General features: G+C 39.2%; 94 protein-coding genes and 1 pseudogene. 75 read left to right on the top strand and 20 right to left on the bottom strand.

Going from position 1 to position 99,170, the window contains the following annotated elements; translation table 11 throughout:
• Window positions 1–130: 130 nt before the first annotated feature.
• Window positions 131–676, bottom strand: coding sequence for a DUF3278 domain-containing protein (locus ACYVQ1_RS09215; RefSeq protein ID WP_013990427.1), 546 nt, complete (start codon window positions 674–676; stop codon window positions 131–133).
• Window positions 677–689: 13 nt separating this feature from the next.
• Window positions 690–899, bottom strand: coding sequence for a helix-turn-helix transcriptional regulator (locus tag ACYVQ1_RS09210; RefSeq protein WP_004182144.1), 210 nt, complete (start codon window positions 897–899; stop codon window positions 690–692).
• A 439-nt stretch (window positions 900–1,338) separates the two neighbouring features.
• On the opposite strand from ACYVQ1_RS09210, the gene pheS reads away from it, so the two are divergent.
• The 5 genes from pheS (at window position 1,339) to ACYVQ1_RS09185 (ending at window position 6,771) form a co-directional block, all read left to right on the top strand.
• Window positions 1,339–2,382, top strand: coding sequence for a phenylalanine--tRNA ligase subunit alpha (gene pheS / locus ACYVQ1_RS09205; RefSeq protein WP_004182138.1), 1,044 nt, complete (start codon window positions 1,339–1,341; stop codon window positions 2,380–2,382).
• A 16-nt stretch (window positions 2,383–2,398) separates the two neighbouring features.
• Window positions 2,399–2,917, top strand: coding sequence for a GNAT family N-acetyltransferase (locus ACYVQ1_RS09200; RefSeq protein ID WP_461250490.1), 519 nt, complete (start codon window positions 2,399–2,401; stop codon window positions 2,915–2,917).
• Window positions 2,918–3,282: 365 nt separating this feature from the next.
• A complete protein-coding gene (pheT, locus tag ACYVQ1_RS09195; protein ID WP_461250489.1) occupies window positions 3,283–5,691 on the top strand; it encodes a phenylalanine--tRNA ligase subunit beta in 2,409 nt (802 codons plus the stop codon).
• A gap of 68 nt (window positions 5,692–5,759) precedes the next feature.
• On the top strand, window positions 5,760–6,341 hold the full coding sequence (locus ACYVQ1_RS09190) for a hypothetical protein (protein WP_070577319.1): 582 nt from the start codon (window positions 5,760–5,762) through the stop codon (window positions 6,339–6,341).
• A 91-nt stretch (window positions 6,342–6,432) separates the two neighbouring features.
• Window positions 6,433–6,771 carry an ATP cone domain-containing protein gene (locus tag ACYVQ1_RS09185; RefSeq protein WP_002891184.1) on the top strand — a complete coding sequence of 113 codons (339 nt, stop codon included), beginning with the start codon at window positions 6,433–6,435 and terminating at the stop codon, window positions 6,769–6,771.
• 40 nt (window positions 6,772–6,811) lie between these two features.
• On the opposite strand, the gene ACYVQ1_RS09180 is transcribed toward ACYVQ1_RS09185, so the two are convergent.
• On the bottom strand, window positions 6,812–8,077 hold the full coding sequence (locus ACYVQ1_RS09180; RefSeq protein ID WP_461250488.1) for an aminotransferase-like domain-containing protein: 1,266 nt from the start codon (window positions 8,075–8,077) through the stop codon (window positions 6,812–6,814).
• A gap of 159 nt (window positions 8,078–8,236) precedes the next feature.
• Here ACYVQ1_RS09180 and ACYVQ1_RS09175 point away from each other — a divergent pair, with 159 nt between their 5' ends.
• From ACYVQ1_RS09175 to nox, 6 genes are all read left to right on the top strand, one after another.
• On the top strand, window positions 8,237–8,767 hold the full coding sequence (locus tag ACYVQ1_RS09175) for a DUF5067 domain-containing protein (protein ID WP_461250487.1): 531 nt from the start codon (window positions 8,237–8,239) through the stop codon (window positions 8,765–8,767).
• Between the two features lie 138 nt (window positions 8,768–8,905).
• Entirely contained in the window at window positions 8,906–9,415 is a 510-nt protein-coding gene (locus tag ACYVQ1_RS09170; protein WP_048675476.1) for an ECF transporter S component, read from the top strand.
• A complete protein-coding gene (locus tag ACYVQ1_RS09165; protein ID WP_461250486.1) occupies window positions 9,416–10,273 on the top strand; it encodes a pyridoxamine kinase in 858 nt (285 codons plus the stop codon).
• A complete protein-coding gene (locus ACYVQ1_RS09160) occupies window positions 10,263–10,793 on the top strand; it encodes an ECF transporter S component (protein WP_461250485.1) in 531 nt (176 codons plus the stop codon). The genes ACYVQ1_RS09165 and ACYVQ1_RS09160 overlap by 11 nt, the downstream gene beginning before the upstream one ends.
• Before the next feature lie 138 nt (window positions 10,794–10,931).
• Window positions 10,932–12,470: an ABC-F family ATP-binding cassette domain-containing protein gene (locus ACYVQ1_RS09155; protein WP_003096870.1), complete on the top strand. Its 1,539-nt coding sequence runs from the start codon at window positions 10,932–10,934 to the stop codon at window positions 12,468–12,470.
• 289 nt (window positions 12,471–12,759) lie between these two features.
• On the top strand, window positions 12,760–14,133 hold the full coding sequence (nox, locus tag ACYVQ1_RS09150) for a H2O-forming NADH oxidase (RefSeq protein WP_037600755.1): 1,374 nt from the start codon (window positions 12,760–12,762) through the stop codon (window positions 14,131–14,133).
• 93 nt (window positions 14,134–14,226) lie between these two features.
• On the opposite strand, the gene ACYVQ1_RS09145 is transcribed toward nox, so the two are convergent.
• Window positions 14,227–15,213 (bottom strand): L-lactate dehydrogenase, encoded by a 987-nt coding sequence (locus ACYVQ1_RS09145; protein ID WP_461250484.1) that lies wholly within the window; start codon window positions 15,211–15,213, stop codon window positions 14,227–14,229.
• 220 nt (window positions 15,214–15,433) lie between these two features.
• On the opposite strand from ACYVQ1_RS09145, the gene gyrA reads away from it, so the two are divergent.
• From gyrA to ACYVQ1_RS09120, 5 genes are all read left to right on the top strand, one after another.
• On the top strand, window positions 15,434–17,902 hold the full coding sequence (gene gyrA, locus ACYVQ1_RS09140) for a DNA gyrase subunit A (protein WP_037611411.1): 2,469 nt from the start codon (window positions 15,434–15,436) through the stop codon (window positions 17,900–17,902).
• On the top strand, window positions 17,902–18,663 hold the full coding sequence (locus tag ACYVQ1_RS09135) for a class A sortase (protein ID WP_037600766.1): 762 nt from the start codon (window positions 17,902–17,904) through the stop codon (window positions 18,661–18,663). Before gyrA ends, ACYVQ1_RS09135 begins: the two co-directional genes overlap by 1 nt.
• A 36-nt stretch (window positions 18,664–18,699) precedes the next feature.
• A complete protein-coding gene (gloA2, locus tag ACYVQ1_RS09130) occupies window positions 18,700–19,101 on the top strand; it encodes an SMU1112c/YaeR family gloxylase I-like metalloprotein (RefSeq protein ID WP_461250483.1) in 402 nt (133 codons plus the stop codon).
• A 114-nt stretch (window positions 19,102–19,215) separates the two neighbouring features.
• Window positions 19,216–20,184 (top strand): DUF1002 domain-containing protein, encoded by a 969-nt coding sequence (locus ACYVQ1_RS09125; protein WP_002891171.1) that lies wholly within the window; start codon window positions 19,216–19,218, stop codon window positions 20,182–20,184.
• A 140-nt stretch (window positions 20,185–20,324) separates the two neighbouring features.
• Window positions 20,325–21,587, top strand: coding sequence for an NRAMP family divalent metal transporter (locus ACYVQ1_RS09120; RefSeq protein WP_201709687.1), 1,263 nt, complete (start codon window positions 20,325–20,327; stop codon window positions 21,585–21,587).
• Window positions 21,588–21,714: 127 nt separating this feature from the next.
• On the opposite strand, the gene ACYVQ1_RS09115 is transcribed toward ACYVQ1_RS09120, so the two are convergent.
• The 4 genes from ACYVQ1_RS09115 to yghU form a co-directional block, all read right to left on the bottom strand.
• Complete coding sequence (locus ACYVQ1_RS09115; protein WP_003093591.1) at window positions 21,715–21,957, bottom strand: type B 50S ribosomal protein L31; 243 nt, start codon at window positions 21,955–21,957, stop codon at window positions 21,715–21,717.
• Window positions 21,958–22,062: 105 nt separating this feature from the next.
• Complete coding sequence (locus ACYVQ1_RS09110) at window positions 22,063–22,995, bottom strand: FAD:protein FMN transferase (protein WP_461250482.1); 933 nt, start codon at window positions 22,993–22,995, stop codon at window positions 22,063–22,065.
• Window positions 22,982–23,926, bottom strand: a complete 945-nt coding sequence (locus tag ACYVQ1_RS09105; protein WP_201709689.1) for a DHH family phosphoesterase — start codon at window positions 23,924–23,926, stop codon at window positions 22,982–22,984. The genes ACYVQ1_RS09110 and ACYVQ1_RS09105 overlap by 14 nt, the downstream gene beginning before the upstream one ends.
• Before the next feature lie 79 nt (window positions 23,927–24,005).
• Window positions 24,006–24,794, bottom strand: coding sequence for a glutathione-dependent disulfide-bond oxidoreductase (yghU, locus tag ACYVQ1_RS09100; RefSeq protein WP_461250481.1), 789 nt, complete (start codon window positions 24,792–24,794; stop codon window positions 24,006–24,008).
• A gap of 172 nt (window positions 24,795–24,966) precedes the next feature.
• On the opposite strand from yghU, the gene add reads away from it, so the two are divergent.
• The 16 genes from add (at window position 24,967) to dltD (ending at window position 40,862) form a co-directional block, all read left to right on the top strand.
• Window positions 24,967–25,977, top strand: a complete 1,011-nt coding sequence (gene add, locus ACYVQ1_RS09095; RefSeq protein ID WP_461250480.1) for an adenosine deaminase — start codon at window positions 24,967–24,969, stop codon at window positions 25,975–25,977.
• Window positions 25,978–26,161: 184 nt separating this feature from the next.
• A complete protein-coding gene (locus ACYVQ1_RS09090) occupies window positions 26,162–26,758 on the top strand; it encodes a thymidine kinase (protein ID WP_060971342.1) in 597 nt (198 codons plus the stop codon).
• A 37-nt stretch (window positions 26,759–26,795) separates the two neighbouring features.
• Window positions 26,796–27,875, top strand: coding sequence for a peptide chain release factor 1 (gene prfA, locus ACYVQ1_RS09085; RefSeq protein ID WP_002891161.1), 1,080 nt, complete (start codon window positions 26,796–26,798; stop codon window positions 27,873–27,875).
• Window positions 27,872–28,705, top strand: coding sequence for a peptide chain release factor N(5)-glutamine methyltransferase (gene prmC / locus ACYVQ1_RS09080; RefSeq protein WP_461250479.1), 834 nt, complete (start codon window positions 27,872–27,874; stop codon window positions 28,703–28,705). The genes prfA and prmC overlap by 4 nt, the downstream gene beginning before the upstream one ends.
• Complete coding sequence (locus ACYVQ1_RS09075) at window positions 28,692–29,303, top strand: L-threonylcarbamoyladenylate synthase (RefSeq protein ID WP_461250478.1); 612 nt, start codon at window positions 28,692–28,694, stop codon at window positions 29,301–29,303. Before prmC ends, ACYVQ1_RS09075 begins: the two co-directional genes overlap by 14 nt.
• Before the next feature lies 1 nt (window position 29,304).
• A complete protein-coding gene (locus ACYVQ1_RS09070; protein WP_197092236.1) occupies window positions 29,305–29,781 on the top strand; it encodes a GNAT family N-acetyltransferase in 477 nt (158 codons plus the stop codon).
• 93 nt (window positions 29,782–29,874) lie between these two features.
• Complete coding sequence (gene glyA / locus ACYVQ1_RS09065; protein WP_461250477.1) at window positions 29,875–31,125, top strand: serine hydroxymethyltransferase; 1,251 nt, start codon at window positions 29,875–29,877, stop codon at window positions 31,123–31,125.
• A gap of 6 nt (window positions 31,126–31,131) precedes the next feature.
• Complete coding sequence (locus tag ACYVQ1_RS09060) at window positions 31,132–32,109, top strand: nucleoid-associated protein (protein ID WP_201709693.1); 978 nt, start codon at window positions 31,132–31,134, stop codon at window positions 32,107–32,109.
• 1 nt (window position 32,110) lies between these two features.
• On the top strand, window positions 32,111–32,722 hold the full coding sequence (locus ACYVQ1_RS09055) for a lysozyme family protein (protein WP_175061333.1): 612 nt from the start codon (window positions 32,111–32,113) through the stop codon (window positions 32,720–32,722).
• Between the two features lie 31 nt (window positions 32,723–32,753).
• The gene (locus tag ACYVQ1_RS09050; RefSeq protein WP_461250476.1) at window positions 32,754–34,493 is read left to right on the top strand and encodes an ABC transporter ATP-binding protein; all 1,740 of its coding nucleotides are present in this window, start codon (window positions 32,754–32,756) and stop codon (window positions 34,491–34,493) included.
• Window positions 34,483–36,231 (top strand): ABC transporter ATP-binding protein, encoded by a 1,749-nt coding sequence (locus ACYVQ1_RS09045; RefSeq protein WP_461250475.1) that lies wholly within the window; start codon window positions 34,483–34,485, stop codon window positions 36,229–36,231. Before ACYVQ1_RS09050 ends, ACYVQ1_RS09045 begins: the two co-directional genes overlap by 11 nt.
• Before the next feature lie 177 nt (window positions 36,232–36,408).
• A complete protein-coding gene (locus tag ACYVQ1_RS09040; RefSeq protein ID WP_002885174.1) occupies window positions 36,409–36,540 on the top strand; it encodes a teichoic acid D-Ala incorporation-associated protein DltX in 132 nt (43 codons plus the stop codon).
• 8 nt (window positions 36,541–36,548) lie between these two features.
• Window positions 36,549–38,099: a D-alanine--poly(phosphoribitol) ligase subunit DltA gene (gene dltA / locus ACYVQ1_RS09035; RefSeq protein WP_461250474.1), complete on the top strand. Its 1,551-nt coding sequence runs from the start codon at window positions 36,549–36,551 to the stop codon at window positions 38,097–38,099.
• Window positions 38,096–39,343, top strand: coding sequence for a D-alanyl-lipoteichoic acid biosynthesis protein DltB (gene dltB / locus ACYVQ1_RS09030; RefSeq protein ID WP_461250473.1), 1,248 nt, complete (start codon window positions 38,096–38,098; stop codon window positions 39,341–39,343). Before dltA ends, dltB begins: the two co-directional genes overlap by 4 nt.
• Window positions 39,344–39,361: 18 nt before the next feature.
• Window positions 39,362–39,601 (top strand): D-alanine--poly(phosphoribitol) ligase subunit DltC, encoded by a 240-nt coding sequence (dltC, locus tag ACYVQ1_RS09025; protein WP_002891149.1) that lies wholly within the window; start codon window positions 39,362–39,364, stop codon window positions 39,599–39,601.
• Window positions 39,594–40,862: a D-alanyl-lipoteichoic acid biosynthesis protein DltD gene (gene dltD / locus ACYVQ1_RS09020; protein WP_461250472.1), complete on the top strand. Its 1,269-nt coding sequence runs from the start codon at window positions 39,594–39,596 to the stop codon at window positions 40,860–40,862. Before dltC ends, dltD begins: the two co-directional genes overlap by 8 nt.
• A 184-nt stretch (window positions 40,863–41,046) precedes the next feature.
• Here dltD and ACYVQ1_RS09015 read toward each other — a convergent pair whose 3' ends face one another.
• Together ACYVQ1_RS09015 and pabB are read right to left on the bottom strand one after the other, a co-directional pair.
• Window positions 41,047–43,683, bottom strand: coding sequence for a calcium-translocating P-type ATPase, PMCA-type (locus tag ACYVQ1_RS09015; protein ID WP_461250471.1), 2,637 nt, complete (start codon window positions 43,681–43,683; stop codon window positions 41,047–41,049).
• A 217-nt stretch (window positions 43,684–43,900) separates the two neighbouring features.
• Complete coding sequence (pabB, locus tag ACYVQ1_RS09010; protein WP_461250470.1) at window positions 43,901–45,631, bottom strand: aminodeoxychorismate synthase component I; 1,731 nt, start codon at window positions 45,629–45,631, stop codon at window positions 43,901–43,903.
• 146 nt (window positions 45,632–45,777) lie between these two features.
• Between pabB and ACYVQ1_RS09005 the strand changes: the two genes are divergently transcribed.
• The 3 genes from ACYVQ1_RS09005 to metF all read left to right on the top strand — a co-directional run bounded on the left by ACYVQ1_RS09005 (window position 45,778) and on the right by metF (window position 49,691).
• Window positions 45,778–46,128 carry a hypothetical protein gene (locus ACYVQ1_RS09005; RefSeq protein ID WP_461250469.1) on the top strand — a complete coding sequence of 117 codons (351 nt, stop codon included), beginning with the start codon at window positions 45,778–45,780 and terminating at the stop codon, window positions 46,126–46,128.
• A gap of 254 nt (window positions 46,129–46,382) precedes the next feature.
• Window positions 46,383–48,632 carry a 5-methyltetrahydropteroyltriglutamate--homocysteine S-methyltransferase gene (gene metE / locus ACYVQ1_RS09000; RefSeq protein WP_461250468.1) on the top strand — a complete coding sequence of 750 codons (2,250 nt, stop codon included), beginning with the start codon at window positions 46,383–46,385 and terminating at the stop codon, window positions 48,630–48,632.
• Window positions 48,633–48,815: 183 nt separating this feature from the next.
• A complete protein-coding gene (metF, locus tag ACYVQ1_RS08995; RefSeq protein ID WP_461250467.1) occupies window positions 48,816–49,691 on the top strand; it encodes a methylenetetrahydrofolate reductase [NAD(P)H] in 876 nt (291 codons plus the stop codon).
• A gap of 138 nt (window positions 49,692–49,829) precedes the next feature.
• On the opposite strand, the gene ACYVQ1_RS08990 is transcribed toward metF, so the two are convergent.
• From ACYVQ1_RS08990 to ACYVQ1_RS08975, 4 genes are all read right to left on the bottom strand, one after another.
• Complete coding sequence (locus ACYVQ1_RS08990) at window positions 49,830–51,548, bottom strand: phospho-sugar mutase (protein ID WP_049546052.1); 1,719 nt, start codon at window positions 51,546–51,548, stop codon at window positions 49,830–49,832.
• Between the two features lie 81 nt (window positions 51,549–51,629).
• Entirely contained in the window at window positions 51,630–52,202 is a 573-nt protein-coding gene (locus tag ACYVQ1_RS08985; protein WP_461250466.1) for an ECF transporter S component, read from the bottom strand.
• Window positions 52,203–52,230: 28 nt separating this feature from the next.
• Window positions 52,231–52,776 (bottom strand): phosphopantothenoylcysteine decarboxylase, encoded by a 546-nt coding sequence (gene coaC / locus ACYVQ1_RS08980; protein WP_461250465.1) that lies wholly within the window; start codon window positions 52,774–52,776, stop codon window positions 52,231–52,233.
• On the bottom strand, window positions 52,769–53,452 hold the full coding sequence (locus ACYVQ1_RS08975; RefSeq protein ID WP_461250464.1) for a phosphopantothenate--cysteine ligase: 684 nt from the start codon (window positions 53,450–53,452) through the stop codon (window positions 52,769–52,771). Before ACYVQ1_RS08975 ends, coaC begins: the two co-directional genes overlap by 8 nt.
• A gap of 193 nt (window positions 53,453–53,645) precedes the next feature.
• On the opposite strand from ACYVQ1_RS08975, the gene ACYVQ1_RS08970 reads away from it, so the two are divergent.
• From ACYVQ1_RS08970 to ACYVQ1_RS08960, 3 genes are all read left to right on the top strand, one after another.
• Window positions 53,646–55,316: a formate--tetrahydrofolate ligase gene (locus tag ACYVQ1_RS08970; RefSeq protein ID WP_461250463.1), complete on the top strand. Its 1,671-nt coding sequence runs from the start codon at window positions 53,646–53,648 to the stop codon at window positions 55,314–55,316.
• Between the two features lie 199 nt (window positions 55,317–55,515).
• Window positions 55,516–56,190: a response regulator transcription factor gene (locus tag ACYVQ1_RS08965; RefSeq protein WP_002891134.1), complete on the top strand. Its 675-nt coding sequence runs from the start codon at window positions 55,516–55,518 to the stop codon at window positions 56,188–56,190.
• A complete protein-coding gene (locus ACYVQ1_RS08960) occupies window positions 56,180–57,595 on the top strand; it encodes a sensor histidine kinase (protein WP_461250462.1) in 1,416 nt (471 codons plus the stop codon). The genes ACYVQ1_RS08965 and ACYVQ1_RS08960 overlap by 11 nt, the downstream gene beginning before the upstream one ends.
• 85 nt (window positions 57,596–57,680) lie before the next feature.
• Here the strand turns inward: ACYVQ1_RS08960 and rpsT are convergent, their stop codons facing one another.
• Window positions 57,681–57,917, bottom strand: a complete 237-nt coding sequence (gene rpsT, locus ACYVQ1_RS08955) for a 30S ribosomal protein S20 (protein WP_037597891.1) — start codon at window positions 57,915–57,917, stop codon at window positions 57,681–57,683.
• A gap of 69 nt (window positions 57,918–57,986) precedes the next feature.
• The gene (gene coaA, locus ACYVQ1_RS08950) at window positions 57,987–58,907 is read right to left on the bottom strand and encodes a type I pantothenate kinase (protein WP_461250461.1); all 921 of its coding nucleotides are present in this window, start codon (window positions 58,905–58,907) and stop codon (window positions 57,987–57,989) included.
• A 113-nt stretch (window positions 58,908–59,020) separates the two neighbouring features.
• On the opposite strand from coaA, the gene ACYVQ1_RS08945 reads away from it, so the two are divergent.
• The 8 genes from ACYVQ1_RS08945 to ACYVQ1_RS08910 all read left to right on the top strand — a co-directional run bounded on the left by ACYVQ1_RS08945 (window position 59,021) and on the right by ACYVQ1_RS08910 (window position 66,770).
• Window positions 59,021–59,611, top strand: coding sequence for a class I SAM-dependent methyltransferase (locus ACYVQ1_RS08945; protein WP_110981457.1), 591 nt, complete (start codon window positions 59,021–59,023; stop codon window positions 59,609–59,611).
• Window positions 59,608–60,885, top strand: coding sequence for a pyrimidine-nucleoside phosphorylase (locus ACYVQ1_RS08940; RefSeq protein ID WP_461250460.1), 1,278 nt, complete (start codon window positions 59,608–59,610; stop codon window positions 60,883–60,885). Before ACYVQ1_RS08945 ends, ACYVQ1_RS08940 begins: the two co-directional genes overlap by 4 nt.
• 33 nt (window positions 60,886–60,918) lie before the next feature.
• Complete coding sequence (gene deoC, locus ACYVQ1_RS08935) at window positions 60,919–61,581, top strand: deoxyribose-phosphate aldolase (protein WP_461250459.1); 663 nt, start codon at window positions 60,919–60,921, stop codon at window positions 61,579–61,581.
• A complete protein-coding gene (locus tag ACYVQ1_RS08930; protein WP_002891126.1) occupies window positions 61,568–61,966 on the top strand; it encodes a cytidine deaminase in 399 nt (132 codons plus the stop codon). Before deoC ends, ACYVQ1_RS08930 begins: the two co-directional genes overlap by 14 nt.
• Before the next feature lie 67 nt (window positions 61,967–62,033).
• Complete coding sequence (locus ACYVQ1_RS08925) at window positions 62,034–63,098, top strand: BMP family lipoprotein (protein ID WP_277619197.1); 1,065 nt, start codon at window positions 62,034–62,036, stop codon at window positions 63,096–63,098.
• 115 nt (window positions 63,099–63,213) lie between these two features.
• Entirely contained in the window at window positions 63,214–64,752 is a 1,539-nt protein-coding gene (locus tag ACYVQ1_RS08920; protein WP_461250458.1) for an ABC transporter ATP-binding protein, read from the top strand.
• Complete coding sequence (locus tag ACYVQ1_RS08915) at window positions 64,745–65,812, top strand: ABC transporter permease (protein ID WP_004184109.1); 1,068 nt, start codon at window positions 64,745–64,747, stop codon at window positions 65,810–65,812. The genes ACYVQ1_RS08920 and ACYVQ1_RS08915 overlap by 8 nt, the downstream gene beginning before the upstream one ends.
• Before the next feature lies 1 nt (window position 65,813).
• Window positions 65,814–66,770 (top strand): ABC transporter permease, encoded by a 957-nt coding sequence (locus tag ACYVQ1_RS08910; RefSeq protein ID WP_461250457.1) that lies wholly within the window; start codon window positions 65,814–65,816, stop codon window positions 66,768–66,770.
• 105 nt (window positions 66,771–66,875) lie between these two features.
• Here ACYVQ1_RS08910 and ACYVQ1_RS08905 read toward each other — a convergent pair whose 3' ends face one another.
• Window positions 66,876–67,511, bottom strand: coding sequence for an MBL fold metallo-hydrolase (locus ACYVQ1_RS08905; RefSeq protein WP_461250456.1), 636 nt, complete (start codon window positions 67,509–67,511; stop codon window positions 66,876–66,878).
• 95 nt (window positions 67,512–67,606) lie between these two features.
• Between ACYVQ1_RS08905 and ACYVQ1_RS08900 the strand changes: the two genes are divergently transcribed.
• The 16 genes from ACYVQ1_RS08900 (at window position 67,607) to ACYVQ1_RS08825 (ending at window position 84,165) form a co-directional block, all read left to right on the top strand.
• Window positions 67,607–70,093: a bifunctional DnaQ family exonuclease/ATP-dependent helicase gene (locus ACYVQ1_RS08900; protein WP_461250455.1), complete on the top strand. Its 2,487-nt coding sequence runs from the start codon at window positions 67,607–67,609 to the stop codon at window positions 70,091–70,093.
• Window positions 70,094–70,250: 157 nt separating this feature from the next.
• Entirely contained in the window at window positions 70,251–70,733 is a 483-nt protein-coding gene (locus ACYVQ1_RS08895; protein WP_347105003.1) for a cell wall elongation regulator TseB-like domain-containing protein, read from the top strand.
• Between the two features lie 4 nt (window positions 70,734–70,737).
• A complete protein-coding gene (locus ACYVQ1_RS08890) occupies window positions 70,738–71,919 on the top strand; it encodes a pyridoxal phosphate-dependent aminotransferase (protein ID WP_461250454.1) in 1,182 nt (393 codons plus the stop codon).
• A gap of 36 nt (window positions 71,920–71,955) precedes the next feature.
• Complete coding sequence (asnS, locus tag ACYVQ1_RS08885; RefSeq protein WP_461250453.1) at window positions 71,956–73,302, top strand: asparagine--tRNA ligase; 1,347 nt, start codon at window positions 71,956–71,958, stop codon at window positions 73,300–73,302.
• Window positions 73,303–73,328: 26 nt separating this feature from the next.
• A complete protein-coding gene (locus ACYVQ1_RS08880; protein WP_461250452.1) occupies window positions 73,329–73,736 on the top strand; it encodes a hypothetical protein in 408 nt (135 codons plus the stop codon).
• Window positions 73,737–73,844: 108 nt separating this feature from the next.
• Complete coding sequence (locus ACYVQ1_RS08875) at window positions 73,845–74,225, top strand: RidA family protein (RefSeq protein ID WP_002891112.1); 381 nt, start codon at window positions 73,845–73,847, stop codon at window positions 74,223–74,225.
• Window positions 74,226–74,399: 174 nt separating this feature from the next.
• On the top strand, window positions 74,400–75,053 hold the full coding sequence (gene queC, locus ACYVQ1_RS08870; protein WP_004182407.1) for a 7-cyano-7-deazaguanine synthase QueC: 654 nt from the start codon (window positions 74,400–74,402) through the stop codon (window positions 75,051–75,053).
• Window positions 75,053–75,496, top strand: coding sequence for a 6-carboxytetrahydropterin synthase QueD (gene queD, locus ACYVQ1_RS08865; RefSeq protein ID WP_022496684.1), 444 nt, complete (start codon window positions 75,053–75,055; stop codon window positions 75,494–75,496). The genes queC and queD overlap by 1 nt, the downstream gene beginning before the upstream one ends.
• A complete protein-coding gene (gene queE, locus ACYVQ1_RS08860; protein WP_104021045.1) occupies window positions 75,489–76,205 on the top strand; it encodes a 7-carboxy-7-deazaguanine synthase QueE in 717 nt (238 codons plus the stop codon). The genes queD and queE overlap by 8 nt, the downstream gene beginning before the upstream one ends.
• 122 nt (window positions 76,206–76,327) lie before the next feature.
• Window positions 76,328–76,819, top strand: a complete 492-nt coding sequence (queF, locus tag ACYVQ1_RS08855; protein ID WP_003097375.1) for a preQ(1) synthase — start codon at window positions 76,328–76,330, stop codon at window positions 76,817–76,819.
• Between the two features lie 262 nt (window positions 76,820–77,081).
• Window positions 77,082–79,103 (top strand): CAP domain-containing protein, encoded by a 2,022-nt coding sequence (locus ACYVQ1_RS08850; protein WP_461250451.1) that lies wholly within the window; start codon window positions 77,082–77,084, stop codon window positions 79,101–79,103.
• 126 nt (window positions 79,104–79,229) lie between these two features.
• Complete coding sequence (locus ACYVQ1_RS08845; protein ID WP_461250450.1) at window positions 79,230–80,000, top strand: DUF1003 domain-containing protein; 771 nt, start codon at window positions 79,230–79,232, stop codon at window positions 79,998–80,000.
• Complete coding sequence (rapZ, locus tag ACYVQ1_RS08840; protein WP_461250449.1) at window positions 79,981–80,871, top strand: RNase adapter RapZ; 891 nt, start codon at window positions 79,981–79,983, stop codon at window positions 80,869–80,871. Before ACYVQ1_RS08845 ends, rapZ begins: the two co-directional genes overlap by 20 nt.
• Entirely contained in the window at window positions 80,868–81,842 is a 975-nt protein-coding gene (locus ACYVQ1_RS08835) for a YvcK family protein (protein WP_195414176.1), read from the top strand. Before rapZ ends, ACYVQ1_RS08835 begins: the two co-directional genes overlap by 4 nt.
• Window positions 81,839–82,750, top strand: a complete 912-nt coding sequence (gene whiA / locus ACYVQ1_RS08830; protein ID WP_461250448.1) for a DNA-binding protein WhiA — start codon at window positions 81,839–81,841, stop codon at window positions 82,748–82,750. The genes ACYVQ1_RS08835 and whiA overlap by 4 nt, the downstream gene beginning before the upstream one ends.
• Window positions 82,751–82,767: 17 nt before the next feature.
• Entirely contained in the window at window positions 82,768–84,165 is a 1,398-nt protein-coding gene (locus ACYVQ1_RS08825) for a C69 family dipeptidase (RefSeq protein ID WP_461250447.1), read from the top strand.
• A 55-nt stretch (window positions 84,166–84,220) separates the two neighbouring features.
• Here the strand turns inward: ACYVQ1_RS08825 and ACYVQ1_RS08820 are convergent, their stop codons facing one another.
• Entirely contained in the window at window positions 84,221–85,042 is an 822-nt protein-coding gene (locus tag ACYVQ1_RS08820) for a PrsW family glutamic-type intramembrane protease (protein ID WP_461250446.1), read from the bottom strand.
• Window positions 85,043–85,199: 157 nt separating this feature from the next.
• Between ACYVQ1_RS08820 and ACYVQ1_RS08815 the strand changes: the two genes are divergently transcribed.
• The 3 genes from ACYVQ1_RS08815 to ACYVQ1_RS08805 all read left to right on the top strand — a co-directional run bounded on the left by ACYVQ1_RS08815 (window position 85,200) and on the right by ACYVQ1_RS08805 (window position 87,817).
• Entirely contained in the window at window positions 85,200–86,744 is a 1,545-nt protein-coding gene (locus tag ACYVQ1_RS08815; RefSeq protein ID WP_461250445.1) for a metal ABC transporter solute-binding protein, Zn/Mn family, read from the top strand.
• A 218-nt stretch (window positions 86,745–86,962) separates the two neighbouring features.
• Complete coding sequence (locus ACYVQ1_RS08810; protein WP_004182418.1) at window positions 86,963–87,361, top strand: hypothetical protein; 399 nt, start codon at window positions 86,963–86,965, stop codon at window positions 87,359–87,361.
• A gap of 144 nt (window positions 87,362–87,505) precedes the next feature.
• Window positions 87,506–87,817: a hypothetical protein gene (locus ACYVQ1_RS08805; protein WP_037600014.1), complete on the top strand. Its 312-nt coding sequence runs from the start codon at window positions 87,506–87,508 to the stop codon at window positions 87,815–87,817.
• Between the two features lie 54 nt (window positions 87,818–87,871).
• Here ACYVQ1_RS08805 and ACYVQ1_RS08800 read toward each other — a convergent pair whose 3' ends face one another.
• Complete coding sequence (locus ACYVQ1_RS08800; protein WP_461250444.1) at window positions 87,872–88,879, bottom strand: YeiH family protein; 1,008 nt, start codon at window positions 88,877–88,879, stop codon at window positions 87,872–87,874.
• 172 nt (window positions 88,880–89,051) lie between these two features.
• Here ACYVQ1_RS08800 and ACYVQ1_RS08795 point away from each other — a divergent pair, with 172 nt between their 5' ends.
• Window positions 89,052–89,765 carry a glucosaminidase domain-containing protein gene (locus ACYVQ1_RS08795; RefSeq protein ID WP_461250443.1) on the top strand — a complete coding sequence of 238 codons (714 nt, stop codon included), beginning with the start codon at window positions 89,052–89,054 and terminating at the stop codon, window positions 89,763–89,765.
• A 92-nt stretch (window positions 89,766–89,857) separates the two neighbouring features.
• Here ACYVQ1_RS08795 and ACYVQ1_RS08790 read toward each other — a convergent pair whose 3' ends face one another.
• On the bottom strand, window positions 89,858–90,766 hold the full coding sequence (locus ACYVQ1_RS08790; RefSeq protein ID WP_004182422.1) for a LysR family transcriptional regulator: 909 nt from the start codon (window positions 90,764–90,766) through the stop codon (window positions 89,858–89,860).
• A gap of 207 nt (window positions 90,767–90,973) precedes the next feature.
• Here ACYVQ1_RS08790 and glmS point away from each other — a divergent pair, with 207 nt between their 5' ends.
• The 9 genes and pseudogenes from glmS (at window position 90,974) to adhP (ending at window position 98,917) form a co-directional block, all read left to right on the top strand.
• Entirely contained in the window at window positions 90,974–92,782 is a 1,809-nt protein-coding gene (glmS, locus tag ACYVQ1_RS08785; protein WP_049545386.1) for a glutamine--fructose-6-phosphate transaminase (isomerizing), read from the top strand.
• Between the two features lie 117 nt (window positions 92,783–92,899).
• On the top strand, window positions 92,900–93,232 hold the full coding sequence (locus ACYVQ1_RS08780; protein ID WP_002891088.1) for a zinc ribbon domain-containing protein YjdM: 333 nt from the start codon (window positions 92,900–92,902) through the stop codon (window positions 93,230–93,232).
• Between the two features lie 200 nt (window positions 93,233–93,432).
• Window positions 93,433–94,074 (top strand): amino acid ABC transporter permease, encoded by a 642-nt coding sequence (locus ACYVQ1_RS08775; protein WP_461250442.1) that lies wholly within the window; start codon window positions 93,433–93,435, stop codon window positions 94,072–94,074.
• A gap of 8 nt (window positions 94,075–94,082) precedes the next feature.
• The gene (locus ACYVQ1_RS08770) at window positions 94,083–94,712 is read left to right on the top strand and encodes an amino acid ABC transporter ATP-binding protein (protein ID WP_014634575.1); all 630 of its coding nucleotides are present in this window, start codon (window positions 94,083–94,085) and stop codon (window positions 94,710–94,712) included.
• Window positions 94,713–94,724: 12 nt separating this feature from the next.
• Entirely contained in the window at window positions 94,725–95,576 is an 852-nt protein-coding gene (locus ACYVQ1_RS08765) for an amino acid ABC transporter substrate-binding protein (RefSeq protein ID WP_461250441.1), read from the top strand.
• A gap of 112 nt (window positions 95,577–95,688) precedes the next feature.
• Complete coding sequence (locus ACYVQ1_RS08760) at window positions 95,689–97,104, top strand: Y-family DNA polymerase (RefSeq protein WP_461250440.1); 1,416 nt, start codon at window positions 95,689–95,691, stop codon at window positions 97,102–97,104.
• Complete coding sequence (locus ACYVQ1_RS08755) at window positions 97,101–97,478, top strand: hypothetical protein (protein ID WP_368386380.1); 378 nt, start codon at window positions 97,101–97,103, stop codon at window positions 97,476–97,478. The genes ACYVQ1_RS08760 and ACYVQ1_RS08755 overlap by 4 nt, the downstream gene beginning before the upstream one ends.
• Window positions 97,456–97,737, top strand: coding sequence for a DUF5960 family protein (locus tag ACYVQ1_RS08750; protein ID WP_155213077.1), 282 nt, complete (start codon window positions 97,456–97,458; stop codon window positions 97,735–97,737). The genes ACYVQ1_RS08755 and ACYVQ1_RS08750 overlap by 23 nt, the downstream gene beginning before the upstream one ends.
• Before the next feature lie 160 nt (window positions 97,738–97,897).
• Window positions 97,898–98,917, top strand: a pseudogene (adhP, locus tag ACYVQ1_RS08745) (alcohol dehydrogenase AdhP).
• The last annotated feature ends 253 nt before the right edge of the window (window positions 98,918–99,170 follow it).

Raw genomic sequence — 99,170 nt, 5'->3', positions numbered from 1 at the left:
TAGTTACGACGTCTAGCGCCAAAGGACTTATCGACTTAACAAGACACCACTACTTTAACATAACGAAAAAAGTAGTGAGTACTTTCTCCCGTCGGAGATTTCCTCACTACTAATCTTAGTATGTTTTAGTTTATTGGTCACCTTTCTCAGCTTGAGATTTGGCTTGTTTGATACCAGCATTGACCAAGCCCTGCATGATAGCCCCAAAAAGGATAGCTTCAAAAATGCCTGATAGCATATTATGGATTGAGAATAATTCTGTCAAATAGTCTTTATTGTCAACTAAGAAGTGAACTAGGGGCATGCCTAAGAACATGCTAATCCCAAAGTATAAACCTGACTTAAGCCCCACGTGCTTAAGTTGTTTTTTCTCTTTCTCAGTCAGTTCTTCCTCGTCAAAAGCATTAACAGCACTTATCTTTAACTTATAAGTAAGGATGCTGCTAACTAACAGAATGATAATCAAGAGGAGGATAGGATAAATACGAGCTACAAGTTCGGGATACTTAAAGCCTATAAGAAAGGCAATACAATTACCACAAAGTAAGGTAAAGAAAAGAACTACGAAAGCTATGTTACCCATTCGATCAACCTGTTGGCGCTTTTGTTCATCTAAAGGACCTGTGATACCATAAAAACGTTTAATTAGTTTGTCAGTGAAAGTTTCTTTAATCATGATTTACCTCTTTCTATCTTATATCTCTATTCGGATTTTCATCCCAAAAGAGACTGTTAAGATCCGTATCTAGAGCTTTAGCTAGATTAAGACAGAGTTCTAGTGTTGGGTTATATTTGTTATTTTCGATCATATTAATGGTCTGTCGGGAAACACCAATAGACTTTGCAAGTTCTAATTGCGAAAGCCCTAAATTCTTTCTAAATTCCCTGACATGATTCATAATGGGCCTCCTTCTGAAAGACAAGCTAATGTGTTGCTGTAAGTCGCAATTTATTAATTATGTCAACTTTATCTGACATAATTGTAGCAAATTTATATAGGTGTGTCAATTATCTTAGACATTTTTTCCATTTTGGCATTAACTAAAGGATTCTTTGTCAGCTCTTGAAAGCTTTTTGTTTTTTTGGTAAAATTGATAGTAATTGAATAGAAGTCGTAGAGACTAGTAACCTTATGGAAATTGACAGGGATTGGAGGCCGTGGACTGGAAGCCTCCTCAAGGGAAGTTCGGCGAATTCACTCATGAAAACGACTGACGAATCAAGGTCTGGGTAACCAGATAAAAAACGGATGGTACCGCGTGTCAACGCTCCGGGTTGGAGTTTTGGCATGTGGTTTTTTGTTTGCGATTCGAAATTGTTACATCAGAAAGGAATCTCATGGATTTACAAACACAATTGCAAGAGTTGAAAACATCAACGCAGGCTAAATTGGCTGAAATGCGTGGTGAACACTCTAAAGAATTACAAGAATTGCGTGTTGCAGTTTTGGGTAAAAAAGGCTCTTTGACAGATCTTTTGAAGGGGCTTAAAGACCTTCCTAATGAAGAACGCCCTAAAGTTGGTAAAATGGTCAACGAAGTTCGTGACGTTTTGACTGAAGCTTTTGACGAAGCCGCTAAAGTTGTTGAAGCCGCTAAAATTCAAGCTCAACTTGACTCTGAAAGTCTTGACGTAACCCTTCCAGGACGCCAAGTTAAACTCGGTAACCGTCATATTCTTAGCCAAACAGCTGAAGAAATCGAAGACATTTTCTTGGGGATGGGCTTCCAAATCGTTGATGGTTTTGAAGTTGAGACTGACTACTATAACTTTGAACGTATGAACTTGCCTAAGGACCACCCAGCGCGTGACATGCAAGATACTTTCTATATTACGGAAGAAATTTTGCTGCGTACTCACACAAGTCCTGTTCAAGCTCGTACGCTTGATAAACACGATTTTTCTAAAGGTCCACTTAAGATGATCTCACCAGGACGTGTTTTCCGTCGTGATACAGATGATGCTACTCACAGTCACCAGTTCCACCAAATCGAAGGTTTGGTCGTTGGTAAAAACATCTCAATGGGTGATCTTAAGGGAACGCTTGAGATGATTATCCAAAAAATGTTTGGTGCAGAACGTCAAATCCGTTTGCGTCCTTCTTACTTCCCATTCACTGAGCCTTCAGTTGAGGTTGACGTGTCATGCTTCAAGTGTGGTGGTAAAGGATGTAACGTATGTAAGAAGACAGGTTGGATTGAGATCCTTGGTGCTGGTATGGTTCACCCACAAGTGCTTGAGATGTCAGGTGTTGATTCTGAAGAATATTCAGGTTTCGCCTTTGGTCTTGGTCAAGAACGTATTGCCATGCTCCGTTATGGAATAAATGATATTCGTGGTTTCTACCAAGGAGACGTTCGATTCTCAGAACAGTTTAAATAAGGTTTAGGAGGTTGTCATGACGGTTGTTATTCGAAAGGTTCTTCCCGAAGAGGTTGAAGAATTAAAAGTTATCTCGGAAGATACTTTTAGGGAGACATTTGCTCATGATAATACAGAGTCCCAGTTGCAAGGTTACTTCGACGCCGCACTTTCTGAAGAAGTTCTCTTAGATGAAATCACCCATGAAGAATCGCGATACTTTTTCATTCTCGTTGATGGTGAAAAGGCAGGTTTTCTAAAGACCAATGTTGGTTCTGCTCAAACAGAGCAGCATTTGGACAATGCCTTTGAAATTCAACGAATTTATATCAGTCAGGCCTTCCAAGGCATGGGTTTGGGTAAGCAACTCTTTGAATTTGCATTGCAGGAAGCCCGTAATCTGGGTTGTGATTGGGCCTGGTTGGGTGTTTGGGAAAGAAATTTCAAAGCACAGATATTTTACGATAAATATGGCTTTGAAAAATTTGCAGAACACGATTTTCCAGTTGGTGACGGTAAAGTAGACTGTGACTGGTTGCTTAAATTAAAACTATAAACCGATTATTAAGTTGATAGAGGGGAGTTTATAAGGCGATTAAACGTGTCAGTTCGTCTTCCTCTTATATCAGCTATACATATTCCTAAATTACAGAAAGGATTTGAACCCGACCTAAGTAGAGGTTTAAATTCTTCTCTCATTTATCAGTTGAACTGATAATTTTACAGAAAGGATTTGAATACGACCTCAAAGTTCGAGATTAGTTGTTTTTGAATCTAAATGTTTTCTTCCTAATTATATAGAAAGGATTTGAACCCGCCCTAAGCTCTGGGCAAAAAAGATAAAGGCTCCTAGGTGCTGATGCACCAACGTTGCCTTTCCTATTTTTGCTGAGAGCTATTAACGGGCTTGGTATCATAATTATGCTAGTTAGTTATAAATGGTTAAAAGAGTTGGTTGATGTGGATGTTACCACTGCTGAACTCGCTGAAAAAATGTCGACGACAGGTATTGAAGTGGAAGGTGTTGAAACACCTGCTGAAGGCTTGTCTAAATTGGTTGTTGGTCATGTCTTGTCATGTGAAGATGTGCCTGAAACACACTTGCACTTGTGTCAAGTAGATACAGGAGATGCTGAAGGTCCACGTCAAATTGTTTGTGGAGCTCCAAATGTCACTGCTGGAATCAAGGTCATTGTTGCCATTCCTGGTGCACGCATTGCGGACAATTACAAAATTAAAAAAGGGAAGATTCGAGGCATGGAATCTCTCGGTATGATCTGTTCTTTGGCAGAACTTGGACTTCCAGATAGCATTATTCCTAAGGAATTTGCAGATGGAATCCAAATTTTGCCTGAAGATGCTGTACCTGGAGATAGCATTTTCCCATATCTTGACCTTGATGATGAAATCATCGAATTGTCAATCACACCTAACCGTGCGGATGCTCTTTCTATGCGTGGTGTGGCCCATGAAGTCGCTGCAATCTATGGTAAATCTGTTCACTTCCCAGAAAAAACAGTCACAGAAGACAGCAAGCCAGCTTCTGATAAGATTTCAGTAGCTATCGAAAGCGATAAAGTGGCTACTTATGCTAGCCGTGTGGTTGAGAATGTTACTGTTCAACCAAGTCCACAATGGTTACAAAACCTTCTTATGAATGCTGGTATCCGTCCAATCAACAATGTGGTAGATGTGACAAACTATGTTCTTCTTTACTTTGGACAACCAATGCACGCCTTTGATTTGGACAAATTTGAAGATTCACGAATCGTTGCCCGTGATGCCCGTGAGGGTGAAAAATTGGTGACTCTCGATGGTGAAGAACGTGAATTGACTACTGAAGATATTGTTATTACAGTTGCTGACAAACCAGTAGCCCTAGCAGGTGTTATGGGTGGCGCTTCAACTGAAATTGACAACAATTCTAAAAATGTTGTTCTCGAAGCTGCTGTATTTGATGGTAAATCAATTCGTAAGACAAGTGGTCGTCTCAACCTTCGTTCAGAATCATCATCACGTTTTGAAAAAGGTATCAATAACGATACTGTCCTTGAAGCGCTTGATTTTGCTGCAGCAATGTTGCAAGAATTGGCAAATGGAACGGTGCTTGCAGGCCGTGTTCAAGCGGGGTCAGTTGATACAGAGCCAGTTCAAGTTTCTACAAGTCTTGACTATGTGAATGTTCGCCTTGGTACAGAATTGACTTTTGCAGATATTGAAGATGTCTTTGCGAAACTTGGTTTTGGATTGACAGGTGATGCCGATAAATTCACAGTATCTGTACCACGTCGTCGTTGGGATATCAGTATCCAAGCAGACCTGGTTGAGGAAATTGCACGTATCTACGGCTATGAAAAATTGCCTACGACACTTCCAGAAGCAGCAGGAACGGCCGGTGAATTGACTGAAACACAAGCACTTCGCCGTAAGGTTCGTAGCATTGCTGAAGGTGCTGGATTGACTGAAATCATCTCATATGCTTTGACAACACCTGAAAAAGCCGTTGAATTTGCTGCGACACCAAGTAATTTGACTGAGTTGATGTGGCCAATGACTGTTGACCGTTCAGCTCTTCGTCAGAATATGGTTTCTGGCATGCTTGATACTGTTGCTTACAATGTTAACCGTAAGAATAGTAACGTTGCCATTTACGAAATCGGTAAGGTCTTTGAACAAAAGGGTAATCCAAAAGAGGAATTGCCAAATGAAATCAATACCTTTGCCTTCGCTATTTCTGGTCTTGTAGCTGAAAAAGATTTCCAAACCAAAGCAACGCCAGTTGATTTCTTCTATGCCAAAGGTATTGTTGAAGCACTCTTTGATAAACTTGAAGTTTCAGTTGACTATGTACCAACAAAAGACCTAGCAAGCATGCACCCAGGTCGTACAGCTGCTATTGTGCTTGACGGCCAAACTATTGGATTCCTTGGTCAAGTTCACCCACAAACTGCCAAAAACTATGGCATTCCTGAGACTTATGTAGCTGAAATTAACCTTAGTGCTGTAGAAGCTGCCTTGCAACCAGATCAACCATTTGTTGAAATCACAAAATTCCCTGCAGTATCACGTGATATCGCCCTTCTTCTCAAGGCAGAAATAACTCATCAAGAAGTTCTGGATGCTATCTACTCTGCAGGAGTCAAACGCTTGGTTGCCGTTAAACTCTTTGACGTTTACGCAGGTGAAAAACTTGGTGCAGGTATGAAATCAATGGCTTATAGCCTTACCTTCCAAAATCCAAATGACAACCTCACAGATGAAGAAGTTGCTAAATACATGGAAAAAATTACTAAAGCTCTCACTGAAAAGGTCGAAGCAGAAGTACGTTAATAGTTTAAAAATCCATCTGAGAAGATGGATTTTTAAGTGACTAGACGATATTACATAAAGGAGATAATTTGTTTTTAGAGTTCTTTGACGGGGTATGGGGACACTATACTTTTGAATCTGATAAAGTCAATGTACTGATTGATGGGCTACCCAGTTTTGCTTATCCCTTGGGACAATTAACATTTTTAGTGTTAGTCTATAGGTTACTCGTTCATCAGTATGTTAAGAAGTTTTTAATCATGTCACCTCAAGATATCTGGGCTTGGCAGAAGGAAAAGTTTTGTCAAAGTAAATTATCTTTCATTGTCATCCCAATAGTTTATCTGTTTATTTTCGGAATGACCTATGTTTTGGTTGAGGATGTTTTAGCTACCGTCACTATTTACAAGGATTATGGAGGACCTATAGCTAAAACCATTGATGGCAAAGTTGAACAAATAGATATTAGTCATGTTGGGTCTAAAACGAGTAGTGCTAGGATTAATGCTCACTTTGAAAGTTCTGACGGGCAGACTTATGACATTCACCTGATAAACGGCGATAAAAGAATCGCTAATTATATGCGGCACCATGAGTCAGATTCCTATACTGCAACGCTTTCCTTTGATAAACATGGCAAACCAGTTTACATTTCTAAATTCTGGGAATAAGCAGTCTGGATAGCTCTTTCAGGGATTTGCACTTGACAAATATGTAAATTCTCTGCATAATAAAAGAAAAAGCCATGAAAAGAGGGTAGCCATGCAAATTATTAAACGTAATGGTCAAGTTGCTGAATTTGATCCTGATAAAATTTACCAAGCCATCTTAAAAGCAGCACAGACTGTGTATGTTCTCGATGATACTTGGCGCCAAAACCTTGCTCAAGTTACGAAAAAAGTAGTGCTTGATCTTCAAGATGCTCAGGTAGAACGCCCAACCATTAATATGATTCAGTCATTGGTTGAAAATCGTCTCATGGAAGCAGGCTTTATCAATATTGCTGAGCATTATATTTCATACCGTTTGCAACGAGATTTGGAGCGTAACGGTTATGGTGACAAAGTAATTGTACACCTTCGCTTTGAACAGACTAAATAAACAAAAGCCATCGTTTGATGGCTTTTGTTGTGTCTAATTGTCACTTTGTCTTTTTTAAAATTTTTATAAAGGATTCCAGTTCCTGCCCATGACCTATCTGCAGATAAGTTTCAGAAGTTGGTCTAATAAAGGATGATTCTAAAAAGCGAATCTGTTTGTGGACTTTGAATTTTTCAAGTGAAAACTCCTTAGGAAGTTGACAGGTCACATGTCTAGGGGAAATCTGATAAGGAATGCTAACCTTAGATTTGTCAATGATTGCTTGACTTTTAGCCATGTTTTGTTGAAAGAGGTCACCAAGTTTCTTAATATTTTTTTGGAACATGCCATTTTCGAGATAAACGGAAAGTGCTTTTTGCATGATGAGATTGGTATCATAGTCAATAAGTCCCTTGTGGCTCAAAAAGGTAGACTTAAGATTAGGAGGTAAAACAAGGCTACCTAGGCGCAAACCTGGAAAAAGGGTCATGGAGAAGGATTTGATATAGATGGTCTGATTTTGAGTATCATAGTAGTGAATAGGGAGATTTTTACTATCACTAAAGTCTCCCATATAGTCATCCTCGACGATATAAACATTATACTGATTGGCAAGTTGGGCTAGCTTTTCTTTTTCGCTAGCATTATAGCTTAATCCGAGAGGATTGGAGTAACGACTAATAGTATAGAAGAACTTAATCTGTCCAGATTTAAAGTACTCTTCCAAGCGGTCAAAATCCAAACCATCAAAACCACGGTTAATTGTCTCGTAAGCTAGATTTTGACGGTTGACAAGCTGGTTCATGCGATGATAGGTAGGTTGTTCTAAAAGAATTTTGTGGCCACCATTACCAAAATCCATCTGTGAAAGGATATAGAGGGCCTGTTGACTTCCTGAGGTTATGACAATCTGGTCCGAATTGACATAAATATCGTCAGCAATTAATCGACTCTTTAAGGCTTCAAGCAAATCTTTGAGTCCAGCTTGTTCATGATAATAGTTGAAGAGGTAGTCCTGATGACCCGCCAAACTTTCATCCAAACAAAGTTTAAAATCCTCGTAGGCCAATTGATTGTAATCATTAAGGTTAAGAAGGACCTTATTATCGACTTCATTGCGTCCTTCGAGAACATAATAGCCACTTTTGGGTACGGCGTAAATATAGTTTTGATACTTGAGTTCCAAGAGTGCTCTTTGGGCTGTATCCTTACTACAGGCATAAGTCTGGCTAAGTTGACGAATAGAGGGGAGCTTACTCCCTTTTTTTAAAGTACCATTTTGGATATCTTTGATAATGGTCTCGATAATATCTTGATAAATACTCATAACTGACCCCTTACAGATTTTTCCTTATTTTACCTTACTTCCCTTCTCAGAGCAATAGGCCCAGAGAAATTTGACAAGATTATTAGATTTTGACATAATAAGAAGGTTGTAAGGTAAAACTAAATTCCCCTTCCAAACAAGTTTAAGGAGATTATAAGAATGACTTTTAAGAAAATCTTAGGACTTCTCGCTCTTGCATGCTTGACCATTCTCGGTTTGTCAGCTTGTACACCCGAGAAAGAGCCTACTTGGACCTACGATAAAAACAAAATGCTATTTACAGGACAAGATGCTAGTGTACAAGTTCTTTCTGCAACTAAAATCGAATCACCAGAAGGTCAAAAAGCTGTACGCGTTCACTATAAACTTAGCAACTCAAGTAAAGAAACCATGAATGCCTATACTCTTTTGATGAAGGTAGTCCTTGATGTGAAACAAGAGAATGAAGAATTGAAAGTTGCGACAATGGTCTTCTCTAAAGATGATGACAGAGACAAGATTGCTAATAAGACAGAGATTGCACCTAAGGAAGTTAAGGAAATTGTTGTTGACTATGCTGTGTCTGATTTTGATCATGACTTGATCATTGAATTCTCAGATTATGGTACAGAAGCAAATGCGACTGCTAATATTTCATTGAAGAATCTTGAAAAAGCACCTGTCAAATACTTTGATAAAAAAGCTCAATAAAGATTATCGCCACATGGATGTGTGGTGATTTTTTATAGTTTTAAATCTGTACCCGGTCAGATAGAGGAATAGCCACTTGTTTAATCGTCAGAATTTTCATAAACTTATACTATATTTATTGACTAAGGAGTTTTAGGTATGTCAGCAAAACGTTTAACCATTTCTGCATTTTTCATGGCACTTGTCATTATTTTGAGTTCGAGTCTCTTATCTATCCCTGTGCCAGGAGGTCATTTCTATTTTAACGGGATTGTTATTTTCCTAGTTGGTTTAATTTTCCCACCTACAGAAGCAGTTATTATTGCGGGAGTAGGTTCCTTTATTGGAGATTTTCTTTTTTACCCTCTTCCTATGTGGGTAACTCTAGTAACACACAGCCTTCAAGTTCTTGCTATTGCACTCATTGTTGGAGGGCGTTTAGGAGAATTGAGCAAATCTAGGGCATCTTTAGGTCTCTTGCTTGGGGCTATTATTGATCTAGTAGGTTATGGCTTAGGAAGAGCCTTTATCTATGGTACGCCAGCTTATGCTATTATGAAGATTCCATTTGACCTTGTAGCTGCTATTCTTGGTTTAGGAGTGGCCTATTACATTTATTTCCACACAAGCTTTGTTAAACAGTTTAAAAAGACATGGGAAGGGAAATAGATGACCAAAGTAATTGTTGCCAATGACCTCGTTGGTCTAGGTAAGGTTGCTTTGACTAGTAGCCTCCCTATCATGTCAGCCTGTCAAACTGAAGTCCTTCCCTTGCCAACGGTTCTTTTATCATCGCATACAGGGGACTTTAATAATATTTATGTACGGGACCTTACAGATGACCTAAAAGGGTTTTGTAAGCAGTGGGAGCACTTGGATTTTAAAGTAGATGGCCTTGTGAGTGGTTATTTTAAGTCAGAAGAAGAACTAAAACTTGTAGGTCAATTAGCTCGCGATAAAGAGATACCTCTATTTGTTGATCCTATTATGGCTGACAATGGCCGTCTCTATCAAGGTTTTGATAGACACTATGTAGAAGCCATGAAAGATTTCTGTCAACAAGCAGATGTCATCATTCCTAATCTGACAGAAGCTGCCTTGTTGACGGATACTCCATATCTTGAAGCAGGTTCCTATGATAAAGTCACTGTTGAAAAGCTTTTGAGAGATTTGACCAAGCTTGGCCCTCGGAAAGTTATTGTGACAGGTATCTCATTTGAGACAGAAAAAATGGGTTTGGCTTATTTTGATAAAGAGACTAATGAAACGGCTTATCTTATGAGGAAAAGTTATCAATCTCATTTTTATGGTAGTGGAGATTTACTAACGGCAATCTTATCAGCTGGTTACTTTTATAACCTAGATTTACTAAAGGTTTGTGATTTGGCCTTGGATGTCATGGATAGAGTTCTTTCATCAACACTGTCCGATGGTCGTCCTTTAAAATACGGCCTATGCTATGAGACTCATATTGGTTTATTATTTAGTGGTTTTAATGCCCTATTGGAGGAGAAAAATGAAAAGTGATAAAACACGTGAATTAGTTATCTTAAGTTTGTATGCAGCTTTAATTATTGTGAGCGTACAGTTTATTCGTATTCCTTTTGGACCTCAATTTGTTCATTTGGGAAATGCCCTAGTTGTGATTGCTGTTTTGATTTTTGGAGCCAGAAAAGGTGCGCTAGTCGCAACAGTAGGGTTAGGGCTATTTGATATTTTCAATGGTTATGCTGCCGAGGTCTGGATTACTATTTTAGAATCCTTGATTGTCTGTCTGGTGCTCTATCTTGTTTTTGAAAAGCTACTAAAATCAAATGACAAAATGGTAAATATCATAATCATTGGAGTTATAGCTGCAGTAACCAAAATTATTTTGAATTTTATTAAGTATACGATTATTAATAGTATCGTTGCGGCTCTACCAGTAAATGCTGCCATGGTATTGGCACTTACTAAAATAGGAGGGACCTTTGGAACATCAGTAGTGACTATTATTGCAGTTCCTCTCCTATATCCTGTCTTTGAACGTATTTTACAGAGAAACTAAAGAGTTAGCAGGTTGGTCCTGCTTTTTCTTTTTAATTTTCCAGAAGCATAGGTCCAAATTTTCACTAAAAAATGGTAAAATAGTAGAGTTAATGTCAAGAAAGGAAAGGGCTGAAGACTGTTTTAGCCCAGATATGCTATGTCTATTTTAGAAGTCAAAAATCTTAGTCACGGATTTGGTGACCGTGCTATTTTTGAAAATGTCTCATTCCGTTTGCTCAAAGGTGAGCATATCGGTCTTGTCGGTGCTAACGGTGAAGGGAAATCAACCTTCATGTCTATCGTTACTGGAAAATTGCAGCCAGATGAAGGTAAGGTAGAGTGGTCTAAGTACGTTACAGCGGGTTACTTGGATCAGCATGCTGTTCTTGAAAAGGGGATGACCGTTCGTGATGTCCTTCGTACGGCTTTTGATGAGCTCTTTAAAACTGAAGAACGCATCAACGAGATTTACATGTCTATGGCTGACGAAGGAGCCGACGTTGATGCTCTGATGGAAGAAGTAGGTGAGCTTCAGGATCGCTTGGAAACGCGTGATTTCTATACACTAGATGCTAAGATTGATGAGGTTGCCCGTGCACTAGGTGTCATGGATTTTGGTATGGATACAGATGTAACGGACCTTTCAGGAGGTCAACGTACCAAGATTCTCTTGGCTAAGTTATTGCTTGAAAAACCAGATATCTTGCTTCTTGATGAGCCTACCAACTATTTGGATGCTGAACATATTGCCTGGCTTAAACGCTATCTTCAAGAATATGAAAATGCCTTTGTCCTCATTTCGCACGATATTCCGTTCCTAAACGATGTGATTAACATTGTCTACCATGTTGAAAATCAAGATCTGGTTCGCTATGCAGGTGATTATGACAATTTCCAATCTGTCTATGCAATGAAGAAAGCTCAATTGGAAGCAGCCTATGAACGTCAGCAAAAGGAAATTGCAGACCTTCAAGATTTTGTTAACCGTAACAAGGCGCGTGTTGCTACTCGAAATATGGCCATGTCGCGTCAGAAGAAATTGGATAAGATGGAAATTATCGAGTTGCAGGCAGAGAAGCCAAAACCAGAATTCCATTTCAAGGAAAGCCGTACACCTGGACGCTTTATTTTCCAAACCAAAGATCTCGTTATTGGTTACGACCGTCCGTTGACCAAGGCTCCATTGAATCTTACATTCGAACGTAATCAAAAGGTAGCTATTGTCGGTGCCAATGGTATCGGTAAGACCACTTTGCTTAAGAGCCTGCTTGGTATTATTCAACCACTCGAAGGAGAAGTTGAAACAGGTGATTTTATTGACCTAGGTTATTTTGAACAAGAAGCAGAAGGCTCACGTCAGACGCCTCTTGAAGCGGTTTGGGACGCTTTCCCAGCTCTAAATCAAGCTGAGGTTCGTGCAGCTCTAGCCAAATGCGGATTAACCTCTAAGCATATTGAAAGTCAAATTCAGGTGCTTTCAGGTGGAGAACAGGCTAAGGTTCGTTTCTGTCTCCTTATGAATCGTGAAAATAATGTCCTTGTTCTGGACGAACCGACCAACCACTTGGATGTTGACGCCAAGGATGAATTGAAGCGTGCCCTTCAGGCCTTTAAAGGTAGTGTCCTCATGGTATGTCACGAACCCGAATTTTATGAAGGTTGGACAGATGTTTGGGATTTTAATGAGTTAGTATAGTGATAAAAGAGTGTTGGCATTCTCTAAAGAGAGACTTGCTCACTCTTTTTTTATGTTAAAGAGACGAGTAGACTTACTAAGACTTGATGAGACGGAGATGGTGTAGAGGAAGGTTGTCATCATCATAAAGTGTTTTTCTACAGATTTTGTCGTGACCTATTTGGGTCTTGAGCATACAAATTTAATTTGTTCAAAAAGTAACAAAGTCTGAGCATAAAAGGTGTAACCGTTTTCTGATTATGGTAGAATAAAACAGTAAACTATTATCAAAAGAAAGTTGGACAAACTTATGTCAAAAATCGTAGTTGTTGGTGCTAACCACGCTGGTACTTTTAGTATTAATACTATTCTCGATAATTACGGAGACCAAAATGAAGTAGTTGTTTTCGACCAAAACTCTAACATTTCATTCTTGGGTTGTGGTATGGCCCTTTGGATCGGTAATCAAATCTCAGGTTCTGATGGTCTTTTCTATGCCAACAAAGAAGGACTTGAAAGCAAGGGCGCTAAAGTTTATATGAACTCACCAGTTGAGTCTATTGACTTTGATGGTAAAACTGTTACAGCCCTCGTAGATGGTAAAGAGCATGTTGAATCATATGACAAATTGATTTTGGCTACAGGTTCTCAACCAATCTTGCCTCCAATCGAAGGTGCCGAAATTAAAGAAGGTAGCCGTACTTTCGAAGCTACGCTTGAAAACCTTCAATTCGTTAAACTTTTCCAAAACGCTCAAGAAGTTATTGATAAGTTGAACGACAAATCCCAAGATATCAAACGTGTAGCGGTTGTAGGTGCTGGTTACATTGGTGTTGAATTGGCTGAAGCTTTCCAACGTCATGGAAAAGAAGTTATCCTTATCGACGTTGTTGATACATGTTTGGCAGGTTATTACGACCATGACTTGACTGACCTTATGGCTAAAAATATGGAAAGCCACGGTATCAAATTGGCATTTGGTGAAACTGTTAAAGCAGTAGAAGGTGAAACTAAGGTAGAACGCATCGTTACAGATAAAAATGCTTACGATGTCGATATGGTTGTTCTTGCTGTTGGCTTCCGTCCTAACACAGCTCTCGGTGCTGGTAAGTTGGAAACATTCCGTAATGGCGCTTACCTTGTTAATAAGAAACAAGAAACATCAATCAAAGATGTTTATGCAGTTGGTGACTGTGCTACCGTTTATGACAATGCCCTTGATGATGTGAACTACATTGCCTTGGCTTCAAACGCTGTTCGTTCAGGTATTGTCGGTGGTCATAATGCCGGTGGTGGCGATGTTGAATCAAACGGTGTTCAAGGATCAAATGGTATCTCAATATATGGTTTGAACATGGTATCAACTGGTTTGACAGAAGAAAAAGCAAAACGCTTTGGTTTCAATCCAGCAGTAGTATCTTCAACAGATCTTCAAAAAGCTGCCTTTATGGAAGATGAAAATGAAGACGTTACAATCAAGATCGTCTATGACAAAGATACACGCAAAGTTCTTGGTGCTCAAATGGTATCACGCATGGACATCTCTATGGGAATCCACATGTTCTCATTGGCTATCCAAGAAGGTGTAACTATTGACCGTCTTCAATTGCTTGATCTGTTCTTCTTGCCACACTTTAACCAACCGCTTAGCTATATTGCTAAAGCAGCTATCTCAGCTAAATAATCTTAAACAGCTAATTCAGTCGAATTAGCTGTTTTTTCTTTTTTAATACGAAAAAAGCCTCCTACTGGAGACTTTTATTTAACTAATGTTAGATTAGTTTTTTGAAGCTTCTTGGAATTCAGGGTTTTTCCATGCTTCATCAATGATAGCTTGCAATTCGTCAGCAGAAGCTTTCATTTTTTGTTGTTCCGCATCGTTCAATGGGATGTTTACTGGACGTACGATACCGTGTGCACCTACGATAGCAGGTTGACCGATAAAGACGTTGCTTACACCATATTGACCTTCTTGGAATACAGACAATGGAAGTACTGCATTTTCATCGTCAAGAATAGCTTTAGTGATACGAGCAAGGGCAACGGCGATACCATAGTAAGTAGCACCTTTTTTATTGATGATTGTGTAAGCGGCATCACGAACACCTTCGAACAATTCAACCAATTCAGATTCTTGAACGTTTTGAGTGTCTTTAAGGAATTCTTCAAGGTTTACACCGGCGATGTTAGCGTGTGACCAAACGGCAAATTCTGAGTCACCGTGTTCACCCATGATGTAGGCGTGAACTGAACGAGCATCAACGTCAAGTTTTTCAGCAAGTGCTTGACGGAAACGAGCTGAGTCAAGTGAAGTACCTGAACCGATAACGCGTTCTTTAGGGAATCCTGAGAATTTCCATGTTGAGTAAGTCAATACGTCAACTGGGTTAGCTGCTACAAGGAAGATTCCATTGAAGCCTGATTCAACAACTTGAGTAACGATAGATTTGTTGATAGCAAGGTTTTTACCAACAAGATCAAGACGAGTTTCACCTGGTTTTTGTGGAGCACCAGCAGTGATAACTACAAGGTCAGCATCCGCACAGTCTTCGTATTTAGCTGCGTAGATTTTTTTAGGTGAAGTGAAAGCAAGCGCGTGGCTAAGGTCAAGCGCATCACCAACAGCTTTTTCGAACAATTGTGGAATTTCGATGATACCAAGTTCTTGAGCGATACCTTGGTTTACAAGTGCGAAAGCGTAAGATGAACCTACGGCACCGTCACCAACGAGGATGACTTTTTTGTGTTGTTTAGTTGCAGTCATGGGTCTAAACATCTCCTTATTTTTTAATTGGGTTACCCCGTACACTGCTTATTCTACCACTTTAAGTGATGGATGTCACGAAATAATAAGGAAATAATAGATGAAAGCGTTTACACAACTGAAAAGTAAAGCGTTTTATGGTATAATATTATAGAAATTTTCTATACTCTTTTATTAGAGTTTGGAATGATTTGAATGAAAGAAAAGAGGCATTTTTAGAGTGCAAGATAATAATTTAATTGACGTTAATTTGACGTCTGAGATGAAGACAAGCTTTATCGATTATGCCATGAGTGTTATCGTGTCTCGTGCTCTCCCAGATGTTCGTGACGGTTTAAAACCTGTACAACGTCGTATTCTATATGGAATGAATGAGCTTGGGGTGACACCTGATAAGCCACATAAAAAATCTGCCCGTATTACCGGGGATGTTATGGGTAAATATCACCCACACGGAGACTCATCTATCTATGAAGCCATGGTTCGTATGGCGCAATGGTGGAGCTACCGTTACATGTTGGTTGACGGTCACGGGAACTTTGGTTCTATGGATGGTGATGGGGCTGCCGCTCAGCGTTATACTGAGGCGCGTATGTCTAAAATCGCCTTGGAAATGCTTCGTGATCTCAATAAGAATACCGTTGATTTTCAAGATAACTATGATGGATCAGAACGTGAGCCAATAGTTCTTCCGTCACGTATTCCAAACCTTCTTGTCAATGGTGCGACAGGGATTGCCGTTGGTATGGCGACTAACATCCCACCACACAATTTGGCTGAAACGATTGATGCTGTCAAATTGATGATGGATAATCCTGAAGTCACAACACGTGAACTGATGGAAGTTCTTCCTGGTCCAGACTTTCCAACTGGTGGCTTGGTCATGGGGAAATCTGGTATTCACCGTGCATATGAAACTGGTAAGGGTTCTATTGTTCTTCGTTCGCGTACTGAAATTGAAACAACTAAATCAGGTCGTGAGCGTATTGTTGTCACTGAGTTTCCTTACATGGTCAATAAGACCAAGGTCCATGAACATATCGTTCGTTTAGCTCAAGAAAAACGTATTGAGGGGATTACAGCAGTCCGTGACGAGTCTTCTCGCGAGGGGGTACGTTTTGTCATCGAAGTGCGTCGTGATGCATCTGCTAATGTTATCTTGAACAATTTGTTCAAATTAACGCAACTTCAGACAAACTTCAGCTTCAACATGTTGGCCATTGAAAAGGGTGTTCCTAAAATCCTTTCTTTGCGTCAAATCTTGGCTGACTATATTGCGCACCAACAAGAAGTTGTGGTTCGTCGTACACAGTTTGACAAGGATAAGGCTGAAGCACGTGCCCACATTTTAGAAGGTTTGCTGATTGCTCTTGATCATTTGGATGAAGTGATTACGATTATCCGTAACAGTCAAACTGATGCTGAGGCTCAAGCTGAGTTAATGGCTCGCTTCGAACTCACGGAACGTCAAAGTCAAGCTATTCTTGATATGCGTTTGCGTCGTTTGACAGGTTTGGAACGTGATAAGATTCAAAATGAGTACAATGATCTCTTGGCTCTGATTGCTGATTTAGCTGATATTTTGGCAAAACCAGAACGTGTCATTGCTATCATCAAGGAAGAATTGGACGAAAGCAAGCGTAAATTTGCAGATGCTCGCCGCACAGAGCTTATGGTCGGAGAAGTTATTTCTCTTGAAGATGAGGACCTCATCGAGGAAGAAGATGTTGTTATCACTCTCTCAAATAAAGGGTATATTAAACGTTTAGCCCAAGACGAGTTCCGTTCTCAAAAACGTGGTGGTCGCGGTGTCCAAGGTACTGGTGTTAACGATGATGACTTTGTTCGTGATATTGTCTCAACAAGCACTCATGATCACCTTTACTTCATGACTAATAAGGGGCGTGTATACCGTCTTAAGGGGTATGAAATCCCAGAATACGGTCGCACAGCCAAAGGTTTACCTATCGTCAATCTCTTGAAGTTGGACGAAGGTGAGACCATTCAAACAGTCATTAATGCCAAGAGTGATGAAGCTTCTGAAAATAATCACCTTGTCTTTGTAACTCGCCAAGGTTTAGTTAAACGTACAAAAGAAGCGGAATTTAAGAACATTCGTCAAAATGGGTTGATTGCCTTGAAACTTAGAGAAGGTGACGAGCTAATCAATGTTTTCTTGACTACTGGTAATGAAGAAATTGTCATTGGTACTAAATTTGGTTACAGTGTACGTTTCAAAGAGGATACTATTCGAAGCATGAGTCGTATGGCTGCCGGTGTTAAAGGGGTAACTCTTCGTGATGGTGACCAAGTTGTTGGTGCAGCTGCCATTACAGAAGACCAAGAAGTCTTGATTATCACTGAAAAGGGTTACGGTAAGCGTACCTCAGCTACTGAATACCCAACGAAGGGTCGTGGTGGTAAAGGTATCAAGACTGCCAATATCACAGAGAAGAATGGTAACCTAGCAGGTATTGTAACAGTGTCTGGCGATGAGGATATCATGGTCATCACCGATACAGGTGTTATCATCCGTACTGCCGTTGCTAATATTTCACAAACTGGTCGTGCCACTCAAGGGGTTAAGGTCATGCGTTTGGATGACTCTGCTCGTATTGTAACCTTTGCTTTAGTTGAGCCAGAAGAAGTTGAACAAGCTTCCGAAGATCAAGAAAGTGGTGACAACTAATGAGCAAAGATAAGAAAAATAACGTAACAAAAAAACGCCGTAAGTGGCTTGATATTCTTCGCTGGGTGTTGATTGTTGTTCTCTTAGTTGTTGGTCTAGCCTTGATTTTCAATAAGTCTATTCGAAACACAGTGATTGCTTGGAATACAAATAAGTATCAAGTGAGCAAGGTTTCTAAAAAGACTATTGAGAAAAACAAGGAAGCTAAGACTAGCTTTGACTTTGATACCGTTAAATCAATTAGTACAGAGTCTGTCTTGCAGGCACAGATGGATGCTCAAGAGCTTCCTGTCGTTGGTGGTATTGCTATTCCAGAGGTAGGTATCAATCTCCCTATTTTCAAAGGACTTGGCAATACAGAGTTGACTTACGGTGCAGGAACGATGAAAGAAGATCAAGTCATGGGTGGTGAAAATAACTATTCACTAGCTAGCCACCACGTCTTTGGTATTGCCGGTGCATCTGATATGCTATTTTCACCGCTAGATAAGGCTAAGGAAGGTATGAAGATTTATCTTACGGATAAAAATAAAGTCTATACCTATGTTATTAGTGAGGTGAAGGTTGTTCAACCAACTGAAGTAGCAGTAGTTGATGATACACCTGGCAAGTCTGAAGTTACCCTTGTAACTTGTACGGATGCCGAAGCAACTCAGCGTACAATCGTCAAAGGTGAATTGAAATCACAGGTAGATTTTGACAAGGCAAGTTCAGATATTATTGAAGCCTTTAATAAGTCGTACAATCAATTTCAAAGTTAAGAAAGGGCCTTCGGGCCTTTTTCAATGGAGGAAAAAATGTTTTTAAATACAGTGCACCATGTTGCTATTATTGTTTCTGATTATGACTTGTCTCGTGATTTTTATGTCAATAAACTTGGTTTTGAGATTATTCGGGAAAATCACCGTCCGGAACGTCATGATTATAAGTTAGACCTACGCTGTGGAGGTATAGAACTTGAAATCTTCGGCAATAAGACCAGTGATTCGAACTATGTGGAGCCCCCAAAACGTCCGTCTTATCCTGAGGCATGTGGCTTACGTCATTTAGCTTTCAGAGTGACTAATATTGAAGAGGTCGTCCAAGAGTTAGAACAAAAGGGTATCTCCTGCCAACCTATTCGCAAGGACACTTTTACCGGTGAAAAGATGACTTTCTTTGCTGATCCAGATGGTCTTCCTTTAGAGTTGCACGAGTAGTTTTTTTAACCTTAATTTTTTAAGTCATGGTATAATAGGTGAACGGCTGAGCCTAGAGTCAGTCGTCCTTTAGGAGATTATGGAATACTATTCTATTTTCGAAAGGAAACACATATGAAATTGAAAAAACTTCTTGTTACTGGGATGGCTATATTGGCTTCAGTAACAGCCTTTACTTCGGTTGCTCAAGCAGCAACATCATCACAGGTCCAAAAGGTTATTGATGAATCTTATGTTCAACCAGACTATGTGATGGGGTATTCATTGTCGGAAGAGCAACGAAATGAAACCTTGAATTTATTAGGGTATGATAGTAGTAAGGATACTAATGTCAAGACCTTGACGACATCTGCTTACGCCAATATCATGAATGTGGCTGACGATTCTAGTCTTCAGCTATATTCTTCGGTTAAGATTGCTAAGCTGGGTGCTAAGGAAACCTTGAGTGTAGAGATTGTGACACCGCAAAATATCACGAAAATCACTCCAGATATGTACCGTAATGCTGCCACGACACTTGGTATCGAACATGCTAAGATTACGGTAGCAGCACCAATCGCAGTTACTGGAGAAAGTGCCTTGGCTGGTATTTACTATTCCCTTGAGCAAAATGGAGCTAAAGTTTCAGATGAAAGCAAAGAGCTTGCGCAAGAGGAACTCAAAACCCTTTCTCAAATTAATGAGGAAAATTCAGGTAAGACTGACTATGACGCAGACAAGCTTAATGTAGCTATGACTGATATTAAGTCAGCTGTTGCTGATAAAGGGGATAAGTTGACTGAAGATCAAGCTAAAACGATTGTTCAGCAAACGGTCAATAACTATAACTTGGATCTTTCAGATACGCAAATTAATCTTCTGGTGAATTTTGCTTTGAATTTGTCTAAGTCTTCAATCATTGATAGTGCTAGTTTCAAGTCGAGCTTGAGTTCACTTAAGGATTCTATCGTTTCGAAAGCTGGTAATACCTTCTCTGGAATTAACTTAAACTTTAATGCCAACAAAACACTTGAGAATAGCAAAAATATTTTTGCACAAATTTGGCAAGCTATTGTAGATTTCTTTACTGGATTTTCTAAATAGTAAAAGAGCTATCCATTTGGATGGCTTTTTTCTATTTTTCAGAAAATATGTGAAATGCTATTGAAATTATTCCAACAATTGTGTACAATGGTAAACATCAATTCAGATTATTCTGAAAATTTGTTTTAGGAGATTCTCTTATGTCACAAACAAGTGTAACTAGTCAGTCTACCTGGCGTAGTAAAATAAAAGCAATGGGACCCGGTATCCTAATGGCTTCGGCGGCCGTAGGTGGTTCCCACATCGTTTCATCTACCCAAGCGGGTGGTTCTTATGGATGGGCCTTGTTAGGCTTGGTTATTCTGGCTAACCTCTTCAAATACCCATTCTTCCGTTTTGGTGCTGAGTATACCGCAGATACAGGTAAAACCCTTGTTGAAGGTTATGCTGAGAAAGGTAAGTTCTATCTTTGGGTATTCTTTATTTTGAATGTCTTTTCAGCCTTGGTTAATACTGCAGGTGTTTCTATTCTTTGTTCAGCCATCATTGCTAGTGCCTTTCCAATGCTTGGTTTGAGTATTACCACTTGGTCAATCATTTTGGTTGCAATCATTTGGGGTATGTTACTCTTTGGTGGTTACAAACTTCTTGATGGCATGGCTAAATGGATCATGTCAGCCTTGACTATAGCAACAGTAGCAGCAGTTATTATTGCAGCAATCAAACACCCAGAGTACAGTGCTGACTTCGTTGAAAAAACACCATGGCAGTTAGCAGCCCTTCCATTTATCGTTTCACTTCTTGGATGGATGCCAGCTCCAATTGAAATTTCAGCCATTAACTCACTTTGGTCAGCTGAGAAAAAGAAAACTGTTGATTTTAACACTGACGATGCCCTCTTTGACTTTAACGTTGGTTTCATCGGAACAGCTATTCTTGCAGTATTCTTTGTAGCGCTCGGTGCTCTTATCCAGTATCCAACTGGTAAACCAGTAGAAGCAGCATCAGCTAAGTATATTGCTCAGTTTGTTGGTATGTATGCCTCAGTACTTGGTGAGTGGTCACGCTATTTGATTACCTTTATCGCTTTCTTGTGTATCTTTGGTACTGTGATTACTGTTATCGATGGTTATTCACGTGTTAACGAAATTTCTCTTCGTCTTTTGTTTAACCAAAAAGAAAAAAATCAAACACCATTGAATGTTTGGATGACATTGACAGCTATTCTTGGTCTCATCATTATTTTCTTCTTCCAAGGTCAAGTAGCAACAATGCTTCGTTTTGCCATGATTGGTTCATTCCTTACAACACCTTTCTTTGCGCTTTTGAATTATGTACTTGTTACAAAAGCAAAGAGAGACCTTCCAACTTGGTTGAAAGGACTTGCTATTGCAGGTTTGATTTTCTTGTTCGGATTTGCCCTCTTCTTTATCTGGGCTTTGGCTATTGGTAAAGCAGGTTAATAGGATTAAACGGTTTCCATATGGAAGCTGTTTTTTTTATTTTAAAGGAGGGGAGTAGGAGAGATTATAGCCAAGAGAATACAAAAAAAGCCATTCCAATTGGAATGGCTTAACAACAAGATGTTGCTTATTTGAGACCGTATTTTTTGTTGAAACGATCCACGCGTCCGTCTGCTTGAGTGAATTTTTGACGGCCAGTGTAGAATGGGTGTGAATCTGATGAAATTTCTACACGGATAAGTGGATAAGTTTCACCTTCGAATTCAACTGTTTCGTTTGAGTGTTTAGTTGAACCGCTAAGGAATTGGTAACCAGTAGTTGTGTCCATGAATACTACTTGACGGTAATCTGGATGGATATCTTTTTTCATGTTAAAATATTTCCTTTCTGCCATGGTACTTTCCGCACCATAGTTTTTTTAACTATTTTAGTTTATCAAAAGGTGGTCTTCTTGACAAGTCTTTTTTACTATTTTTTAGGAAATTCGCATTTTGTAAATGCCACCTGTCTGAAAGCATCGATTATCTTTATCAACGATGATAGCTTCAAGATTTGGTTGTGAACTAACTTCCTGGAAAATGCGTTCTAGACTTGAGCCAAATAAACGTGTCGTCCAAATTTCACCATCGACTGAGAGGGATGAAATGATGGTAAGACTAGCTAGATCACTAGAGACAGGGTAGCCAGTTTGACTATCGAAAATATGATGATAGGTTTTGCCATTTATTTCAAAAGTGCGTTCATAAATTCCTGAAGTGACAATAGATTGGTCTCTTATAGCAAGCACCATAAGATTTGTGTTTCTATTCTCCTTGGGATTTTGAATACCAATCCGCCATTTTTTATCAGGATTATGGAGAGCTGGTCCAAAGGTTAGAACATTACCTCCAAGATTAATTAGGGCACTGGTCACTTTTTCCGCTTTAAGAAAATCTGCAATACGATCTGCAATATATCCTTTTGCCAGGGCACCAAGATCAATTTTCATCCCTTTTTCTTTGAGAAAAACGCTTTGATTTTCCTCGGATAGAACAATGGCATTGGGATTGATAATTTCCAGGAGCGGACGAATTTCTTCAGGCAGAGGCAACTTGGCATCTGAAAAACCAATGCGCCAAGTCTGAATGAGAGGTCCAATGGCAATGTTAAGGTGACTTCCAGGTTGGCAGCTATGCCATTTTCCAAGAGCAATAAGTTCAAAAAGCTCTGGGTGAACCGTCACCGAATGTAAGCCTGCTGCCTTGTTAATTTTCATGAGTTCGGAACTGTCGTCATTGGCTGAGAAGCGCTTATTGTAGGTATGTAGGAGTGCTTCAACCTGGTCTAGCAGGGGTTCTGGTTCTTCATGATAGATAGAGACGTCAATCACAGTTCCCATGAGACGTACACGACGATTAGTGAGTTGCATGGGCAACGGTATCCTTGATTTCTTGATAGATTTGTTCGTTTTCGTCTAAGCTGTAGGAATTGGCACCACTAGCAAGTGGGTGGCCTCCACCGTCATGACGTTTAGCAATCTCGTTGATGACAATGCTTTTACTGCGCAGACGTACACGGTAATGCCCTTCAGGCTGCTCTACGAAAATAGCCCAAGATTCGACGCAATCAATACGACCTGGAGTGCCAACAATTGCAGAACTTTCAGCATCAGTGACATTGAATTCATCCAAAATCTTTCGTGTCAAGACAACTCGAGCCGCACCATTTTCATCGACTTCTAGATTATCGAAAACATAACCTTGTAATTTAGCAATTTTGAATGGGAAACTATCCATACGACGAGCCATTGCTGCAAAATCAAAGTCGTATTCACGAAGTTTAGCCGCAATTTGAAGTGTTTTAGGTGTCGTAGACGGAAAGAGGAAGCGACCTGTGTCGCCAACAATACCATTGTAAAGAACACGAGCAGCGGCATCTGACAAGGAAAGGCCAAGAGTGAGAGCCCAGTCAGTCACAATTTCGCTGGCACTTGAAGCAGTCGTATCAACTAAGAGGAGGTCTCCGTAGGCATCGTCGTTAGGATGATGGTCAATTTTGATAAGAAAGTCCCCCTTATCAAAACGGTCGTCGTCGATACGAGGAGTGTTGGCTGTATCGGTAACAATAACAAGCGCTCCTTCATAGTCTTGGTCAGTTACCTTATCCATTTCAGCAATCCAAGATAAGGTAGGTTCATTGACACCTGTCGCAAGAACCTTTTTATCTGGAAAGTTTGTTTTTAAAATTTCCTTCAGTCCTACCTGACTACCAATGGCATCAGGGTCAGGTCTTTGGTGGCGGTGAATAATAATAGTGTCATGGGCTTTAATTTTTTCTAAAATAGCTTGAAATACAGTCATGAATATCTCCTTGTGATTTTGTTTCCATTATATCATGAAACAATAGAAAAACGGTTAGCCTAGGCAAACCGTTATAAAATTAGATATCTTTATAGTCGACTTCAAGTCCACGTTTAACCGCTGGACGGTTGGCAATTTTTTCAGTCCATGCTTGAAGGTGCTTGTATTCTTTAACATCAAGGAAAATACCAGCCTTGTCCCAAATCTTATCTTGGGCAAGACGGCCATACCAAGACCAGATTGCGATATCAGCGATAGTGTATTCATCACCGGCAATATAAGATTTGGTTGCTAATTCTTTATCTAGCAAGTCAAGTTGGCGTTTGGCTTCCATGGCAAAACGGTTAATGCCATATTCGATTTTTTCAGGTGCATAGTGGAAGAAGTGCCCAAAGCCACCACCTAAGAAGGGAGCAGCACCTGTTTGCCAAAAGAGCCAGTTGAGAACTTCCGTACGTTTTGCGTGATCAGTTGGAATGAGTTTTCCGAATTTTTCAGCCAAGTAAAGCAGGATGTTAGCTGATTCAAAGACACGAACCGGTTGGTCTTCAGAGTAATCCATCATGGCTGGAATCTTTGAGTTTGGATTGATCGAAACAAAGTCGGATCCGAATTGGTCACCGTCACCAATCTTAATACGATAAGCGTCATAGCCCGCTTGAGTCACACCGAGTTCTTTCAGTTCTTCAAGCATGATAGTTGCCTTGATACCATTAGGTGTCGGAAGAGTATAGAGTTGGAAAGGTTGGTCACCTTTAGGTAAAGTTTGTTCAAAACGTGCACCAGCTGTAGGTTGATTGAGGCCGCCCCAGGCACCTCCCATAGAGGTTGGATTTTGCCAAACTTCTGGTAAAATATAGTCAGACATAAAGTTTCTCCTTGTATTCTTGATAGTTACATCCTAACAAAATGCTAATGGCATTTCAAGAATCTACTACGTCCTATTAGCGCGACACCTTGACTTTTTCTATAAGAATGATAAGATAGTAAAAATTAATTTTTATCTGATAAAAACATATTGCTTAGAGAGGAAGAAAAGAATGACTGCTATTGATTTTCATAAGTTGGCTAAAACAGAACTACACTGCCATTTGGATGGTTCTCTATCATTGGAAACTATTCGTCACCTAGCTGACTTAGCAAAGATTGAGTTACCTAAGGATGATGCGGAGCTCAAACACCATGTGACAGCCCCGGCTACCTGTGAGAGTCTTCTAGATTATCTAGAGGCTTTTGATTACATTCGTCCTTTGCTTCAAACAAAGGAAGCTTTGACCATTGCGGCTTATGATGTCGCTAAACAGGCTGCTCTTGAAAATGTTATCTATATTGAAGTGCGTTTTGCTCCCGAATTGTCAATGGATAAGGGGTTGACTGTCGCTGAAACCATTGATGCCGTTTGTCAAGGCTTACGTCAAGCTCAAGAAGAATTTGGAATTGTAGCTAAGGCCCTAGTTTGTGGCATGCGTCAATCAAATCAAGATTTAACGGCTCGTATTCTTAATGAAGCAAATAAGGTTGAAGATAGTGACTTTGTTGGTTTTGATTTTGCCGGAGATGAGCATCATTATGGACCTAAAGCGATTAAACCTCTCATTGAACAAATCCAAAGTTACAACCGTCCCATGACTTTTCATGCTGGTGAGTGTGGTTGCCCAGCCTTTTTGGCTGAGTCGATTGCCATGGGAATTAAGCGTAATGGCCATGCAACGATCTTGGCTCAAGAGCCTGAGCTTTTGGAAGAGTTTGTCAAAAATGGTGTCACAGGAGAGTTATGTTTAACAAGTAATCTGCAGACTAAGGCGGCCGTTACAGTTGCTGATTTTCCTTATTTAAAAATGAAAGCAGCAGGTGCGAATATTACCATTAATACGGACAATCGTACCGTTTCTGATACAAACTTAACCAAGGAATACGAACTCTATCACAAGCATTTTAATAGCTCAGTGCAAGACTTTTATGCTCATAATAAGACGGCAATCGAAGCTTCATTTGCTAATGACGAGGAGAAAGAAGAACTTCTTGAAAAATTGGCTAAAGCCTATTCATAAGAAGCTATTAGACTGGTGAAATGTTATTAGGATGATAAGATTGAACCATTTGAAACACAAGTCAAACCTATTATAAAAATAAGGGAGTGAGGCGAACTTTTTTCAAAAATTGTTCAGTCTCTCTCCCTTTTACGCTTAGAATTATGATAAAATAAGTACAATACATATTTTAGAGGAGACTGGTTTGGCACAACTTTATTTTCGCTATGGCACTATGAATTCTGGGAAATCCATTGAAATTCTTAAGGTTGCCTATAATTACGAAGAACAAGGAAAACCAGTAGTATTGTTGACCAGTTGTTTGGATAATCGCGATGGGGTTGGCTATATCTCTAGTCGTATTGGCATGAAACGGAAGGCATATCCTATTGGTGATGATACGGATATTTTTGGTTACATTGCTAATATGGATCCACGACCGTACTGTGTTTTAGTTGATGAGGCTCAGTTTTTGACCCGTGCGAATGTCTATGATTTGGCACGAATTGTTGATGAGTTAGATATCCCAGTGATGGCTTTTGGTCTCAAAAATGATTTTCAGAACAATCTCTTTGAAGGTTCTAAATATCTTTTGCTTTTGTCTGATAAGATTGATGAGATCAAGACCATTTGTCATTATTGCTCGAGAAAGGCAACCATGGTTCTTCGTATGGAAGATGGTAAGCCAGTTTATGAGGGAGCACAAGTTCAAATTGGAGGACACGAGAGTTATATCTCTGTTTGTCGAAAGCACTGGTTTAATCCACCTCACGAAAACATAATCCCTTTGAATAAGGCCTAAAAATGACTATTAGTTATATAAGGAGAAAAGATAACAGATGAATATTTATGATCAGTTACAAGCGGTTGAAGACCGCTATGAGGAATTGGGTGAATTGCTTAGTGACCCTGAAGTTGTTTCAGACACTAAACGCTTCATGGAGTTGTCACGTGAAGAAGCAAATACTCGTGAAACTGTGACAGCTTACCGTGAGTACAAGCAAGTCATCCAAAGTATCTCAGATGCTGAAGAGATGATTAAGGAAGCAAGCGGTGATCCTGACTTGGAAGAAATGGCTAAGGAAGAACTCAAAGAATCCAAAGCCGCTAAAGAAGAGTATGAAGAACGTTTGAAAATTCTTCTCTTGCCAAAAGACCCTAATGATGACAAGAATATTATCCTCGAAATTCGTGGGGCTGCAGGTGGTGATGAAGCTGCCTTGTTTGCGGGTGATCTTCTAGCTATGTACCAAAAATACGCAGAAACACAAGGTTGGCGCTTTGAGGTCATGGAAGCCTCTTATAATGGTGTCGGTGGTATCAAAGAAGTGGTTGCCATGGTTTCAGGGCAATCCGTGTATTCTAAACTCAAATATGAATCAGGAGCACACCGTGTGCAACGTGTGCCTGTGACTGAAAGTCAAGGTCGTGTTCATACCTCTACAGCAACTGTTTTGGTTATGCCAGAAGTTGAAGAAGTAGAGTACGAAATTGATCCTAAGGACCTTCGTGTCGATATCTATCACGCTTCTGGTGCCGGTGGTCAGAACGTCAATAAGGTTGCGACTGCGGTTCGTATGGTTCACATTCCTACTGGAATCAAAGTAGAGATGCAAGAAGAACGTACACAACAGAAGAATCGTGATAAAGCCATGAAGATTATTCGTGCGCGTGTTGCGGACCACTTTGCACAGATTGCTCAAGATGAACAAGATGCTGAGCGTAAATCGACTGTTGGTACAGGGGATCGTTCAGAGCGTATCCGTACGTACAATTTCCCACAAAACCGTGTTACGGATCACCGTATTGGTTTGACCCTACAAAAGCTTGATACGATTCTAGCTGGTAAATTAGATGAAGTTGTGGATGCCTTGGTTCTTTATGATCAAACGCAAAAATTGGAAGAGCTTAACAAATGATTTTAGCGGATGTCCTGGCTGACTATGAGAAGCAGCTTGAGGCTGTTGGCGAAGAGCCAGAGGCCCTTTCCTTCGTTTATTGTGGTTTGAAGCAATGGGACTTGACTCATTTTGTTCTTCAATTGCGTCAAGAAGTTTCAGAGGAAGATGCAGAGTTGTTAGCTTATGTATTCAGCCAACTAAAGAATCACAAGCCTGCTCAGTATATTTTGGGTTATGAAGATTTTCATGACTTGCGTTTTCAGGTTGATGAGCGTGTCTTGATTCCACGTCCTGAAACTGAGGAACTAGTGGATTTGATTTTAGCGGAAAACCCTAGCTCAGAGCTCAAGATTCTTGATATCGGAACTGGGAGTGGTGCTATTTCGGTATCTCTGAAAAAGAGTTGCCCCTTTTGGCAAGTAACTGCTAGTGACTTGTCAGCTGACGCCTTAGTACTTGCTAAAGAGAATGCTAAACTAAATCAGGTAGACATTAGCTTTGTGCAATCGGATGTTTTCGAAAATCTTTCTGGTAGTTTTGATATCATTGTGTCAAATCCTCCCTATATTTCTGAAAATGATAAGAACGAAGTTGGTATCAATGTCTTGGCTAGCGAGCCCAAAATGGCTCTGTTTGCTGATGAAGAGGGACTTGCCATTTATAGACAGATTATTGAGGACGCAGATAAGTATTTAACTCCAAAAGGAAAGCTCTACTTTGAAATTGGCTATAAGCAGGGCCGTGATTTGAAGAAACTCTTGTCTCTACATTTTCCAGATAAGCGTGTGCGTGTTCTTAAGGACCAATTTGGGCAAGATAGAATGGTCGTGATGGATGATGAAAAGTAATAAAGTGTTAAGAGAAATCTTGGCTGACGGTGGCGCAGTTGTCCTTCCCACAGAGACTGTTTATGGTCTATTTGCTAAGGCTTTAGATGAGCAAGCTGTTGACCATGTTTATGAGCTAAAAAATCGTCCCAGAGATAAAGCCATGAATTTGAATGTCGCTTCTTATGAAGATATCCTGTCCTACTCAAAAGAGCAACCCAAGTATTTGAAACAATTGTATGATGCTTTTTTGCCTGGACCTTTGACTATCGTTCTAAAAGCTAATGATAAAGTCCCCAGATGGATTAATTCAGGATTGGCGACAGTTGGCTTCCGTTTGCCAGACCATCCTTTCACTAGAGAGCTGATCCAAGCGGAAGGGCCTTTGATTGGTCCCTCAGCCAACAAGTCTGGGAAGGCTAGTGGTCGTTATTTCGACGATATTAGAGTACAATTTGATTTTCAGGTGACTGGCTATCAAGATGATGATGCCTTGTTAGGGGTAGATTCGACGATTTTGGATTTGTCTGGCAACAAGGTGAAAATTTTACGGCAAGGTTCTATCACTCAAGAAGACATTCTTGCCAAGCTACCAAAAATCCCTTTCGAGGAGGTATAACATGCTACGTGATTTGATAGCGACAGATGTTAAAGCAATTTGTGAGATTAACAAAGAGGCTTTAGGTTATGCTTTTAGTTCAGAGGAAACGGCTAGTCAACTAGCTAGATTATCCAAAGACCCACATCATTTTCTACTAGGTTATGAGGATGATGCTAGTCATGAACTCCTTGGCTACGTTCATGCAGAGGTTTATGAATGTCTCTATTCCAATGCAGGATTTAATATCTTGGCCTTAGCAGTTTTACCTCAAAGACAAGGGATGGGAATCGGTAAAATTTTACTTGAAGGGTTGGAGCAAGAAACAAAAAGACGCGGTTATGAGTTTATTCGCTTAAATTCTGCAGACCATCGTCTGGGTGCGCATGCATTTTATGAAAAAGTAGGTTATACTTGTGATAAGATGCAGAAACGGTTTATTAAATTGACAAAAGGAGAAGACCTATTGGCGGCTCTACCAGAGTTGACCATAGAATAAATGACTAACAGAGACCTATGGAAGTGTGAGATAACTTCCGACTATATGTGGGTGAGTTGATTGAAACCCCATTAAACCTCAAAGGAGACCTCTATGATTTTTGACAAAGATGATTTTAAAACTTATGATGCTGAACTATGGAACGCCATCGATGCTGAGGCAGAACGTCAGCAAAACAATATTGAGTTGATTGCCTCTGAGAACGTGGTATCTAAAGCTGTAATGGCTGCTCAAGGAACACTCTTGACTAACAAGTACGCAGAAGGCTATCCAGGTAAACGTTACTATGGTGGTACAGACGTGATTGATGTGGTTGAGTCTCTCGCTATTGAGCGTGCCAAAGAACTTTTTGGAGCAAAATTTGCCAACGTGCAACCTCACTCAGGTAGCCAAGCTAATGCCGCTGTTTACATGTCTTTGATCCAACCAGGTGATACGGTTATGGGAATGGATTTGTCAGCGGGTGGTCACTTGACACACGGTGCACCAGTTAGCTTCTCTGGTAAGACCTATAACTTCGTCGCTTACAATGTGGATAAGGAAACTGAACTCCTAGATTATGATGCCATTCTTGCGCAGGCTAAAGAAGTGCAACCAAAACTCATCGTGGCTGGTGCTTCAGCTTACTCTCGTATCATTGATTTTGCTAAATTCCGTGAAATTGCCGATGCTGTAGGTGCTTACCTCATGGTAGATATGGCTCACATTGCAGGTCTTGTAGCGTCTGGTCATCACCCAAGTCCAGTTCCTCATGCACATGTGACAACTACAACAACCCACAAGACGCTTCGCGGTCCTCGTGGTGGTTTGATTTTGACTGATGATGAAGCTATCGCTAAGAAATTGAATTCTGCAGTCTTCCCTGGTTTGCAAGGTGGCCCTTTGGAACACGTTATTGCTGCCAAGGCTGTTGCTCTTAAAGAAGCACTTGACCCTGCCTTTAAGGAATACGGTGAAAATGTTATCAAAAACGCAGCTGCTATGGCTGATGTTTTCAATCAACATCCAGATTTCCGCGTTATTTCAGGCGGTACGAACAATCACCTTTTCTTGGTTGATGTCACTAAGGTTGTTGAAAATGGTAAGGTTGCGCAAAACGTTCTTGAAGAAGTTAATATTACTTTGAACAAGAATGGTATTCCTTATGAGCAGTTGTCTCCATTCAAGACATCTGGTATTCGTGTTGGTAGTCCAGCCATTACGAGTCGTGGTATGGGTGAAGCTGAGAGCCGTCAGATTGCAGAGTGGATGGTCGAAGCTTTGGAAAATCATGATAAACCTGAAGTTTTGGAACGCATTCGTGGAGAAGTTAAAGCTCTTACAGATGCCTTCCCACTCTATTAAAAGACTATGTTAGATTTATATATTAAACGCATTATCATTCACCAGTTTTCGCCAAATGATACGGAGCTGGTTTTAGCTGAAGGACCTCTTGAAATAACGCCTCGCTTAGATGAATATTTTCGAAAGAAACTCTCTAAAGTTTTCTCAGATGAGGCTAAACGGGGCTATTTCGATGCGGAAAATGTTTTTATCAGTCATCTAGGAGATGATTTGATGGAAAGTTCTGTTAAAATTTCCCAACTTTGGAAGGAAGAATTTGTCATTTCTGAAGATCAAAAGACCAATGATTTGGTCTTTATTCAGTTTGATAAAGAAGGGCAAGAATATTTTGCTTTCTTGCGTATTGCTCTCAAGGACAGTTTGATTCATTCTTTGGGAGATAGTCAGCATCCTATTCAATTGTCACAAAATAATTTGCCATCTGCGGCCCAGACACCTGATGAGGCTTTGGTAATCAATCGTAGTAGTAAGCAGTATTATTTGATTGAAAAGCGAATCAAGCATAATGGAAGCTTTGCCAATTATTTCTCTGAAAATCTCTTGCAGGTCCAGCCTGAACAATCTGTCAAGAAATCGATTAAGATGGTCGAAGATACTGCTCAGAAGATTGCTGAGAATTTTAATCAGGATGACTTTAACTTCCAAGGAAAAATGAAATCTGCTATTTTCAATAATTTGGAAGAAGATCAAGAGTTGTCACCTGAAAAATTGGCGGACCAGCTCTTTGATAATAATTTGACGGCTCGTTTGACTTTCGTTGATGAACTCAAAGAGGCCATACCTGAACCTATCTCAGTATCAGATATTGACCATTCACGTCAAATTAGGAAATTGGAGAATCAAAAATTATCGTTATCGAACGGAATTGAGTTAATCGTGCCTAATAATGTTTATCAGGACGCTGATAGTGTTGAATTTATTCAAAATCCTGATGGCACCTACTCTATTCTCATCAAAAATATCGAGGATATCATCAATAAATAATATGTTTAAATGGATAAGACGTCTGGCGGTTTTTGTCGTAGTCCTCATCATAGGTATCCAATGTTATCGAATCCATGCCAATGTTCAACATGTCTTAACCTATGAATCCATGGTTAAGGAGGTATTGGCTGAGGACGACATTGATAATACAACCAATGTCGATTTGGTGTTGGCTATGATCTACACAGAAACCAAGGGGAAGACAGATGACGTGATGCAGTCCAGTGAAAGTTCTACAGGAGTGACTAACTCCATCACAGATCGAAAAGAAAGTATTCGTCAAGGGGTGACGGTGCTGTCAGAAAATCTGGAAGAAGCTGCCCACCATAAGGTGGATCCTTGGACAGCAGTACAAGCTTATAATTTTGGTAAGGCCTATATCGATTATGTGGCCGATAATGGTGGAGTTAACACCGTCGAATTAGCAAAAGCTTATTCAAAAAATGTCGTTGCTCCGAGTCTAGGAAATATCAGTGGAGAAACTTACACCTATTACCAACCGGTTGCCATGTACTATGGTGGCGGAAAACTTTATACAAATGGCGGAAATATTTATTACGCCAAAGAAGTGCAGTTTAACCTCTTTTTGATGCGTATGTTCTCTCGTCTCTAAGAGGATACGCTTCATTCTTAAGGAAAGACAAATGAAAGCATTATTAGTTTATTTTAAAGGATATGTCAAAGACAGCATCCTGGGACCCGTTTTTAAATTAATCGAAGCCAGTTTCGAACTTTTGGTCCCACTAGTCATTGCTGGAATTGTCGACACAACTATTCCAAATAAAGACAAAAATCATCTCTTTTTGATGATTTTTGTCTTGTTTGGACTTGCCGTTATTGGTGTTGTCGTTGCTATTTCAGCACAGTATTTTTCATCAAGAGCAGCAGTTGGTTATGCGCGAGTGTTGACTAATGACGTCTATGCGAAAATCATGCGTTTATCAAAGGAAAAGCGGGATGAGATTGGAACTTCAAGTTTGGTAACACGCCTGACTGGTGATACCTTTCAAATCCAAACGGGGATCAATCAATTTTTGAGGCTCTTTTTGAGGGCACCGATTATTGTGACGGGAGCCATTATTATGGCATTCCGAATCAGTCCGCGCTTGACCCTCTTGTTTCTGGGTATGGTCTTGGTATTGACCCTTATCATTGTATTAGCCAGTCGCGTCGTCAATCCTTTATATGCCAAGATACGAGTGATTAATGAGTCAATTGTTACTAATACGCGTCAACAACTTGAAGGTATGAGGGTTATTCGTGCCTTTGGTCAGAGTGAGCGTGAATTAGATAACTTCACGACTGTTAATAAAGACCTGAAGAAGTGGCAACTAGAAACAGGTGTGATAGCAAGTCTCATTGGTCCTTTGACTTTCTTAGTTGTTAATATGACTTTGATTGCTGTCCTTTGGCAAGGAAATCTGCAAATTCAAGTGGGATTCCTGTCTCAAGGGATGTTGATTGCTCTGGTCAATTATCTCTTGCAAATTTTGACGGAGCTTCTTAAATTGGCTATGATGTTGACCAATCTTAACCAGAGCTTTATTTCGGCGAAAAGGGTACAAGCTATTTTTGAACTCCAAGATGAGGATATTGAGGCACCTTTAACACTAAGAAAACCAGATCAGTCGGAAACAGGACTTGCTATTGACCACATGACTTTTACCTATCCGACAGCTAGTCAACCGGCACTACAAGAGATTGATTTAAAGATTGCTAGAGGTGAGTCACTGGGTATTATTGGTGGTACTGGTTCGGGTAAATCGACCTTGGTAAACTTAATCATGAACTTATATCAACCTCAGATTGGTTCTTTAGCTGTTTTCAAAAATCAACAATCACCAAAAAATCTTAAAGAGTGGCGTTCTTGGGTTGCTTATGTCCCTCAAAAAGCTGAGTTATTTAGGGGAACCATTCGTTCAAACTTATCACTAGGACTTGATCACGAACCAAGTGATAAGGAATTATGGCATGCTCTTGACATGGCTCAGGCTGTTGACTTCGTAAAAGACAAGGACCTTGGTTTAGATGAGCCAGTTGAGTCATTTGGCCGTAATTTTTCAGGTGGTCAACGTCAGCGCTTGACTATTGCGCGTGCGCTGATGAGACCAGAGCCGTTCTTGATTTTGGATGACTCAACCTCAGCCCTAGATTACCTGACTGAAAGTCGCCTACTAGCGGCTATTAGAGATAATCTTAAATCAACTAGTTTGATTATTATTTCTCAAAGAACAAATAGCCTAAAAGCAGTTGATCAAATTTTGGTGCTTGATAAGGGGCATCAAGTTGGCTTGGGAAATCATGAAGCATTGCTTAACACTAATAAACTCTATCAAGACATTCATTATTCTCAACACCAAAAGGAGGTCGCTGATGAAGGCTAGAAATAATAAATCGACGCTTAAACGTTTAAGCAGAGATATCTTAAGCCAGCGTTACCTCTTTGCCTTAGCAACTGTTGGGACCATTATTCAAGTTGCCTTAACGGTTTACTTACCTATCTTAATTGGTGATGCAGTTGATGCTGTTCTTAAGATGAATGCCGTTCTTTTGATGTCACGTTTAATATGGCAGATGCTTGTAGTTGTCATAGCCAATAGTGCGATTCAGTGGCTAAATCCTTTAATTTATAACAGTTTGATTTATTCTTATAGTGAAAGTTTACGTGAGAGAGTCATGCTGAAAATTCATGCCATGCCTCTCAGTTACCTGGACCGTCAAGGAACTGGAGATATGGTTAGCCGTGTGACTACAGATAGTGACCAATTAAATAACGGACTTCTCATGGTCTTTAACCAATTTTTCGTCGGGCTTTTGACCATATTTGTTATTATCATTACCATGGCTCGTTTGGACTGGTTCATGATGCTCTTAGTTCTAGTGATGACACCCCTGTCAATGCTTGTGGCACGTTTTATCGCTAAGAAGAGCTATCAACTCTATCGCAATCAAACCAAATGGCGAGGCATGCAGACTCAGTTGATTGAGGAAAGTTTGACTCAAGAAGCCTTAGTACAGAGTTTAAATGCTCAAGACCAGATGGTTAGGAGTTTTAAAGACGTCAATGGTAAGTATGCTGATTATTCACAGGGAGCCATCTTTTATTCGTCAGCGGTTAACCCAGCTACACGCTTTGTTAATAGTCTGATTTATGCTCTCATTGCAGGTGTTGGAGCCTATCGTATCATGTCAGGTGGCGCATTTACAGTGGGACAATTGACTACCTTCCTAAACTATGTCACTCAGTATACGAAGCCTTTCAATGACATTTCGTCTGTTCTTTCAGAACTTCAAAGTGCTTTGGCTTGTGCCGACCGCCTTTATATGATTTTAGATGAAGATGAAATACCAGAAACAGGCAATGTGGTTTTGGAAGAAGCAGATGTGCAAGGACGTTTTAAATTTGATCATGTTCAATTTGGTTATTTGCCTAATAAACCTCTTATCAAGGATTTGAGCATTGATATACCTGCGGCAAGTACTGTTGCCATTGTTGGCCCTACAGGAGCAGGCAAATCTACTCTTATTAACCTGCTCATGCGTTTCTATGATTTGGAAAAGGGTCAAATTTTACTAGACGGTAGACCTATTACAGATTATACCCGTGAGAGTCTTCGCAAGCAGATTGGGATGGTTCTACAGGAAACTTGGCTTGAGGTCGGCACTATCCATGATAATATTGCTTACGGTAATCCAGAAGCCAGTCGTGAAGAAGTTATAGCAGCGGCTAAGGCTGCCAATGCAGATTTCTTTATTAAGCAGTTGCCCCAAGGCTATGACACCTACTTAAATGATGCGGGTCAATCGCTTTCTCAGGGACAACGTCAGCTTTTGACCATTGCTCGCATATTTGTCAATGTGCCTAAAATCTTAATCTTAGATGAAGCCACTTCTAGTATCGATACACGTACAGAGCTTCTCATTCAAGAGGCCTTCGCTAAATTAATGAAAGGTCGAACAAGTTTCATCATTGCCCATCGATTATCTACCATTGAAAATGCGGACCTTATTTTGGTCATGAATAATGGGGATATCGTTGAACATGGAACCCATGAACAACTGATGCAAGCTAGGGGAATGTACTATCGAATGCAGACAGCCCAAAAGACACAAAATAGTTAAATCTGACAGAGCTTTTAGGCTCTGTTTTTTTTATCATTTTAGCTAACCATTTATCACTAAAACCTATTGATGAAAAAGAAATGAAATTTAGTTATTTTTTCTTTTTTATTGGAAAAAATGGTGATAAGATGGTAAACTAGAGAGGATATTATATAAAAAAAGGTATCGAAAATTAGAATGTTAAAACACAAAAACGTCCTAGTATTTTTAGGACAAACCTTGCTTTATTTCGCCATTTTTATGGCCCTAATTTATCTCTACAATTACCTAGGACAAGGTCAAGGTAATTTTATCTATAACGAATTTTAGGAAGAATAATGACGAATACAAAAATTAAAGATATGATTGAAACGATTGAGCAGTTTGCTCAATCACAACCTGAGTTTCCTGTTTACAATATTTTAGGGGAAGTTCATACTTACGGTGACTTAAAAGCTGATTCGGATAGCCTAGCTGCCAAGATCGATAGTCTTGACATTCCAGAAAAATCACCTGTTGTGGTTTATGGTGGTCAAGAGTATGAAATGTTGGCAACTTTTGTAGCTTTAACTAAATCTGGTCACGCTTATATTCCAATTGATAGTCACTCAGCTCTTGAGCGCGTGACGGCTATCGTAGAAGTAGCAGAGCCTAGTCTGATTATTGCTATTAATGACTTCCCACTTGAGGATGTTCAAGCGCCAATCTTAACATTGGACCAAGTGACGACTGCTTTTGAAAGTAAGACTAGCTATGAAGTGACTCATCCTGTTAAGGGTGATGATACTTATTACATCATCTTCACATCAGGAACTACAGGTAAGCCTAAAGGGGTACAAATTTCTCATAAAAATCTCCTTAGTTTCACTAACTGGATGATTACGGACAAGGAATTTGCGACTCCAAAACGTCCCCAAATGTTGGCGCAACCGCCTTACTCATTTGACCTATCGGTAATGTACTGGGCACCTACATTGGCACTTGGAGGAACACTCTATGCACTTCCTTCAGCCATTACGCAGGACTTCAAGAAGCTCTTTGAAACGATTTTCTCACTTCCAATTGCTATTTGGACATCGACCCCATCATTTGCAGATATGGCAATGTTGTCTGAAGACTTCAATGCTGAGAAGATGCCGGAAATTACGCATTTCTATTTTGATGGAGAAGAGTTGACTGTCAAGACTGCTCAAAAGCTTCGCCAACGTTTCCCAGAGGCACGTATTATCAATGCTTACGGACCAACTGAGGCAACAGTAGCCTTATCAGCAGTAGCAGTAACTGATGAGATGCTAGCTAACCTTAAGCGTTTGCCGATTGGTTATACCAAGGAAGATTCACCAACTTATATTATCGATGAGGATGGGAAGATCCTTCCAAATGGTCAACAGGGTGAAATCATTGTATCAGGACCAGCAGTTTCCAAAGGCTACATGAATAATCCTGAAAAGACTGCTGAAGCCTTCTTCGAGTTTAATGGCCTTCCTGCTTACCATACTGGTGATGTAGGAACGATGACTGATGAAGGTCTCCTTCTTTACGGTGGCCGTATGGACTTCCAGATTAAATTTAATGGTTTCCGTATTGAGTTAGAGGATGTTTCACAAAACCTTAATAAGTCTAAGTACATTGATTCAGCAGTAGCTGTACCACGTTACAATAAAGACCATAAGGTTCAGAACCTCTTGGCTTATGTGATTCTTAAGGATGGCGTTCGTGAGCAGTTCGAACGTGATATCGATATTACTAAGGCTATCAAGGCTGACTTAGAAGATATCATGATGTCTTACATGATGCCAACCAAGTTTCTCTATCGTGAGAGTTTGCCTTTGACACCAAATGGGAAGATTGATATCAAGGGTCTTATCAGTGAGGTTAACAACCGATGATAGACTTCTTGAAACAGCTACCTCATTTAGAAGCCTACGGTAATCCCTTCTATTTCATCTACCTTGGATTAGCTCTATTGCCAATCTTTGTGGGCCTCTTCTTTAAAAAGCGTTTTGCGATTTATGAATGTTTGGTAAGTCTAGCCTTTATTGTTCTTGCTCTGACAGGAACACATGCTAGTCAATTACTAGCCTTGCTCTTTTATATTATTTGGCAAATCATCTGGGTTTATTCATACAAACATTACCGCAGTCAAAAAGATAATAAATGGGTTTTCTATTTACACTCGTTTCTTGTAGTCCTTCCCTTGATTTTTGTTAAGGTAGAGCCTGTGATAAATGGTACTCAGTCGCTTTTAAACTTTCTTGGTATTTCTTACTTGACCTTCCGATCAGTTGGAATGATTATCGAGATGCGGGATGGTGTCCTTAAAGAGTTTACACTTGGAGAGTTCCTCCGATTCATGCTCTTTATGCCAACCTTTACGAGTGGTCCCATTGATCGCTTCAGACGCTTTAACGAAGACTATCAAGCAATTCCTGAGCGAGACGAGCTTATGAATATGTTGGAGCAAGCTGTAAAATATATCATGCTTGGTTTCCTCTATAAGTTTGTTTTGGCGCAGATTTTCGGAAGTATGCTCTTGCCTTCACTGAAAGCACAAGCATTGGCTCAAGGTGGTATCTTTAATTTACCAACACTTGGTGTTATGTATGTTTTCGGTTTTGATCTCTTCTTTGACTTTGCGGGTTACTCGATGTTTGCCTTGGCAGCATCTAACCTTATGGGGATTAAGAGCCCAATCAACTTTGACAAACCTTTCATCTCACGAGACTTGAAAGAATTTTGGAATCGTTGGCATATGAGCTTGTCTTTCTGGTTCCGTGACTTTATCTTTATGCGTTTGGTTATGGTTTTGATGCGAAATAAAGTTTTCAAAAATCGTAACACGACTTCAAATGTGGCCTATGTCATTAATATGATGGTTATGGGATTCTGGCATGGGGTTACTTGGTACTACATTGCTTACGGTATTTTCCATGGTATTGGTCTAGGACTTAATGATGCCTGGTTGCGCAAAAAGAAGACCATTAATAAAGAACGTAAGAAAGCTGGTCTTGAGCCACTTCCTGAAAATAGATGGACGAAGGCTTTGGGAATCTTTATTACATTTAACACTGTTATGTTGTCATTCTTGATTTTCTCTGGATTCTTGAATGACCTCTGGTTCACTAAAAAATAAGTAAAGGAATTATAAAAAATGGATGTAAAATCAGAAGTTATTGAAATTATTGATGAACTCTTCATGGAAGATGTTTCTGACATGATGGACGAAGACCTTTTCGATGCTGGTGTTCTCGACTCAATGGGAACAGTTGAGCTAATCGTTGAATTGGAATCACGTTTCGATATTCGTGTACCAGTTTCAGAATTTGGTCGTGATGACTGGAACACAGCTAATAAGATTGTTGAAGGGGTAACGGAGCTTCGCAATGCTTAAGCGTTTATGGCAGATTTTTGGTCCAGTAATTTGTGCCTTGGTCTTGGTAGTGGTAGTTATATATACCTACCCACAAGGCAGAAAACATAGTTATGAGGCTGAAAAACGTAGTGCAGTAACACTGACAAATGAAAACTTTAAGAGTCGGATGAACAAAACTATAGCTCTTTCAGATAAGAAGCATCGATTTGTCCCTTTCTTTGGGTCAAGTGAGTGGTTGCGTTTTGATGCCCTTCATCCAGCTGTTTTAGCTGAAAAGTACGACCGTAACTATCGCCCATATTTTATTGGACAACGTGGAGCAGCCTCTCTAAACCAATATTTGGGAATGCAACAAATGCTTCCCGAATTGCAAAATGGTACAGCAGTTTATGTTTTATCTCCACAATGGTTTACTAAAAAAGGATACAATTCTGCGGCTTTCCAGCAGTTCTACAATAACGACCAACTTAGTAGTTTCCTAAGTCAAAATCAGACGGATGCAAATTCTCAGTATGCAGCTCAACGTATCTTAGAGATGAAGCCTGAGATTACTATGAAATCTCAACTTTCTAAAGTGGCTAAGGGGCAAGAGTTAAATTCACTTGATAAGACTTATATTCAATTTATGGCAGAGCTTAATAAGCGAGAAGATGCCTTGTTTAGTCCTTTAGCAGCCTCAAATAACGCTAATTACGAGAAGAAAGTTCTTCCTTATCTTAAAGAGTTGCCTGACAAGCTCTCTTATGAGGCACTTGATCAGGTTGCTGTAAGAGATGCAGAAGCCCATACCAAATCAAATGACTTTGGTATTGATGACCGTTTTTATAAGAAACGCTTATCTAAGAAGATTGGTAAACTTAAAGGTTTCCAGAAAAATCTTTCTTATGAAGTTTCACAAGAATACGGTGACCTACAGTTGGTGCTAAATCAATTTGCTAAGTCAAATACTAATGTCATTTTTGTCATCCCACCTGTTAATAGCAAGTGGATGGCTTATACGGGACTTAGTCAAGAAATGTATGATGCTACGGTTTCTAAAATCCGTTATCAATTGGAAAGTCAAGGCTTTACCAATATTGCAGACTTCTCAAAAGATGGAGATCAACCTTACTTTATGCAAGATACCATTCATATGGGATGGAAAGGGTGGGTAGCCTTTGACAAGGCTGTTGATCCATTTGTAAGTAATCCAACATCTGCACCTAGCTATAACCTGAACGACCGCTTTTATAGTAAGGATTGGGCAGGTTATACAGGGGCTCCTAGTCAGTTTAAGTAGAGTTACTTAATAAATCAGGATATAACAAAAAGGCTTATTAAAGCCTTTTTGTTATAGAGTAATAGGAGAATAATATTGCTCTTATTATTTTTTTATAGGTTACCTTCAGAATTTATTAAAAAGGATTGGGTTAATCCCCAATCCTTTTTGTCACCTTGAAGTTTTGTATTGCCTTAAACAGATCTTATTTGTTTTTAGTTAGAGCTTTTCGAATTAAATCTGCAGGGATAATCAAAACTGCGATAAGAAGAGCAACCATATAGTGTTCAACATCCATTGGAACGGTACTAAATACTTTACCACCGAATTGAATAATCAAGGTTTGAACGACAGCAATAGAAATCATTACAATTGAGAATTTTTTGTTTTCGCCGATATGTTCAAAAACATTGAATCCATTACTACGTGTGTTAAGTGAGTTGAAGATGACAGCATAGATAAATACTGTAAATGTGAATGTTGTTACCATTTCAAAGTTGCCAGTTCCATTTGTGATAAAGTCTTGGATACCACCAACATTTTTAAGAATGGCTAAGCATACAAGAGTAATGAAGACGCTGGCTACACCAATAGCAGATTTCATATATCCAGTAAGAATGTTTGCCTTCTTAGGAACTGGTTTTTCATTCATATAACGGTCTAGCGTAGGCTCTTCACCAAAGGCAAGGGCAGCAAGTGTGTCCATGATAAGGTTAATCCAGAGAATTTGGATAATTGTAAATGGCTCTTTGAGGCCCAAAAGTGGTGAGAGAAGTGACATGGCAATAGTCGTCACGTTTACGGTTAACTGGAAGATAATGAATTTACTTACTGACTTACTCATAGTACGTCCATAGAGGACGGCTTTTTCAATCGAAGTCAATGAGTTATTCAAGATAACGATATCTGAAGCTTCACGTGCAACTTCAGTACCATCACCCATTGAGAAACCGACATCAGCTGATTTTAGGGCAGGTGAGTCATTGACCCCATCACCTGTCATACCAGCGACCATATCAAGGTCTTGAGCTGCCTCAATAAGACGTTTTTTATCCATTGGAAGGGCACGACTTACCACTTTTAAGTGAGGCAATTGTTGTTTAAGTTCTTGATCTGAGAGGGCAGAGAGTTCATCGTGAGTAAGGACGAGGTCATTTTCTCCAGTGACGATACCGGCTTCTTTAGCGATAGCAACAGCGGTTTCTTTACGGTCACCAGTTACCATAACTACTTGAACACCCGCACGGTTCATTGTTTCAACAGTTTGTTTAATTGAAGAACGAACGTTATCACGGATACATACGATACCAATCAAGACTTTATCATTACCATCTGTATTTAGGATAGCAAGCAAACGCATTGAACGGTTAGCTTGTTCCAATGACAATACTTGGAAACGAGCTTTAATATCATCTGTAAAGTTTTGTTTATTACCATCTTTATCAAGATAGTAGTAGCAGTCATTTAGGATGAATTCTGGAGCACCTTTGATGTAAGTTTTTCCGTCCTTAGTCGTTACACTTGCGAATTTTGTTGCTGAGTTGAATTGTTGCTTCTCAGTAATTGTGTTCGTATCGAAATCAAGTTGAGAACGGCCAATAAGGAAATCAAGAAGTGCACGGTCAGTGGCATTACTACCAACAGCACTGCCATCAGCTACCATGGCATCGTTGTTAAGACCGATACCATTAATCATTTCAGCTTTAAGGCTATCTGACATTGTGTCAAAATCAGGCGCATCAGTTTCACCAGTTGCCGCATAAAGTGTACCATCAGCAAGGAAAAAGTCAACTACAGATAGTTTACCTTCTGTGATGGTACCAGTCTTATCACTGAAGAGGATATTCATGTATCCGGCTGTTTCAATGGTATCAGGATGGCGAACCAAGATATTTTGTGCTAAAAGTCGACCTGAGTTCATTGAAGAAACGAGTGCCAACATCATTGGTAGACCTTCTGGAACAGCCATGATGATGATTGTAACTGCAAAGAGAATCGTTTCAATGATAAGAAGGAAGATTGAACCACCATTGAGGTTATTAGCCTTATTAAGGGCAATAAAGCCTAAGACAAGGTTGATTACTGAGTATGCAGCACCTGCACTATAACCGAGGACACCGATATTACCAGCAAGCTTGTTAAGTTTCTCTTTAGATGGTGAATCTTTACTATCTTCTTGAAGAGAAGTATTGATGCTTCCAAGAACGGTGTTATCACCAATTTGTGTAGCTTCCATAACAGCTTCACCCGAAGTAACAACTGTACCACGGAAGACTTTGAGCTCTGTAAAGAGATCCGAAGAGTCTGGCTCTTTTTGATCACCAAGAGGAAGTTTTTTAGCATCTTCACTTTCACCATTAAGGACAGCTTGGTTGACTTTTAACTCACCTTCCAAGATGATACCATCAACTGGAATCTTGTCTCCTGATTGGAGGAGAATCTGATCACCTTTTACAATATCATCAACGAGAACTTCTTTAAGTTTACCGTCACGATAAACCTTAGCGTTAGTTTTTGAAGCCTCTTCTTGAAGAGTGTTGAATTTTTGCTCATTTCGGTATTGTGAGACTGCTGAGAATCCTGTAGACATCAAAATGGCGAAAATTAGTGAGATAGCCTCGTACCAATTAGCTTCACCAATAGCAGGGAAAATCATTCCAACAAAGTTGAAGATGATTTTTAATCCTAAGGCAGCCAAGAGGATAAGAATCCATTGATCTTGGAAGGCTTCGATAAAGATTGAGAGGAGCGAGTTAGCCTCTTTACTAGAAAGCCTATTATCGCCATGGGCGTTTTTACTTGCTTGAACTTCAGCAGAAGTCAAGCCTTTAAATTTTTTCATTTAAGGTTTGTATCCTTTCTAAATTGTTACTCAGTTTTAAGGCTAATAAATTTAAAGCCAAATAGTTCGTCATTTCAGTCAAGATAACTGGAATAACTATCAGTAAGTATTATACTTTATTTTACTACTAAATGGTTGATTTTTTAACCAATAGAAAATTGAAGTTTCTTTTGTCTTTAGTAGGTGTAGGAGAGTACAAAGAACTCGCTTCTTTTGTTTAGATATAATTATCTTTCTCCACCTTCAATTCATACAAGCCTCTCACCGCATTACATCCGTAGATGGCCTGAGCCTGTTTCAGATCTTTTACAGTCAGGACTTTTTCTTTCAGCTTATTTTCAGCTATAAGACTTTGTCTGTAGATGCCATTTAAGAGGCCGAGGTGAACTGGTGGTGTGTAGAGTTGGTCTTCGATTTTAAGAACGATGTTACCGATAGAAGTTTCTAGGAGTTGTCCCTCGTGATTATAATAGATTTGTTCGTGAGGTTCGATACTAAGGTGAGGACGGTAACTTGTTTTAAAGAAGGTATAGGGGCTATCCAAGGGATGTCTTTGATCAACTAACCTTGCTTGGCAAAAGTCATCAGATAAGTTTGTTAAATGGCTATGTTCAAACTTCAGTTCACCATCTTTTGCAAGGGACATTTTAAGACGGTAGTCTGTGTCAAGGTCTAGTGATTGACACAGAGTTTCGACTTGATAGTGCGCTTTTTCTGCATTGAAAGGATAGTCAAAGTATCGGCTACTCTCTTGTAAACGTTTTATATGCTCCTCCAGAAAGAGAAGTTTTCCTTGATGAATACGACCGGTAGAAATGAGATCGAATTTTGGGTTCTGACGGTATAGAACAGCAGCTTTTTGCTTGGTTTCTTCGTATTCGGATTCCCAGTTACTGTCCCAGGTAATTCCCCCTCCGACACCATAGATAGCCTTGGTTTCTTCCATTTGTAGTGTCCGAATGGCTACGTTGAAAATACTAGGTCCCTGTGGCACCAAGATTCCAATAGCCCCACAATAAACACCTCGAGGCTGTTTTTCAACCTTCTTAATAATCTCCATGGTTGCTATTTTGGGGGCACCTGTAATCGATCCGCATGGAAAAAGGGCTTGGAAGACATCGCATAAACTTCTATTTGTCAGGAGTTGCGTTTCAATTGTCGAAGTCATTTGCCAAACTGTAGAGTATTGTTCAACTTGGCAAAGGCTCTTGACATCTTCACTTCCTATTTTAGAAATACGATTCATGTCATTTCTAAGAAGATCGACAATCATCATATTTTCAGAGCGATTTTTCTGGTCTTGAGCTAGCCATCTTGCTTGTGCAAGGTCAGTTTCACTTGTTAAACCTCGATTGGTAGTACCTTTCATAGGACGAGTAGTCAACTTATCGCCATCTTTTTTAAAGAAGAGTTCTGGACTTATAGAAATGATAGAAACGTCATCGTGCTGAATAAAGGCATTGTAATCTGCATTTTGCTCAACAACCAATCGATTGTAGATGGCAAAGGGATCAGCTGTCAGGTTCTGTTGAAGTTGAACAGTATAATTGACCTGATAAGTATCACCTTGTCGAATATGGTGGTGTATATGCTCAATAGCAGTCTTGTATTCCTCAGCAGAAGTTAGCTCTTGCCAAGATTTTGGTAAGGTAATAGGGTCATAAGTAAGTGGAATAGGCTCTGTTTGAACAGTTTCATGAACAGTGAAGTAGAGGAGATACTCAGACATTAATGGACCATTAATAACCTGAAATTTTGTCTCGAAGGCAGGGGCTGCTTCATAGGAAACATAACCTACTGCATAATAACCTTCATTTTGATAGGCTTCGAGTTCATCTAAAAGGGGTTTGACTTCCTTAATGTCCTTTGTTTTTAGTTCTTTAATGGCGTCTGTAAAGATTTGTCTGACACCAAGTTCTTTAAAATCAATAACAGTTTTCTTATGCATACTTAGAGTATAACATAAGAAGTTTCCCTCTGGTTCTTTTTCATGTTTTAATTATCTTTCTCAAAATTTTAACCAAAAATGAACTTTTCAGATAGTTTTACATATGTTATAATGATAGGGACTAAAAGAAGATTTTAGAGGGAAATATGACTGAAAAAAATAACTTTGAGAAAGGCAACAGCAGCCTTTCAAACAATAAAATGAAGAAAGGCACTTCTAAGAATTCATGGAAGCACCAGATGTACGAGCTAGAAATAGCTATTGCTAGAGAGTCAAGTAACAAAAAAAGAAATGAACTCATTAAACTTCATAATGGCTATATGAGTGAGTATGATAGCTTAAAGAAACAAATCATATGGTTAGCCGTCTTGGGAATTTGTTTCTTATTAGTATTGGCAGTTTTTGGTTATTTTATTTGGAATAGTTACAATAGTGAGAATATGTCTTATACATCATCTAGGCTTCAAGAGAGGGTACTGAGCACTTATAGAGCTTAGTGTTCTGATCCTAGTAAATAATAGAGTCTCTAGACAAAAGTCTAGGGATTTTTTGATATAAAAAGGGATCTAGTAAGTTAATAAATATAGTTATTAGCTATAACAATATCTAAGCAAAAGGAGATAACGGAAGTCAGAAACCCCTTATTTTATAGGGTATAGTCTAAAACTATATATAGAGAAAACTAATAGCAATTATACAGCTACCCATTTCTTTGGTAAGATAAGTTCAACAACAAAGAGGAGGACACAAGATGTCAACTACTATCATTGGTTTCCCACGTTTGGGTGAATTCCGCGAATTAAAATTTACAACAGAAAAATACTTTAGAAATGAAATTACTGCAGATGAACTTTTAGCAGCAGCCAAAGACTTGCGTGCAAAACACTGGAATATTGTTAAAGAGAAGGGGATTACTGAAATTCCTTCAAATGATTTTTCACATTACGATAACTTCCTTGATGCAGCTTTCCTTTTCAACGTCGTACCTGATTCTGTTCAAAACTTAGATTTGACAGATCTTGAACGTTACTTTGCTTTGGCGCGTGGTTACCAAGGTGAAAAAGGGGATGTACGTGCCCTTCCTATGAAAAAATGGTTTAATACTAACTACCATTACATTGTTCCTAAATTTGAAAAAACAACAGAAGTTAAACTTGCTGGTCACAAGATTTTTGATGAGTACCAAGAAGCAAAAGAATTGGGTCTTAATACACGTCCAGTTGTGGTTGGACCATTCACTTTCCTTCAATTGTCTGACTTTGAAGATGGTGTAAAAGCTGAAGACTTCGTAGATAGCTTTGTTTCTGCATACCAAGATGTTTTTGCAAAATTGGCAGAGCTTGGTGCTACTCGTATTCAACTCGATGAGCCAGCTCTTGTTAAAGATTTGACATCTGAAGAAAAAGCTCTCTTCTTGAACCTCTACAACAAGCTCTTGGCTGATAAGAAAGGCCTTGAAGTTTTGATTCAAACTTACTTTGGTGATGTTCGTGATGTCTACAATGACCTTGTGAACTTGCCAGTTGATGGTATTGGTCTTGACTTTGTTGAAGGTAAGAAAACACTTGAATTGGTTAAAGGTGGTTTCCCAGCTGATAAGATTCTCTATGCCGGTATCGTCAATGGTAAAAACATCTGGCGTAACAACTACGAGAAGAGCCTTGCAATTCTTGAACAAGTTCCAGCTGAAAATGTTGTTTTGACAACCTCTTGCTCACTTCTCCACGTACCATTTACAACTGCTAATGAAGAATTTGAACCAGCTATCTTGAACCACTTCGCTTTTGCAGTTGAAAAATTGGGTGAATTGCGTGACTTGGATGCCATCCGCAATGGTCAAGGTGCAGAAGCACTTGCTGCTAACAAAGAAATCTTTGCGACTGAGCGTGTTGGTGAAAATGCTAAGCTTCGTGCTCGTATTGCAGGTTTGACCAAAGCTGATTACACTCGTTTGCCAGCGTTTGCAGAACGTGAAGCGATTCAAAAGGATGCTTTCAAACTTCCATTGCTTCCAACAACAACTATCGGTTCATTCCCTCAAACTAAGGAAGTTCGTGCTAAACGTTTGGCTTTCCGTAAGAATGAATTGTCACAAGAAGAATACGATGCTTTCCTTGCTGAAATCACTGATGAATGGATTAAATGGCAAGAAGAAGTTGGATTTGACGTTCTTGTTCATGGTGAGTTTGAACGTAATGACATGGTTGAGTACTTCGGTCAGAACTTGTCAGGTTACCTCTTCTCTAAAAATGGTTGGGTTCAATCATACGGTATGCGTGGGGTTAAACCACCAATCATTTGGGGTGATGTCACTCGTCTTAACCCAATCACTGTTAAATGGTCTAGCTACGCACAAAGCCGTACAGACAAACCTGTTAAAGGTATGTTGACTGGACCTGTAACTATCCTTAACTGGTCATTCCCACGTGAGGACATCTCTATTAAGGATTCGACTCTTCAAATTGCTCTTGCAATCAAAGACGAAGTGCTTGACCTTGAAGCTGCAGGCGTGAAAATTATCCAAATTGACGAAGCTGCTCTTCGTGAAAAATTGCCACTCCGTCGTAGTGACTGGTATGAGGATTACCTCGACTGGGCAATTCCAGCTTTCCGTTTGGTACACTCAACTGTAGCACCAGACACACAAATCCACACTCACATGTGTTACTCAGAATTTACAGATATCATCCCAGCCATCGACAACTTGGATGCTGACGTTATCTCATTTGAAGCTAGTCGTTCAAATCTTGAAATCTTGGATGAACTTAAAGCACAAAACTTCCAAACAGAAGTTGGACCTGGGGTTTACGATATCCACTCACCACGTGTCCCACAAGACGGTGAAATTGACCACACTATCGAAGCAATCTTGGCTAAAGTACCAAGTGGTAAAGTCTGGATTAACCCTGACTGTGGTTTGAAGACTCGCGGAATCAAAGAAACTAAAGAAAGCTTGATCAAGCTTGTAGAAGCTGCAAAAGCAGCTCGTGAAAACTTGTAAGCAGAAGTTATCATACGTTGAAGACCTTCTTCCTTAAGTGTAGAAGGTTTTCAATAGCTAATAATATTCTAAAGATTTTTGCAAGCAGGCTATGATTAACAAGTGTACGCTACTTATGAAGTCAGTAGGCACTTAAAACTGCTTTTGTCTTAACAAAAATCTAAAAAGAAGAAGGTATAAAATATGACAAGCCAAACACCATCACTCTCTTTTGAAGTATTTCCACCCAACCCAGCAGTGGGTAATGAAAAAATTCTACGTGCCCTCGAGGATATGCAAGGATTGGCCCCACACTTTATCAGTGTGACAGCTAGTAATAACAAATATAATATCAAAGAGACGACGGTTCCTTTGGCAGATCATATTCAAAATGACCTAGCTATCCCAACGATTGCTCACCTTCCAGCTATCTATTTGAGTAAAGAAAAGGTTGCTGATACCTTACGTGACTTGGATGCTGTTGGTGTACACCGTATCTTAGCCCTACGTGGCGATATTATCCCAGGTGTTGAACCTCTTAAAGATTTTAGATATGCAACTGATTTGATTGAGTTTATCAAGGACCAAGCTCCTCAATTTGATATCATCGGTGCCTGCTATCCTGAAGGGCATCCCGATTCAGCAAATCAAATCTCTGATATCCAAAACCTCAAGAAAAAGGTTGATGCAGGTTGTTCTAGCCTTGTAACCCAACTCTTCTTTGATAATGAGCGTTTCTATGATTTTCAAGATAAATGTACCTTGGCTGGCATTGACGTACCAATTCATGCTGGAATTATGCCTATCTTGAATCGTAACCAAGCTCTACGTTTGCTTAAAACTTGTGAAAATATCCATTTGCCACGTAAGTTCCGTGCCATTTTGGATAAGTATGAACATGACCCTGAGTCACTTAGAGCGGCAGGTCTTGCCTATGCTATTGACCAAATTGTCGACCTTGTTACGCAAGATGTTGCAGGCGTTCACCTCTATACCATGAATAATGCAGATACTGCTCGTCATATTCATGAAGCTACTCATTCTTTGTTTAAGCATCATTCACAAGTTGGTGCTCTATAATTGAATCATAAAAATACCACCTATAGATTAATCTATAGGTGGTTTCGTGGTTTTAGTATGAAAAAGATGACTTGCTTACGTAATCCTAGTATTGTCATGCATAAAAAAGACTTAGAGCTTAGCTCTAAGTCTCAAGTATTATTCGCCCACGAAAGCATTGATTTCTGCTTCGATGTTAGCAATTTTTTCTTTAGCATCTGCTTCAGATTCACCAACTGTAGCAATGTAGAATTTGATTTTTGGTTCTGTACCTGAAGGACGAACGGCAAACCATGAATCATCAGCCAAGATGTATTTAAGTACGTTACTTGGAGGAGTTGTTAATTTTTCAACGCCGTCAGCAGTAGTAGCTGTTTGTTCCAAGAAGTCTTCTGTCTTAGCAATGTCTGTGTTATTGAATTGTTTAGGAGCATTTCCACGGAATTTATCCATGATTTTCTTAATTTCAGCAGCTCCGTCAACACCTGAAAGAGTAACAGAGATTGTTTTTTCTGCGAAGTAGCCATATTGTTTGTAGATTTCTTCGATACCGTCTGCCAAAGTCATACCACGTGAACGGTAGTAAGCAGCAATTTCAGCTACGATAAGAACGGCTTGGATAGCATCTTTGTCACGTACGAATGGTTTGATCAGATAACCGAAGCTTTCTTCGAAACCAAGCATGTAAGTATGGTTGTGTTGTGTTTCAAATTCATGAATTTTTTCACCGATAAATTTGAAACCAGTCAAGACATTAAACATAGTCGCGCCGTAGCTTTCTGCAATCTTAGTTACCAACTCAGTTGATACGATTGATTTACAGAGGGCAGCATTTTCAGGAAGCGTACCAGCTGTTTTGTGAGCTTCAAGAATATATTTAGCAATGATAGCTCCGATTTGGTTACCAGAAAGGTTGAGGTAAGAACCGTCTGGTTGGCGGATTTCAACACCAAGACGGTCAGCATCTGGGTCAGTTGCAACCAATACATCAGCGTCTACTTTGCGGCCAAGTTCTTCAGCAAGAGCAAAAGCAGCTTGGCTTTCAGGGTTTGGAGATTTAACAGTTGAGAAGTCAGCATCTGGAACAGCTTGAGCTTCAACAACTTGAACTGCTTCAAATCCAGCTTGCGCAAGAGCACGACGAGCCAACATTTCACCAGTACCATGAAGTGGAGTGTAGACAATCTTCATGTCGCGACCGTATTCATTGATCAAGTCTTGGTTGATGTTAACGCCTTTCACTTCTTTCAAATATTCAGCGTCGACGTTTTCACCGATAACTTCAATCAAGCCACTGGCTTTGCTTTCTTCAAGGTCAGCCAATTGGACAGTGAATGGATTTTCGATAGCACGGATGTAATCTGTCAATGCATCCGCATCAGCAGGTGGCATTTGTCCACCATCTTCACCGTATACTTTGTAACCATTAAATGGAGCAGGGTTATGGCTAGCTGTTACCATGATACCTGCAAATGTGTGGAGGTGACGAACAGCAAATGACAATTCAGGTGTTGGACGTAGGCTTTCAAATACATAAGATTTGATACCATGAGCAGCCAAAACTTGAGCAGATTCAAAAGCAAACTCAGGAGAGAAGTGACGGCTATCGTAAGCGATAGCCACACCACGTTTTTTAGCTTCTTCCCCTTTTGAATCAATCAATTGAGCCAAACCTTCAGTTGCTTGGCGAACAACGTAAATGTTAATGCGGTTAGTACCAGCACCAATCAGACCACGCATACCTGCAGTACCGAATTCAAGGTTGGTATAGAAGGCATCTTCTTTCGTTTTTTCATCCATTGCGACCAACTCATCACGAAGGTAAGCAGGCAATTCAGCGAAGTCGAGCCATTTTTGATAATTTTCAGTGTAAGACATAGCAATCTCCTTTATATTTTTAAACGCTTACATTATACCATAATTAAAAGAAAAAAACATGGTAATTACCATGTTTTTTCTTTATTTTTTCAATCTTAATAATACAGGTGTGATACTTAGGGTTAGCAGGCCAGCGATAATCATTTCAGCAATCGAATTTGTTGTGAAAATGGTTGCCATTAGTGTTTTACCACCCGCTGTGTAGAAGTTAGGGATTAAGAAGTAGATGCCAATAAGTACGAAAAATGTATTTGTGAAAGCACCTAAAACCCCAGATAGCGTCAAGCCTAGACGGTTTTGAAGTAACTTGTAGACAAAGTAGGGGAAAATACCGATTAGGATGCGAGGGACGATGGCAATGACAGCAGATGCCCAAGTTCCCCCTTCCACAAAAGGACTAAAAAGATAACTACTTACTGTATAGATGATAGTGTTTCGAACAATACTCATAATTCCCATAAAACCGCCTAAATATGCTCCAATTTTAGGACCATAGACGATACTAGCAATAATAACTGGGATGTGCGTTAGGGTTGGTTTAATTGGAAGTGCAAAAGCGGCAAAGATGGTTTGACTGAGTACTTCGATAACAACCATAGTCGCTATCAAGAGCGCTAACTGCGCTGTTTGGTTTGCTTTATTTTTCTTATTCATCATAAACTCCTTTTTATTCTCTACAAGGCTATTTTGTTAAAGCATTGTCAATGGATTCAATAATGTCATCGATATCAGCTAAGGCACCGCTTCCCGTATCTCCACAAGCCAGTAAACCTGATTTTGGAAGAATTTCTTGGTAGCCAAGGTCATGCAAAGTATCTAAATTTTTCCTAGTCAGTGGATTCTCATACATTTTCGTATTCATTGCAGGGGCAATTAGTTTTGGGGTAATGCTAGGTAAAGCTAAAGCAGTAGCAGTAAGCATATTATCGGCCATACCATGTGCTAATTTGGCAATGGTATTTGCTGAAGCTGGTACTACAATAAAGAGGTCAGCTTCTTTTCCTAAGTCAATATGATTAATACGTTCAGCTAATTTTTCTTCCATGACATCAGTGTGAACGGGGTTCTTCGAGAGAACTTGAAGTGTCAGAGGGGTGATAAAGGCTTGAGCAGCTTCAGTCATAATGACGTGAACATCATAACCTTTTTTCTTTAACCTGCTTGTTAGATCGGCTGCTTTATAGGCAGAAATTGATCCTGAAACAGCAAGGATGATACGTTTAGTCATGGCATATCCTTTCAAATAAAGCTCGAGCAATTGCAGCTTTGGTCCTAACCTTCTCCTCACTTTTTTCGTCAACTAGATAGGCAATATGTTGATCTGGAGAAATATCACTCAAGTCGTTTGCGACAATGATATCTGCTTTGTTGCGTTTCAGACTTGCACGAGCAACCTCAAAAAGCTCATCTTTACTTACATTAACCAAAAGTTTGAAGCCAATCAACTGAATAGTAGGATTCCATTGTTTAACAAGGCTAATGACCTTAGGTGTTTTTTTAAGAAAGAGAACTTGATACTCTGAAGCTGAAGATATCTTGCTCTCAGTGTTAGACTTATGCAAGAATTGAGCGAGATCTTCGGTAGCCTCTAATTCAGCGAAATCCGTCATATAAACAGGCGTATAATCAGAGACTGCCATACTATGGATGAGGACATCGTGCTCTTTGACGAGTGGCTCCATTTTTTTGAGGAGACTATCTACGTTCGTAATTTCTGTAATCTTTAGATTTTCTTTCGGTTCTGGTTTAACCGCTGCCTTGGTCGTTACTAAGGTTACTTGGTGCCCCTTAGCCAAGAAAAGTTCAGCGATTTCCTTACCTAGATAACCTGTTGAATGGTTTGTGATTCCACGCACAGCATCAATCTTTTCAGTGGTACCACCCGATGTAATCAAAATTTTCATAGTAGTATTGTACTAAAAATTGAGTTTTTAGTAAATAATAGAAGGTCTTTTTTAGTTGTACCCCTATAAATTAAAGTTATAACGATTTATAACAAAACAAAAACCGAACATTGAAAAGTAATTAACCAAAAATAATGTGTTTTTTATGAAACTTTGTTATAATAGATTCTAGAAAAATATAGAGGAGTGTCTCATGAAAACAGATATCGAAATTGCTCAAAGTGTAGAATTAAAACCAATCACAGAAGTAGTTGAAAAAGTTGGAATCGGCTTTGACGATTTGGAACTCTACGGAAAATATAAGGCAAAATTGTCATTTGATAAAATCAATGCAGTCAAAGACAATAAACCAGGAAAATTGATTTTGGTAACAGCCATCAACCCAACACCAGCTGGTGAAGGGAAATCAACTATGTCAATTGGTCTTGCAGACGCTCTGAACAAAATTGGTAAGAAAACGATGATTGCCCTTCGTGAACCATCTCTTGGTCCTGTTATGGGGATTAAAGGTGGTGCTGCAGGTGGTGGTTACGCACAAGTCCTTCCGATGGAAGATATCAACCTTCACTTTACAGGGGATATGCACGCTATCACCACAGCTAATAACGCTTTGTCTGCTCTCCTTGATAATCATATTCACCAAGGAAATGCACTCGGTATTGACCAACGTCGTATTATCTGGAAACGTGTAGTTGACCTTAATGACCGTGCGCTTCGTCATGTAAATGTTGGTCTTGGCGGTCCCCTTAACGGTATTCCACGTGAAGATGGTTTTGACATTACTGTTGCATCTGAAATCATGGCGATTCTTTGCTTAGCTACTGATATTAAAGACCTTAAAGAACGTTTGGCTAACATTGTCGTTGCTTACCGTTATGACCGTACACCTGTTTATGTGCGTGATCTTGAAATCGAAGGTGCGCTTACACTTATTCTTAAAGATGCCATCAAACCTAACTTGGTACAAACAATTTATGGGACACCAGCTTTGGTACACGGTGGACCATTTGCCAACATTGCTCATGGATGTAACTCAGTTCTAGCTACATCTACAGCGCTACGTTTGGCAGATTATACAATTACGGAAGCAGGTTTCGGTGCTGACCTTGGTGCTGAAAAATTCCTTGATATCAAGACTCCAAACCTCCCAACAACTCCTGATGCTGTTGTTATTGTTGCGACACTTCGTGCCCTTAAAATGCACGGTGGGGTAGCCAAAACGGACCTCTCTGAAGAAAATGTTCAAGCTGTTCGTGATGGCTTCGCTAACTTGAAACGTCATGTGGAAAATGTTCGTAAATTCGGTCTTCCTGCAGTCGTTGCTATTAACGAGTTTGTTGCTGATACAGAAGCTGAAATTGCAGCCCTTAAAGAACTTTGTGCAGAAATCGATGTTCCTGTTGAATTGGCTAGCGTTTGGGCTAATGGTGCTGATGGTGGTATTGACCTTGCCAACGCGGTAGTTGATGCTGTTGAAAATGGGAATGCTGACTATAAACGTCTTTATTCTGATGATGATAGCTTGGAAGAAAAAATCACTAAGATTGTTACTGAAATCTATGGTGGTAAATCAGTTTTCTTCGAGAAAAAAGCTAAAAATCAACTCAAACAGTTTGCAGAATTTGGTTGGGACAAATTGCCAGTATGTATGGCTAAAACACAATATAGTTTCTCAGATAACCAATTCTTGCTTGGAGCACCAGAAGGTTTTGATATCACTATTCGTGAGTTTGTTCCTAAAACAGGTGCTGGATTTATCGTGGCTCTTACAGGTGATGTTATGACCATGCCAGGTCTTCCAAAAGCTCCAGCAGCCCTTAAAATGGACGTTTCTGAAGACGGAACAGCTGTTGGTTTGTTCTAAGAAAAAATAACGATAAAAGGGCAGTACCTATTGGTGCTGTTTTTTCGTTCCAGTTATGAAAAACTTAAGGAAAGTATAGTAGACTGAATCTAAATAAAAGAAGATCAAAGCACTAGATGATTATGTGTATTTTAGATATAATGATAAGACTTAGTCAAAGTGTTCTTTGTATCTTTGACACCTAACAAGGGGGATAACTATGATTAAAATACTACTAGTAGAAGATGATTTGAGTTTGTCCAACTCAGTTTTTGATTTTTTAGATGACTTTGCTGATGTTATGCAGGTCTTTGATGGTGATGAAGGCCTCTACGAAGCTGAAAGTGGCGTCTATGATTTGATTCTTTTAGACCTTATGTTGCCTGAAAAAGATGGTTTCACGGTTCTTAGAGAATTACGCGAAAAAGGTGTAACGACTCCTGTTCTTATCATGACGGCAAAGGAAAGTCTAGACGATAAGGGACACGGCTTTGAACTGGGGGCAGATGACTATCTAACCAAACCTTTCTATTTAGAAGAGCTGAAGATGCGTATTCAAGCACTTTTGAAACGCTCTGGTAAATTTGACCAAAACACACTTTCTTTTGGTGATGTTCGTGTCAATCTTGCTACAAATTCAACCTTTGTGGGTGATAAAGAAGTAGAACTTCTTGGTAAAGAGTTTGATTTATTAGTTTACTTCTTACAAAATCAGAATGTGATTTTGCCTAAGTCACAAATTTTTGACCGTCTTTGGGGATTTGATAGTGATACTACGGTATCAGTTGTTGAAGTATACGTTTCTAAAATTCGTAAGAAACTTAAAGGAACAGACTTTGCTGCCAACCTCCAAACCTTGAGAAGTGTGGGGTACATTTTGAAGAATGCTGACTAAATTTTTCAATTATCTCTTTAGGAGAATCAAGTCAGAAGGATTTAAGTCTTTCATTCATTTCTTTGCCACTTTTTCTGGTATTTTCCTTGTCATGACTGTCATGATTTTGCAGATTCTGAGTTACGGTGTTTATTCCAATGTGGACTCTAGTCTGAAAATGGCAGCGACTAAGACCAATTCTTATTTAGAAATGGAAATGCTAAAACGGGAACTATTTCTGACCTCTGAGGTAGATCAAAATAATACGACAACCATTTATCAGGCTTATGATACTAAAAGCTCTACAGATGAAACACCTGACTCGAGTGGCTCTAAGAAAGAATCTAAGAAGGAATCAAAGATGAAAGATGCCCCACACGATTTATCTGTTGCTGCTAATACCAGTGTTTTAGTGCTTGATAAGAATGGAGAGGTCCTCAATGCAGTCGACAAATTTTCTAGTTTATCCAATTTACCAATAGATAAAAATAATATTGATGTAATCAGTAAGGGAAGTGCTCAGAATTATTTTGATCAAACGGAAAAGTACCGTCTGATTACTGAAAAAGTTGATAATAGTCTCTATCCTGATGCTAAGTACGTTGTGATTGCCATCAATACGACGCAATTAGAAGAAGCCACTGAACGATATGTAAAACTAATTGTCATTATGATGAGCTTTTTCTGGCTACTATCCATAGCTGCTAGTTTGTATTTGGCAAAATGGTCAAGACGGCCTATACAGGAAAGTCTGGAGAAGCAGAAGGCATTTGTTGAGAATGCTAGCCATGAGTTACGTACGCCACTTGCTGTGATTCAAAACCGACTAGAGGCGCTTTTCCGCAAGCCGGAGAGCACCATTTTAGATAATTCAGAGAATATTGCTTCAAGTCTTGATGAAGTACGTAATATGCGTCTTTTGACAACTAATCTTTTGAACTTGGCTCGTCGTGATGATGGCATAAAACCAGAAGTCGAAACCTTAGATTCTTCTTTCTTTGATACAGTATTTACTAATTATGCCATGATTGCTGAAGAAAACGAGAAAGGATTTACGGCCCAAAACCAAGTTAGCCGTCCAATTCAGACTGATAAAACGCTACTGAAGCAGCTAATGACGATTTTATTTGATAATGCTATTAAGTATACAGAAGATGATGGACATGTTATCTTTACGGTTCGCACTAATGACCGACATCTTTATATTTCGGTAGCTGATAATGGTCCTGGTATATCAGATAGTGATAAGAAAAATATCTTTGATCGATTTTATCGAGTAGATAAGGCTAGAACCAGACAAAAAGGTGGGTTTGGACTGGGCTTATCACTAGCGCAACAAATTGTTTTAGCTCTTAAAGGAACAATTGTTGTTAAAGATAATCAACCCAAAGGAACGATTTTTGAAGTTAAGATCACTGGAGTTTAATTAATAAAGAAAACCTGCTAGCTTATGGTCTAGCAGGTTTTTATGTTATAAGGTAATAAAAAAAACTCCTAAATGGAGCTTTCAATTAGTTAGCCAATTTAGCTGCAAGGCGTGATTTATCGCGGCTTGCTTTGTTTTTATGAATCAAACCTTTAGAAGCGGCTTTATCGATGCTAGCAGATGCAGCACGGTAAGCTTCTTCAGTTGGGTTAGCGTTGAATGCTTTGATAGCAGTACGCAAAGCTGATTTTTGAGCTGAGTTTTGTTCGTTTTGTTTAACGTTAAGTTCAGCGCGTTTGATAGCTGATTTAATATTTGCCAATGTTTTCACCTCCAAAATTTATCTAACTATGTCATTATACGTTATTTTAGACCCCTTGGCAAGCTTTTTCTATTTTTTTAAGTGGATGAAGTCGATTTTATGATTGTCTCCCTTATGAAGAATCAGTTCGGCTCGGCTTCGTGTAGGTTCGATATAATTTTCCAGGTTAATCAAATTGATATCACGCCAAGTTTTTTGTGCTAAAGATAAAGCTTCGTCTTTACTAAATTTAGTAAAACGATGGTAATAGTTATTTTCATCTTTCTTGGCGAGCTCAAGAAGGGTTTGAAAACGTTCGAGATACCATGATTCGATATTATTAACTTCAGCATCAATGTAAAGAGAAAAATCGAAATAGTCACTCATGTAGAGTCGTTGGTTAATAGGATTCTGGAAAACATTAATCCCTTCGACAATCAAAAAATTGGGCTGTCTGATTTCTTGTGTAAGACCTGGTACAATATCATAAATTTCATGGGAGTAAACAGGAATATTGATATCACCACCATTTTTTATAGTATCTAAAAAATTGAGAAGAAGCGGCATATCGTAGGATTCAGGGAAACCCTTACGGTTAAGGATGTCTTTTTCTTTCAAGACTTGGTTAGGATAGAGAAAGCCATCGGTTGTTACAAGTTCAACCTTAGATTGGGGGAAGGTACGTTGTAACAAGAGTTGAAGCAAACGACTGGTAGTGGATTTGCCAACAGCAACTGAACCAGATACCCCAATAATAAATGGACGATTAGTCTGTGATTTTTGTAAAAAGATACTCTTAGAAAAGGTTAAATCATTGGCTGTTTTCTGATAGATACGAATGAGATTGATAAGGGGAAGATAAATATCACTAACTTCTTGCACATCGATCTTGTCATTAAGACTACGAATGGAATCAAGTTCTTCCGCAGTCAATGGGGCATTACCTTCTTTATGAAGGCGTTGCCACTCCTTACGTGATATCGTTTCGAAATTGATAAATTCATTTAACATAGCTAACATTATAGCAGAAAAAAAGCCGGAATGTAAGCCTTATCATATCACTAGCCTTACTTTGGTATTTATGATACGATAAAGGGAAAAGACTATCTAGAAGGAAAAAAATAATGTCAAAAATGTATTATGCTGAGACGCCAGATGCGGCTCACGATATTCATGATTTAAAGGTAAATTTGTTAGGAGAAAGTTTTCAGTTTTATACGGATGCTGGGGTTTTCTCTAAAAAAATGATTGATTATGGAAGTCAAGTGCTTTTGAGTGCATTAGATTTGGAGGCTGGAAACACACTATTAGATGTGGGCTGTGGCTACGGTCCTCTTGGTATTAGTTTGGCCAAGGTACAAGGAGTCAAAGTCACAATGATTGACATCAATAGTAGGGCAATTGATTTAGCGAAACAAAATGCTGAACGAAATAAGGTTGAAGCTACTATTTTCCAATCGAATGTCTATGAAAATGTTACTGGAAGTTTTGACTATATTATTTCTAATCCACCTATCCGTGCTGGGAAGAAGGTGGTTCATCAAGTTATTGAGGAGGCATATGATTATCTCAATCAAGGTGGTAACCTAACTATTGTTATTCAGAAAAAACAAGGAGCTCCGTCAGCTAAAGCTAAGATGGAGGATGTGTTTGGTAATGCTGAAGTCGTTAAAAAGGATAAAGGATATTATATCCTTAGAAGTGAGAAAATATGAGAACAGTTGATTTAATTGAAAAGAAAAGAGATGGAGGCGAGTTAAGCACAGAGGAAATTTCATATCTCATTAATGGCTATGTGTCTGGGAAAATTCCAGACTATCAGATAGCTGCACTGGCGATGGCAATTTATTATCAAGGAATGTCTATTCGTGAAATTCATGATTTGACCACTGATATGGTTGCTTCAGGTGAACAATATGATTTGTCGGAAATTCCAGGTGTTAAGGTAGATAAACATTCGACCGGTGGTGTTGGCGATAAGGTAACCATCATCCTTATGCCACTTGTAGCTAGCTTTGGTGTTCCAGTAGCTAAGATGAGTGGTCGTGGTCTTGGACATACAGGTGGAACGATTGACAAATTAGAGTCTATCAAAGGCTATCAGGTTGAGCGTAGTAAGGAAGAGTTTATTCAGCAAGTTAAAGACATTGGAATTTCCCTCATTGGTCAGTCTGAGCATTTAGTTAAGGCTGATAAACTTCTTTATGCCTTGCGTGATGTCACTGCAACAGTAGATTCCATTCCTCTAATCGCAAGCTCTGTTATGTCCAAAAAAATTGCAGCAGGTGCTGATAAGATTTTATTGGATGTTACTGTTGGTCAAGGTGCTTTCATGAAAAACATGTCTGATGCTGAAAAATTATCAGAGACCATGGTTGCATTAGGACATGAGGTTAATCGTGAAACAATTGCAGTTATTACAGATATGAGCCAGCCACTAGGTAAAGCTATTGGTAACCGCTTGGAAATCACTGAGGCCATTGAAATTATGAAAGGTAAGGGACGTGAAGACATCACTGACTTTATCTGTGAGTTAGCTGAGATTCTATTAGATTTAGCTCAAGTTGAAGCTAATCAGGAAGAGATTCGTCATCACTTAGTGGGTGGAAAAGCCCTTGCTAAGTTTGAAGAACTCATTCAAGCTCAGGGTGGTGATTTGACTGATCTTTATCGTCATAGCAGTGCTCCTGTCGTTACAGATATTTATGCCCATAAAACGGGTTATATTATAGAGTTGCCTGCTATGGCGTTTGGGAAATTTGCCATGCAATTGGGAGCAGGTCGAGCTACTAAGTCAGATAGTCTTAATTATGAAACGGGAATTGTATTTGAAAAGAAAGTTGGCGATGCAGTAGCTCAAGGAGACCTTATTGCCAAGGTCTATAGTCAAGAAATTTTATCTGAAAAAATGCTGACTGAATTTGAAAAAAATGTTATCATTGATAGTGAATGTAAAGAAACGACAGAAATATTAAAGATAATCCGCTAAGCCTTAATTTTATACTAATCAAGGAGTTTGTTTATGTCTGTTAATAGCTATATTGACCATACCCTACTAAAAGCTGATGCTAATAAAGAACAGATTCTTTCCTTAATTGATGAGGCTAAGAAGTATGAGTTTGCCAGTGTCTGTGTTAATCCAACTTGGGTTAAAACGGCAGCTGAATTGCTTAAAGATAGTTCTGTTAAAGTTTGTACTGTGATTGGTTTCCCTTTGGGAGCATCGACCTCTGCAGTTAAGGCTTTTGAAGCCAAGGATGCTATTGCCAATGGGGCAGATGAAGTTGATATGGTAATCAATATCGGTGCTCTTAAATCTAAAAATCTTAAATTAGTCGAAGACGACATTAAAGCTGTTGTTGAAGCTAGTGGAAGAAAACTTGTAAAGGTTATTATTGAAACTTGTCTTCTGACCGATGAAGAAAAGGTCGAAGCTTGCCAATTAGCTAAACTGGCAGGTGCAGATTTTGTGAAGACCTCTACGGGTTTTTCTACTGGTGGCGCAACAATTGAAGATATTGAACTTATGCGAGAGGCTGTTGGTCCTACTATGGGAGTCAAGGCATCTGGTGGAGCACGCACACTTGAGACGGCTCAAGCCTTTATCAAAGCTGGTGCAACCCGTATTGGTACTTCGTCAGGAGTTGCCATTATGAAAGGTCAAGAAAGCCATGATAGCTACTAAAAAAGAGCAAGTAATAAAAGCAGCACAAGAAGCAGCTGAAAATGCCTATGTTCCTTATTCTCGTTTTAGAGTTGGAGCAGCATTGCTTACAAAGGATGGGCAAATTTTTCAAGGCTGTAACATTGAGAATGCCTCATTCGGATTGACCAATTGTGCAGAGAGGACAGCCATTTTTAAGGCGGTATCCGAAGGGTATAGAGATTTTGAATGTCTTGCAGTCTACGGAGATACCAAAGATCCCATCTCACCATGTGGTGCTTGTCGCCAAGTAATGGTGGAATTTTTAAAATCTGATTCTAAAGTGATTCTTATCGCTGAAGATAACTCGACAGTCGAGATGACAGTCGGAGAGTTGTTACCATACTCTTTTACGGACTTACAATAGTCTAGTTGTTTTATTCTTTATTAAGCAAGTTTTCTTGCAAGTTATAGGAGGAGTGTTCAAGATGAAATTGAACAAGAAAATTATCGGGCTTGGCCTTGTTGCTGTAGCAGCACTTGGTCTTGCAGCATGTGCACGTGGCGGACGCGGAGGATCATCAGCTGATTCAAAAGTTAAAGCTGCTATCGTTACAGATACTGGTGGGGTTGATGATAAATCATTTAACCAATCAGCATGGGAAGGTCTTCAAGCTTGGGGTAAAGCTAACAAACTTGAAAAAGATTCTGGCTACAATTACTTCCAATCTGGTTCAGAATCTGACTTTGCAACAAACTTGTCTTCAGCACAAAGTCAAGGCTACAATCTCATCTTTGGTGTTGGTTTTGCTCTTCATGATGCAGTAGCAGACGCAGCTAAAGAACACGAAGATGTGAACTATGTAATTATTGACGATGTTATTAAAGATCAAAAGAACGTTGAGAGTGTTTTGTTTGCAGATAATGAAGGTGCTTACCTTGCAGGTATCGCAGCAGCTATGCAATCAAAAACAAATAAAGTTGGTTTCATCGGTGGTCAAACATCAGACACAATTACACGTTTTGAAGCTGGTTTCACAGCTGGTGCTAAGTCAGTAAAACCTGACATTGATGTCCAAGTTCAATATGCTGAATCATTCTCTGATGCAGCTAAAGGGACAACAATCGCTTCAACAATGTATGCTTCAGGCGTTGACGTAATCTATCAAGCTGCTGGTGGTACTGGTACTGGTGTCTTCACAGCTGCTAAAGAAGTTAACGAAAAACTTGATGCTGAAAGCGATAAGAAAGTATGGGTAATCGGTGTTGACCGTGACCAAACAGCAGAAGGTAATTATACATCTTCAGACAAGAAAAAATCTAACTTTGTTTTGACTTCAACAATCAAACAAGTTGGTACAGTTGTTAAAGATATTGCTAACGGACAAGTCAAAGGCGATAAATTCGAAGGTGGTAAAACTAAGACTTACGGTATCAAAGACGGTGGTGTTGACATTGTAACGTCTAATCTTCCTTCAGATATCAAGGATGCAGTAGAAAAAGCTAAAGAACAAATCAAAAATGGTGAATTGAAACCAACTGATGGTCTTAGCAAATAATAGTTAAGTATAAGTCTTTATAGAACTTAGACTGAGACAAATTTTTGTCTCAGCAAAGGGAAGCAGTTAATGATCCCCTTTGCTGAAATAAAAATTATTCTTGGAAGGAGATTGTATGACGAAGCCAAATGTCATTGAGATGCACAATATTACCAAAAAATTTGGTGAATTCGTGGCAAATGACCATATCAATCTTGATGTGAGACAAGGAGAGATCCATGCCCTCCTCGGTGAAAATGGTGCAGGTAAGTCAACTTTAATGAATATGCTTTCAGGTCTTTTGCAACCTACGAGCGGTACCATTAAGGTTAAAGGACAAGAGGTGACGATTGATTCACCATCTAAAGCAACGAAACTGGGGATTGGGATGGTTCACCAACACTTTATGTTGGTTGAAGCTTTTACAGTTGCTGAAAATATCATCCTTGGTAGTGAGGTAACTAAAGCTGGTGGTGTCCTTGATATGAAGAAGGCTATCAAGGAAATTACTGAACTCTCTGAAAGATACGGTCTTGCGGTAGATCCAACTGCCAAAGTTGCAGATATCTCTGTTGGTGCTCAACAGCGTGTTGAAATCCTTAAGACTTTGTATCGTGGGGCTGATATTTTGATCTTCGATGAGCCGACTGCGGTATTGACTCCGTCTGAAATTACTGAACTTCTAAACATTATGAAGACCTTGGTTAAGGAAGGCAAGTCGATTATTCTGATTACCCATAAGTTGGATGAAATTCGAGCAGTTTCTGACCGTGTCACTGTCATTAGACGTGGTAAATCAATTGATACGGTAACGATTGAAGGGTCAACAAATGCTGACTTGGCCGAAATGATGGTCGGCCATCAGGTTTCCTTCAAGACAGAGAAAATTCCTTCAAATCCAAAAGAAGTTGTTCTTTCTATTAAAGATTTGGTGGTTAACGAGAACCGAGGAATTCCTGCTGTTAAAAATCTATCATTAGAAGTTCGTGCTGGTGAGATCATCGGTATTGCCGGTATCGATGGCAATGGTCAGACAGAACTTGTCCAAGCAATTACAGGACTTCGTAAAGTTAAGTCAGGTGATATTACCATCAAGGGTGAATCGATTATTCATAAGACAACTCGTCAGATTACTGAAATGAGTGTTGGTCATATTCCTGAAGATCGTCACCGTGATGGTATGGTCCTTGAAATGACAGTTGCTGAAAATATCGCTCTTCAAACCTACTACAAAGACCCAAATTCTAAGAATGGTATCTTGAACTATAATGTCATCAATGCTAAAGCGCGTGAATTGATGAAAGAATTTGATGTTCGTGGTGCAGGAGAGTTAATTGCTGGTGGTGAATTGTCAGGTGGTAACCAACAAAAAGCTGTTATCGCTCGTGAGATTGACCGTGACCCAGAACTTCTTATTGTAAGTCAACCAACTCGAGGTCTTGACGTTGGTGCCATTGAGTACATCCGTAAACGTATTATCGCAGAACGTGATAAAGGTAAGGCTGTGATTGTTGTCAGCTTTGAATTGGATGAAATTCTTGATATGTCAGACAGAATTGCAGTTATCTATGATGGTGCAATTCAGGGAATTCTAGATCCTGCTGAAACGAATAAGCAAGATCTTGGTATTCTTATGGCTGGTGGACAATTGAATAAGGAGGAAGCAAATGTCTAAAAAAGTACAAAATTGGGCAGTTCCTTTAATTGCTGTCCTCTTGGGAATGCTGATTGGAGCCGTTTTGATGTTGATTTTCGGTTACGATCCATTCTGGGCTTACTATGATCTTTTCACAACGGCCTTCGGCTCATTGAAAAATATTGGTGAAATTCTTCGTGCAATGAGTCCGCTGATTCTGATTGCCCTAGGATTCTCTGTTGCATCTAAGGCAGGTTTCTTTAACGTTGGTTTGCCAGGACAAGCCTTGGCAGGATGGGTTTCTGCCGTATGGTTTGCTTTGTCATTCCCTGACTTACCAAAGGTGATTTCAGTTATCTGTACAGTCATTATCGGTCTGGTTGCAGGTGGTATTGCTGGGGCTATTCCAGGTATTCTCCGTGCTTACTTGGGAACTAGTGAGGTCATTGTTACCATCATGATGAACTACATCATTTTGTATGTAGCAAACAATATTATTCGCTTTGGATTTACAGCTGATATGTTGCGTTCTTCAGAAGCTTCTAACAAGGTTGTAGCATCAGCTAGTTATCAAACGGAGTACTTATCTCAAATAACTGGTGGTTCGCGTTTCAATATTGGTTTCTTCCTGGCTCTTGCGGCTGCCTTCTTAGTTTGGTTCTTGCTTAAGAAAACAACAACTGGTTTTGAAATTACATCTGTAGGTCTTAATCCTCATGCTTCAGAGTATGCAGGGATGTCATCTAAACGTGTTATTATCATGTCAATGATTATCTCAGGTGCTCTATGTGGTCTTGGAGGAACAGTAGAAGGACTTGGTACATTCCAAAATGTCTTCGTTCAAAACGCTTCATTGGCTATCGGTTGGAACGGTATGGCGGTTGCGCTTTTAGCGTCTAACTCACCTATCGGTATCCCATTTGCCGCCCTTCTTTATGGTGTTTTGTCTATTGGTAAGAGTGGTATGATTGGTGTTCCACCTGAAATTATCGATGTTGTTTCAGCCTTGATCATCTTCTTTGTTGGTGCTAATTACATCATTAGATATTGGGTTCGCCCTCGTCATAAATCAGTGAAAGCTAAAGGAGGACAAAACTAATATGGACTTTATTACAATTATAGCCTTAATCGTTGCCTCTATGTTGAAATATTCAGCACCATTGATTTTTACAAGTATCGGTGGAACTTTCTCTGAACGAGGCGGTATCGTAAATGTCGGCCTTGAAGGAATTATGGTAATTGGTGCTTTCGCAGGTGTCCTCTTTAACTTGACTTTTGCAGAAAGTTTTGGAGATGCGACACCTTGGATTGCTGCGATTGTAGCAGGTCTGGTTGGTGTTCTCTACTCATTGCTCCATGCTGTTGCGACAATTAACTTCCGAGCTGACCATGTTGTCTCTGGTACAGTGTTGAACCTTATCGCACCATCTTTGGCAGTATTCTTGACACGTGTTATCTATGGTGCTGGTCAAACACCTGCTATCAGTCATAACTTTAAGACTGTATCATTCCCAATCTTGAATCATATCCCTTTCTTGGGTAAAGTTTTCTTCACTAATGTTTCTTTGGTAGCATATGTTGCTATCTTGGTTTCAGTAGCATCATGGTGGCTCATCTTTAAGACGCGCTTTGGTTTGCGACTTCGCTCAGTTGGTGAACACCCACAGGCAGCAGATACACTTGGGATTAACGTCTATCGTATGCGTTACTATGGCGTTATGATTTCGGGCTTCCTTGGTGGAGTTGGTGGTGCGGTTTATGCACAATCAATCTCAAACAATTTTGCCGTTACAACAATTGCAGGTCCTGGTTTCATCGCCTTGGCTGCTATGATTTTTGGTCGTTGGAGTCCAATTGGAGCTATGCTCTCAAGTTTGTTCTTTGGATTGTCACAATCATTGGCAATCATTGGAAAACAGCTTCCACTCATTTCACATGTACCAAATGTGTATTTGCAAATTGCACCATATATCTTGACAATTATTGTCTTGGCTGCTTTCTTCGGTAAAGCCGTTGCACCTAAAGCAGATGGTGTTAACTATATCAAATCTAAATAAGCACTCTACAGTGTCTCAGATAAGAAGGTCTATCGGCCTTCTTTTTTATTCGAATAAAAAAAGCATGTCAATACTAACTAAAGTAGGTATGACAAGCTTTTGTTTTTATGAAAAATGTGGGTTAAAGACCTTCTCGTGACCAATAGTGGTATCCCATCCATGTCCTGGGGAAACTTTGTAGTGGTTAGGAAGTGTAAAAAGTTGCTCTTGAATACTAGTGAGTAATTGTTCGTGGTTCCCTGTTGGAAGATCCCAGCGTCCAATTGTTTCTTTAAAGAGGGCATCACCAGAAAATACAGTTTCTTCTCTATCAAAGATAAAAGAAACACCTCCAATAGAGTGTCCTGGAGTTGGAACAACTTTAAACTGAAAGTTCTTGATGTTATAATCTTCAGTAAAATCGAAGTAGTGTTCTGCAGGATTGACAATAACGTCTTCCATATCGTCGTGACGTGGGAGTCCAGATAAATTATCAATAGGACTCATCAACCAGTCTTTTTCAGCTTCAGCAACATAGACAGGAGGATAATTATATGCCTGACGGACTGCCTCAACACTCATAATGTGGTCGTAGTGTGTATGTGTCAAAAGGATAGCAGCAACTGTTTTATCGATTACTTTAAGTTCAGCTAAGATAGCAGAAGTATCACTTCCTGGATCAATGACTAGACAGGCTGTATCGTTTTCTAAAATATAGGTGTTTTCCTGAGCAACAGGATTTAAAATTCGTCTTATTTTCATAGTTCTAGTGTAGCACGAATTTCAGGCTTTTTCCAATATCAGAATGATGGCTTTGTCTTTTTTTGGTGCTTTGTATATGCTATAATAAGGTCACTATGAGTGAAAAAAACACGAATAAATATGCCATTGTTGATTTGGAAGCAACCTCCGCTTCGTCAACGGCTAGTATTATACAGGTGGGAATTGTTATCATGCAAAATGGTCAGGTGGTTGACGAATTTGCGAGTGATGTTAACCCACACCAAGAACTCGATGAGCACATTGTTCATTTAACAGGAATTACCGATCAGCAGTTGGCCCAAGCACCAGATTTTTCAGAAATTGCCAGAACAATTTTTGAACTGATTGAGGACTGTATTTTTGTTGCCCATAATGTTAAATTTGATGCCAATTTGCTTGCAGAGGCACTTTTTATGGAGGGTTTCGAATTAAGGACGCCTCGTGTTGATACGGTCGAATTGGCTCAAGTCTTTTATCCAACGTTCGAACAATATAAGTTATCTCATTTATCCAAGGTTCTTAATCTTGACTTAGCTCAAGCCCATACCGCTATTGAAGATGCGAGAGCGACCGGACAGCTTTTGTTTCATTTGATGGATAAGATTGCCAGCCTACCTAGACAGACCATTGAGATGCTTTTGACTTTTTCAGATAATCTTCTTTTTGAGACTGAGTTGGTTATTCGTGATGCTATAAGAGGTCAAAATTTAGGTCTTTCAAAGGAATATGTCATGCTTGAAGAATCTGGAATTGTTCTTCGTAGACCTGTGGCTTATAAGGCGGAACGAAAACTGTCTCAAGATTTTGCTACCAATATTGCTCTCTTAGATTTAGAGTCAAGACCTAAACAAAGAGAGTTTGCTGAGGCAGTGAGGAAGGAGCTTGATAATACTGCTATTTCCATGATTCAGGCTCAGACTGGAATTGGGAAAACCTATGGCTATTTGCTTCCCTTGTTAGCACAAGCCGATGTCGATAAAGTAGTAGTAGCTGTTCCAACCAAGCTTCTTCAAAATCAGATTATGAATCAGGAAGCTAAAGCATTATCAGATGTCTTTAATGTTAACTTTCATAGTCTCAAAGGACCTCAGAATTATATCAAGTTAGATGCCTTTTACCAGACCTTACTTCGCCAGGACAGTAACCGTTTGATTAATCGTTACAAAATGCAACTCTTAGTTTGGTTGACTGAAACGAAGACAGGAGATCTTGATGAAATCAGACAAAAACAGCGCTATATGGCTTATTTTGATGAGATTAAGCACGATGGTAAGTTAAAGGTGGATAGTCTTTTTGCTGAATATGATTTTTGGCAACAGTCCTACCAAAAAGCCCAAGAAGCTAGGGTAGTTGTGACCAATCATGCTTATCTTTTGACGCGTATGGAAGATGATCATGATTTTGTTCGAGGAAAAACCCTTGTGATTGATGAGGGACAAAAGATGGTTCTGGCTTTGGAACAATTTTCACGTCATCAAGTCAATCTTACGATCCTTTTGCAACATATCCATCGTATTCTTGATAGTGGTAATCAAACCTTACTTCAACAACGCTTGCTCGAAAATTTGCAGTTTGAAGTTAGCCATCTAATCCAAGAACACCAACAATTTCCTCAGAAGCAGTATAATCGCCAGCAATTAGATTGTTTGCTACAAACCATTTCTGAACTGGAAGGTGAAAGTGATTTGATGGAGATGTTGTCTCCACTGAAGACACCCCTTTACAGCCATTTTTGGCTTGAAACAGACTATTATCAGGAACATCGTGTGACTTATTTAAAGGCGTCACGTCAAGAACTCTTAGAACTTTCAGCTTATCTACCAAGTGCTCAAAAAGTGATAATTGTTTCAGCAACTATTGATGTAGGACCTGATGTTGATGTGGCTGATTTGTTGGGCTTAAAACAGGTACGCAAGGTTAGCCTTCCAATGGACACTTTACCCAATCAAGCTATTTGGATTGATCAAAGCATGCCTATGATTGGAGTTTCTTCTGAGGAGGAGTATGAAGTTGCTCTTGCAAAGCGTCTCCAGAAGCTATCTGAAATGGAATATCCAATTTTAGTACTATTCACGTCTCGAAAGAGTATGATGGCTGTTTCGGATTTATTGGATCATAGGGAAGTTCGTCACCTAACTCAAGAGAAAAATGGGACAGCTTTTAATGTCAAAAAACGTTTTGATAGAGGTGAGACCAATCTCCTTCTTGGTATGGGGGCATTCTGGGAAGGTGTTGACTTTGCTCAACAAGATAGGGTAATTGAGGTTATTGCACGTCTGCCGTTTGACAATCCTAAGGATCCTTTCTATCAAAAGATTGAATCTTGGTTTTCTAAGCAAGGAAAGAGTACCTTTGAGAGTTACAGTCTTCCAATGACGGTTTTACGTTTCAAACAAGCTATCGGACGTGCCCAAAGACGCCCAGAACAGCGTTCAGCTATTCTTCTTATGGATAATCGCCCACTCGTTAAGAGCTATGGAAAACTATTTCTAAAAGAAGTCACACAAGAAGTGGCGCTTAAGTATGCTAAGTTTGAGCAAGTCGAAGAGGATATTAAGGATTTCTTAGAAAAAGAAAGTTAACTTTTTAAAACAAACCTTTTCTAAGATTACTCAGGCTTTATGAATTTTACTGAGTTATAAAAAAGATAGACTTAATTGCTCAATACTAGCTATATTGCTATGTAAAGATTTATCATTTTCTGATATAATAAATTCAGAAACTTTTTTAGGAGGCATTATGCGTAAACAACGTTCACCTTGGACAAAAAAGCAACAGCTTATTTTTGGAATAATTGTAATCGTTGTGACCTTAATTGCCTCTGTGACTGCTATTCTTATTGTAGCGACTAAGCCTTACGTAGACGCTGAAAAGAAGGTTATTGCCATAGCAGAGAGCAAAGCAGGCATAAGGACTGTTACTGAATTTGATATCTACCATGGTGAGTCTACCTATTACGGACTTCTTGGAAAGTCTAGTCAAGGTGAGAAGCTGGCTGTTATCATGAGTCCTGATTCAGGTGTGGTTGATATCTACAAGCAATCTGATGGTATTAGTAAGTCAGTGGCTAAGAAAGCTGCTAAGGCCTATGGTGCTAAGGAGATATCCTATGTCCACCTAGGAAAATATGGCAAAACTCCTATTTGGGAAGTGAAGTCAGGAACCCAGTATTATCTGGTTGATTTTATCTCAGGTCAGGTTATTAAAGTGGAAGGACTATAATGAAATGACAAAATTATCAAATCGTGTATTACAAATGGAAGAAAGTGTTACTTTAGCTGCCAGTGCGCGTGCTAAAGCTCTTAAAGCTCAAGGACGTGATATTTTGAGTTTGACACTTGGTGAACCAGATTTTGTAACACCTAAGAACATTCAAGATGCGGCCATTGCTTCTATTGAAAATGGTAAAGCAAGTTTTTATACCGTGGCTTCTGGACTTCCGGAACTCAAGGATGCGATCAGCACTTACATGAAAAATTTCTATGGTTATGCTGTGAAACCAAATGAGGTTGTTGTCGGCACTGGAGCTAAGTTTATCTTATATGCTTTCTTTGCTACAGTCATTAATCCTGGTGATGAAGTCATTATTCCAACACCTTGCTGGGTTTCTTACGTAGACCAAGTTAAAATGGTTGAGGGTGTTCCGGTTACTTTCCAAACGACTGAAGCTAATCACTTTAAAGCAACGGTTGAACAACTTGAAGCTGCTCGAACTGAAAAAACTAAGGTTGTCTTGCTTAATTCTCCATCAAATCCAACAGGAATGATTTACAGCAAGGAAGAATTGCAAGCAATCGGTGACTGGGCGGTTGAGCACGATATTTTGATTTTAGCAGATGATATCTATGGTCGTTTGGTCTATAATGGCAATACTTTCACACCCATTTCTAGTCTTTCAGATGCGATTCGTAAGCAAACAATTGTGATTAATGGTGTTTCCAAGACCTATGCTATGACAGGTTGGCGTGTGGGATTTGCTGTAGGAGATCCAGAAATTATTTCAGGAATGGCGAAGATTATTAGCCAAACAACATCAAATCTTACAGCAGTTTCCCAATACGCTGCTATTGAAGCCTTAACTGGTGATCAGTCTTCTATCGAAGAAATGCGTCAGGCCTTTGAAGAACGTTTGAATACAATTTATCCACTCCTAGCTGAAGTACCTGGTTTTGAAGTCATCAAACCTCAAGGTGCCTTTTACCTCTTCCCTAATGTAAAAAAAGCGATGGAAATCAAGGGTTATACAGATGTCAATGATTTTACAAATGCTATTCTTGAAGAGGCTGAAGTGGCTTTGGTAACAGGTGCAGGATTCGGCGCACCTGAAAATATTCGTCTTAGCTATGCAACAGATTTGGATACTTTGAAAGAAGCAGTTCGCCGAATCAAAGCCTTTATGGAAAAATAGAATTAATATAGATTAACAGAAAAGAGAAGTAATTACATGTCTAAACAATTAGTTTCAATTATTGATGTGCCTAAACACGTGGGTGAAGAAATCACTATCGGTGCATGGGTAGCTAACAAATCAGGTAAAGGGAAATTGGCCTTTCTTCAATTGCGTGACGGAACTGCCTTCTTCCAAGCTGTAGCTTTCAAACCTAACTTCATCGAAAAATACGGTGAAGAAGAAGGTACTGAAAAATTTGATACTGTTAAACGCCTTAGCCAAGAAACATCAGTTTATGTGACTGGTGTGGTCAAAGAAGATGAACGTTCAAAATTTGGTTACGAGTTGGATGTGACAGCAGTAGAAGTCATCGGTGAGTCACATGATTACCCAATCACACCAAAAGAACACGGAACTGACTTCTTGATGGATAATCGTCACCTTTGGTTGCGTTCACGTAAACAAATGGCTGTCCAACAAATTCGTAATGCCATTATTTACGCAACATACGAATTCTTTGATAAAAATGGTTTCATCAAATTTGATAGTCCAATTTTGTCAGGAAATGCTGCTGAAGATTCAACAGAATTGTTTGAAACAGATTACTTTGGTACTCCTGCTTACCTAAGCCAATCTGGTCAGCTTTACCTTGAAGCTGGTGCAATGGCTCTTGGTCGTGTCTTTGACTTCGGTCCTGTTTTCCGTGCTGAAAAATCAAAAACACGCCGTCACTTGACTGAGTTCTGGATGATGGATGCTGAGTATTCATTCTTGTCACATGATGAGTCACTTGACTTGCAAGAAGCTTACGTTAAAGCACTTATTCAAGGTGTGATTGATCGTGCGCCACAAGCTCTTGAAATCCTTGAACGTGATGTGGATCTTCTTAAGAAATACATTGCTGAGCCATTCAAGCGCGTGTCTTATGATGAAGCTATCGACCTTCTTCAAGCACATGAAAATGATGAAGATACAGATTACGAGCACCTCGAACATGGGGATGACTTCGGTTCACCGCACGAAACTTGGATTTCAAACTATTTTGGTGTTCCAACATTCGTCGTTAATTACCCAGCAAGCTTTAAGGCCTTCTACATGAAACCTGTTCCTGGTAATCCAGAGCGCGTTCTTTGTGCAGACCTTTTGGCTCCAGAAGGTTATGGTGAAATCATCGGTGGTTCAATGCGTGAGGATGACTACGATGCGCTTGTTGCTAAAATGGATGAACTTGGTATGGATCGTACAGAATACGAATTCTACCTTGACCTTCGTAAATATGGTTCGGTACCACACGGTGGTTTTGGTATCGGTATTGAACGTATGGTTACTTTCGTATCTGGCACAAAACACATTCGTGAAGCTATTCCATTCCCACGTATGTTGCACCGTATCAAACCATAAGTAAAATTCTCTAGGAGTGCAAAAGTATGAAAAGATGTTTACTTGGTCTTTTGGCCTTGCTTTTTATGGTGTCAATGGTAGCTTGTAGCAAGTCTACTCCCTCACTAGAGGGTGAATGGCAGGCACAAGATGCCTTAAAGAAGGATTATACGATTGCCTTCAAGAAAGATAAGGTCAAGATTGGTGAGCAGGATTATAACTATACAGTGGATGGTCCTAAGTCTAAAGATGACTTTACCTATTATTCGCTAAAAGTAAAAGATCAGGGGAAAGAGATGTCTTATACGGTATTTTTCCCAACTAAATCCAAAGAGGTTGCTCTTTTTCTACAACCAAATGATGAGAAAGAACCCATTAAGGGTCAAATGCTCTTTGCACTCAATAAAAAGGAAAAACCAGACTACTATGACTATGTCAAAAAGTATCTGAAATAGTAGGAGAAGGATTAGCCTAGTGCTGATTCTTTTCTTTTTGGAATTATATGTTTCAATTTTCAGAATATTTTGTTATAATAGCAACATATTAGTCAAAGGAGAACTATCATGGCAAAAACTATTCATACTGATAAAGCACCAGCAGCAATCGGACCTTATGTTCAAGGTAAAATCGTTGGCAATCTTTTGTTCGCTTCTGGTCAAGTACCATTGTCACCAGAAACAGGTGAAATCATTGGCGAAACCATTCAAGAACAAACAGAACAAGTTCTTAAAAATGTTGGAGCTATTTTGGCAGAAGCTGGTACAGACTTTGACCACGTTGTCAAAACAACTTGCTTCCTAAGTGACATTAACGATTTCGTTCCATTTAACGAAGTGTATGCAACTGCCTTTACATCTGATTTTCCAGCACGTTCTGCAGTAGAAGTGGCACGCTTGCCAAAAGATGTTAAAATTGAAATCGAAGTTATTGCTGAGATTGATTAAGGAAGGGAGCCTTGGCTCTTTTCTTTTTTTCTCAACTATGATAAACTATTAAAGATAAATCATTTTCGATGTTTGGGAGACACCATCGCTAAAAAAAACCATTACTGGCGTTTTTTTGGCTCCCTCAAGGAGCCTTTTTATGTGTCTCAAACATCACGAATAAAGAGGAATATTATGAAACGTCAATCAGCTTTGGTCGTCTTTAGTGGCGGTCAAGATTCTACTACCTGCCTTTTTTGGGCTCTAAAACATTATGAAACAGTTGAATTAGTTACTTTTGCTTACGGACAACGTCATAGCTTAGAAATTGAAGTAGCTAAAGAGATCGCACAAGAACAAGGCCTCAAACACCATGTTTTGGATATGTCCTTGCTTGGTCAAATTACTGAAAATGCCCTAACATCTGATATTGAGATTGAGGCAGAAGAAGGAGAAGTTCCTAATACCTTTGTAGATGGCCGTAATCATCTCTTCCTTTCTTTTGCAGCTGTTCTGGCTAAGCAACGTGGTATCACTGACATTGTTACGGGTGTTTGTGAGACAGACTTTTCCGGTTATCCAGACTGTCGTGATGTTTTTGTCAAATCGCTTAATGTTACACTTAATCTTGCCATGGCCTATGATTTCGTTATCCAAACTCCTCTCATGTGGTTAGATAAGGCTGAGACTTGGGCTTTGGCTGATCAACTTGGAGCTTTCGACTACGTTCGTGAAAAAACGCTGACTTGTTATAACGGTATTATTGGGACTGGTTGTGGGGAATGTCCTGCCTGCCATTTGCGCCAAAAAGGACTTGAAAAATATCTAGCAGAAAGAGGAGAAGCTTAATGTTCTTTGCACCGAAAGAAATCAAAAAAGAAACAGGTGAGTCTTTGGTTTACAATTCTCACCGTACAATGGTTTCTAAAGAGTTTACTTTTGATGCTGCCCATCATCTCTTTCATTATGAAGGCAAATGCAAATCGCTTCATGGTCATACCTACCATCTTCAAATAGCAGTGAGTGGTTACTTGGATGAGCGTGGCATGACCTATGATTTTGGTGACCTTAAGAGCATTTACAAGGATCATTTGGAACCTCATCTGGATCACCGTTATCTCAATGAGACTTTGCCTTATATGAACACAACTGCGGAAAATATGGTTTTCTGGATTTTCCAGATGACGAGTCAACACCTGCCAGAGGAGAGGGGACTTCGTTTGGAATATGTACGCCTTTATGAGACACCGACAGCCTTTGCAGAGTTTAGACGGGAGTGGTTGGATGACTAGAGAACGTGTACTTAAACTGCCAGTGCTTGAAATTTTTGGACCGACTTTTCAAGGGGAAGGCCGAGCTATCGGTCAAAAGACTATGTTTGTAAGGACAGCAGGATGTGATTACCATTGTGATTGGTGTGATTCTGCCTTCACTTGGGACGGGTCAGAGAAGCCAATTCGTATGACAGCTGATGAAGTCATTGAAGCTTTGGATGCTCTAGGAACTTACGACTATGTTACTCTATCTGGAGGAAACCCAGCTCTGCTAGCAGCTAATATGGCTCAACTCGTTTCAAAACTCAAAGCAAGAGGCGTAACTCTGGCCGTTGAAACTCAGGGTTCTCGCTGGCAGGAGTGGCTCAAGGATATTGACCAAGTAACCCTAAGTCCTAAACCACCATCATCCAAGATGGAAGTCAATATGGAAACCCTTGACTTTATTGTTTCTCAGCTTGATCCTGATAAAGTTACCTTCAAGGTTCCTGTTTTCGATGATGCAGATTTAGCCTTTGCTAAAATGATTCAGGAACGTTATCAGCCAGATGTCATGTTTCTTTCAGCTGGTAATCCTGAACCTAAAGCAGAGGGTAATATTGTCCAACATCAATTAGATCGCCTAAAAGAACTGTGGGAGACTGTAGCTGCTGATAATTCGTGGGGCAATGTGCGTGTCCTCCCTCAGCTTCATACCCTACTCTATGATAATGAGCGTGGTGTCTAATCTTCACAGTCTATAAGATTAGAATTAATAGTATTTTGACTTTTTTGATGATTAAGATTAGAAATTGAGATTAAAAATCGACTATATAAAGGTCTAGAAAAATTAATAACGAAGGAAGAAAAATGTCACAACAAGAAGAAATGAAAAACCTCACTCTCCTTGGTAATAAGGAGACACCTTATATTTTTGAATACTCTCCACAAGTCTTGGAGTCTTTTGATAATCGTCACACTGATAATGATTACTTTATCAAATTCAACTGTCCAGAATTTACGTCACTTTGTCCTATTACTGGTCAACCTGATTTTGCAAGTATCTATATTTCTTATATTCCAGACCAGCTCTGCGTTGAGTCTAAATCTCTAAAGCTTTACCTCTTTAGTTACCGTAATCACGGAGATTTCCATGAAAACTGTATTAATACCATTGGTAAAGATTTGGTGGAGCTTTTGAACCCTCGTTACTTAGAAGTTTGGGGTAAATTTACACCTCGTGGTGGTATTTCTATTGACCCTTATTATAATTATGGCCGTCCAGAAACTAAGTATGAAAAGATGGCAGAGCAACGTCTTTTTAATCACGATCTTTACCCAGAAAATATTGATAATCGTTAATATCACGCTAAAAGTCCTTATGTTAAGGGCTTTTTTATTTTGTTAAACACCTGTCTTTAGGGTGTAAAAGAAAGATGATCAATTATTTTTTACAAGTAAAAGTAAGGTCATTGTTAGTTTTTTATTGGTCTGTTCTTAGAAACTTCTATTATTAAAATAATTTGACAATAGAAGTATTATCTCCTACAATTAAAATGTAAACAGAAGCGTAAGCGCTTGCTTATAAAAGGTATATTTGTTTTTAAAAAAGGGGATGAAGACAATGAGAAAAAGTTTACGTCTATTGTCGTGCGCTGTTTTAGGGGCAGCAATATTAGCACCAACGGTAGTTGGTAATGATCATGCACAGGCCGATAGTTATTATGGCCGAGGTTACCATAATAACTATTCTTATAATCCATGGTATAACAACTATTATCCAAACTATGGTTATAACTACGGATACAATGGTTATTATCCAGGCTATAATTACAATTATGGCTATAACTACGGTTACAATAATTACTATCCAAACTATAACTATGGCTATAATTATAACTATAATTATGGCTATAACAACTATAATCCTGGTTACAACAACTACAACGAATCAGGTACTTACCGCTATAGCAATGGTTACTTGTACTACATCTTGAGTGATGGTAGCTACTATGTTAACTATAACGGTCGTTGGGTTCGTGGTGGTGACTATAATAACAACAATAGTGGTTCTAACAATACACCAACGACAGGATATGAGGTTTTGAGAAATGACCCTCACTACCGTTACGAAAATGGTACTCACTATTATTTGAAAGATAATGGCGATTACTACTATTATTCAAATGGTAAGTGGGTGCTTGTTAAGGCTTCAAGCACAGATTCTGAAGCTCCAACAACTTCAACTGTAGATTCAACTTCATCAGCAAGTTCAGAAGTAGCCTCAACTGTGGATTCAACTTCATCAGCAAGTTCAGAAGTAGCTTCAACTGTAGATTCAACTTCATCAGCAAGTTCAGAAGTAGCCTCAACCGTGGATTCGACTTCATCAGCAAGTTCAGAAGTAGCGTCAACCGTAGATTCAACTTCATCAGCAAGTTCAGAAGCAGCGTCAACCGTAGATTCAACTTCGTCTGCAAGTTCAGAAGTAGCTTCAACTGTTGACTCAACTTCGTCTGCAAGCTCAGAAGTAGCTTCAACTGTAGATTCAACTTCGTCTGCAAGTTCAGAAGTAGCCTCAACTGTAGATTCAACTTCAGAAGCGGCTTCAACTGGTAACTCAAGTTCGACTGTAACTTCTGAATCTTCTTCAACAGCAACTTCAGAGACAGGTTCAACATCAGAAACAAGTTCTGAAGCTCCTGAACTTGAAAAACCACCATATGCGCCTGAAACAAACATTGACTATGATAAGTTGCCAAAACCAACATTGCCACCAACAGATTATCGCATGCACTCAGACCCACGATTTGTAGATGACAACGGTACGTATTACTACCGTGTCGCTATGACTGATGAGGAAAATGCGCGTGGTATCGATGGTTACTACAAATGGGTTGATGGTAAGTGGAAACTCTACAATGGTACTGCCAATGATGATCCTGAGCTTGATCCAGATTTCCATAAACCAGCAGGAAACGACGAATACATGTACGATGACAACGCATCAAGTGTTAAGTTGTATTCTGAAAATGTAGTTGGTACTGGTAAAGCGGGAGAAGCTCTTCCATTCCAAAATGTTGATGAATTCAAAGATTATGTTATTAAGAATCTTGCTCCAAAATTCATAGACAATGCTGGCTGGGATTGTAATGTAACTTGGGAAATTGAAGATGTTGACAACTTCAACGCTTCTAAGGGCAGTGCTTGGGCACGTGACTATGTTATTACAGCTAATCTCAAGAGCGGTGTTGACGACAAAAAATATAGTGATGTTGAATTTGGATATGTTAAATTTATTTATCATGTAGAATCAACTGAAAATTCTGACTATGTTGAAGTTGATTCAGCTAAGGCTGCCTTTAATGAAATCAATGCTCAACGTACAGCTGCCGGTTTACCAGCGCTTACTTGGTCTGATGATCTTTACAATAGCACAACTCTTCCACACGCCAAAGATATTTCACATACTTACAACAGTGACGGTATTGTTTACCGTCGTGAATCTGATGGTTCAGTTGTTGCAAATAAATGGTTGAGCAGTGGTATTCGTGAACTTCTCATGAGTCCAGATGCTACTCAAGCTGCAGTGGCTTGTGTTGTCGCAGGTGATGGTACTTACTACTGGACTTTGAATTACCAATAAGAAGATGTTAAATTAATTGTCCCAATAATGGAGGAGTCTAAGGTTAGTCTTGGACTCTTTTCCTTTATCTATTGAACGTTTAAGCTTTCAATATGGTATAATAGAGCCTAGAAAGAAGGCGAAAATATGCAGGTTAAGAGAGTTCAGGATTATATCTCTAAAGAGTGGTTCGATGAAACCGATGGCTCCTATTTCGAACGACTAAATAGTCGTTTGCAGGTGCTTTTGAAAAAAGATTACCCTGATTTACAAGGACATGATTTCATTAGTAATATTAGCCTTTTGGATTATAGGTTAGTTTTTCTCGACGAGATTATCGCAAATGCTAATGAGAAAAATGAGCACGTGCGTGAAACCGTTCATGATGTGACCAAGAGTTTACTCTACGAGGACCAGGATGTCCAGGAACAATTGGATAGTCGAATTACTTTTGGTCAAAAAGTGGCGGATGAAGTGGCCAGATTTGGTGGATCTTGGACTTTTATCTTATCATTCATTGCTTTTATGGCTATTTGGATGGGGCTAAATGTCGTCCAACCCTTTGGCATTGCCTTTGACAAGTATCCATTTATTCTGTTGAATCTCGCCTTATCTACACTGGCTGCAGTTCAGGCACCTCTGATTATGATGAGTCAGAATCGGGCATCGGATTACGATCGATTGCAAGCACGAAATGACTATCACGTCAATAAACAATCAAAGGAAGAAATCCGACTTTTACATGAAAAAATTGATCACTTGGTGCAACAAGACCAATCAGATTTGCTTACTATTCAAAAATTGCAGACAGAAATGATTATGGGGGTTAGCCAACAAGTTGAAAAAATGTCAGACGATATTCGTGTCTTGAAAGAAGAAAGACTAGAAAGGGAGTCTCATGGGAACGAAAAAAATTAATTTAGTTGTTGTAACAGGGATGAGCGGGGCAGGTAAGACTGTAGCGATTCAATCCTTTGAGGATATCGGATACTTCACTATTGATAATATGCCACCTTCTTTGGTACCAAAGGTTATCGAGTTGGTAAAACATAGTGAAGAGACAGATAAGATTGCTCTTGTCGTTGATATGCGAAGTCGCTTGTTCTTCGATGAAATCAACGATATTTTGGATAAATTGGAAAGCAATGAGGAACTTAATTTCAAGATTCTTTTCTTGGACGCTACGGATGGTGAATTGGTTTCTCGTTACAAAGAGACACGTCGTAGTCACCCACTGGCGGCAGATGGCCGTGTTTTGGATGGCATCAAGTTAGAGCGTGAGCTTTTGTCACCTCTTAAGAGTTTGAGTCAAAACGTAGTTGATACGACAGAATTGACTCCGCGTCAACTTCGTAAGGCTATTTCTGAACAGTTTTCATCTGAGCAAGACCAATCTTCTTTCCGTATTGAAGTTTTGAGTTTTGGTTTTAAATATGGACTGCCATTGGATGCAGATCTGGTTTTTGATGTCCGTTTTTTGCCAAACCCTTATTATGATCCTGCCCTTCGTAACCTCACAGGTTTGGATAAAGAGGTTTTTGATTACGTCATGAAGCATACGGAATCAGAAGACTTTTACAATCATTTGATACAGCTTATTAAACCAATCTTACCTGGCTACAAAAAAGAAGGTAAGTCTGTTCTTACTATTGCTGTTGGGTGTACAGGTGGTCAACACCGTAGTGTAGCTTTTGCACATCGTCTAGCCCAAGATCTAAAAAATGATTGGACAGTCAATGAAACACATCGTGATAAGGATCGACGTAAGGAGACGGTGAATCGTTCATGAAAAAACCAAGAATTACAGTAATAGGTGGGGGAACTGGTATTCCAGTCATTCTTCGTAGTTTACGCCATAAGGATGTTGATATCACTGCTGTGGTAACTGTAGCTGATGATGGCGGTTCTTCAGGAGATTTGCGTGATATCATGCAACTGACACCTCCAGGGGATTTGCGTAATGTTTTGGTAGCTATGAGTGATATGCCTAAACTTTATGAAAGAGTTTTCCAATATCGTTTTGATAAAACCGATGGCGCTTTGGCCGGTCATCCACTCGGAAATCTAATCATCGCTGGAATTTCAGAAATGCAGGGATCTACCTATAATGCCATGCAGCTTCTGACGAAGTTTTTCCACGTCACAGGTAAGATTTATCCTGCCAGTGAGACTGCCTTGACGCTTCATGCCGTTTTTCAAGATGGTCATGAAGTAGCAGGTGAGAGTAGTATTGCCCAGTACGATGGCATGATTGAGCGCGTTTATGTGACCAATACCTATAATGATGAAGAGCCTAAGGCCAGTCGTAAGGTTGTTGATGCTATTATAAATAGTGATATGATTGTTTTAGGTCCTGGGTCTCTCTATACATCGATTTTGCCCAACCTGGTGATACCAGAGATTCGTCAGGCTCTTATTGAGACCAAGGCTGATGTCACATACATTTGTAATATTATGACGCAGTACGGAGAAACTGAGCAATTCTCAGATGCCGACCATGTGGCTGTTCTTAATCGTCATCTTGGCTCCGATGTGATTGACAATGTCTTAGTTAATATCAAGAAAGTGCCTAAGGAATACATGGCAAGTAATAAATTTGATGAATACCTTGTTCAGGTTGAGCATGATTTTGAGGGCTTACGTCGTGAAGCAAAAACAGTTGTGTCTTCTAATTTTTTGCGACTTGAAAATGGTGGTGCCTTCCACCATGGTGACTTGGTAGTGGATGAGCTCATGCATCTAGTGAGGAATAAGTCATGAGTTTCACAATTAAGGTTAAAGAAGAGATAATTGCAGCTTCAAGCAAAGACAAGGCTGAATTGTCGGCATTGATTAAGATGTCTGGTTCTGTTGGATTGACCAACCAAGGATTGACTCTTTCCATCTCAACAGAAAATGCAAAGATTGCGCGACATATCTACCAATTAATGGAAAGTCGTTATCAGAGTAATCCTGAATTGAGACATCATAACAAGACTAATCTCAAGAAAAATCGTGTTTACACGGTTTTTGTAGCCGACCATGTCAATGATATTTTGTCCGATTTACAATTGGCGGATTCTTTCTTTGGCTTTGAAACAGGCATCGAAACATCAATAATGGAAGATGACGAAGCTGGAAGATCCTATTTACGAGGTGCTTTTTTGGCGACTGGAACAGTTCGTGATCCTGAAAAAGGCCGTTATCAATTAGAGATTTTTTCCGTTTACCAAGACCACGCAGAGGACTTGGCTTCTCTCATGAAAAAATTTATGCTCGATGCCAAGGTTCTGAGTCATAAAAATGGTTTTGTGACCTATCTTCAAAAAGCTGAGGATATTATGGATTTCCTCCTTGTTATTGGTGCAATGAACTCTAAGGATACCTATGAAGAGGTCAAAATTATGCGAGAGACCAGAAATGATCTGAATCGTGCCAATAATGCGGAAACAGCTAATATTGCTAGAACGATTAGTGCTAGTATGAAAACAATTAATAATATTATCAAGATTATGGATACGGTTGGCTTGGAGATTTTACCTGTGGAGCTGCGCCAAATTGCCCAACTCCGTATTGCCAATCCAGATTACTCTATCCAGCAAATCGCAGATAGTATAGAACCTCCTCTGACCAAGAGTGGTGTCAACCATCGTCTCAGAAAAATCAATAAAATTGCGGACGATTTGTAAGTAGAAAGGAAGCTTTTATGGCTTGTACAACGATTTTAGTAGGTAAGAAAGCCTCATATGACGGCTCTACCATGATTGCACGTACTGAGGATTCTCAATCAGGCGTTTTTACGCCCAAAGAATTTCTCGTCGTGACCCCTGAAGACCAACCGAGTCATTATCAGTCTGTGCTTAGTAATTTTTCAATTGATTTGCCAGATAATCCTCTACGTTATACTTCTGTTCCAGATGCACTTGGTAAAGACGGTATCTGGGGTGAAGCTGGTATTAACTCATCTAATGTTGCCATGAGTGCAACAGAAACAATCACCACCAATGCGCGTGTACTCGGTGCAGACCCTCTTGTTAAAGATGGTTTTGGAGAAGAGGATATGTTAACATTGGTCTTGCCATATATCAAGACGGCGCGTGAAGGTGTCCTTCGTTTGGGGCAACTTCTTGAAACTTACGGAACTTACGAATCTAATGGTATTGCTTTCTCAGATACTGAAGAAATTTGGTGGCTAGAGACCATTGGTGGTCACCATTGGATTGCAAGACGTGTTCCAGACGATGCCTATGTCACTAACCCAAACCAACTTGGCATCGATCATTATGAGTTTGAAAATCCAGACGACTATTTAGCCTCACCAGACATTCGAGATTTTATTAATAAACATCACTTGGATTTGACTTATTCTAATGAACACTTTAATCCACGTTATGCTTTTGGTAGCCAACGAGATAAGGATCGTCATTATAATACACCACGTGCCTGGGCAATGCAGAAATTCTTGAACCCAGAAAAAGATTATGATCCAAAATCATTCTTTATTCCATGGTGTCAAAAACCATACCGCAAAATTACAGTTGAAGATGTTAAATATGTCTTGAGTCTTCATTACCAAGATACACCTTATGATCCTTATGGACCTCAAGGAGATGCGGTGAGTCAACGCCAATTCCGTCCAATCGGTATCAACCGTACTAGTCAAACAGCTCTCTTGCAAATGCGTCCTAACAAACCATCAGAAACGACAGGAATTCAGTGGTTAGCCTATGGATCAATGCCATTTGGTACAATGGTTCCATTCTGGACTCAAGTCGGAACAACACCTGCTTATTTCCGTCAAACGACTGATAAAGTGGATACAGGTAATTTCTACTGGAGTAATCGCTTGATTGCTGCTATCTGTGATCCTCATTTCCAACAGCATGAAGCTGATTTGGATGCTTATGTAGAAACAACTATGGCTCTTGGCCATGCTATGATTAATCATGTAGATACTGCTTTAGCAAATGGTGAGAGTATTGATTTTGAAGCTGAAAATCAAAAAATTAGTGATAAGATTCAGTCAGAAACAGATAAACTATTGGCAAAAGTCTTAGATGATGCAAGTAATTTGATGACCAATCGTTTTTCTATGAGTGATTAAAGTCATCAAAAAAGCCTTTCCATAAAATTGGAAAGGTTTTTTAGTATTGTAAACATTACTTGTTTTCTTTATCCAGTTTCGAGAGGAGCTGATAAAGCGTAATAAAGAAGAAAAGATCGAGTGAAATGAGAAGGCCTGATGCCCATGGCAAATCGCTTTCTAAATTTCGAAGAGGTGAATTCCAAGCAAAGTGTGCAGTAAAAGCACCGCAAGCATAAAGTATACCAATAAGACTGTATTTAGAATTAATGAGTTTTTGACGGGAACGCCATATAAGGACTAGCCCCATAGCAAGGAAGGATGTGTAAAGCCAGTGAGACGATACAGCACCAATAGTTCGACCAAGAATACCTGAAATCGTATAAGAAAAACCATCAGGTAAATCTGAAAGAATATAGGAGAAGTCTTCACTAATCTGGAAGCCCAGCCCCGCCGTAATAGCGACAAGCAAGAGTCCCTTGTAACTTTTTGTTGGCACCATATAGATAGCAAAGAGAAAAGCTGCCAGTTTTAGGGGTTCTTCAACTAGGGGAGCCATAAGGGCATCCTCAAAGCGGTAGAAGAAGCTCTTTGAAGAAAGATGAGCAGTCACCCAGTCGTGAGAAATGGTATTGGCATAACCAGCTATCCATCCTGTGATAAAGACTCCACCAATTAGAGCAAATATGAGAACAAGTGGTTTCACCTGCCATCTCTTGCCTAAGTACTGGATCAGAAATATTCCTGGTACGATATAACATAAGGCAATCAGTGTTGATAGTCCAATAATACCGTATGCCGAACCAGATAAAGCGCCTGAAGTGTATGATTGCGTATCATAAGTCAGGCCTATGGCTGAAAGCAATAAAAAAAGATATAGGGTTAATTTACGAAACATGTATAACCTACTTTCCAAATGATATTTCCAGTATATCAAATAATTCTTTCTCGTCGAAATATTTCAATTTTTTTATTTTAGGACTTGCAAAATAAATGAAGTGTGATATACTTAACCAGTAAACTATTAACTGGTTAAGTATTTTGAAAGGAATAACATGAAAAAGAAACGCATTTTTGCCCTAGCAGGATTAGCAACAGTTGTTTTAGCTGCTGGTGCAGGTATTTATTATACGACTAGTCACCACGGTTCAAAAGGAAATGGTGACTTGAAGGTTGTGACCAGCTTTTACCCTGTTTATGAATTTACCAAGCAGGTTGTTGGAGATGAGGGAGAGGTGTCTTATCTTATTCCCGCTGGTAGTGAAGCCCACGATTTCCAACCATCTACTAAGAATGTCGCTGACATTGAAAAAGCAGACACTTTCGTCTACCTAAATGAAAATATGGAAACCTGGGTTCCAAAAGTTGAAAAGTCTATCAACAAAAAAAATACAAAAGTCATTAAGGCAAGTCAAGGCATGGTTCTTTTACCTGGAACAGAGGAAGAAGATCATGATCACGGTGGAGAAGAACATCACCACGAATATGATCCCCATGTTTGGCTCTCACCTAAACGTTCTCAAAAATTAGTTGAAACTATTAGAGACGGTTTGATTGCTCAGCATCCAGATAAAAAAGCAGTCTTTACAACCAATGCCGAGAAATACCTTAAAAAATTAAAGACTTTGGATAAGGAGTATACTGAAGCCTTTAGTCAAGCAAAACAGAAAAGTTTTGTTACTCAGCACTCAGCTTTTGCCTACCTTGCCTTAGATTACGGTTTGACACAGGTACCAATTTCAGGTGTTTCAGCTGAGTCCGACCCTTCTGCAAAACGTATCGCTAGCCTTTCTAAGTATGTCAAAGAATATGATATTAATTATATCTATTTTGAGGAAAATGCTTCAAGTAGTGTTGCTAAAACCTTAGCTAACGAAGTAGGAGTTAAGACAGCAGTTTTAAATCCAATTGAATCACTAACTAAGGAACAGTTGAAAAAAGGTGAAGACTATGTCAGTGTTATGACTGAGAACCTAAAAAGTCTTCGTTTAACAACGGACGTTGAAGGTAAAGCTATCCAACCTGAAACAGGAAGTGATGACAAGAAAACGGTTCAAAATGGTTACTTCGATGACAAAGATGTTAAAGATAGAGAACTTTCGGATTGGTCAGGGGAGTGGCAATCGGTCTATCCTTATCTTCAAGATGGTACTTTAGATCAAGTATTTGAATACAAATCTCTTTTGAATAAGGATAAAACAGCACAAGAGTATAAAGAATACTACACTAAGGGCTATCAAACAGATGTTTCTAAAATTGCTATTGATGGTAAAAAGATGACCATGACTTTCACAAAGAATGATGGAAGTAGTGTGACACATACTTATCGTTATGATGGGTATAAGATTTTGACCTATGCTTCTGGTAAAAAAGGTGTTCGTTATCTCTTTACAGCAACTGATAGTCAAGCAGCAGATAACCCTTACCAGTATGTCCAATTTTCAGATCATCAAATAGATCCAACAAGTTCAGCACATTTCCATATTTTCTTTGGAAATAGTAGCCAAGATGAGATTCTAAAAGAAATGGATAATTGGCCAACTTACTATCCTGGAAAACTTAGTGGCTTTGAAATTGCACAGGAAATGGTTAGCCATTAATACTAGAAATGCACTCATTCGTGAGTGTTTTTCTTTTTTTAAAAAATCTTTCATTTCTTAAACTCTTAGAAAATTGCTAGTGTCATTACTTTTAAACAGAAATTTAAAGCATCGTATTTTTTCTAAAAAAATCCTGTAAAAAATTAAATAATTACTACATTTTTTCATTCTTTAGTGGTACAATAATAGTACGATTTTCAGATGACCAGGAGAGACCCATGAACCAGTATTTAGTAGCGATACATTATATTCAACTGCTTCAAGCAGAACTCGATATTCTAAATCATGATGCGCGCTTGCTTTTTGATTTAAAGATTGAACCAAATCTTGCTAAAAGAGAGCTTGCTGACTTGAAAGTATCCCTATCTAAATTATCTGACAAAAACCTTTATATCGAAGGTACAATCTGGTATCAGCCAAGTTTGTTTGCAATCATTGATCAAAATTTAGGGGTTATTGATGACTGGCTCAAGGAATTAGATGACTTCTTTGAATTTACCTATAGTACAACAGTTTTCACTGTTTTAAAAGAAAATGAAAATCGAAGTTACGACTTATTACTTGGTCTCTATAGCCGTCTTGAATACGTTATTTCAGAAATAAAAAATTGCCGTTAGATGACTAACGGCTTTTAGTATATAGAAAAATTAGGTTCTATTTTAAATATCAAATAATTTGACAAAATACCCAAATGTGTGTAAAATAAAATTTGAAAATACTCTAATAAAAATAATGTTAAGTTAAAGGAAGATAATAATTAAGTGAGTAAGCAGGGGTTGAAATTGGGGGATTTTGTTAAATATTATTTGGTGAGCCTTGTGTCGCTGAGCTTTTTATGTCTTATTTTGTATGGGCTATATTCTTTAAACGGGCTCATTCCTTTTTCTCTAGATAGAGCTTCAGGTCTTGAAGTTAGGCATTATTCAGGACAGACCACCTCTTCTGTAAAAAAAGATGGTGATTATAAGGTTCAGGATATTAGTGGTGAAACTAAGAGCTACAATGTTGATTTGAAAGTAACAAACGATGGGGATAAGGTTATCCAAACCTATGTCTTTGAGTATAAAAAATGATTCTATAATAAAAACTCACAGTCTTAGCCAGATTGTGAGTTTTTTAGATGTCTTTTACCAAAGTCCTAATATCTTTTGCATGAGAAGAGAAGCAAGACTAATTAATAACCAACAGACTCCTCCCACTAGAAGTGCTGAGCCTCCTTTAGTGATTAGTTTTTTGAGATTTGTTTGGAAACCGATAGCTGTCATTGCCATAATAATCATAAATTTTGAAAGGTCTTTTAATGGTGAAAAGACGGCAGGTGTTACACCGAGTGACATAGCAACAGTTGTAATCAGTGAGGCCAAAAGGAACCAAAGGATAAAGTTAGGCACTGCTTTGCTTAGCGAGAATGCTTCCTTTGTATTATCCTTTCGTGACTGCCATACAGATAGACCAAGAGTTATAGGGATGATAGCAAGTGTTCGAGTCAATTTAACAATTGTTGCTTGCTCTAGGATAGATGTTCCATGTAAGCTATCCCAAGAACTAGCTGTAGCAGTTACAGAAGAAGTATCGTTGACAGCTGTTCCAGCAAATATGGCAAAGCCTTGATTACTAAGTCCCAACCAAGATCCCAAGTGAGGAAAGATTAAAGCTGCTAAGATGTTAAAAAAGAAAATTACCGAGATTGCTGTTGCAATAGATTCATCTTTTGCCTTGATTACAGGTGCAGTTGCAGCAATAGCAGAACCTCCACAGATTGAAGAACCAACCCCTACTAAAGTAGTAATTTCGCTATCTATCTTAAATAGCTTTTGGATGAAGTAAGCAGTAACGAGTGCCGTAGCAATAGTGGCTAAAATGATAGGAAGTGAGGTTAAGCCAACTTGGAAAACTTGAGAAAGGTTTAGCCCAAATCCTAGAAGAATAACAGCGTATTGTAATACTTTTTTTGATGTAAACTGCATCCCAGTTTTGAGCTTTTCAGAGTCTGTCACTACAATGCCAAGTAAGAGGCCAATGAAAAGACCAATGACAGGCCCTCCAATAATAGGAAATAAGACTCCAAGAGTCCAGGCTACAAGCGAAATAAGTATTGCAATACTTATACCAGGTAAGAATGATTTGATTTTCATTTTTCATCTCCTTAAAAATTACCCACATTGTATCTTATTATTTAGGATATGTAAAGGTGTTATTAGGGATAGTTTTTAGGGGAAACTATCCCTATAACTTGCTAAGGAGTGTTATTTCTGATAGAATAGTATTAAAATATTATAATTGAAAATTTTATGAAGGAAGGGTTGTATGTATCGTCATTTAAAGAAGTATATGATTTTTATCGTAGGAGCTTTCATTTGTTCTCTTTTTTTGGTTCTAGCTTTTACAACAGATAGAAAAAATGATAACAGTGTTAATGCTAAAGCTGAAGCTGCCTACAATCAAACTACGACGGCTTTTATTGATAGTATCGGAGAGACTGCGAGACAGATTGGTCAAGATTACAATATCTATGCTTCTGTTCTAATTGCTCAAGCTATTTTGGAATCAAATTCAGGTCAGTCAGGTTTGAGTCAGGCTCCTTATTACAACTTCTTCGGGATTAAGGGATCTTATAATGGGAATTCTGTGACCATGCGTACTTGGGAAGACGATGGTACAGGGAAGACTTATGAGATTGATGAACCTTTCCGTTCTTATGGAAGTCTGAGTGATTCTTTAGCCGATTATGCTGCTTTGATGACGTCATCAACTTATGCTGGCACTTGGAAATCAAATACAGGTAGTTATGCAGATGCCACTCAGGCACTGACAGGGACTTATGCTACAGATAGTCTTTACGCTTCTAAATTAAATAGCATTATTGCATACTATGGTTTGACTGCCTATGATCAAGCTCCAGTTACCCAAGCAACTGGTTCAACAAGTGGCCTTGTTTGGAACAGCTATAGAGGCTCATACACAGATGCTGAGACCTTATCTATAGATGAGGCCTGGGCAAGCTATAAAAATTATAAATAACAATGAGAGTCGAAAGGCTCTTTTTTTGTGCTTTGAATTGGATAGTTTTGGCGATAAAAAGTCCCCAACATTATGTGCTGGGGACTAACCTATTAGTTGTCAAAAGTGACTTCTTTAACGAGGTTATCAAGGAATTTTTCCCCCATTTTAGAGAGGGTTGCCTTTTCATGCTTCAAGTAAACAATATCAATTTCATCATCAATACCAAGTGGGATAGAGACAATGTTATCACCATTCAAATTACTATTTAAAATACCTGTAGCAATGGTGTAACCATCCAAACCGATTAATAGGTTGAAGAGTGTCGCTCGGTCTGAAACCACGATAGACTTTTTATGGGGAATCTGAGAGAGAATCTCTTCAGAATAGTAGAAGGAATTATGAATCCCCTGATCATAGCTAAGGTATGGAAATTCTTCTAAATCCTCCAAAGAGACAACTTCATGCTTAGCCAATGGGTTTGACTTGCTGACAAAGATATGGGGTCTAGCTTTGAAGAGACTGGTATATGTGAGACGGTTGTCGTCAAACATCTTAGTCAAGACATCTCGGTTATAGCTGTTAAGGAAGAGAACACCAATTTCTGAACGGAAGTTCTTAACGTCTTCAATAATTTCGTAAGTACGTGTTTCACGTAAGAAGAGCTCGTAACGTGTCATATCCGCTCTCTTAAGAAGTGAGACGAAAGCATTGACAACAAAAGCGTAGTGTTGAGAGGAAACACTAAACAATTCACGTGTTTCTGTGTGACTCTTGTAGCGTTCTTCCAAGAGATTTGTTTGTTCCACTACCTGACGGGCATAAGAGAGAAATTCAACTCCATCCTTAGTTAAGGTGATTCCCTTAGGGTTACGGATAAAGATATCGATTCCCATTTCTCTTTCCAAGTCACGAACAGCATTTGAAAGACTTGGTTGCGTAATGAAAAGTTGTTTTGCAGCTTCATTCATTGAGCCGGTTTCGACGATTTTGATAATATAATGTAATTGTTGAATTCGCATAGCCTTATTATAGCATATTTTAAGGATTATTCCTTAGGATAAGGAGCGACTAAAAGGTCTTTTTAGGACTATACCAATTTTTATGCTTGACAATGCCAAATATATCGAATATACTGTCCTCGTTAAGCTTTTTAAAGAGCTTATTGACTATACCAATTTTAAATGAAGGAGACATGACCTCTTTGATCAGAGGTTATTATTAAAAATATGTGTGGAATTGTTGGTGTTGTAGGTAACACAAATGCAACTGATATCTTGATTCAAGGACTTGAAAAGCTAGAATACCGTGGTTATGATTCAGCTGGTATCTTTGTAGCTGGCGATGCATCTAGTCAATTGGTTAAGGCTGTTGGCCGTATTGCGGAACTTGCTGCTAAAACTGAAGGAGTAGAAGGCACAGCTGGTATTGGACATACTCGTTGGGCAACTCACGGTAAACCAACAGAGGACAATGCTCACCCACACCGCTCAGAAACAGAACGTTTTGTTTTGGTTCACAATGGTGTTATTGAAAACTATCTTGAAATTAAGGAAGAATACCTTTCTGGTCACCATTTCAAAGGCCAAACTGATACTGAAATTGCAGTTCACTTGATTGGAAAATTCGTTGAAGAAGATGGTTTGTCAACTCTTGAAGCATTCAAGAAAGCTCTTCACATTATCCGTGGATCATATGCCTTCGCTCTTATGGATTCTGAAGATGCCTCAACAATTTACGTGGCAAAAAACAAATCACCACTTTTGATTGGTCTTGGTGATGGCTATAACATGGTCTGCTCAGATGCCATGGCTATGATTCGCGAAACTAATCAATACATGGAAATTCACGATCAAGAGTTAGTTATCGTGAAAGCTGATAGTGTTGAAGTTCAAGATTATGATGGTACTGTTAAAGAACGTGATAGCTATACAGCTGAACTTGACCTATCTGATATTGGTAAAGGCACTTACCCTTACTACATGCTCAAAGAAATCGATGAGCAACCAACAGTGATGCGTAAGCTTATCCAAGCCTACACAGATGACAAGGGACAAGTGACTGTAGATGCTGATATTATCAAGGCTGTTCAAGAGGCTGATCGTATCTATATCCTTGCGGCAGGAACATCATATCATGCTGGTTTTGCTTCTAAGAAGATGCTTGAAGAATTAACGGATACACCAGTTGAACTTGGTATTTCTTCTGAGTGGGGTTATGGTATGCCACTCCTTAGCAAGAAACCTCTCTTTGTCTTTATTAGTCAATCAGGTGAAACAGCAGATAGCCGTCAGGTTCTTGTTAAAGCTAACGAGTTGGGTATTCCAAGTTTGACAGTGACAAACGTTCCGGGATCTACTCTTTCTCGTGAAGCTGACCACACGATGCTTCTTCATGCTGGCCCAGAAATTGCCGTAGCTTCTACTAAAGCTTACACTGCTCAGATAGCAGCTCTTGCCTTCTTGGCTAAAGCAGTCGGTGAAGCTAATGGCAATGAAAAAGCTAAAGCTTTCGACTTGGTACATGAATTGTCACTTGTAGCACAATCTATCGAATCAACACTCTCTGAAAAAGAAGTTATTGACGAGAAAGTGGCAGCTCTTCTTGCAGAAACACGTAACGCTTTCTATATTGGTCGTGGTCAAGATTACTATGTTGCTATGGAAGCCAGTCTTAAATTGAAAGAAATCTCATATATCCAATGTGAAGGTTTTGCAGCAGGTGAGTTGAAACACGGAACGATTGCTTTGATCGAAGATGGTACACCTGTTATTGCGCTCTTGTCTGACGCTGTTCTTGCTAGCCACACTCGTGGTAATATTCAAGAGGTAGCTGCTCGTGGTGCTAAAGTGTTGACTATTGCTGAGGAAAATGTTGCTAAAGAAGGTGATGACATCGTTCTTAATAATGTTCACCCTTACTTGTCACCAATTTCAATGGTTGTACCGACACAATTGATTGCTTACTTTGCAACACTTCATCGTGGACTTGACGTCGATAAACCACGTAACTTGGCTAAATCAGTTACTGTTGAATAAAAATACTAACATCTCTTACAGTGTAAGGGATGTTGTTTGTTTTTATCCTTTTTACCCTTGCTTAATTGGAGAATCTAAAGTAGAATAGTATCTATATCACAATCTTAGGAGAGAATTATGTCATTACCAAATTGTCCAAAATGTAACTCAGAGTATGTTTATGAAGATGGAATCTTGCTTGTATGTCCTGAATGTGCCTATGAGTGGGATCCAAACGAAGTTGCAGAAGAAGAAGGACTTGTGGTTCTTGATAGCAATGGAACACGTCTTGCTGACGGTGATACTGTTACAGTTATTAAAGATTTGAAAGTGAAAGGTGCGCCAAAAGATATTAAACAAGGCACACGTGTTAAAAATATTCGTTTGGTTGAAGGTGACCATAACATTGATTGTAAGATTGATGGTTTTGGCGCTATGAAACTTAAATCTGAATTTGTTAAGAAAATCTAAAATAAGCTTTAGGGATGCTAGACTTAAATATTGTTTGTTTCTCAGGACAGACTATTTAAGTCTCCCAGGAGTGTGATTATGAACTCATTTTGAAAATTGGGTCTAGTCGCACTCCTTTTTACTATTTTCAAAATCTTATATCATTTTTTCAAAAAAATTGGTATAATATTCAATAATACTAAATAATTATAGGAGTTTATATGTCATACGTTTTGGAAGTATTACCAGCCCTTTTGAACGGTGCGGTAGTCACACTTCAAGTATTTTTCATTGTTATCGTACTGTCGATTCCATTAGGGATTGTACTTGCTTTCTTAATGCAGATTAAATTCAAACCTTTAAATTGGTTATTAACCTTTTACGTTTGGATTATGCGTGGAACGCCTCTCCTTTTACAATTGATCTTCGTTTATTACGTTCTTCCAAGTGTTGGGATTGTCTTTGATCGTCTACCAGCTGCTATTCTTGCTTTTACACTTAATTATGCAGCTTATTTCGCAGAGATTTTCCGTGGAGGAATCTTGGCTATTCCGAAAGGACAATACGAAGCAGCAAAAATGCTTAAACTTAGTCCTTTCCAAACCGTCCGCTACATTATCCTTCCTCAGGTAGTCAAGATTGTCTTGCCAAGTATCTTTAACGAGATTATTAACTTGGTTAAGGATTCATCATTGGTTTATGTGCTTGGGGTTGGAGACCTTCTTTTGGAAAGTCGTACCGCTGCGAACCGTGATGCGACCTTAGCACCGATGTTTGTGGCCGGAGCTATTTATCTTATCCTTGTGGGTGTGGTAACTGTAGCTTCGAAAAACATAGAAAAGAAATTCAACTATTATAAATAGGAGACCTTATGTTAGAATTAAAAAATATTTCCAAGCAATTTGGTCAACACAAAATTTTTGATAAGTATAATCTGACAGTAGAAGAAGGAAAAATCTTGGCTATTGTCGGACCATCTGGTGGTGGTAAAACGACTCTCTTGCGTATGCTAGCAGGACTTGAAACCATTGATTCAGGACAAATTATTTATGAAAATGAAGAGATTCCTTTGGATCAGATGGAAAGTCGTAATTTGCTCGGTTTTGTCTTCCAAGATTTCCAACTGTTTCCACATTTAACAGTCTTAGACAATCTAACGCTTTCGCCAATTAAGACGATGGGAATGTCTAAGGAGGATGCTCAGAAAAAAGCTCAAGCTCTGCTTGACCGTTTAGGCCTTGGAGCTCACGGAAATGCTTATCCTTACTCTCTTTCTGGGGGACAAAAACAACGTGTTGCATTTGCGCGTGCTATGATGATTGATCCGAAAATTGTCGGCTATGATGAACCAACATCAGCTCTTGACCCTGAGTTGCGTCAAGAAGTGGAGAAATTGATTTTGCAGAATCGTGAGACTGGGATTACGCAAATCGTTATCACTCACGATATGCAGTTTGCACAGCACATCGCCGATGAGATTGTCACTATCAATCCAAAATAGTGAGGATTTTCCATGAAAAAAATAGTAAAAACGATTTTGCTAGGCTGTCTTGTCATTTTGCCTTTGTTTACGCTATCAGCTTGCAGCTCGCGCTCACATTTTGCAACTCAGAAAGATCAGTGGCAAACCTATACCAAAGAAAAGAAAATCAAAATTGGTTTTGATGCAACCTTTGTTCCTATGGGATATGAGGAAAAGAATGGTAGCTATGTTGGTTTTGATATTGATCTTGCAACTGCAGTCTTTAAATTGTATGGTATCGATGTTGAATGGCAGGCTATTGACTGGGATATGAAAGAAACAGAACTGAAGAATGGGACAATTGACCTCATTTGGAATGGTTATTCGGTCACGGATGAGCGTAAGCAGTCTGCGGACTTCACGGAACCTTATATGGTCAATGAACAAGTACTGGTAACCAAAAAGTCTTCGGGAATTGATTCTGTTGCTGGAATGTCAGGTAAGACCTTAGGTGCCCAAGCAGGGTCTTCCGGTTATGATGCTTTCAATGCTTCTCCGAAGATTTTGAAGGATATCGTTGCCAACCAAAAAGCAGTCCAATATTCTACCTTTACTCAAGCCTTGATTGACCTTGATAGTGGACGTATTGACGGTCTATTGATTGACCGTGTGTATGCTAATTACTACTTAGAAAAATCAGGGGTTCTGGATCAGTATAATGTTATGCCTGCTGGTTATGAAGGTGAAAGCTTTGCTGTAGGTGCTCGTAAGGCAGATAAGACACTGATCAAAAAAATCAATCAAGGATTTAGAACCCTTTATAAAAAAGGAGAATTCCAAAAGATTTCTAACAAGTGGTTTGGTGAAGATGTTGCCACAGACCAAGTTAAAGGGAAAAAATAGAAGGATAACAACATTCTAGAAGGGATGTTGTTATTTTTTATGGAAAATACTTGAAATATAAGAAATTATAATTTATACTATTGTTAGTTTATAAACTAACGAAAGGGCGAGCATGGGATATTTTGATTATTCAAGAGAACCGCAAAGTGATATTGCTTTTGTAGATATGAAATCTTTCTATGCAAGTGTGGAGTGTGTTGAACGTGGACTGCACCCTCTTAAGACCTCTCTATGTGTGATGAGTAGGGCTGAAAATGCGAATGGTTTGATACTAGCCTCTTCCCCTATATTTAAGCAAGTTTTTGGCAAGTCAAATGTTAGTCGTTCTTATGACTTACCTTTTGACATTCATTCTCGTAAGTTTCATTATTATAATGCCAAAAAGCAGGGACTTCCAACGGATAGAGATTTTGTAGATTACATCGAATCTTGGGCCAAGGTTACCTTTATCGTTCCTCCTAGAATGGATCTCTATATAAAAAAGAATATCCAGATTCAACACATTTTCCAGAATTATGCCAGTGTTGAAGATATTCTTCCCTATTCCATTGATGAGGGTTTCATTGATCTCACGTCGTCACTGAATTACTTTATTCCCGATAGGACTGTTACTAGAAAAGATAAGTTAGATATGATTTCAGGGCGTATTCAAAGAGATATTTGGAGGGAGACAGGTATTTACTCGACAGTTGGAATGTCCAACAGCAATCCCTTATTGGCTAAGTTAGCTCTTGATAATGAGGCTAAACATACGGCTACTATGAGAGCCAACTGGTCCTATGAAGATGTCGAGACTAAGGTTTGGAATATTCCCCATATGACTGATTTCTGGGGGATTGGTAAGCGGATGGAGAAGCGGCTAAACAAGTTGGGAATTTGCTCCATTCGAGAACTTGCTAATAGCAATCCTGATATTCTTAAAAAGGAGTTAGGTATTGTAGGTTTAGACCTCTTTTTTCATGCTAACGGTATTGATGAGAGTAATGTTCATAAACCTTATAAACCAAAGTCACATGGCTTAGGAAATTCTCAAATCTTACCACGAGACTATGAGCGTCAAGCTGATATTGAATTGATTCTAAGAGAGATGGCGGAACAAGTAGCCATTAGGTTAAGACGAGCTTATAAGAAAGCTTGTCAAGTTTCCATTAGCATTGGATTTTCAAAGTTAGAGGGCAAGCGTTCGCTACAAGCACAGATGAAGATTGAACCTGCTAATAACACAAGGATATTAATAGGACATGTCATTGCACTCTTTAGGAAGAAATATCAAGGAGGGGCTGTTCGAAGTGTGAGTGTCTCTTATGCAAATTTTGTAGATGAAGGGTTTCAAATGCTTTCTTTATTTGATAATCCAGATGACATTGATAAAGAAGAAAGGCTTCAGTCAGCTATAGATAGTATTCGTCAGGAATTTGGCTTTACGACCATTCAAAAAGCAACTTCTTTACAGGAGGCATCTAGGAGTCTTGCTCGAAGTAAGCTTATTGGTGGACACTCGGCTGGGGGATTAGATGGCTTAAAATGATAGACCGCAGTTACCTTCCCTTTCAATCAGCTAGGGAACATAAAGATAGGGGAATGATGAAGTGGATGGGCTTTTTCTTGTCGGAACACACAAGTTCCCTACATGAAGATAAGACTAAAGAAAATCTTACGAGTCATTTGGATGATTTAGAGAAGTTTACTTTATTAAACCAGCTTTATTCAGGTCAATTATTGGGAAATTTCCAGATAAAGGATCAAGGTAGGCGCTGTAGATGTAGTGGCTATGTGGTTGACTTGGATTTTAATCAAGTTACTATAAAATCTTGCAAGCGACATAAATGTATTCTAACAAAGGATATATTAGAAATTAGTTTGGGAGTTGAAAACATAGATGAGGAAGAGAAAAATTTATGATGATAAACTTCAAATTGACTATTTTTCTGATAGCTATTTAAAATTTGAAGAAGACTTTTATCGCTATTCTGCCATGGATATTCCCTTAACCTTTTTGACGGATGATATCCTTAGAGAGATGGCTATCAGTCAAAAGAATTATTTTCTACTCAATAAAGAGAATGCTAGAGATGGACGCAATCATTATTTTCATTTTGAAGTCAGCCTACTGGACTCCAAGACACTCGTGAGACAGTATAGGTATCTTGGAAATGATTGAAGCATAGCTATATCAACATCAAAAACAGGACTTATCGAATTTGTATAGAGAATTTTCAAGAAGTTTTCGCAAGTTAAGAAAGTCTTTATGTAAGCGTCGACATTGCCTATGTAAGTGCTATAATGAAGGTGTTAAAAGTTATCATATGGAGGTAACTAAGATGAGAGCAGTTGTTGTTAATCAAGCAAGTACAGGTGTTGAAGTTGTTGATCATGAAAAACCAGCAGTAGTAGGTCATGGCCAAGCTTTGGTTAAAGTTGAGTACTGTGGCGTTTGTCATACTGACCTTCACGTAGCTCATGGAGACTTTGGTCAAGTACCAGGTCGTATACTGGGCCACGAAGGTATTGGTATTGTCGAAGAAGTTGGCGAAGGGGTTGAAACACTTAAAAAAGGTGACCGCGTATCAATCGCTTGGTTCTTCGAATGATGTGGTTGTTGTGAATACTGTATAACTGGTCGTGAAACACTCTGTCGTTCTGTAAAAAATGCTGGTTATAGTGTTGATGGTGGTATGAGTGACTATGCTTTGGTTACCGCTGACTATGCTGTGAAAGTTCCAGAAGGACTTAATCCTGCTCAAGCTTCATCTATTACCTGTGCGGGAGTTACAACATATAAAGCTATCAAAGAAGCTAAAGTTGAACCTGGTCAATGGGTAGCTATTTATGGCGCTGGAGGACTAGGTAACTTGGCTATTCAATATGCTAAGAAAGTTTTCAATGCACGAGTAGTGGCTGTTGATATCAACCAAGATAAACTTGATTTGGCTAAAGAATCTGGTGCTGATTTAGTGGTGAACGGTAAAGAAGTTGAAGATGTAGCAGGCTATATCCAAGAAAAAACTGGTGGTATACACAGTGCTGTTGTAACCGCTGTTTCTAAGGTTGCTTTCAATCAGGCTATCGATAGTGTACGTGCTGGTGGAACAGTCGTTGCGGTTGGTCTCCCATCTGAATATATGGAACTCTCAATTGTCAAAACAGTTCTAGATGGTATCCGTGTTGTTGGATCTCTTGTAGGTACACGTAAAGACTTAGAAGAAGCCTTCGACTTTGGTGCACAAGGATTGGTAGTACCGGTTGTTGAAACTGTTCCTGTTGATACAGCGGTAGAAGTCTTTGATCAAATGGAAAAAGGTGAAATTCAAGGACGTAAAGTATTGGATTTCACTAAGTAAGCAAACATCTATCTATGCTATCCTGACTATGTGGAGAGTCGAGTGATGTAAACTTGTACTGATACCAGAAAGTTAGACAAATAATTTAGTGAAAGACTTAGTTTTCTACTGTATAGGACTAAGTCCTTTTCTACCATTTGTCAAGCATGTCAAGGCATTTGATAAAAAATAGATCGAATTCCATAGTCAAACTAAGGAATTTGTCTATTTTTGAACTAAGGTTCAGTGTAAAAAGTGTACGCAAAAACAACGC

The sequence above is a fragment of the Streptococcus parasalivarius genome, assembly GCF_054785155.1.
Note: the sequence above shows the minus strand (reverse complement) of the source record. Positions and strands in the feature narration are given on the sequence as shown.

Coding starts and splice junctions, on each gene's coding strand:
- ACYVQ1_RS09215 (WP_013990427.1), bottom strand. CDS start 676: ATGATTAAAGAAACTTTCACTGACAAACTAATTAAACGTTTTTATGGT.
- ACYVQ1_RS09210 (WP_004182144.1), bottom strand. CDS start 899: ATGAATCATGTCAGGGAATTTAGAAAGAATTTAGGGCTTTCGCAATTA.
- pheS (WP_004182138.1), top strand. CDS start 1,339: ATGGATTTACAAACACAATTGCAAGAGTTGAAAACATCAACGCAGGCT.
- ACYVQ1_RS09200 (WP_461250490.1), top strand. CDS start 2,399: ATGACGGTTGTTATTCGAAAGGTTCTTCCCGAAGAGGTTGAAGAATTA.
- pheT (WP_461250489.1), top strand. CDS start 3,283: ATGCTAGTTAGTTATAAATGGTTAAAAGAGTTGGTTGATGTGGATGTT.
- ACYVQ1_RS09185 (WP_002891184.1), top strand. CDS start 6,433: ATGCAAATTATTAAACGTAATGGTCAAGTTGCTGAATTTGATCCTGAT.
- ACYVQ1_RS09180 (WP_461250488.1), bottom strand. CDS start 8,077: ATGAGTATTTATCAAGATATTATCGAGACCATTATCAAAGATATCCAA.
- ACYVQ1_RS09175 (WP_461250487.1), top strand. CDS start 8,237: ATGACTTTTAAGAAAATCTTAGGACTTCTCGCTCTTGCATGCTTGACC.
- ACYVQ1_RS09170 (WP_048675476.1), top strand. CDS start 8,906: ATGTCAGCAAAACGTTTAACCATTTCTGCATTTTTCATGGCACTTGTC.
- ACYVQ1_RS09165 (WP_461250486.1), top strand. CDS start 9,416: ATGACCAAAGTAATTGTTGCCAATGACCTCGTTGGTCTAGGTAAGGTT.
- ACYVQ1_RS09160 (WP_461250485.1), top strand. CDS start 10,263: ATGAAAAGTGATAAAACACGTGAATTAGTTATCTTAAGTTTGTATGCA.
- ACYVQ1_RS09155 (WP_003096870.1), top strand. CDS start 10,932: ATGTCTATTTTAGAAGTCAAAAATCTTAGTCACGGATTTGGTGACCGT.
- nox (WP_037600755.1), top strand. CDS start 12,760: ATGTCAAAAATCGTAGTTGTTGGTGCTAACCACGCTGGTACTTTTAGT.
- ACYVQ1_RS09145 (WP_461250484.1), bottom strand. CDS start 15,213: ATGACTGCAACTAAACAACACAAAAAAGTCATCCTCGTTGGTGACGGT.
- ACYVQ1_RS09135 (WP_037600766.1), top strand. CDS start 17,902: ATGAGCAAAGATAAGAAAAATAACGTAACAAAAAAACGCCGTAAGTGG.
- gloA2 (WP_461250483.1), top strand. CDS start 18,700: ATGTTTTTAAATACAGTGCACCATGTTGCTATTATTGTTTCTGATTAT.
- ACYVQ1_RS09125 (WP_002891171.1), top strand. CDS start 19,216: ATGAAATTGAAAAAACTTCTTGTTACTGGGATGGCTATATTGGCTTCA.
- ACYVQ1_RS09120 (WP_201709687.1), top strand. CDS start 20,325: ATGTCACAAACAAGTGTAACTAGTCAGTCTACCTGGCGTAGTAAAATA.
- ACYVQ1_RS09115 (WP_003093591.1), bottom strand. CDS start 21,957: ATGAAAAAAGATATCCATCCAGATTACCGTCAAGTAGTATTCATGGAC.
- ACYVQ1_RS09110 (WP_461250482.1), bottom strand. CDS start 22,995: ATGCAACTCACTAATCGTCGTGTACGTCTCATGGGAACTGTGATTGAC.
- ACYVQ1_RS09105 (WP_201709689.1), bottom strand. CDS start 23,926: ATGACTGTATTTCAAGCTATTTTAGAAAAAATTAAAGCCCATGACACT.
- yghU (WP_461250481.1), bottom strand. CDS start 24,794: ATGTCTGACTATATTTTACCAGAAGTTTGGCAAAATCCAACCTCTATG.
- add (WP_461250480.1), top strand. CDS start 24,967: ATGACTGCTATTGATTTTCATAAGTTGGCTAAAACAGAACTACACTGC.
- prfA (WP_002891161.1), top strand. CDS start 26,796: ATGAATATTTATGATCAGTTACAAGCGGTTGAAGACCGCTATGAGGAA.
- prmC (WP_461250479.1), top strand. CDS start 27,872: ATGATTTTAGCGGATGTCCTGGCTGACTATGAGAAGCAGCTTGAGGCT.
- ACYVQ1_RS09075 (WP_461250478.1), top strand. CDS start 28,692: ATGATGAAAAGTAATAAAGTGTTAAGAGAAATCTTGGCTGACGGTGGC.
- ACYVQ1_RS09070 (WP_197092236.1), top strand. CDS start 29,305: ATGCTACGTGATTTGATAGCGACAGATGTTAAAGCAATTTGTGAGATT.
- glyA (WP_461250477.1), top strand. CDS start 29,875: ATGATTTTTGACAAAGATGATTTTAAAACTTATGATGCTGAACTATGG.
- ACYVQ1_RS09060 (WP_201709693.1), top strand. CDS start 31,132: ATGTTAGATTTATATATTAAACGCATTATCATTCACCAGTTTTCGCCA.
- ACYVQ1_RS09055 (WP_175061333.1), top strand. CDS start 32,111: ATGTTTAAATGGATAAGACGTCTGGCGGTTTTTGTCGTAGTCCTCATC.
- ACYVQ1_RS09050 (WP_461250476.1), top strand. CDS start 32,754: ATGAAAGCATTATTAGTTTATTTTAAAGGATATGTCAAAGACAGCATC.
- ACYVQ1_RS09045 (WP_461250475.1), top strand. CDS start 34,483: ATGAAGGCTAGAAATAATAAATCGACGCTTAAACGTTTAAGCAGAGAT.
- ACYVQ1_RS09040 (WP_002885174.1), top strand. CDS start 36,409: ATGTTAAAACACAAAAACGTCCTAGTATTTTTAGGACAAACCTTGCTT.
- dltA (WP_461250474.1), top strand. CDS start 36,549: ATGACGAATACAAAAATTAAAGATATGATTGAAACGATTGAGCAGTTT.
- dltB (WP_461250473.1), top strand. CDS start 38,096: ATGATAGACTTCTTGAAACAGCTACCTCATTTAGAAGCCTACGGTAAT.
- dltC (WP_002891149.1), top strand. CDS start 39,362: ATGGATGTAAAATCAGAAGTTATTGAAATTATTGATGAACTCTTCATG.
- dltD (WP_461250472.1), top strand. CDS start 39,594: ATGCTTAAGCGTTTATGGCAGATTTTTGGTCCAGTAATTTGTGCCTTG.
- ACYVQ1_RS09015 (WP_461250471.1), bottom strand. CDS start 43,683: ATGAAAAAATTTAAAGGCTTGACTTCTGCTGAAGTTCAAGCAAGTAAA.
- pabB (WP_461250470.1), bottom strand. CDS start 45,631: ATGCATAAGAAAACTGTTATTGATTTTAAAGAACTTGGTGTCAGACAA.
- ACYVQ1_RS09005 (WP_461250469.1), top strand. CDS start 45,778: ATGACTGAAAAAAATAACTTTGAGAAAGGCAACAGCAGCCTTTCAAAC.
- metE (WP_461250468.1), top strand. CDS start 46,383: ATGTCAACTACTATCATTGGTTTCCCACGTTTGGGTGAATTCCGCGAA.
- metF (WP_461250467.1), top strand. CDS start 48,816: ATGACAAGCCAAACACCATCACTCTCTTTTGAAGTATTTCCACCCAAC.
- ACYVQ1_RS08990 (WP_049546052.1), bottom strand. CDS start 51,548: ATGTCTTACACTGAAAATTATCAAAAATGGCTCGACTTCGCTGAATTG.
- ACYVQ1_RS08985 (WP_461250466.1), bottom strand. CDS start 52,202: ATGAATAAGAAAAATAAAGCAAACCAAACAGCGCAGTTAGCGCTCTTG.
- coaC (WP_461250465.1), bottom strand. CDS start 52,776: ATGACTAAACGTATCATCCTTGCTGTTTCAGGATCAATTTCTGCCTAT.
- ACYVQ1_RS08975 (WP_461250464.1), bottom strand. CDS start 53,452: ATGAAAATTTTGATTACATCGGGTGGTACCACTGAAAAGATTGATGCT.
- ACYVQ1_RS08970 (WP_461250463.1), top strand. CDS start 53,646: ATGAAAACAGATATCGAAATTGCTCAAAGTGTAGAATTAAAACCAATC.
- ACYVQ1_RS08965 (WP_002891134.1), top strand. CDS start 55,516: ATGATTAAAATACTACTAGTAGAAGATGATTTGAGTTTGTCCAACTCA.
- ACYVQ1_RS08960 (WP_461250462.1), top strand. CDS start 56,180: ATGCTGACTAAATTTTTCAATTATCTCTTTAGGAGAATCAAGTCAGAA.
- coaA (WP_461250461.1), bottom strand. CDS start 58,907: ATGTTAAATGAATTTATCAATTTCGAAACGATATCACGTAAGGAGTGG.
- ACYVQ1_RS08945 (WP_110981457.1), top strand. CDS start 59,021: ATGTCAAAAATGTATTATGCTGAGACGCCAGATGCGGCTCACGATATT.
- ACYVQ1_RS08940 (WP_461250460.1), top strand. CDS start 59,608: ATGAGAACAGTTGATTTAATTGAAAAGAAAAGAGATGGAGGCGAGTTA.
- deoC (WP_461250459.1), top strand. CDS start 60,919: ATGTCTGTTAATAGCTATATTGACCATACCCTACTAAAAGCTGATGCT.
- ACYVQ1_RS08930 (WP_002891126.1), top strand. CDS start 61,568: ATGATAGCTACTAAAAAAGAGCAAGTAATAAAAGCAGCACAAGAAGCA.
- ACYVQ1_RS08920 (WP_461250458.1), top strand. CDS start 63,214: ATGACGAAGCCAAATGTCATTGAGATGCACAATATTACCAAAAAATTT.
- ACYVQ1_RS08915 (WP_004184109.1), top strand. CDS start 64,745: ATGTCTAAAAAAGTACAAAATTGGGCAGTTCCTTTAATTGCTGTCCTC.
- ACYVQ1_RS08910 (WP_461250457.1), top strand. CDS start 65,814: ATGGACTTTATTACAATTATAGCCTTAATCGTTGCCTCTATGTTGAAA.
- ACYVQ1_RS08905 (WP_461250456.1), bottom strand. CDS start 67,511: ATGAAAATAAGACGAATTTTAAATCCTGTTGCTCAGGAAAACACCTAT.
- ACYVQ1_RS08900 (WP_461250455.1), top strand. CDS start 67,607: ATGAGTGAAAAAAACACGAATAAATATGCCATTGTTGATTTGGAAGCA.
- ACYVQ1_RS08895 (WP_347105003.1), top strand. CDS start 70,251: ATGCGTAAACAACGTTCACCTTGGACAAAAAAGCAACAGCTTATTTTT.
- ACYVQ1_RS08890 (WP_461250454.1), top strand. CDS start 70,738: ATGACAAAATTATCAAATCGTGTATTACAAATGGAAGAAAGTGTTACT.
- asnS (WP_461250453.1), top strand. CDS start 71,956: ATGTCTAAACAATTAGTTTCAATTATTGATGTGCCTAAACACGTGGGT.
- ACYVQ1_RS08880 (WP_461250452.1), top strand. CDS start 73,329: ATGAAAAGATGTTTACTTGGTCTTTTGGCCTTGCTTTTTATGGTGTCA.
- ACYVQ1_RS08875 (WP_002891112.1), top strand. CDS start 73,845: ATGGCAAAAACTATTCATACTGATAAAGCACCAGCAGCAATCGGACCT.
- queC (WP_004182407.1), top strand. CDS start 74,400: ATGAAACGTCAATCAGCTTTGGTCGTCTTTAGTGGCGGTCAAGATTCT.
- queD (WP_022496684.1), top strand. CDS start 75,053: ATGTTCTTTGCACCGAAAGAAATCAAAAAAGAAACAGGTGAGTCTTTG.
- queE (WP_104021045.1), top strand. CDS start 75,489: ATGACTAGAGAACGTGTACTTAAACTGCCAGTGCTTGAAATTTTTGGA.
- queF (WP_003097375.1), top strand. CDS start 76,328: ATGTCACAACAAGAAGAAATGAAAAACCTCACTCTCCTTGGTAATAAG.
- ACYVQ1_RS08850 (WP_461250451.1), top strand. CDS start 77,082: ATGAGAAAAAGTTTACGTCTATTGTCGTGCGCTGTTTTAGGGGCAGCA.
- ACYVQ1_RS08845 (WP_461250450.1), top strand. CDS start 79,230: ATGCAGGTTAAGAGAGTTCAGGATTATATCTCTAAAGAGTGGTTCGAT.
- rapZ (WP_461250449.1), top strand. CDS start 79,981: ATGGGAACGAAAAAAATTAATTTAGTTGTTGTAACAGGGATGAGCGGG.
- ACYVQ1_RS08835 (WP_195414176.1), top strand. CDS start 80,868: ATGAAAAAACCAAGAATTACAGTAATAGGTGGGGGAACTGGTATTCCA.
- whiA (WP_461250448.1), top strand. CDS start 81,839: ATGAGTTTCACAATTAAGGTTAAAGAAGAGATAATTGCAGCTTCAAGC.
- ACYVQ1_RS08825 (WP_461250447.1), top strand. CDS start 82,768: ATGGCTTGTACAACGATTTTAGTAGGTAAGAAAGCCTCATATGACGGC.
- ACYVQ1_RS08820 (WP_461250446.1), bottom strand. CDS start 85,042: ATGTTTCGTAAATTAACCCTATATCTTTTTTTATTGCTTTCAGCCATA.
- ACYVQ1_RS08815 (WP_461250445.1), top strand. CDS start 85,200: ATGAAAAAGAAACGCATTTTTGCCCTAGCAGGATTAGCAACAGTTGTT.
- ACYVQ1_RS08810 (WP_004182418.1), top strand. CDS start 86,963: ATGAACCAGTATTTAGTAGCGATACATTATATTCAACTGCTTCAAGCA.
- ACYVQ1_RS08800 (WP_461250444.1), bottom strand. CDS start 88,879: ATGAAAATCAAATCATTCTTACCTGGTATAAGTATTGCAATACTTATT.
- ACYVQ1_RS08795 (WP_461250443.1), top strand. CDS start 89,052: ATGTATCGTCATTTAAAGAAGTATATGATTTTTATCGTAGGAGCTTTC.
- ACYVQ1_RS08790 (WP_004182422.1), bottom strand. CDS start 90,766: ATGCGAATTCAACAATTACATTATATTATCAAAATCGTCGAAACCGGC.
- glmS (WP_049545386.1), top strand. CDS start 90,974: ATGTGTGGAATTGTTGGTGTTGTAGGTAACACAAATGCAACTGATATC.
- ACYVQ1_RS08780 (WP_002891088.1), top strand. CDS start 92,900: ATGTCATTACCAAATTGTCCAAAATGTAACTCAGAGTATGTTTATGAA.
- ACYVQ1_RS08775 (WP_461250442.1), top strand. CDS start 93,433: ATGTCATACGTTTTGGAAGTATTACCAGCCCTTTTGAACGGTGCGGTA.
- ACYVQ1_RS08770 (WP_014634575.1), top strand. CDS start 94,083: ATGTTAGAATTAAAAAATATTTCCAAGCAATTTGGTCAACACAAAATT.
- ACYVQ1_RS08765 (WP_461250441.1), top strand. CDS start 94,725: ATGAAAAAAATAGTAAAAACGATTTTGCTAGGCTGTCTTGTCATTTTG.
- ACYVQ1_RS08760 (WP_461250440.1), top strand. CDS start 95,689: ATGGGATATTTTGATTATTCAAGAGAACCGCAAAGTGATATTGCTTTT.
- ACYVQ1_RS08755 (WP_368386380.1), top strand. CDS start 97,101: ATGATAGACCGCAGTTACCTTCCCTTTCAATCAGCTAGGGAACATAAA.
- ACYVQ1_RS08750 (WP_155213077.1), top strand. CDS start 97,456: ATGAGGAAGAGAAAAATTTATGATGATAAACTTCAAATTGACTATTTT.